Here is a 115,343-nt window from a genome sequence, read left to right as displayed (position 1 = left end):
TCGTTTCCCCCGCTTATAAGCTGCGGAAGCAAGGCTATGTTCAACAAGCAGCAATCAATGGAAAACTTGCGTTAAATAAGAGGAGTAAACCGAGCTTTCGGTTTGCTTTTTTATTTGGTTTGATTCTGTATTTTTTCCATGCAGGTCTTACCATGTCGACTACTATAGCCGATCCAGTTTTATTAACTAAACAGTTTAAATCATCCTGCCGATAAGAGGTATATAGTACTAATTCTATAACGAGAAGGAAGATCTTTATGAATGATAGCAGTATATTATTAGAATCAGGCACGAATGAACTGGAAATTGTCGAATTTGGCATAGGCCAGAATAAATTTGCGATAAATGTCATGAAAGTGAAAGAAATTCTTAACCCAGTTCCGGTGGTGGCGATTCCTAACGCTCATCCGTTTGTTGAAGGAATTATGGAGCTGAGGGGCGAAGTGCTGCCAGTCATCAATGTCTCAGCGGCGCTAGGGCTTAAGGAATCAACAAATCCACAGTTGGATAAGTTCATCGTTGCGGAATTTAACCAGATCAAGACAGTGTTCCATGTCCATGCGGTTTCACAAATCCACCGAATCTCCTGGTCTCAGATTGAGAAGCCATCAGACATGTATCAGGGCCAGGAGAGCCAAATTATCGGAGTAATCAAGCTAGGAGGGGAAATGGTACTATTCCTTGACTTTGAAAAAATCCTTCTTGAAATCAACCCTGAGTCTGGAATCAAGGTTAGCGATGTCAACAAACTTGGTCCCAGGGAACGCTCTACGAAAAGGATCGTGATTGCGGAAGACTCTGCAATGTTAAGGAAAATGCTTCATGACACCTTGAGTGAAGCAGGATTCCAGTATCTTGAATTCTTTGAGAATGGCCATGATGCCATAACCTATCTTGAACACCTGGCAGTGGATACTGACGTCTTTTCAAAGTCAGTTCAACTGGTAATCACAGATATAGAAATGCCGCAAATGGATGGACATCACCTGACAAAAAGAATAAAAGAGCACTCGGTTCTTCAAAAACTTCCTGTTATCATTTTTTCATCCTTGATTACGAATGAACTGCGACATAAGGGGAGTGTAGTGGGGGCGGATGCACAGATCAGCAAGCCAGAGATTAGTGAACTGGTACTGAAGATCGATGAATTAATTTTATAGAAAGGCTCTTTTCTCAAATTCTGTTGCTATTGACTACCAAATAGGATTGAATAACCAATGTTTTTTCACAAAAAATTATGAGAAAAGATCTTGCACACTTAATTCGAACTGCAAAATGGCTTTTTATCACGTACAACAATCTTACGAAAGGCTCTTTTCTCAAACTTTGTTGCTTTTGACTACAAAATAAAATTAAATGACCCATTTTTCTTCGAAAAATTGACTCCTTTGTGAGAAAAGAGCATGCAAACTTAATACCGACCTGCAAAATGGCCTTATAATACGTTAAAATCGGCTTTAGGATTTTAACAACAATCTTTACGAAAACAGCCTTACGAAAACAGCTTATAGAAAAGCATAAAAGAAAGCTGATTTTCCAGCTTTCTTTTATGGATACCGTTCTCCAAGCTTTTTGAATACAGGTTTGGCATATTTCCTCGTCTTGCCTGCTCCGGCGGTTTCGTTGGACTCTTTCAGGCCTGTGTAGGATGACAATAGCTTTTTCGCGCTGGTCAATGAAATGGAGGCCCTTGGATTCCTCACTGACTGATCGAGTTTTCCTAAGTGGGGAAGCTGCTCGAAGTCCTGTTTAGACGGCGGGATGTGGAATGTGTACTCACCGCAAACCACCAAAACGTCTGATTGCTGCTGGCTGTTTCTCGGATTGTTTGAAAAATGGAGTCCTGTTTTTTTAGCTTTGCCTTCAGCAAGCATTTTTTTAATCGCATCATGTTTTAACTGATATAAAAACTTCGGATTAGGAGCAGTCTTGGCATGACGGTTAACAGTGAAGATTGCTTGTGAGAGGTTCTCGATCGTTGGGCGGAGTGAGGGGATCTTGTTCCTTTCATTATTCAATGGGATAGGCTCCTTTCATTATTACGGCATTTGTGTATAAAAACTATCTAATATCATTATACCCTTAATTTGGCTGATTGAGAAATAGAAGCCTTCCGATGGAGAATTATGGTGTGATAGTTACTCTAGTTCCATTTGGTACTTGCCGGGCCAACTCCAGCACATCTTGGTTATGCATACGAATGCATCCCTTCGAAACAGCCTTGCCAATTGATCCTGGATTATTTGTCCCATGAATGCCATAACCCAGTTTTGATAACGACAGCCACATTGAGCCGTATGGGCCGCCGGGATCAGGTTCTCTGTTTACAATCACAAATTCGCCGACAGGAGTTTGCGTCAGCATTTTCCCGATGCCAACGGGATAGGATTTTATCAGCCTCCCGGAGTGAAAAAGTGTAAGCCTTTTGCTGCCCAATGATACCGAAATCGAGTAAGGAATAGTAGCTGGGTCAGGAAGTCCCGGAATTACGATTCGCTGCCCAGGATAGATAAGTGAAGGAATTGTAATACCAGGATTTGCTGCCAGGATTTGTTGAAGCGGCCTGCGATAATTTGCGGCAATCACTGCCAGCGTCTCGCCTCTTTTAACAATATGATACATAAAATCTCCTCCTCTAATGCAGTGTATGCCGGTTTTTTGAGGAGGGCTCCTTATGGTCATTAATTGTCGCTTTTTAGCGAAACTTGTAAAAATTAAAAAAATAGTATCGTTTTTCCTTTTTTGAAAAGGTAAAATAGGAATAACACTAGTTCGGAGTCATGTACCAGGTACAATTGTACTTCTGGAATGAGGATGGTTAGATGAATCAGAGTAAGCAATCAAGAAAATCTAAACTAAGAAGCAATACTGCTTCGACAAAAATAGAACAGATGATTTCAGATATCATCTTTAAACATGTAAAGGACCTTGTTTTTATCATGAAGGTCGAACCGGGTAATCAATTCCGTTATTTATTTGCCAATGAGAACGGACTGCTCCATGCTGGGATGGCTGCACATGATATCGGCAGGACGATGGACGAGGTTTTACCCCAAGATCATCTGAACCCTTTGAAAAAACAGTATGTAAAGGCAGTGAAAGAGGGAGTGGAAGTTGTTTTCCATGATGAGGTAGACTTGGAGAATGACAAGCAGGTTTTTGGCGAGACCCTGTTGACCCCAATCAAGGCAGCTGACGGGAAAGTTCAATATGTTGTAGCAGTCACTAGGGATATGACAGAAAACTTCAAAGAAAAGAATAGATTGATTGATAGCGAGCAACGGTATCGCTCACTCATTGACCATAATCTGGATGCAGTCTTTTCAAATGATTTGAAGGGGAAGATATTGGATGTCAACCCGGCTGCTCAATTATTGACAGGCTATACTGTCAAACAGCTTAAATCGAAAAAAATCAGTGGCTTGATATGTGAAAGTGATTTGCCGACTTTTAACGAGGTCTTATCACATACGAAATTAGGGAATGCTAAAGAATCGCTCGATTGTCGGTTCATGCACCGAAAAGGTAATTTCCTTACGGTTCACTTGAAGACGATCCCCATTGTGATCCATTCTGAAATAAAGGGTATGTATATCATTATCCGAGATCTTTCTGAGCAGGCGAAAAGCACCGAACTTATTAAGTACATGGCATTCCATGACCAGCTGACAGGTTTGCGCAACAGGCGCGCGCTCTTGGATCAACTGGATAGTCTTGTGAAAAATGTAAAAAAGCAAAGAGCAGAATTTGCATTGCTGTTTCTGGACATAGACCGTTTCAAGTACTTAAATGATACGCTTGGGCATCTTGTTGGTGACCAGATTTTAAAGCAAGTAGCAGACCGGTTGATTGACATCCAAAAAGAAAACTGTACTGTTTACAGACAGGGAGGCGATGAATTCATCATTGTCCTGGAAAAGACAGGCAGGAATGGTGCCGGGGAGTTTGCGCAAAAAGTATTATGCAGGTTCAATGAATCTTTTTATTTCAATTCCCAGGAGTATTATATCACACCAAGTATTGGTATCAGCCTTTTTCCGAATGATGGCAAAGATGCAGAAACATTGATTAAATATGCTGATGAAGCCTTATATAGCGTAAAAGAAAAAGGAAAGGCCCATTATCAATTTTATCGCTCGGACATGCAGTCAACCGGTGTTAATGTTATAACGCTCGAAGCACATTTGCGAAAAGCGATTGAACGAAACGAACTTGAACTCTATTATCAGCCCCAAATCAATTTAGTTACCAATGAGATATCCAGCTTTGAAGCATTGCTGCGCTGGAACAACAGTGAGCTGGGCTTTATTTCACCAGCCGAATTCATCCCGCTTGCAGAGGACACTGGATTGATCATCCCGATTGGCAACTGGGTTATTGACAGGGCATGCCGACAAATCAAGGAATGGACGAAGAAAACAGGGAAACCAATCAGAATCGCTATCAATATTTCTCCCAAGCAATTCATGCAGCTAGATTTAGTCCGGGTCATCAAGAATTCGATTGAGAAGCATAAGATTGATCCATCGCTTTTGGAGATTGAAATTACCGAGGGTGCCATGCAGGATACAAAAGAGACGATCCCAACCCTGAAAAGGTTGAAGGAATTGGGTATAAAAATCTCGGTAGATGATTTTGGCACAGGATATTCTTCGCTTAGTTATTTGAAACAGTTCCCGATTGATGTATTGAAAATTGACCAAAGTTTTATAAGGGATATAAAGTACAGCGGCAAGGATGCCGCAATCATTACGACGATCATCCACCTTGGCAACAGTCTTGGCATGGAAGTGATTGCGGAAGGGGTCGAGGAGCAGAGCCAGGTTGATTTCCTGACAAATGCCGATTGCGAAAAAGCACAGGGATTCTTTTTTGCCAGACCATTAAGGGCGGAGGAAGCAGAGGAGAAGTTCATTCTGAAACCAAAAACAAGCAGCTGATCAGCTGCTTGTTTTTTCACTTTTAAAGGTGAAAATCGCAAGTTCAGGCTGTGATAAAAACCTGAAAGGAAGCCTGGTCGTTCCAAGGCCGCGATTCACGTATAGTGTAAGACTGTTGTTGCGGCCTGCAGTATAAAAACCCTCCACATATTTTTCGGCAAAAGGCGGTGTGACCAGTGGGCCGTAAAATGGGATCTGGATTTGTCCTCCGTGGCTGTGACCGCTCAGCTGCAATTGTATGGGATGTTCTGCAGCTTCTTCTGCTTTGTCAGGTGCATGGGATAAGAGGATGGTATATGAGTTGTTTGGTATGTTGGCCATACACGTGTTCAAATCAGGCCTGCCGAGCATAGCATCATCGATTCCGGCTATCCAAATCGAACTGCCATCAAGTAGCTTGATATTAGCTGAGGTGTTCAGTAATAAAGAGAAACCTGATTGTTCCATGATCTGTTTATATAAATCTGAACCGTAGCCGCCATGGTCATGGTTTCCGTATACGGCAAACTTTCCGAGAGGCGCATTCAAGTGGCTCAATATGGAAATAAGCCTGGTTTTTTCACCAAAATGTCTTGGGTCATCTAGTAAATCCCCTGTAAAAACGATCAGGTCAGGGTTCAGCTTATTGATTTGGGTGATCAACTGCTTCAGCTGTTCCATCGTATACTGGAATCCAATATGGGTATCACTGAACTGAATAAGCCTCACTCCATCAAACCCGGATGGCAGCGCCGCATTTTTAATAGTATGACGGGTAATATCAAGCATGCGGGGTTCGACTTCACGGGCATAGAAATAGCCCCCTGTGCCGAGTCCTGCAGCAGTTAATACGGTTCCAACTGCCCTTTTAATAAAAGTCCTCCGAGTGATTTGTTCAGACATGAAAAATACCAACCTATCCCCTGATTTTCTCTACTATACTAGCAAACATACATGGAAAATAGAAGTGCCATTTTAGGGAAAGGTCCCTAATCATGAAGTTTGGGTGTTTTTACGACACGACATAAGGGAAGAGAAAGGAAATATGACAAGCCCTTTTTAGCTAAAGCAGAATTGAGGTGTTGTGGATGGGTGATCATGAACTCCAGATGGAAATGATTTTTATTCCAGCAAAAAATGGATATATAAAAGTTTTTGTGTACGGTTTTAATCATTTAGGAACATGGGGAAATGCAGTAGCCGTCTATAATGGTGAAAGTGTAAGCGCAAAAGGGTTCAATAAGAAAAGGACAGTCGTCCATTCACTTGCAAAGCTTCATAGGTCGCTTCTGAAAAAGAGGAGAGAAAATTAGAAGGAATTGCCTTTAAAAGTTCCTGTGAATAGAGGTGAATAAAAAGACAAGGCCGGAATAAACATCCAGCCTTATCCTATCACTTATCGGTAACTGACTGCTCTTGATTGCATCGCTTTCCATGTTTGTATAAATCGAGTCTTGTTTACTGGCACCTGTCTTCGGCCAGACAGAGGGTCGTTCAAGTAGACCGTTGTTTCATTGAAACCGACCAGGACTACCGCGTGAAGGTCTAGTGGCGTCTTGATGACCTCATTGCCATGCGTCCAGGATTCCCAGCGGTCGGGCAGCAGATAATCGCCGGTAGTCCATACAACTGCTGGATAACCAGCAGATACATGGTCAAGTACTGTTTCGAAGTCCTTGCCCGTAAAATTGACGGCCCTGCCTGGTAAATAACGATTGATCAAATCAATCATTGGTTTATCGAAGACCGCATATCCTGCGTGTTTACCGGTCATATCTCCAACAAAACCTTCAGCTGGGTTTCCCCAACTCAAAATATCTCCATTTGCAGATCTTTTCAGAGGATCATTATCTTTTTGTATCTCCTCGAAAAGCCTCATTTTATTTGTATCAGCTCCGGCAAAGTTCAGCATCATCGCCAGACTGGTCACTTCACAACCGTATTTTAATTCTGGATTTTGCCTTATCAAGGGTACGTTCAGTAATGGCTTACTTTTCCGTTGTGGGTGTTGGCCTTGCTTCTGTTTAGGGTTTGGGACCGCCATTTCCTGAATTGGCTCAGGACTTTCAATAATGATGGGTTCATTGTTGTTTTGTTGAATTTGTGCTTCATTTTCGGCGGGCGAGCCGTGGCTGCATCCAAGCAATGGAAGAAGAATGCCGATGAAATGCCACTTTTTCATGTCATCATCCTTCCATAAGCTTGTATTTATTTTAGGTTATCACGATGATTTTATAACTTGAGGAAAATGGAAACAGTGTAACTGAGGGAATACTCATAATATGATAAAATTATTCATATCAAATTAGTGGTAAGAACTTTTAAAAACGTTGTGGAGCGCAACAAAATTTTGCAGGTTTTAGGGAGGTTTCAGATTGAATTGGATGCTCTGGATATTTTAACCGACCTTGAACATGTCGTCCCTTTTTTTCAGCCGATTTTTAATGCGGAGGAGCATAAAATCATTGGATATGAAGTTTTAGGCCGGTATATAAGCGGAAATGAGGAAATCAGTCTCGGGTCTTTTTTTCAGGATGATACAATTCCTGAAGAGTACCGGATTGAAGTGGAAAATGTCGTTTTTTCTAAAGCGATGGAAATAGCGTCACGCTCAGGTGACCAGGACCTTTTATGGTTTGTCAACAAGGATGCTGGATTATTGATGGTGGATGATGGAGAGGGATTTTTGCAATTGCTCCTTTCATTCCATGATAAAGGGTTGAGGCCTGAGCACATAGTGCTTGAAATATCTGATCGTAATGTACAAAGCCATATTGAGCATCTAATCAATTATTACAAATCCTTTGGAATAAAAATTGCGATGGCCCAAGTCGGCAGTGAAAGCAGATATTTTGAGCGAATAGCTGGCATTGAACCAGAAATTCTAAAAATTGATATGTCCTCGCTAAGATCAAACAATGCAGGGCCTGCCTATCTGGATGTCCTTCATTCTTTATCGATCCTTGCCCGCAAAATTGGCGCGACACTTTTGTTTGAAAACATTGAAACGCCGTATCAGCTGCAGTTTGCCTGGAAGAACGGAGGCAGGTTTTATCAAGGATATTATCTAAGAAAACCTCAGCGAAGTTTAGTAGCAAAAGATATTCTAAAGGAAAAAATAAAGGCAGAAATACATGGGTTTATCTTATCCGAGAAGAAACGGCTTCACTCTTTTTTTGATTTGCGAATCGAGTTGAACATGAAGTTCCAGGAATTGATAAGCCGAAATAAAAAAGGGCAAAATCCTAGTGAATTCCTGATGGCAATTGGAGAAAGCCTTGATGGCATCGCATTCCGTATGTATATATGTGACGAAGACGGCTTCCAGCTGTCACCTAACCTTTATAAAACAGGTGAGCATTGGATTCTGCAGCCAAAGTACCTGGATAAGAACTGGAGCTGGCGACCATATTTTCTTGAAAACATTATTAGAATGAGAACAGGGAAAAAGGGGATCCTGTCAGATCGATACAGTGATATTGAAACGGGGGAGGTAATCCGGACGTTCTCATTGCCTTTGAATGGGGATGAATTCTTATTTGTCGATTTAAGCGCATCTTTTCTTAATGAACGTGAAGGGTTATTTTAACAAACAGAAAAGCGCATAGTAAATTGAAATATGTACAATTTATATATACAGCCTTCTATAAAGGGGGATTTTTATGAGTATATATATGACAATGCTTTTATTGGCGGGGGCAGGGGTGCTGGTTGCCGGCCTTTTCTATACCTGGACTTTTGGAAAGGGGCAGAAAAGAGCTCAAGGCAACCTGGATTCTCAGGTCCCAGGGGCTGTACAGGAGCACGCTTACATTCGAAACCCGATTTTTTTAACCTATATAATCGTCATCTCCATAGCCCTGTTGTTCATCGTTTATTTTACGGTGACCACAGGAACCGGATATTAACCTCCAAAACGGGGGTTATTTTTTTTTTGAAAAGCTCCTGATCATACTACAAATTTTTTAACATTTGCGTTAGTTCGAGTCAGTTAAGGGTAAATTGATATTGTAAAACAGGTATTTGTGTCAGATGCTGTGGTTATTTTACGAATGAATTTCATAATCATACCGGGTAAATGTTGGTAAAATTGTATTTACTAGTCATCATGGAGGTGGGGAAAAAATGGACAAGCGGTCAAAGCTATTATTTTTGTTTATATCATCTTTATTATTTTTGGTACCGGCCAATGCGTTTGCTGACTCAGATTTGGATGGCAGGGAAGACGTTTTTGTATTCCTCGGAAAGGCTTTTGATTCACAGGTTTCCTTAAGTGAAAAGGCCAGGACGATGGAAGAAATTGAAGCTGTATTGTATCCTTATTTTACAGAAGACTATAAGTCTCGTTTTATTGATGAGAATGTAGTTGGACAGGAAAATGAATACCAGACTTATGGAACAGATTTCGCCCCATATTACATTCCGTTTTACGCTTTTTCAGAAAAGACGAAAGTGGTTGAAATGAAGAATGAAATTTATGTCGTCGAGTTTTTTCCTGGGAATACTGAAGGACCAGTAGGCTATGAAGACCATTATGAAGGATTGAAACTGGTTATTGAGGATGGTGACTGGAAGGTAGCTCAATATTTATATGATGAAGTTCCCCAGGAAGTAATCAATAAAGCCTATCCGGAAAAAGCGAAGGAGCAGCAACAAGCTTCAAAGCCTGAAACTGAGAACAAGGAAATGATCAGAGAAACTGTGTTTGGACCGAATTTCTCCACGCTGAAGACGTTCATGGAGTTGGGAGTCATTTTCAGGAATGAAAACAGGACATTGTTTTTCGGGTTATTATAAAGAACGAAGCGTGAAATCTGATCAGATTTCACGCTTTATTTTTATCTTTCTGTTAAACTCAACGCTACTCCTTGATATCCAAAACTCGCTTCAACTTTTCAAGATCAAAGCCTGTGATGATTTCTTCTCCAATCACGATGGTTGGCGTGGAATAGGAATTGTAAATCTCCGTCAGTTCAAGCTTGCTCTGGTCATTCAGGGAGATATTTTTCTCTGTATACGAGAAGCCGAATTCACTCAGGAACATCTTAATGATTTGGCAAGGAGGGCAGTCGTTCTGGGTGTATATAATGATCTCATTCATTTTATTTAGTTCCCCCGGTAGTTTTGTTCAAATAATGGACCAGCCCCATGGCACTGACATTCACATCCAGATACAGCAGTTCATATATTGGATGGTTGTCTGTCAGCCCTCGCTGGGTCAAGTGAGTTTTAATTTTATCATAAAGTTTCTGTGTAATCTGCTCAACTTGCTTTTCTGGATGTTTTTCTTCCAATACAGAATGTTTTGCCTCTTCAATGAAAACTTTAAGCCAACTCTCCACTTGCCTGAAAGCTTCAGCCGGATTTTCAGACATGCCATAATGTCCAAAATAAATTCGCTCTATTTTGAGGTCCTTATAACGGCTGATGGATTGGACCATCTTTTCAGGATCAAACTGGTTAGGTGAAGTTGTAGGCAGGTAGAACTCGATTCCTTCGCGGTCAAGCTGCGGATAAAAAATACCGGCAGTGTCACCAGAGAAAATTCCGTTTGTGAGCGGATGATAGATACTGAAATGGTGGTTGGCATGGCCAGGAGTATCTAAAAACTTCAGTGTAAGCTTATCGCTTATTTTTACTGTATCGCCTTCACCTTTAATCATCAGGCGATCCTCCGGTATTTCAACGATTGGGTCAAAAAGTTGTGAAAATTTGTCGCCATATACGGCTTTTGCACCCATGATCAATCTTGAAGGATCAGCAAGATGCCTGGCACCCTTGGGATGTACAATTACTTTTGCATTCGGGCAGTGCTGTAACATTAGCCCCGCTCCGCCAGCATGATCAAGGTGTATATGTGTCACGATTATGTATGAAATATCTCCAGGGGATACTCCTAGTGTTTGTAAGCCTTCAAGGATATAGGGAATGGACGGGCTAGCGGATGTTTCGATGAGCGTGACCTTATCTTCTGTTAATACGTATGTACCTGTCCGTTCAGGCATACTTAAATCAAAATCATCGATCAGAAAGACATTTTCAGATAGCTGCACTGGTTTTTTCAAAAAATCACTCCTTTTCTCAAAGCTTTTACTTGTACATCTTCTGACATTATTTTATTCTGTTAATATTGACATGTAAAGAATTGTGTATAGAAAATTCTGAAATCATTTTACATGGATATAAATAGGCCAATTGCAAAATCTATTTATAAGTTATTGGTTTTTGTTTTGAAAGGAGAGGGAGCATAATGTCACAGCTTCAGGGAATAATCACTCGTTTAAAGAATCTGCAAGAGCAGTCCAATGGAGGAGAACCTGCTCAACGCTTTTTTGAAGTGAATGGTGAGCGTAAATGCCAGGTTACATACCATCCAAAAACTGAAACATACGAATTGGAAATATACAATGACAAGGAAAAGCCTAAGAAATATCAATTCGACAACATTGATATGATTACAATTGAGATCTTTGATCTTATTCAGTAATCATCAATAACAATGGGACCCTTCTGTGGTCCTTTTTTGTTTGAATTTTGCTTAATATCTCGTTTTCCGGAAGTAAACTAAATAAAAGCACCCTCATTTATAATGTGGTAAAATGTAATGGAAAGAAATCCATTTTAGGGAGTTTTCGCCATGATTAGTCTTTACAGCGGTGAGTTTTTGGAAGTGTCAATTAAAGACCTGATGATTCCTTCTGAACGCGTAGCCCATGTTCAAGTTGGCAATAGTCTGGAGCACGCACTGCTTGTTTTAACGAAGAGCGGGTATACTGCGATTCCTGTTCTTGATCCTCATTATCGTCTAATGGGTTTAATCAGTACACCTATCATAATGGATTCAATTCTCGGCCTCCAAAGAATCGAGTTTGAGCAGCTTGAGAGGAAGCGAGTAGAAGAAGCCATGAATACAAAAATACCAAGAATCAACATCCACTCAACGCTTAAATCCTCACTGGACCTTCTTGTTGATCACCCCTTCCTCTGTATAGAAGATGACTCTGGTATATTTGAGGGTATTCTGACAAGGCGGACTGTCCTGCTGAAATTGAGCAAACAAGTAAAAAGGTATAATAAGAAATAATATCATAAGGCAGCTCCCGGATTCGGGGGCTGAATTTTTTACTGTATAAGAAAGAATAAACTTTATTACTCTGATTAGTGTCTAGCTCCAGCGCCTAGCCAGTTTTCATCCCTGAGAGGGCATCCTGGAGTATCTTGCGATAAGCGTCAGCTTTGAGCAGCTCGAGTCGCTTGTCGGGGCTGAGCAAGGCGCTTGCGCTTTTCTTTTAGAGGTGTGTATATGGGACAGGCTGAACAAAAAAGGAAAGAAACAAAACGCTCTTTTGTGCTGGCAACAGTCATGCTTGCCATGTTCATGGGAGCTGTTGAAGGAACGATTGTGTCTACAGCTATGCCCGCAATCGTCGGTGATCTGGGCGGTTTTGCATTATATAGCTGGGTTTTCTCTGCTTATTTGCTGATGAATGCTGTTACTGTTCTTATCTACGGCAAATTATCGGATTTATTTGGCAGGAAGCCAATTTTAACATTTGGTATTATCATCTTCTTGATTGGTTCGATTTTATCCGGGACGGCTGAAACGATGGAAATGCTGATTCTATACCGGTTCATTCAGGGGTTTGGGGCTGGTGCAGTCATGCCGATTGCCACCACCATTGTTGGGGATATCTATTCCAGGGAAGAAAGGGCGAAGATACAGGGTTATCTCTCCAGTGTATGGGGCATTTCAGCTGTATCGGGACCGGCGCTTGGAGGCTTGCTGGTGGAATATGCAAGCTGGAGATATGTTTTCTGGATCAATGTTCCGCTCGGAATCCTGGCAATAGCGGGACTCTGGCTTTACCTTCATGAAGATATTGAGAAAAAGAAGCATAAGATCGATTATCCTGGTGCGGTTTTTCTTACTGTGGCAATTAGCTCACTAATGATTATCCTGGTCGAAGCGGGTGCGAATTGGGCATGGACGTCTCCAAAAACAATCGGCCTGATCAGCTTGAGCGTACTGACCTTGATTCTCTTTATAATTCAAGAGAGAAGGGCAGAAGAGCCGATGATGCCATTTAATATTTGGCGGGAACGGTCGATATTCATTGCCAATATGACTTCTCTGACAACCGGTGTCATGCTTATTGGCATTTCCAGCTTTTTGCCTGCATTTGTACAGGGAGTCATGGAAAAATCTCCGATTGTTGCAGGTTTTACGCTGACGGCCATGTCAATAGGTTGGCCGATTGCTTCGGCTCTCAGCGGTCGCCTGCTATTGAGTATCGGCTATCGCAAGACTTCTTTATTTGGCGGTGCCGCATTGATACTCGGCAGTATCCTGTTTGTTACCCTGACGCCTGAAGCTGGACCTCTATGGGCAGCAGCTGGGTCGTTTTTCGTCGGAGTGGGTATGGGGCTGACCAGTACCGCATTCATTGTATCCATCCAAAGTACTGTTGCCTGGCAGCAAAGAGGGATCGCGACAGCAGCCAATATGTTCATGAGGAACCTGGGCAATACAGTGGGAGCTGCCTTGCTCGGAGGAGTTCTGAACAGCAGTATCTTGAGCTACATGAAAAGCAATGGAGCAGCAAGTCAGGATCTCTCGATAGATGCAGCGAATGTCCTGCTCAATGAATCAGAGAGGATGAAGCTTCCGGCAGACTTAAAAGCACTCCTGCAGGATGCGCTGACAAACGCCCTTCATTCGGTATACATTGTCGTATTCATTTTTGCTATTGTCAGTTTGCTGTTCATCTTATTCCTGCCTAAAAAAGAGGAAGTTTGATTAACATGTTAGAAGAGGTTCACCTGCAATGCCCGAAAAAGAAGAAATGTGATGAAATCAGTAAAAGGAACACCCCTGCATAGTGGTCAAAAATAATAAAAGGGGAGTTCCAGCAATAGCTTTAAAACGAAAAACTGCAGATTTCTGCAGTTTTTTATTATAATGTAATTAATAATATAAGAAATACTTATTAAGAGGTCGAGTTATGTCATCTATTTCGGAGTTCCATCTGTTGTCTGTACTAGCGCAGGAAATGAATATGAGGAAGGCAGCGGAGAGATTATTTGTATCACAGCCCGCTTTGTCCCAAAGACTGCAATCGATCGAAAAAGATTGGGGTACCAAGCTATTTCTCCGTTCCCAGAAAGGGCTGACATTGACGCCTGCGGGAGAGGTCGTCATCCAATTTGTCAACGACACCATTGCCAGGGAGGAAAAAGCAAGGGAATCCATTCATGCATTAAATTCAGAGGTGTATGGAACCCTTAAAATAGCCGTTGCATCTATCGTTGGCCAAAACTGGCTGCCACAGGTCTTGAAGAAATACGTAAACCGCTACCCTCAGGCAAAAATATCACTTGTGACTGGCTGGAGCAGTGAAATATCTAAGGCACTATACGAAGATCAGGTGCACATCGGGATTATAAGGGGTACACCGGACTGGAAAGGTGTCAAGATCCACTTATTTAAGGACAGTCTGTATTTAGTCGATACGGAAATAACAAGTCCTGAACAAGTATTGGATACAGACCGGCCGTTTATCCAATTTAAAAGTGATTCGAATTACTACCAGGAAATACAGGATTGGTGGTTAAGGCAATTCCAGACAGCACCAAAAAGAACAATCATTGTTGATCAGATTGAAACATGTAAACAGATGACCTTCAACGGAATCGGTTACGCAATTCTTCCGGCAATAACACTGAATGGGGCGGAAAAGGACATCTTTAAAGTCCCGCTTCGCGATGAAAACAATGAACCTTTAGGAAGGGACACCTGGCTTCTGGGATATGAATCGGCCTTCCGATTGAAGCAAGTCCAGGCCTTCATTGATATCGTCAAAGAACATATTGTTGAGACCAAGAAAACAGATAAATAGTTTTTCTTGTTTTAAAAACTTTTGTTTGTTAAAGTAATTTTTAGAATAGGCTGTTTTCCGTGTTGTTGCTTTAGCAGATTAATTCTATAAAAGAGCAGCACGCTAGCGGAATGGGGCAAATACATACATAATTTGGAGGCAAAGTATATGAAAATGATGGATGCTAATGAAATTATTTCGTTTATTCAAAATAGCAAAAAAGCTACTCCGGTAAAGGTATATATTAAAGGTGACCTTGAAGGAATCGACTTTGGCGACAATACCCAGACGTTCATCACAGGCAACACCGGCGTTATTTTCGGTGAGTGGGCTGAAATCAATCCGGCAATCGAAGCAAACCAGGCTAAAATTGAAGATTATGTCATTGAAAATGACCGAAGAAATTCGGCAATTCCTTTGTTGGACATGAAGAATATCAAGGCTCGTATTGAGCCAGGTGCAATCATCAGGGACCAGGTTGAAATCGGCGACAATGCTGTTATTATGATGGGTGCATCCATTAATATTGGTGCTGTTGTAGGTGAAGGTACGATGATCGACATGAACGTAGTACTAGGAGGACGTGCAACAGTCGGCAAGAACTGCCACATTGGTGCAGGGTCTGTACTTGCTGGAGTTATCGAGCCGCCATCAGCAAAGCCTGTTGTTGTTGAAGATGATGTAGTGATCGGAGCGAATGCTGTTGTTCTTGAGGGTGTCACAGTAGGTAAGGGTGCGGTAGTCGCTGCAGGCGCAATCGTAATCGACGATGTTCCTCCATACACAGTTGTAGCCGGAACACCAGCACGTGTCATCAAGGAAATCGACGAGAAAACGAAATCAAAAACTGAAATCAAGCAGGAGCTTCGCCAGCTTTAATAGCAAGCATGAAAGCGTGGATCGTAGTCCGCGCTTTCTTTTATAAGGGGAGAGAACTCTATGGATTTTACTACTTTCGTTAAAATTAGAAGAGATTTGCATCAAATTCCTGAGCTGGGTTTCAAGGAGTTCAAAACTCAGGCTTACCTCCTTGACTATCTAAGCAGTCTTCCTCAGGACGGCTTGGAAATAAAGACATGGAAGACAGGGATTTTTGTCAGGGTCAAAGGAATGAATCCAAAGAAGACGATTGGCTATAGAGCTGATATCGATGGTCTTCCAATCACAGAAGCAACCGGCTTGGAATTCAAATCACTTCATGAAGGGCAGATGCATGCATGCGGTCATGATTTTCATATGTCCATTGCCCTTGGGTTGATTTCGTACTTCGTTGCTCATCCGATTGAAGATCATTTACTGTTCATTTTCCAGCCTGCGGAGGAAGGTCCGGGTGGTGCCGAGCCAATGCTTAAAACGGACATCATGCAGGAATGGAAGCCGGATATGGTCATTGCCCTGCATATTGCTCCTGAGTATCCTGTCGGCACGATTGCAACACGGGAAGGGCTGCTTTTCGCCAACACCTCCGAATTGTTCATTGACCTTGAGGGGAAGGGTGGGCATGCGGCTTATCCTCACCAGACTAATGATATGGTCGTTGCCGCTTGTGCTCTTGTGAACCAGCTTCAGTCTATTGTTTCTAGAAATGTGGATCCACTCGACAGTGCTGTTGTAACAATCGGCAAAATCACCGGAGGCACGGTACAAAATATCATCGCTGAAACAGCAAGGCTGGAAGGGACGATCCGCACACTGTCTGTAGAATCCATGGCGAGAGTGAAGGAAAGGATTGAAGCACTCGTAAAAGGTATCGAAGTAGGCTATCAATGCAAGACTTCAATTGACTATGGTGCCATGTATCATCAAGTTTATAATAATGAAGAATTGGCACGTGACTTTATCGCCTTTGCAGAGGAAAGGGAAAATATCGACGTGATTGTATGCAAAGAGGCAATGACTGGAGAAGACTTTGGTTATATGCTCAAAGAGATTCCTGGCTTTATGTTTTGGCTTGGTGTTCATTCAGACCATGGACTTCATCATGCCAGACTGGACCCGGATGAGGACGCCATCGAGACAGCAATTGACCTGCTGACTGAGTATATTGAGTATAAAAGCAAATAAACCTATGAACTTTTCAATCTGGCTTAGTGATAGAGTGTAATTGCCATTCCAAAAAAGAGGTGTTCAATATGAGATTGCGTCAACCTATGCCTGAAATAAACGGGGCCGCTGAATGGCTCAATGGAGAGGTTACTAGAGAACAGCTGGTTGGTGAAAAGCCGACTCTGATTCACTTTTGGTCAATCAGCTGTCATCTATGCAAGGTAGCAATGCCATCGGTTAATGAACTGCGCGATCAATATAAAGATAATCTGAATGTGGTGGCTGTCCATATGCCAAGGTCAGAAAAAGACATGAATATCAAAGAAATCAAACAGGTGGCAGCTGAACACAGCATGTCCCAGCCCATTTTTATTGATCATGACCACATATTGACGGACGCGTTTGAGAATCAATATGTACCAGCTTACTACCTTTTTGATCATAATGGTTTGTTAAGGCATTTTCAGGCTGGGGGAAGCGGTTTAAAGATGCTTGAAAAGCGTGTGATCAGAGTTCTCGAAGAAATGGAAAAGGAAGAATGAATCCTTTTGAGGGTTTAACGGACACTTTTCTGCATAAAGACCACGAGTTTGTCCGATAGAGCCCTTCTAACGGACACTTTTCTGCATAAAGACCACGAGTTTGTCCGATAGAGTCCTTCTAACGGACACTATTCTGCATAAAGACCACGAGTTTGTCCGATAGAGCCCTTCTAACGGACATTTTTCTGCATAAAGACCACAAGTTTGTCCGATAGAGCCCTTCTAACGGACACTTTTTCTGCATAAAGACCACGTTTTTGTCCGATAGAGCCATTCTAACGGACATTTTTCTGCATAAAGATCACGTGTTTGTCCGATAGAGCCCTTCTAACGGACATTTTTCTGCATAAAGACAACGAGTTTGTCCGATATAGCTCACCTAACGGACACTTTTCTCTGTTATGACCACAAGCTTGTCCTATCGAGGCCTTCTGATTCCTTTGATTCCAAAGTCCAACACCATTTCGCCTGCCTTTTTCAGTTAAAATCTGATAATTTCCATATACAAAAAAATATAAAAATTCTAAAAAATACTGGAAAAATATTTCGAAACTCGATATATTAATGTATACGTGCTTTTCTTTTTTGCTAAGCTTTTCCAATTTTTTTCTGCGCGTTGCTATTTTTACAAGGTTGGGGGTACGATTCCTTCATACACGTACGAAGAAGGAAACAAACCATTATTGCCTTAACAATCTCTAATTTTCCAAAGGGGGGGATATGAATGGAGACATTCAAAAAATTAAAAGAATATTATTGGCCTTTTAAAAATTACTTTATATGGTCAATATTATTTATGTTGATTGTAACAGCGATTACCGTGGTTTATCCGATGATCCTGCAGCTTACAATCGATGAAGCCGTCATTGGAGGACGGTATGATCTGATTCCACTTCTTGCTGCCGGTTTTGTGGGATCCATGGTCGTTAAAGGTATCTGTACCTACATTTATCAATATACAGGAGATCTGTTTGGCATTCATTCTGTCTATAAGCTGAGAAACTCGCTTTATGAAAGGCTTCAGTTCCTTTCTTTCCGTTATTACGACAATGCGAAGACAGGTGATTTAATGTCAAGGCTTACTGCAGATGTGGAAGGCTTTCGCTTTTTCCTAAGCTTTGGCTTCTCGGAGTTGATTCGTTTTGTCCTCTTAATTGGTATTAGTTTTACCGTTATGTTCTATTATTCTATTTCATTGACTTTTGTGACTCTCGCTACACTGCCTTTCCTTGCTGTAGTCGTGTATAAGTTTGACAGGGCAGTCCATCCGGCGTTCAGGGGGATCCGGAAGTCGTTTGGGAAACTTAATACCAAGGTTCAGGAGAATATAAGCGGAATCAACACTGTAAAATCTCTTTCTCGTGAAGATTATGAGATTGGCAGATTCAATTCCTCAAATGGAAATTATAAAGATCAATATTTATTCACTTCGGAAATCTGGGCGAAGTATTTCCCTTTAATGGAGTTTTTGGGGAATTTAAGTGTTGTCCTGCTTTTAGGATACGGTGGCTTCCTGGTCATGAATGAATCTTTGCTGCCGGGAGAGCTGGTGGCTTTCTACAGCCTCGTTTGGTACATCATGTGGCCAATCATGAACCTCGGCTTCGTTGTGAATCTGTTTTCCCAATCCAAAGCATCAGGGGAACGATTATTGGAGATTCTTGAAGCTGATGAGGAGATTGAAGAGAAGCGTGGGGCCCTTCAGGTTGAAAAACTCTCAGGAGACGTAGAGTTCAATAATGTAACACTCCGTTATGGCGATGATGAAAATGAAGCTTTATATAATATTACCTTTAAAGCACGTCCTGGCCAGACAATTGGGTTGATTGGGTCGACAGGTTCTGGAAAAACAAGCATTACTCAGCTGATGACTAGGTTTTATGAGCCGGTCGCTGGCCAAGTCCTGATTGATGGCCTGGATATTAAGGATTATTCAATTCGTTCACTTCGCAGCAACATAGGGATTGTCCTCCAGGAGTCCTTCCTTTTTTCTTCCTCGATTAAAGCCAATATCTCTTATGGCAATCCAGAGGCAACGATGGAGGAAATCATTGCTGCCGCAAAAAGGGCGCAGGCACATAGTTTTATAATGGAACTGCCGGATGGGTATGATACGATCCTTGGGGAAAGAGGAATGGGGCTGTCTGGCGGCCAAAAGCAAAGAATCGCGATTGCCAGGGCGATTTGTGTCAATCCAAGTATCTTGATCCTTGATGATGCCACAAGTGCAGTAGATATGGAAACTGAATTCAAGATCCAGCAAGCACTCCTGGAAGTCATGAAGGGACGGACGACTTTTATCATCGCACACCGCATTTCTTCCCTTAAGCACGCAGATGAAATTCTCGTGCTTGAAAATGGGGCAATTGCTGAGCGTGGAACCCATGAACAACTGATCAAGAATGGCGGAACATATCAAAAAATCTACGATATACAATTTAAGGACCGCCAAAAAGTATCGCAAACTGGCTGAAATTCAAAAAGGGATGATTGATAGATGTTCGTCATTTCGTTCATACCGGATCAGTTATCTATAATGTACAGGGGGGGAAGATTTTGAGCAAGAAAGGTAACTCTCAAGTTTTGAAAAGGTTCCACTATTCTACTGACCAGGTTATTGATAAGCCTTTTAACTGGAAACAGATGTTGAGGCTTTTTGGTTATATGCTCCCATATAAAAAGACGCTTGTGCCGCTGTCGATTGCCATGGTTTTAATCACGACAGCAGTAAGACTGACAATCCCAATTCTGATTGGGATCTACACTCTTGATAGAGCCGTTAAAAATAAAGACGTCACTATGCTTTTCTGGCTGGTCGCGCTCATAGGGGGGCTTTATACAGCTTCCTATATTGCGAACATTTACAGAATCCGCTGGATGAATCAATTAGGCCAGAATGTTATATATGATTTGCGTAAACATTTATTCACGCATGTGCAAAATCTATCGCATCGCTTTTTTGACCAGCGTTCAGCTGGATCCATACTCGTGCGGATCATGAATGACATCAATTCCCTTCAGGAATTGTTCACCAATGGTGTCATCAACTTATTGATGGACATTGTTCTGCTGGTCGGCATCTTCTTTATCCTGTTCTCGTTAAGTCCGCAGCTTACACTGGCAATCATGATTATTTTACCGATCATGTTCCTGATCTCAACAAAGCTGAGAAAAAACATCAGGCGCTCCTGGCAGGATGTTCGCATGAAGCAATCCAAGTTAAATTCCCACCTGAATGAAAGTATCCAGGGTATCAGGGTTACACAATCTTTTACGCAGGAAAAGGAAAACATGGCTTTTTTTGATGGAGTAAACGATGAGACCTTCCAGAGCTGGAAGTCGGCTTCACAGAAAAATGCGATGTTCCGTCCGATGGTTGAACTGACCAATGCACTTGGTACAGCAGTATTAATTTGGTATGGAGCGAGTTTGATCCAAAATGGAACGATCTCAATTGGTGTATTCGTCTCCTTCGCCTTCTATCTTGGTATGTTCTGGGAACCAATCTCTAGGCTGGGCCAGGTATATAACCAGTTATTGATGGGGATGGCTTCATCGGAACGGATCTTCGAGTTTCTTGACGAGAAGCCGATTGTTTCTGAGGCTGATCATCCGGTTGAGCTCGAGGAAATGCGAGGAGAAATTAAATTTGATAAAGTCGTCTTCTCATATGATGAAAAGAGAACGGCGCTTAAGGGGATCAGCCTCGAAATGAAGGCTGGACAGACGGTTGCCCTCGTTGGTCATACAGGATCAGGGAAGACAACGATTGCCAATTTAATCAGCCGGTTCTATGATCCTACTTCGGGCAGGGTATTGGTTGACGGTCATGACCTAAAAGAAGTCTCTATAGGCAGCCTGAGGAAGCATATCAGTATCGTACTGCAGGACACCTTTATTTTTTCTGGAACAATTTACGATAATATTCTGTTCGGCAGGCCGGATGCTGCAGAGGAAGAAGTAATAGCTGCTGCAGAAGCTGTAGGAGCAGCCGAATTCATTAAGAAGCTGCCTAATGGATATAAGACAGAAGTGGAAGAAAGGGGTAATATCCTTTCAGTCGGTGAAAGGCAGCTCCTTTCATTCGCCAGGGCGCTGCTTGCTAACCCACGAATCCTGATTATGGATGAAGCGACAGCGAGCATTGATACCGAAACAGAAATGAAAATCCAAAAGGCTCTAAAAACACTGTTGAACGGCCGCACGGCTATCATCATTGCCCACAGACTATCGACCATCAGGGAAGCGGATAATATCTTCGTGCTAGAGAATGGCTTGATCATCGAGCAGGGCAATCATGACCAGCTTATGGACCTTGAAGGAGAATATCATCACCTTGTCAAAGCACAATTCAATATGCTAGATGCAGTGTAAATGTAGAAAGCCTTCTTCGTGAAGGCTTTTTTTGCAGTATTTTTGATACGGCTAAGAGGGGGGCATCCACTTTAAGATGCATTCTGTAACTTTTTAACAGAGTTACCGTCAAATTCATAAATAGAAGTGTTTCAAGGGGGCCTTTCATTGTTGAAAAAAGTATTTATTATGAGTATTTTGTTTGTACTTTTGCTGGCAGGCTGCAGCGGGGGGATGTCACAGGAAAATAGTAAGATGAGTTCTGAAGGTGATATGAACTCTGCTGCTGACATGGAAAATGTAAATGAGGAAAATAGCTTTTCAGAAGATGAAAAACAAGTTGCTGACGCTGGAGAGAAACCGGAAGCAGAGGGACAGTCCGACAAGGGTGCGGATGAATCGGCTGCTCAGCGGATGGTCGTCTATAATGCTGAAATGGATATCAGGGTTAAAAATTTTGAAAATGCGCGAAGTGCCCTTGAAGAAAAGGTCAAGCGTTACAATGGCTATATAGTACAATCTGATTCGAACCGTTATGATGACGAGCAGCAAAGTGGCACGATGACATTCAGAATCCCACAGGAACATTTCCAGGCATTCTTAACTGACGCCGAAGGTCTTTCTGTTCAAGTTAACAATCGCCGTGTGAGCGGTCAGGACGTTACTGAGGAGTATGTAGACCTGGAATCCAGGTTAAAATCGAAAAGAGCTGTCGAAGCCAGATTACTTGAGTTTATGAAAGGGGCTCAGAAAACAGAGGATCTCTTGAAGATTTCATCGGACCTGGCAGATGTTCAGGAACAGATTGAACAAATAGCGGGAAGGAAGAAATACCTCGAAAACCAGACGGCACTTTCAACAGTTACCATCACTCTGCAAGAAAATGAAGTGCCAGTCCCGAAAATAGATAACGACAGCTTGAACACCTGGCAAAAAATTAAAAAGCAGTTTGCTGATAATATCAACATCCTGCTGGCGGCAGGCTCAGGAATCATTGTTTTCCTTATTGGCAACCTCCCTATCCTCATAATTGTAGGAGTGATTGTGGCTGCCATCATATATTTTGTCAGAAAGAAAGCTGTGCAAGGACAAAATAATAATGTAGATTCCGATAGCTGAGGATAAGAAGTGCAAGTGCCTTGATAGGTTAGGCTGCTGAACAGGGGTAGGAAACACTTGTAATGACTCACAACGAAATTGTGTTTTCCTGAACAAGGCGTCAAAAAAACCGTTGCGACACTCGCAACGGTTTTTCTTTTAAATCTCCATAATGATCGGCAGGATCATTGGACGGCGTTTTGTTTTTTCGTAGAGGAAAGGTGCAAGCGTATCAGTGATTTCGTTTTTGATTTCTGACCACTGAGTTGTTTTTCTTTCCATTACTTTATTTAAGTGCTTATTGATCAGGCTTTGTGCGTCGTTGATCAGGTCGCCAGATTCGCGCATATAGACAAACCCGCGTGAAATCAGGTCAGGACCTGCAGCAATCTTGAATTCCTTCATATTGATGCTAACTACTACAACAACAAGGCCTTCCTCGGACAGGATTCGGCGGTCGCGAAGAACAATGTTCCCGATATCGCCAACTCCACTTCCGTCAATGTAGACATTGCCGGAAGGAATCTTCCCGGCTACGCCAACCTCGTTATCGCCAAGAGCAAGTACTTCACCGTTATCCATGATAAAGCAGTTCTCTTTAGCAACTCCACAATCAGTAGCGAGTTTCGTATGCATCTTTTGCATGCGGTACTCCCCGTGGATTGGCATAAAGTATTTCGGTTTGATCAGACGAAGCATCAATTTCTGCTCTTCCTGACCACCGTGTCCTGAAGTATGGATGTCATTCAATGAACCGTGGATAACATCTGCACCTGCACGTGACAGCATGTTGATTGTCCTGTTAACGCTGATGGTATTACCAGGGATCGGAGAAGACGAGAACACTACTGTATCGCCAGGCTGAATTTGGATTTGGCGGTGTGTACCGTTCGCAATCCTTGATAAAGCAGCCATTGGCTCGCCCTGGCTTCCGGTACAAAGGATTGTTACCTGGTTGGCAGGGAGTCTGTTGATTTGCTGTGCTTCAATGAATGTATCCTTTGGCGCAGTGATATAGCCAAGTTCTTGTCCGATATTGATCGCTGATTCCATGCTCCGTCCGAATACGGCAACTTTTCTGCCGTTTGCGACCGCAGCTTCAACAACCTGCTGTAAGCGGTGGATATTGGAAGCGAAAGTAGCAAAGATGATCCGTCCATCCACTTTTCGGAAAATATCATGAATGCTTTCGCCAACACGGCGTTCAGACATCGTGAAGTGCGGAACCTCGGCATTTGTACTGTCCGAAAGTAAGCAAAGGACACCTTCTTTGCCAATTTCAGCCATTTTTGTCAAATTGGCTGGTTCACCTACCGGTGTAAAATCAAACTTGAAATCGCCTGTGTGGACAATTTGGCCAGGAGGCGTTTTCACTACTACACCATATGAATCGGGAATACTGTGTGTTGTTCTGAAGAAAGTGACCGAAGTTTTACGGAACTTGATAATGTCGTCTTCCTTGATTTCGATCAGCTTCGCTTTTCGCAACAAACCGTGCTCTTCAAGCTTGTTTTTGATCAGGCCGAGTGCCAGCTTGCCGCCATAGATTGGAACATTGATTTCGCGCAGCAAATAAGGGATACCGCCGATGTGGTCCTCGTGGCCATGGGTAATGAACAGGCCCTTAATTTTGTCTTCATTTTTTACCAGGTAGGAATAGTCGGGGATAACATAATCGATACCCAGTAATTCATCTTCTGGGAATTTTATGCCGGCATCGATCAGGATGATTTCATCCTGGAACTGCACCCCATAGGTATTCTTGCCGATCTCGCCTAGTCCACCGAGCGCGAAAACGGCTGTTTGGTCATTTTTAACGAATTTCATAAATTATTCGATCTCCAATACTTCAAAGTTTTCTTTTTGTTTCTCATACTCAAAATAGTTACCCTCAACTGCCTCGACATATTCAATATTATATTGGCGATCAGCTATTTTTGTCCTTACATCTCTTTCAGTGTCGGCTTTCACATAAATGGTTTGTGTTTTTTCGCGAACTGGTACTTGCTTGTTGGATTCCTGGAAGTAAACTTTAAAAATCATTAAAAATCTCTCTCCTTAAATTAACTTTTTCTATTTTATAGGCAATTTCCGATGACACATTTTGCAGAGTTATGCGATTCCCTGCCTGGGATATACCAAAGGTAGACGAACTGATTTTGTAGGTAAAGCATAACTCTGTTAAAACAATAAACGAAATCCGCCATATATAAAAATTAACAATGTCACCATTGTTATTATCCATCGTGCCATGTTTTTCCGCTATTAACCAATTTACAATAAGGAAGGAGCCCTTCGCAAGTTTGAAGGGCTCAAAAAGTTAAGCGATTGTTTTTTTTCGAAGCAAATCTTTCCACTGTTTTAAAAGCTTCTTTCTTAGCTTCTTTAACATAGTGGATCATCTCCTTAGTTCTTATTTTAAACTATCCTTGTCCAAAGTAAAGTAAACAAGGAAAAGTTTAACTAAGATTATTTTTCAAATTCCTATCTTTTTGTTTATATTATATGATGAAATAGCAAATTTTTTCATGGGTATTGATGGAATGACACAAATTGTCATTGTTTTGACACAGATTTAGACTTCTTATTTCTGTACATGCACGCAACGATTTGGTAGACTACCGGGATTACATAATACAGCTCAATAAGTAAGAAAATAATTTAATCATAGCATCGAAGGAGAAGATCATGAGCAAAATCGTATTTTTTGATATAGATGGTACACTGTTGGACCATGATAAAAATCTGCCGGATTCTACAAAAGAGGCAATTGTTACATTAAAAAATAATGGGGTTTTTGTAGCCATTGCTACAGGGAGGGCTCCATTTATGTTCGAATACCTGAGAGAAGAGCTGGAGATCGATTCTTTTGTAAGCTTTAACGGACAATATGTTGTGTTTGAAGGGGAGCCAATCAGCCAGAATCCATTGAATAATGGAAAGATAGAAGAACTTTATTTTGAAGCTGCAGATAAGGGCCATCCAGTCGTTTTTATGAACAATATGACGATGAAATCATCAGTGAAGCACCACGAATACATTGAAAAAAGCCTGGGTGACCTGAAGTTCGCCCATCCTGAACATGATGACCGATTTTATGTAGATCGGGACCTCTACCAAACGCTATTGTTCTGCGAAGAAGGCCAGGAAAAGTATTATAGGGAGACCTATCCTGAGTTTAACTTTATCAGGTGGCATCCATACTCTGTTGATATTCTGCCAGCGGGAGGGTCTAAAGCGGAAGGAATCAAGAAGATGGTGGAGCGATTAGGTTTCAAACGGGAAGATGTATACGCTTTTGGTGATGGGTTGAATGACCTTGAGATGATTCAAGCAGTCGGTACAGGGGTTGCCATGGGCAATTCTGTTCCTGAATTGAAGAAACTCGCTAATATGGTTACCCGGGATGTAGATGACGATGGAATCTGGCACGGTTTGAAAGAGCTGGATTTGATTTAGAATAAAGCTCTTTTCTCAAACTTTGTTGCTATTGACTACAAAATAGGATTGAATGGCCTATTTTTATTCGAAAAGTTGATTCTTTTGTGAGAAAAGAGCATGCAAACTAAATACCGACCTGCAAAATGGCTTACATTACGTTAAAATCGGCTTTAGGATTTTAACAACAATCTTTACGAAAACAGGTTTGAGCGGGATGCAGGAAAAGCTGTCAAGAAACCCCCCGGAATTATGACATGTTGACGGTGTAATAATGAAAAGCTGTCAAGAAACCGTGGTAATTATGACAGGTTTAAGCCCATTTAGAGAAAAAGCTGGCAAAAATGTACCGGAATAAAGACAGGTTCGAATCAAACCAGAGGAAAGCTGTTAAGAAAACATCGCAATTTAGACAGGTTAACAGGGTGAAACCGGAAACCTGTCATAAATGACTTTGATTTAGCTTATGCCTTCAATGTTATTAAAGTGGTTAAAGCCACAAAAAAGCCGAATCTCAGGATTCGGCTTTTATCTTTCAACTGGTTTTGCATCGGGAATTTCTGTATATGGATCTTGTTTATTGATGTGGTCGTAAAACATGATGCCGTTTAAATGATCGATTTCATGCTGGAAGACAATCGCTGGCAGGCCTTTTAGGCGAAGTTTTACTTCATTTCCTTCAAGATCTATTCCTTTTACGGTTATCCTGGCATATCTCGGCACATATCCAGGGATCGACTCATCAACTGACAGGCATCCTTCACCGGCTGCAAGGTAGGAACGTTCCACTGAATGGCTGATGATTCTTGGGTTGAAAAGGGCATGGCTCAATAAATTATCTTTTTCGTCAGTTACATGAACAGCAATCATTCTTTTCGATACATTTATTTGTGGTGCAGCAAGACCGATTCCGGGACGGAGCCCATTTTTTTGGGCAACTTCTGGGTCCTGGCTGTTTTTAACATATTCAATCATGCTTTCAAGCACTTCCTTATCTTCCTGTGAAGGGGGCATAGGAACCTCTTCCGCGACTTTTCGGAGCACGGGATGTCCATCACGGACGATATCATTCATCGTCAACATTAACTTCACCTCTAGTATGTAATAATGTTAAGTCTAACAAATGAACAGTAAAAAGTTAACTAGAAATGTTAAAAGAGAGAGGGACTTGCCCTCCCTCTTTCTTAACTGCATAAGAAAGCATTTAGCCTTAAGATTGGTGTCCAGCTCCAGCGCTAGCCAGTTTTCATCTCTGCTTGTGCTACTTCCGAGTATCTTGCGAGAAGCGTTAGCTTTGCGCAGCTCGAGTCGTTTATCTAGTGTCGCCTCCTAAAAACTCCGAAACTTCAACTCCGCCGGCAGAAGCAAAAAGCGCTTCTTTGGCGGAGTCTCCAGTTTCTGCGTTTCTGGGCAGTCGGCTATACTTTTCGATTTCGGTCCTGCAAATGAAGTCAAAGAGCGACTTCATCGGCAGGCCATCCGTGGCACACGATATGCTAGACCCGCCAGCCACAGGACGTGGCGTTATAGGCGGGCAGCGCTTATCGGGGTTGACCAAGGCGCTTACGCTATTACTAATTAAAACTTCCAGCAGGCGCAGCCAACAATAATCAGAAGGATGAACAATACGACAATCAAAGCGAATCCACTACCATATCCTGCTCCTGCAACAGGATAACCACATCCATATCCGTAACCGTGCATCAGGAAAACCTCCTCAATTGTGTTTTTCGCCCTTAAATCGGTCGATTGCTATAGCCTATGCAAGAGAAAAATATAGGTATAGGCTTAAGCCTAGAGCATAAACAGCCAGAGGTAGGTATATATATAGGGTAAGGACAAGCATACGCCACTTCCAGTCTTAACAATTCATCCCGCGAATTTTCATATCTGTTGTCAAATCTCGCCGCAATCGCTATAGTAAAATTGGTATTAATGAGGAGGTTATTATTTTGTCCATAGTCAAAAAAATAAGTTTAGCTATTATTATGATGGCTGGAGTTTTCAGTCTAGCTGGGTGTCTGGACAAGCAATCACCAGAAGAGAAGATGTTTGAAGCACTTGAAAAGGTTGTTTCAATTGAAAAGGGGTTTGAGGACCAGCAGGACCCACTTGTTGAGCTGGAAAAGAAGGAAAAAGAGATTTATGAGAAAATCATTTCACTTGGAATGAAGGAATATGATCAAATTGTGAAGCTGGCAGATGAGGCGCTTGCTTTAGCTGACAAACGCGCAGAGCATATTGAGAAAGAAAAAGAAAGTATAGATGAATCCGAAAAAGAGTTTGGGAAAGTAGATGAAATCATCGAGGAAATTGATGACGCAAACCTAAAGAAGCAGGCAACTGAACTGCAGGCAACTATGAAAGAAAGATATGAAACCCACGATAAGCTGTACGAAAATTATAAAAAAGGCCTTCAATATGACAAAGAGCTTTATGAAATGCTTAAAGATAAGGAATTAAGCTTTGAAAAACTTGAAGAACAGATCAATAAAGTGAATGAAGTATATGAAACTGTCTTGAATGACAATCAGGAATTCAATGATAAGACAGACCAGTATAATCAAGAGAAGATGGATTTTTACAAAAATGCTGGAATAGAAGTTAGTTCAAATCAGGAAAAATAATGAGTGAGAAGTGAGCCGCTTTGAGATTAAGCGGCTTTTTTTGTTGCTTGGAAGAAAGTCCATTTTAAAGAGGCCGGGTACATATCCATGGAAATTAACGATATATGCCTTTTAAATACCCTTTTACAGCACTAATACAGTCTGAATTAAAAGTAATTTATTATAGTACAGTAATTAATAAAAAGTAATACAGTTGTTTTTCTGAGATAATAACATACAGATAGTGAATAAAATTAAAAAAGATGAAACATAGTATTTGACGGACTTATTTTGGTGATGTAAACTAAAAAACGAATGAGCGGATTGTATTACTCTATTTTTCTTTTCCACTGATACAGAATTTCTGGTGCTAGAATGGAGAAATAAAAGTTTTTTTATGGTGGATCTGTGGAAAACTAAAGAATGGTGTGTTCATATGGTGTTCCAGGTACGAGCTGTTTTATAAAACTCTCTTGAAGCAATCATAAACCCCTAAGAAAAAACAATTCAGCTCTGACAGGTATTTAGAAACCCGGGGAAGTTTATCCTGATATTGGGTAACCTATTTTTGTATATTCAATTTAAAATTCATGAAGTATGAAAGGAAGAGGTGGCTCTGATGGCATCTAAAACAAAAAACAACACTGTTGATGCAATGAAGCAGCTCGAAAAGATTGAAAGCCAATTTGAGATGTTCCAGATTTTGAATGAAGAGGGCGAAGTCGTAAATGAAGCGGCTATGCCTGAGCTTTCTGATGAGCAATTACAAGAATTAATGAAGCGCATGGTTTATACAAGGATTCTGGACCAGCGTTCAATTTCATTGAACCGCCAAGGACGTCTGGGATTCTATGCTCCTACAGCAGGACAGGAAGCTTCCCAGCTTGCATCTCAATTCGCACTTGAGAAAGAAGATTTCATCCTTCCGGGATATCGTGATGTGCCGCAAATGATCTGGCATGGACTTCCGCTTACGCAAGCTTTCTTATTTTCACGCGGACACTTTAAGGGTAATCAAATTCCTGAAGGTGTAAATGTCATTTCACCACAAATCATCATTGGTGCACAATATATCCAGGCAGCAGGTGTAGCACTTGGAATGAAGAAACGCGGAACAAAAGCGGTTGCTGTTACTTACACAGGTGATGGCGGTTCTTCTCAAGGTGACTTCTACGAAGGTATCAACTTTGCAGGTGCATACAAAGCTCCGGCAATCTTCTTCGTACAAAACAACCGTTTCGCCATTTCTACTCCAGTAGAAAAGCAGACTGCTGCAGAGACAATTGCTCAAAAAGCAGTTGCTGCAGGTATCCCTGGTATCCAGGTTGACGGAATGGACCCGCTTGCTGTTTACGCTGTAACTCTTGAAGCACGTAAGCGCGCAGTTAATGGCGAAGGCCCTACATTGATCGAAACAATGACTTACCGTTATGGTCCTCACACAATGGCTGGTGATGACCCAACTCGTTACCGTACATCCGATCTGGACAATGAATGGGAAAAGAAAGATCCACTAGTACGTTTCCGTAAATTCCTGGAGAAGAAGGACCTGTGGACTGAAGAAATGGAAAACGAAACAATCGAACAAGCAAAAGAAGAAATCAAAAACGCTATCAAAGAAGCGGATGATACTCCTAAGCAAAAAGTAACTGACCTTATGGAAATCATGTATGATGAAATGCCAGACTACTTAAAAGAGCAATATGAAATATATAAAGAGAAGGAGTCGAAGTAAGCCATGGCTCAAATGACAATGATTCAAGCAATTACAGACGCTCTTCGCGTAGAGATGAAGAACGATCCAAACGTACTTGTATTCGGGGAAGACGTAGGCGTAAACGGCGGTGTATTCCGTGCTACTGAAGGCCTGCAAAATGAATTTGGTGAAGACCGTGTATTCGATACACCTCTAGCGGAATCAGGTATCGGCGGATTGGCAATTGGTCTTGCGCTGCAAGGCTACCGTCCAGTTCCTGAAATCCAATTCTTCGGCTTTGTCTTCGAAGTTATGGATTCTATTGCAGGGCAAATGGCTCGTATGCGTTACCGTTCAGGCGGCCGCTACAGCTCACCTGTTACGATCCGTTCGCCATTCGGGGGAGGCGTACATACTCCAGAAATGCACGCTGACAGCCTTGAAGGAATGGTCGCACAGCAGCCTGGCCTAAAAGTCGTAATTCCTTCAACTCCTTATGACGCAAAGGGATTGTTGATTTCTTCAATCCGCGATAATGATCCAGTCATTTTCTTAGAGCACATGAAGCTTTACCGCTCTTTCCGTCAGGAAGTACCAGAGGAAGAATACACAATCCCTCTAGGGAAAGCAGATGTTAAGCGTGAAGGGAAAGACCTGTCCATTATCACTTATGGCGCTATGGTCCATGAATCATTAAAGGCAGCAGAAGAACTTGAAAAAGAAGGATACTCTGTAGAAGTAATCGATTTAAGAACTGTAATGCCTTTCGATATTGAAACAATCATCGCTTCTGTTGAAAAAACAGGAAGAGCGATAGTCGTGCAGGAAGCTCAAAAACAAGCTGGTATGGCCGGACAGATTGTTGCAGAAATCAATGATCGTGCAATCCTGAGCCTTGAGGCACCAGTATTGCGTGTGACAGCTCCAGATACAGTTTTCGCATTCTCTCAAGCAGAATCTGTATGGCTGCCTAACTACAAAGATGTAATTGCAACAGCTAAAAAAGTACTTACGTTCTAAATTAAATACTGAAATTAATAAGGTTGAAAAACTTAGGAGGGTGAATTCCATTGGCATTCCAATTTAAGCTGCCAGACATCGGTGAAGGTATTCACGAAGGTGAAATAGTCAAATGGTTCGTAAAACCTGGCGATAAAGTTCAGGAAGACGATGTACTTTGCGAAGTGCAGAATGACAAAGCAGTAGTAGAAATTCCTTCACCTGTAGCTGGTACAGTCGAAGAGGTTTTAGTAGAAGAAGGAACAGTAGCAACAGTAGGACAGGTTCTTGTAACCTTCGACGCTCCTGGCTACGAGCACCTTAAATTCAAAGGTGAAGAAGAAGATGCACCTGCTGAACAGCCTAAACAGGAAAAGACAGAAGCCCAGGTTCAATCTACTTTAGAATCCGGACAAAAAATCGAGAAAGAAGCAGCAGATGCTCCTGCTCCTGCAGGCCAGACTGGTGCTGGCGCAGCAGCTGCACCACAAGCAGAGGTTGACCCAAACCGTAATATCGTGGCAATGCCATCTGTCCGTAAATATGCACGTGAAAAAGGCGTTGACATTCGTCAGGTTGCTGGTTCAGGCAAGAATGGCCGCATCGTGAAGGATGATATCGACAGCTTCCTAAGCGGAGGTGCTCCTGCAGCAGCTGCACCACAAGCAGATCAAGCACAGGCAGCACAAACTGATGAGGCACCTAAAGCTGCAGCGGCTCAGGCGATTCCAGAAGGACAATACCCTGAGACACGCGAAAAGATGAGCGGTATCAGAAAAGCGATTGCTAAGGCAATGGTTAATTCCAAGCATACAGCTCCACATGTTACACTAATGGACGAAGTGGATGTAGCAAAGCTTGTCGCTCATCGCAAGAAGTTCAAGGAAGTAGCTGCAGAGAAAGGAATCAAGCTTACATTCCTTCCTTATGTGGTAAAAGCATTAACAAGTGCATTGCGTGAATATCCAGCATTGAACACATCATTAGATGATGCTACAAGCGAAATCGTTCACAAGCACTATTACAATATCGGAATTGCTGCAGACACGGAAAAAGGCTTGCTTGTTCCAGTCGTAAAAGATGCTGACCGCAAATCCGTATTCTCAATCTCTAATGAAATTAATGAGTTAGCTGGTAAAGCTCGTGACGGAAAGCTGTCACCTGATGAAATGAAGGGTGCTTCTTGCACAATCACGAACATCGGCTCTGCTGGCGGACAGTGGTTCACTCCAGTCATCAACCATCCGGAAGTAGCGATCCTCGGTATCGGACGCATTGCTGAGAAGCCAGTTGTTAAAGATGGTGAGATAGTTGCCGCTCCTGTATTGGCGCTTTCCTTAAGCTTCGATCACCGAATGATTGACGGCGCTACTGCACAGCATGCATTGAACCACATCAAGCGCCTGTTGAACGATCCAGAACTATTGTTAATGGAGGGGTAATAAATGGTAGTAGGAGATTTTCCAATCGAAACTGATACTCTTGTCATTGGTGCCGGCCCTGGCGGATATGTGGCAGCGATTCGCGCTGCCCAGCTAGGCCAAAAAGTAACAATCGTGGAAAAAGCAACTCTTGGCGGAGTGTGCTTGAACGTGGGATGTATTCCTTCAAAAGCTTTGATTTCTGCAGGACACAGATTCGAAAACGCTAAGCATTCTGAAGATATGGGTGTCAAAGCGGAAAACGTTACGCTTGATTTCTCTAAAGTTCAGGAGTTTAAGGCTGGAGTAGTTAAAAAACTTACAGGCGGCGTTGAAGGTTTATTGAAAGGCAACAAAATCGATATCGTAAGAGGCGAAGCGTATTTCGTCGATTCCAATACGATTCGTGTTATGGATGAAAATTCAGCACAGACATATACATTCAAAAATGCAATCATTGCGACGGGATCCCGTCCGATCGAAATCCCAGCTTTCAAGTACTCCAAGCGCGTACTTGATTCAACAGGAGCACTTAACCTCCAGGAGCTTCCAAAGAGCATTGTTGTTATTGGCGGCGGGTACATTGGTACTGAGCTTGGCGGAGCATACGCAAGCTTTGGCACTAAAGTAACGATTCTTGAAGGCGCAGACGAAATTCTTAATGGATTCGAAAAGCAGATGTCAGCATTAGTAAAACGAAACCTTAAGAAGAAGGGTGCAGAGATCATTACTAAGGCACTTGCGAAAGGTGTTGACGAGACTGACTCTGGCGTAACAGTTAAGTATGAAGCAAACGGTGAAGAAAAGAATATCGAAGCAGACTACGTTTTTGTCATGGTAGGAAGAAAGCCTAACACGGACGAACTAGGCCTTGAGCAGGTAGGCATCGAGATGTCTGATCGCGGCGTTATCCAAATCGACAAACAGTGCCGTACAAGCGTAAGCAACATCTATGCGATCGGTGACATTGTCGAAGGGCCGCCACTAGCCCATAAAGCTTCTTACGAAGGTAAAATTGCTGCTGAAGCAATCGCTGGACATCCTTCAGAAATCGACTACCTGGCTATTCCGGCAGTTGTCTTCTCAGATCCAGAATTAGCATCAGTAGGCTACTCTGAAAAAGAAGCGAAAGATGCAGGCATTGATATTAAAGCATCTAAGTTCCCATTCGCGGCAAATGGCCGTGCACTATCACTTAACCAGACAGACGGCTTCTTGAAGCTGATCACACGTAAAGAAGATAACATTGTCATCGGTGCGCAGATTGCTGGACCTAATGCTTCTGACATGATCGCAGAGCTTGGATTAGCAATCGAAGCAGGCATGACTGCTGAAGACCTTGCAATGACAATCCACGCTCACCCAACTCTCGGTGAGATTACGATGGAAGCTGCAGAGGTAGCACTTGGTAATCCGATTCATATAGTAAAATAATATGAATAGCGTAAGCGCCTTGATCAGCCCTGAAGCGTCTCGAGCTGCTCAAAGCTAACGCTTCTCGCAAGACACTCGAGAAGCTCTAGCAGGGATGAAAACTGGCTAGGCGCAGGAGCTGGACAATTCTCAAATTGAAAAGTTCTTCCTGATTTTGAATTAAAAAAAGTCCTTTCCTGATGGAAAGGACTTTTTTTATTCATTATTTAAAACTGCTGATAATGGTTCGATGATCTGGTCCTTTGTAACATTGCCATTCACATTGGCAAGGACCTGGTCCTGATGGACAATCAGGATGGCAGGAAATTGTTTTACCTTAAAAAGGTCATAGTATTTATTGGCATTGGCAGCAGGAATGACAACAATATCATCGAATGCGGAAGGGTATTCTTTCTTTAATTCTATAATAGCATCATAATAGGATGCTTCCTGTCTATAGTTCTCATCATCAGAAAAGAAAACGACTTGTTTAATATCTCCATTGAGCTCCAATTCATCTGAATCGTTGACTGGGTTGCAAGAAGCCGTAAGAAATAGGAACGTTGCGACAAAAACAAAAGACAAGCTTTTCATTTATCTTTGCCTCACTTTTTTTCGGAATGTTGTTTCACCATGTAACTGTTTGTCCATATTCTATCATAGCAATTTCCAAAAGAATGGAATGTTATTGATTTGTTACATAATTGAAAAATATCCTAATCATCAGGACATATACTAGTAAAAAGATCTGAATGTTTAACCTAACGTGACTTGGGAATAAGATAATTTAGACATGGTGGTGGAGGGTTTGAAAGTGTATGCAGTTATGCTGCTTCAATTCATTATCTGGAGTGGGTATACCTTAATAGAATGGCTATCCAAACACGATCATCCGATTTATAATGGTATTATGTTCTTGGTATTTTTCTATTTAGCCATAATAATCGGCAATCATATAATGAAATCCACAAGGAAAACATTTCTTATAACGGTTTTGAGCCTGGCTATTTATGGGTCGATTCATATGACAATGTCCTTTATTTCCTGAAAAACTGAGCATGTAAAAAATTATAATCCATCAGCTTTGTCAGCAAAGATATACCAGCGGGAGGGGAAAGTCTTGAAAAAAACAATAGTATCAGTTATAGCTGCTTCGGCTATTTTAGCCGGGTGCGGGGCTGCAGAAGAAGCACAGAAGCCAATAGGCACCAGTGAAGAACAGCAAGAACAAATCCAGAAAGATGAAAAAGCCGCGGAGGAAAAGCCGGAAACAGAAGCTGCAGAACCAGCGGAGAAACCAGGTGAAGATGAAAAAAAGAGCGAAGAAGTATTACAGGCATCACCACAATATAGGATGAAAGGCGATTTTTCTATCCAAAATATTGACAACCCTGATGAAAAAATTGTTTTATTGACAATTGACGACGCTCCGGACAAAAATGCTCTTGAGATGGCCAAAACTTTAAAAGAATTAAATGTAAAAGCTATCTTTTTTGTAAATGGCCACTTCCTTGACACTCCAGAAGAAGGGGAAGTGCTAAAGCAAATTCATCAAATGGGCTTTCCAATTGGGAACCATACATATAATCACAAATCGTTAAGGGATTTATCCGAGGAACAGCAAAGGAAAGAAATTGTAGATCTTAATGACAGGGTTGAGGAACTGATTGGTGAAAGGCCGGAATTCTTCAGGGCTCCATTCGGAATGAATACTGACTACAGCAAGCAGCTGGCCGCAGAAGAGAAAATGCTGCTAATGAATTGGACCTATGGTTATGATTGGGAAAAGGATTATCAATCAAAGGAAGCTCTTGCGGATATTATGGTGAATACGCCTTTACTCAGGAATGGAGCGAATTTACTGATGCATGACAGACAGTGGACAAGCACAGCGCTGGGGGATATCGTAAAAGGCCTGCAAAATAAAGGATATAAAATTGTCGATCCTGAACTTATCGAAACTCCTGCAAATAAAGAAACGGCTGCCCAGTAGCAGCCGTTTTTGATGTTTTAAACAAAAATTTTTCTCGTGTATTTTATGTAACCTTTATTTACGTGGATAGAAATACATGACTCTTCCATTAAATAAATGAAGTTCGCCCTGCAATTTTTTACCGATGAATTTACTGAATTCATTTGCTTTTCCTTTATCCCCAGCTGTCGCTGTTGGAGGAAGTGTAATTTGTATGTATGATTGTTCGCGTTCTGTCCCGTCTTCGTCGACAACTGTTTCTTTATCAACGCCGATTAGTACTGCATTATAACGATCTTGGGATGATTGCAGATAGAACCATGTGCCTTTCCCATCCTCTTTTTCCTTCAGATCATAAGGAAATGCTGAATTTTCATAATTCCAATCAACCTGGTCACCTGTTTTAGCAGTTATTTCCTTATAATAATTAAATAAATCCTTTAGTTCTTCAGTGGAAATGGCTTGCTGAGATGATGATGGAACAAGTTTAATATAAGCATTACTAGACATCGTCCAATCCCCTTTTCCTATCTATTCTTCACCATTTTATCACTCCTGAAAAACCATTGACAATAGAATAAAAGCTTTTTAGCTTTTTATACACTTGCCTTTTTGTCAAAAATAAATTATAATAATATTCTAAATATTTAATTAAAAAGGAGGAGGCATATGGAACTATTCGAAAAGCTTTATGATGAGCATGAAAAGGTTCACGTCAGGTTTGTGGGGTTTACTACTAATGACACTCGTTATGACTTTGGGATTGTCTCTACCAACATGTTTTTCGGAAAACCTCTGGTAGTCTGCATGCAGACGGGGCGTTCAGCACTCCTCGACCCTAAGGACATTGAAGACGTAGAATATTTGCAGAAAGCATTCCATATTACAGAAGTCCGGCAGGCTGAGGACCTTGCATTATTTTTCAAAGAAGAATTGCCGACAGCCCCGTTCCAGACTCAATACGAATAAGCGGGAGACGAGAGCAGGCCAAAAAGGCCTGTTTTTTAGTTTCTTAGGAATTGCCATGATGACAAGTTAACCCATGAACAACAGCGATTTAACTTTTGTGCAAATAGTGTCATACTAATTGTTTTTATTTCATATATAATGGGTACATAAAATAAAAATCACCTCTTGAAAAGAAAAAGTGTTATACAATTTAGGCTTGAAATCTTAATAGTGTTATATTATTATATAATTAGAAATGATGAAGCGCTTTCAAAAATCAAAACGAAAAGGAGATTGAAAAGATGGGCACAATCGTTTGTCAAACTTGCAATGCTACAATTGACCATTTCGAAGATGAGAAAGTAACGGTATTATATTCAAAAAAATGCAACTGCTGCGACCATGAAGGTGCAGAGGAAAGATAAGAATAGATGAAAGGGCATGCAAAGCTGCATGCCCTCTTTTTTTACAAGATAAGAAACAGTAAATTTTCACTTCGAGAATTGTCCATCTCCAGCGCCTAGCCCCTCGAGTCGCACCAGTCCGCCCAGTGAAGTCAAAGAACGACTTCACTGGGCGGACCTCCAGCGCTTGTCGGGCTGAACAAGACGCTTGCGCTTTTCTTATCTGATTGCTTTGTGTTCCTTGATCACCCTGAAGGATTTTAGTTCATCATCTTCTGGGCCTTGCACAGGGAGGCCGGCCTCCATATTGGTCTTTATATATACAAGGTTTTCTTCTGTAATGATTTCTCCTGGAATGAAAATTGGAATCCCTGGTGGATACACCATTACGAATTCTGCTATGATTCGTCCCTCTGACTCCTCTACAGGCACAACTTCGGTATCGGCGTAGAACGCATCCCGAGGTGTCAACGCCAGTAACGGGATATCCGGAAGCATAACTTCAGCATGCACCTTTTCGGCAAGGTGGTGAAATTCTTTAGAAAGTTCACGTAATGCCTGAACTAGAATTTCAGCTTCTTTTTGTGTGTCACCAGGGGTGATGATGCAAAGGATATTATACAAATCTGAAAGTTCTACTTCGATATTGTATTTCTCGCGAAGCCATTTTTCGACCTCGTATCCAGTAATATTCAGGTCTTTGATGCTGATGAGTACTTTTGTTGGGTCAAAATCAAAGGTTGCATTCGTGCCAAGAAGGTCTTCGCCAGGGCAGTAAAGATGTTCAATTTCGTTTACCTGACCGCGAATCCATTGCGCCAGCTTGATCGTCCTGTCGATGATGTCCCTTCCTTCAATAGCAAGTCTTCTTCTCGCTGTATCCAGTGATGCGAGCAAGAGGTAAGAAGTGGAGGTAGTTGTCAGCATACTGATGATTGATTGAACACGCTTAGACGATACCAAACCTTCCTTTACATTCAGGATCGAGCTTTGCGTCATTGATCCGCCAAGCTTATGGACGCTTGTTGCAGCCATGTCAGCTCCTGCCTGCATGGCTGAAAGCGGAAGATCCTCATGGAAGTGGATATGGACCCCATGGGCTTCATCCACCAGAACTGGAACATCGTAAGAATGAGCAAGTTCAACGATTTTTTTTAAGTCAGCTGCAAAGCCGAAATACGTTGGGTTGATTACAAGAAGACCTTTTGCATCTGGATGCTGTTCCAGTGCCCTTTCGACTGAGTCAGTTGAGATTCCATGAGAAATTCCGAGCTTCTTATCAATCTCAGGATGGATGAAGATCGGAATGGCTCCGGAAAAAACAATAGCCGACATAATTGATTTATGAACGTTCCGGGGAACGATAATCTTATCTCCAGGTCCGCAGACAGTCATGATCATGGTCATGATCGCGCCGCTTGTTCCTTGTACTGAAAAGAAAGTATGATCAGCGCCAAATGCTTCAGCTGCAAGTTCCTGTGCCTGCTTGATGATGCCTTTAGGGGAATGCAAGTCATCAAGGGGGCCGATGTTGATCAAATCAATGGACAGGGCATTATCACCAATAAACTCTCTGAACTCGGGGTCAATCCCGCTCCCTTTTTTATGGCCGGGAATATGAAACTGAATCGGATTCTTTTCTGCGTGCGCTAATAGGCTTGTAAACAACGGTGTTTCTTTTTGTGACAATTGACGATCACACCTCTTTAATGTATTGGATTTCCTTGTTTATAGGTTATGATTAACTTTTGAAAAAATAAAACACATGCATTATAGCACTAATCAAGGTGTTTGCAAAGAAATTCAAAATATGAAGAAAAACTCCAATCCAGCATAAAGAAAACAGGAAATATGGCTCCTATAATAGAAGTATTAAAGAAACAGCATTTGGAGGAGAGGGAATATGAACTGGAATACAGATGTAACGAACCTTTTAGGCATACAATACCCGATTGTCCAGGGAGGTCTTGCGTATCTGGCTTATTCAGAATTGGCCGCAGCTGTATCAAATGCAGGGGGACTGGGTCAAATAACAGCAATGTCACTCCCAGATCCTGAGGCATTAAGAAAAGAAATACATAGAGTGAGAATGCTGACTGACAAGCCATTCGGAGTTAATTTTGCCATCGGGCAGCATGGAAGGCCGTTTTCTCATTTTCTGGCTATTGCTATAGAAGAAAATGTTCCTGTTATTTCGATGACAGGGGGAAACCCTGCACCGATTTTTGACCAGTTAAAAGGGACCGACATTAAAAAACTTGTCCTTGTAGCAGCGAAAAGGCAGGCACAGAAAGCGGAGGAGCTGGGTGCAGATGCAGTGATGGTTGTCGGTCAGGAAGGCGGCGGACATTTAGGGAAGAGTGATATAGGAACGATGGTGCTTATTCCATCAGTTGTAGATGCAGTGAGCATACCTGTTATCGCTTCAGGTGGTATTGGTGATGGAAGAGGTCTGATGGCAGCGTTGAGCCTTGGAGCACAAGGGATAGAAATGGGTACACGCTTCATCGCTACCAAAGAATGCGTCCATGCAAACGAGCTGTACAAGCAGAAGCTTGTGGAAGGCACCGAAAATGATACCACAGTTATAAAAAGGACGCTCGGGATGCCAGCAAGGGCGATTGCCAGCCCATTGACGGAAAAGATCCTCGAAATAGAGAAACAAGGCGGAGGTTATGAAGAATTAAAAGAGTTGATCAGCGGAAGCGCGAACCGTAAGTATATATATGAAGGGGATGATGAAAATGGCTTTGGCTGGGCTGGCCAGGTGATGGGATTGATTAAAGACTCCCCTTCAGTGGCGGAGCTTTTCGGCAGAATCATCAAAGAAGCCGAAGAAATAAGAACAATCTGGAGTAAGTAAGGCCCGATTTTCTTGCGATCCATTACAAATACCTGTAAAATCGATAAACATACAAAGGGTGCCCAGGAGCAGCCGGGGCATAGCACAAAAAGCAGGTGAAATAATGGAATACCAGTATCCAATAGACTACACATGGTCAACAGATGAAATTGTCGATGTTATTCATTTTTATGAATGCATTGAAAAGGCTTATGAAAAAGGAATTGAACGAGATTCATTACTTGAAGCATACCGACGCTTTCAAGAAATCGTGCCTGGAAAGGCCAAGGAAAAAACACTATTCAATGAATTTGAAGAAGTGAGTGGCTATGTACCATACCAGGCAGTAAAAGCAATTAAAGAAACCGGCTCAGGTGAAAAGGTTAAAGTAGTTCAGAAAAGAAAAAAATAAGAATCAGATAAATTTGGAGAAAGAGCCCATGCAAAATGGGCTCTTTCTTTTGTCCAGCTCCGGCTCCTATTTCCTCGAGACGCTTGTCTAATGTCGCCTCCTGGACAGTCGGCTATACTTTTCGATTTCGGCCCTGCCACTGAAGTCAAAGAACGACTTCACTGTCAGGGCCTCCGTGGCACACGATGTGCTAGACCCGCCACCCACACGATGTGGCGTTTCAGGCGGGCAGCGCTTGTCGAAAATGGGCAGTCGCCTACGCATTTCAAGGTTTATGCCAATTTATATAGGGGTAATATTTCTTTAAATACCAACTCAATTTTGGAAAGCATTTCATCACCGCTTAGTTTGACGGCTTCTTCGCGGGGAATGTTCAGACCGCATAGGATTTCAGCTTTTTTAACGGTTTGCAGGCGCTTGAACATGGAAAGAAGTTCTTCCTTTGAAAGCTTACTGTGAACAGTGGCTTCAGGCTTCATATGGTCGATTAACCAATAGAAATCCTTTGGAGTGCTGGTGTAGATGGAATCGATATTCTCTTCGAGTTTTTTACCGATCGCTTCCTTCTCAGGTGCTTCGTAAATTACAGCAAACCAGATAAAGACGTGGGTTTCCCACAATCCTATCTGAAAATGGGGGAGCATCTTATATCCTCTGGAGTTGCTGGCGAACGCTACCCACGTATCTTTAGGCGGATTCTTCGTTCTCCTTGCATGTTTTGCGACATGGTAATGCATCTCATCGCCTGCAATGCTTGAGAGCGTTGGAGCGAAGTATTGGCCGAGGTCTTCCAGTTTCGGGCGGATCTGGGATTTTAAAGCCTCCATTCGTTCATCAAGGCCGTCTATTTTAAAAACATTGAAATCTGCTTGTTCAAATCCTGAAAATGACAATATAAAAACCTCCTAGTACTTTGTCAAATATTGTAGCAAAATCTTTATGAAAAAAGAAGCGACAGGCATTTTTCAGAGTTATGGGTATACGCACAAATTTGTACCACTGCAGCTGAAAATTCATACAATAAATAAAAAACCAGAAATTAATAGAGGAGTGTAAATTAATGAAACAACTGATAAACTCAACAAGAAAAAGAAATGGCGAACTCCAACGAACTGCTGTACTGCGTTTGGAAATGGATTATGAATTAGCTACCCTTTTTGACGCAATGTCAGACTCTGATAAACCGAAAATGAAAGAATGCAAACAGAAACTCGAAAGAATTCGACAAGAATTATTACGATTAAAAGCTCTGTAAGAGATAAAATGTTCTGCGGAAGAAGAAGGTAAGTATGATGACAATAATGGAAATCTGCAGCAATCAAGACCCTTGACGAACTCCTGTAAAATTGATGGAGTTCGTTTCTTATGTAATAACGACCACTAAAATGCCGCAAATGAAGGAACAACTGCAAAAATAAACATGAAAAAGTGTGTTTTAAATGTCTCAGCTGGCCGTTGCGGAATGAATGAATAAGTTATTTAATATCCTAATCGGCGGTATTATTGTAGCAATGAATTATAAGGTAATCATAATGCTCTGTCAGTAACCCATTGCGAAAAATCATTTTCATCCTGGAATTTTGCATGTTATATAGTTGCCGCGGGTAATCCTAATACTTGATGATATTGAACATTATCCGATAAGCTTAAATAGATTCCTAAAGCTTGATTGATCGTAAAAATATATGAACGGGGGAAAGCTGAATGGAATATAACCTGAAAGAAATTGATACATATGCGAAAAGCTGGATCAAGGAAGCCGGTGAAAATATCAGGGCTTCTTTTCCGAAGACTTTAAATGTTACCTCAAAATCAAATCCGAATGACCTGGTTACAGATATTGATAAAGGGACAGAGCAATACTTTATCGAAAAGATTAAAGGTACCTATCCTGAACATCGCATCATGGGCGAGGAAGGGTACGGAGATGAAGTGACTTCTTTATCAGGAGTCGTCTGGATCATAGACCCAATCGATGGGACAATGAATTTTGTTCACCAGCAGCGCAATTTTGCGATTTCTATCGGCATATATATTGATGGGGAAGGAGTAATCGGACTCATCTATGATGTGGTCCACGATGAACTCTATCATTGCGTCAAAGGGAATGGTGTTTATTTAAACGAAAAAACAATTCCGGAACTTACAGATGCAAAGGTGAGTGAAGCAATTATTGCTCTTAATGCTACCTGGGTGGCCCCTAATAAACGAATAGATCACGAGATGCTCATTCCCCTGGTAAAAGACGTAAGAGGGACACGTTCCTATGGATCGGCGGCCATGGAAATGGTGTATGTCGCTACTGGGAGAATAGATGCCTATATGACTCCTAGGCTTGCACCTTGGGACATTGCTGCCGGCATCATCATGATTAAGGAACTTGGTGGAGCAGCTACGGACCTTAGGGGAGGAGAGCTGGATTTGCTTCAGCAGAGCTCTTTGTTTGTATCAAAGCCAGGCCTGCACAGGGAAATCCTTAGAAATTATCTAAAGGATGGAAAATGGTGATTTTAACCTGTCGGCCATTTAAAAATGTGGATTTCGTGTTTTTTCAGGAATTAATATCCACTAGCTCAAAATGGAGAAAAAATGAGTTGGGGAACTTGTCTTTAGAAGAGTATATGGAACATTACGAAGGTTTTTCAGGTGAATGGAGGGTTTGGGAAAAGGCAGGAATTCCTGTGGCAATTTCCTATCATGTGAAATCGGCTCCCTCCAACCAAAAACCGTGGCTTGGCACCATATTGGTGAAAGCGGAGGAAAGAAGGCGGGGAATTGCATCAGCCATTATGAACCAGCTCTCTGATGAATTTAAAGTGAATGGTCAAAAAGCTGTTTTTGCCGCTGTTCCCATCGATGAATATGAATGGTCCAACTTCCTAACAGACTGCGGCTTTGAACAATTCAAAACAGAAGAAAACAAGGGCGAAACCTTTTTGATCATGGTCCGCCCTTTAGAATGACCGGCTGGAAACCCAGCCGGTCCTACTATTAAGAAAAGAAAAATTTCTAAAGTTCTCCTGCTTCTCTCATCTGCTTTTTCTTCTTAAAGCCGAATCCCATCACGAAAACAAGGGCAATAATACATGCCAGAGTACCGGCAATACTCCTTTCACCGATGGCGATTCCAATACCGATCATGCATGAAGCGGCTGCAAATGCGAAAAATAATAATGGCCATTTTATCTGCTTCAAGGTGATTCCCCCATTCGACATTTGGTGCAAATAATAATATATTTAATTGTACAATAAAATGCTTTTAGGTTTCTACTCTAATTGTGTTATAATATGTAAGTTGTGTAAAAAGCCAATAGATAAATTATGATATTAAAGGCAGGGTGACTTTTTTGAAATTAAGAGAAGATATTAGAAATATAGCGATCATTGCCCACGTTGACCATGGTAAAACGACTTTGGTTGACCAGCTTCTAAAGCAATCAGGCACATTCCGTATAAATGAGCATGTTGAAGAACGCGCAATGGATTCAAACGACTTAGAAAGAGAACGAGGAATTACGATCCTCGCGAAAAATACAGCCATTTCTTATAACGATACACGTATCAATATTCTTGATACTCCTGGACACGCTGACTTTGGCGGCGAAGTAGAGCGTATCATGAAAATGGTTGACGGCGTATTGCTTGTTGTCGATGCATATGAAGGCTGCATGCCGCAAACACGTTTTGTTTTGAAAAAAGCACTTGAACAGCATTTAACACCAATTGTTGTCGTTAATAAGATTGACCGAGACTTTGCTCGTCCTTCGGAAGTAGTTGATGAAGTCCTAGACTTATTCATCGAACTTGGTGCAGATGAGGACCAGCTTGAGTTCCCAGTTGTATATGCATCTGCAATCAACGGAACAGCAAGCATGGACCCTGAAAAACAGGATGAGAACATGCAGGCGTTGTACGAGTCCATTATTGATAATATTCCGTCACCAGTTGATAACAGAGAAGAGCCTCTTCAATTCCAGGTTGCTCTTCTTGATTACAATGACTATGTAGGCAGAATTGGAATCGGCCGTGTTTTCCGTGGTACGATGAAGGTTGGCCAGCAGGTAGCGTTGATGAAGCTTGACGGTTCTGTAAAACAATTCCGTGTAACTAAGATCTTTGGTTTCTTCGGCCTGAAGCGCCAGGAAATCCAGGAAGCCAATGCTGGTGACCTAATTGCAGTTTCCGGAATGGAAGACATTAATGTTGGTGAAACAGTATGTCCATTCGACAACCAGGATCCACTGCCGGTTTTACGTATTGATGAGCCAACCCTACAGATGACGTTCCTGGTCAATAACAGCCCGTTCGCAGGCCGTGAGGGGAAATACCTGACTGCAAGGAAAATCGAAGAAAGACTTCGCGCACAGCTTCAAACTGACGTTAGTCTTAGAGTAGACAATACTGACTCACCTGATGAATGGATCGTTTCAGGACGTGGAGAACTGCACTTGTCTATCTTAATTGAAAACATGCGCCGAGAAGGCTATGAGCTTCAAGTGTCAAAGCCTGAAGTAATTGTTAGGGAAATAGATGGAGTAAGATGTGAACCGGTTGAACGCGTTCAAATCGATGTTCCCGAAGAACACACAGGATCCATTATGGAATCTATCGGCGCACGTAAAGGTGAAATGCTTGATATGATTAACAATGGAAGCGGCCAGGTTCGATTGATTTTCAACGTACCTGCACGCGGACTTATCGGATACACAACAGAGTTTTTAACATTGACTCGCGGATATGGTATCATTAACCATACATTCGACAGCTACCAGCCGATGCTTCAGGGCCAGGTAGGCGGACGCCGTCAGGGTGTTCTCGTATCAATGGAATCAGGAAAGGCATCTACTTATGGAATCATGCAAGTAGAGGACCGCGGAACGATCTTTGTTGAGCCAGGAACTGAAATTTATGAAGGCATGATTGTCGGAGAGCACACTCGTGAAAATGACATCACGGTAAATATCACGAAGGTAAAGGCAGCAACTAATATTCGTTCTGCCAATAAGGACCAGACTTCCGTTATCAAAAAGCCAAGAATCATGACTCTTGAGGAATCTTTGGAATACTTGAACGATGACGAGTATTGCGAAGTAACACCAGAATCAATCAGGCTCCGTAAGAAAATTCTTGATAAGAATGAGCGTGAAAGACAAGCTAAAAAGAAAAAATTCGCTGAAGCTTAATTAAGTAGGGGGAAGAAGGATGGATGTAAGCCAGAGATTATCATTTTTTGCAGCATTATTCAGGGTAGATGAGAATCCGACGGTTGGAATGTGGATGCTTTACCTGACAATTGCCGCTCTCAGTATCCTTGTATATAAACTTGGATTTGCGCAGAAGCTGCCGTTGTTTAAGAGTATCATTATCTACACGTTCCTATTGCTTGGCTCTACAGTCCTGACCTTCCTTGCTATTTTCCTTCCCATCACGGAAGGACTTGTGGTCGCTGCGCTTATTCTGATTATTTACAAGCTCAGGCTGCGTCAGCATAAAAAAGCAGAAGCGAATGTCAAATAGGAGTTGGGGAAATGAAATCACTCCAGGATGCAATTTATAATTGGCTGACCATCAAAATTGTCAGCGACGCTCGGCCAGAAGATACAGCTGCTCAAGACACAACACAATTATTCGAACAAATTCTTGCCGATGAACATAATGTTGAATCAAAAGAATTAAAACGAGATGCATTAATGTATTACGTCACCGTCGTTCAGGAAGGCAACTCTAAAGAGTACCGTTTCCCCCGCGACCTGATCGAAGTCATGCTCGACCAGATCAGGCAGGAACCAGACAAATACGTCAACTACCCAGAAGAAGACTAATGAAAATCCGCCCCTGTATGGGCGGATTTTTTTGCTGTTGTTTATTTCAAGACGTGAATTAAGGCAGGTTTGAGGGAGAGCTGGAAAGCTGTCAAAAGAAGTTCTGGATTCAGAGAGGGCATGATTCATCAGGAACTTTATCCTTATAAAGAGGGAAAAGCTTGCATAAGGGTATGATTAGCCAGAATTGTACCCTTATAAAGAAGGAAAAGCCTGCATAAGGGCATGATTAGTCAAGAATCGTACCCTTATAGAGAGAAAAAAGCTTGCATAAGGGCATGATTAGTCAAGAATCGTACCCTTATAGAGAGAAAAAAGCTTGCATAAGGGCATGATTAGTCAAGAATCGTATCCTTATAGAGAGGGAAAAGCTTGCATAAGGGCATGATTAGCCAAGAATCGTACCCTTATAGAGAGGGAAAAGCTTGCATAAGGGCATGATTAGTCAAGAATCGTACCCTTATAGAGAGGGAAAAGCTTGCATAAGGGCAGATTAGTCAAGAATAGTACCCTTATAGAGAGGGAAAAGCTTGCATAAGGGTATGATTAGTCAAGAATCGTACCCTTATAGAGAGGGAAAGCTTGCATAAGGGCATGATTAGTCAAGAATCGCACCCTTATAGAGAGGGAAAAGCTTGCATAAGGTTTGGGTGGATTCAGACTGGTTTTAGGGGGAATCCCAAAAGCTGTCTGAATCAGTCCCGCACCACTCCTTATAACTTTATAGAGGACTATACACAATCACCAATCATCCTTCTTTATACGGGAGCGGTATAACTTAAAATTCCCGGTGGCGATTCGATTGTTCGTTTTTTCGGCAATTCGTTCATTGCATGGTTCACACATATATGTATGGATCGGCCGGTTCCTGAGCCGCTTAGCCTGAAGGGTATCGCTGTTAATATTCTCAATTTTGTCGCAAAGTACACATTTGACTCTCATTATTACACCTCTTATCAATAATTATAATACATAGCCTGGTTGAGATTGGATTATATTATAGTATATCATTGTTTCCAAACTGAACAGGGAAAATCATTTGATTTGCCCTGCCTAAAGAATTCGTAGTACTATTATGATAGTGTAAGGAGGGTGAATATGGCAAATCAAGTAGAACCTAAACTAATCAAACCGTTGTTTGATGAATTGCAAAAAGAGCGTTTTGTCACCTTGGCAACAGTGGACCATGAAACCACCGGCCCGAATGTCAGTGCGATTTCCTGGGTACTGGCAAAGGATGAGGAAACCGTTTACTTTGCGGTGGATAACCGTTCAAGAATCATCGAGAATATCAAGAGCAATGACAAAGCAGTAATCAACCTGATCGCAAATGAATCTACATATTCAATCAGCGGGTCAGCGAACGTCAAGCAGGAAAAGCTCGAAGGTGTACCTTTGAAGCTGGCGTTAGTTGAAATCAAAATCAGCGAAGTAAGGGACGTTATGTTCTATGGATCAAAAATCGTCGCTGAACCTCAATACGACAAGACATATGATAAAGACGCTGCGGCACGCCTGGATAATCAGGTAATGGATGCAATGAGAAAAGCTTAGTCAATCGACTAAGCTTTTTGTCATTTATGATAATTCGATTGTTGTTCCTGTTCCTTTTCCAATTGTTTTTGTTCACCATCGTCCAGTTTCTTCTTAGGATCCTCGGTCGGGCTTTTGGTCTGCGGCTCAATCATATCGGCTGGAACCTCTGGCATGACTCTGCCGGTTATGTCAGAAAGCTCGTTCATAATACCCTGGATAGGCTGGCCGTTTTGTATATCCTCTGATATCTCCCTTAATCTCGCTGTGATATCTGGGTCCGCAACAACTACTGCCCTGGCACCGTGCGGATCTTTCTTTAATGCTTCCGCCACTGTATATTTAACGGTATCTACCTCAGACCTCTCCATTTTATCCTTAACGTCGATCCCCACTATAGCAAAGCGTCCGACTACTACAGCAGCGGCATCGTCCACATTCGGGATGTGAGTTGTCAGGCTCACAAGATGGCGGGATATCTCCTGGCCAGATTGGCGGTCAACATCTTCTATTGCACTATTCTGGACCTTAACCTTATGATCTTCGTCAGCTTTGTTGGCGTTGTTCTGTCCATTGCACGCAGTCAAAAGCAGCACAAACGAAATGGCAGCAACCAATTTTATCATTAATGAACCCCTCCGATTCTTTATTCGTAAAAAGTCCTTATCCACAACTAAGTATTAAAAAGAAGAAAGCAGTTTCCTAGCCAGTATTCCCTTTATATTTCTCTTGTGATTTTTCTCGTGAACCCCCCTATTGGATATAACCTGAAGTGGGAATAAAGCAGGCAACAAAGTTTCCAACAGGAGCTGTAAAAAATAAATGCTCAAAGGTTATTGTGCAAAATATCTTCTATCTTTATTCAAAAAGTCATATATTTTACCAAAGTCCCGGCCAAGGCTGCCAAGTTGGCCAAAGTCGAGATTAATAAGGCGGGAGGCATCAATTTGAGTAAAATATACGTACTGGATACAAACGTCTTACTACAGGATCCGCACGCAATTTTTTCTTTTCAAGACAATGAAGTTGTCATACCTGCTGTAGTTCTGGAGGAAGTGGATTCAAAGAAAAGATATATGGATGAGATTGGGCGCAATGCACGCCAGGTTTCAAGGCTCATAGACGGCATGAGGGAAACAGGTAAGCTGCATGAGAAAATCAACCTTGAGGGCGGTGGGACGCTTCGGATAGAGCTGAACCATCGATCCTTCCACCAACTGCAGGAAATCTTCGTTGAAAAAACAAATGACAATCGAATACTGGCGGTAGCTAAAAACCTGAGCCTTGAAGAGGAAACGAAGGAAGATGGGCGTCCAGTAATCCTTGTGAGTAAGGACGCGCTTGTCCGTGTCAAAGCAGATGCCATCGGCCTGATCGCTGAAGACTTTTTAAGTGACAGGGTTGTGGAAATTAACCATCTGTATTCGGGCTATGCAGAAGTGTACTTGGAAATAGAAGAGCTTAATCGCTTTTATGAAAGAGGAGAACTGAATATCTCTGATTTAAAAGGGCAAAACTTTTTTTACCCAAATCAGTTTGTGATCATGAAGGATATTCTCGGCAGTTCAGCGTCCGCAATAGGTATGATCGATACCAAAAGTAAAAAAGTGAAAAAACTTGTTTTTGAACATGAGGGTAAACACATCTGGGGAATCAAGCCGAGGAATGTACAGCAGATCATGGCGATGGAACTGCTTTTACGGCAAGACATGCCTCTGATCACCTTGATAGGGAGGGCAGGCACAGGGAAAACCTTGCTCGCATTGGCATCAGGCCTTCTGCAGACCGAGGACTTGGGCATTTTTAAAAAGCTGCTTGTAGCAAGGCCAATCGTGCCAGTAGGGAAGGATTTAGGCTTCTTGCCTGGTGAAAAACAGGAAAAGCTCAGACCATGGATGCAGCCTATTTATGATAACCTCGAATTCCTTTTCAATACAAAAAAACCTGGAGAGCTTGATGCCATACTGGCAGGAATGGGTTCAATCGAGGTAGAAGCATTAACGTATATAAGGGGTAGGAGCATTCCGGATCAATTCATTATTATTGACGAAGCACAGAACCTGACAAAGCATGAAGTGAAGACCATCCTGACAAGGGTTGGGGAACGTAGTAAAATCGTCTTGATGGGTGACCCCGACCAGATTGACCATCCATACCTGGACGCTTACAATAATGGCCTGACGTATGTGGTGGAAAAATTCAAAGATCAGCAGATTGCCGGTCACGTCCGGCTCGTAAAAGGAGAAAGATCACCTCTTGCCCAGCTCGCAGCCGATCTGTTGAATTGATATTCTGTACTTAATATTCGGGAAGAGGCAATAATAAAACGGGCATCCATATGATGCCCGTTGGCAGTGCCTTATAGCTTATTCCACTAGGAATCCGGTAACATTTTTGATTGGACTGTCTTTATTGGAGCCATCCTTGAAATATACATGCAGTGGTCCGTCTTCTTTTAATGGTTTGCCGTCCTTGGAAAACCCGAGGATAATACCAGAAGCTTCTTTGAGGGAAAGAGCTATCTGATCATTATCGCCGTATTCAATTACAACAGTCCCAGCAGTCTGATCTGGCTCGGCATTATCAAGAAATGGTTTAAAGGGAATGCCGAAAGTGCCTGTCAGGACTTTTTCCTTTTCAAACTTAACTTCTGTTTTAAGTGTAGGCGGATAAACGGCACCTTCCATAATTTCACGGTCCCAATGCTTTGAGACAGATTTAGTATACTCCTCTAGGGCATCATCGGTTTTTTGGTCTTCGTTGAAATATGTATTCAAATCTACTTTGCGGTCGTCGAAAATCCAGACACCAGGATCCAAAGTAATCTTGTATTTAACTCTTCCTCCGATAGGGATGATTGTCTCCATAATTTCCTCCTGCATTTTTACATATATTATTTATTCAGTATAACGATATTTTGGCAAGCTGTCATTTCAACTCCCCTAAAGCACGCTAACCATTAAATTCTGCATCCCTAATATTCTTGCTTTTTTGTCCACTTAAGGGTAAAATTTAAAGATAGGATTAGGTAATCGCTCGGAAACGGGGGGATCAAGTTGGCGTCTGATATGATAATCAATCATCAGGAAAAAGCACATGCCTTATTAAAGGCTGACGCTGATAAAATTTTAAAGCTGATCAAAGTGCAAATGGATAACCTGACAATGCCTCAATGCCCTCTTTATGAAGAGGTTTTAGATACGCAAATGTTTGGATTATCGAGAGAGATAGATTTTGCAGTAAGACTCGGCTTAATCGAAGAATCAGATGGGAAAGTCATTCTCGACCAATTGGAACAAGAGCTTTCCATATTGCATGAAGCTTCGTTAAAAAAATAAAATTCCTAAAAACTCAAACAGTCCTTAACGATTGTTTGAGTTTTTTTGTGAGGTACTTTGGGATGTTGCTCTTTACATAAGTTTTTAAGTTTTTTCTCGTAAACTGCATTACACTTTGATGACAATATATTAAGAATTCCATAACTTTTCCTTTGACAAAGGCAGGATATTTCAACTTATAGTAGAATAGATTAAACAACTTAGAAGATGGGGAAGAGACGATGTTTAAAAAAATACTGAAATCCTATGACTATTCATTGATCATTGTTGTTGCTCTGTTGAGCTTGTTCGGACTTGTCATGGTTTATAGTGCCAGCATGGTCACCTGGCATGGAGTAGACAGTGATTTCTTTTATGACAAACAAAAATTCAATTTAATAACAGCTCTGTTTGTATTTATTTTAGCGGCCTTATTTCCCTACAAAGCAATGCGAAGCACCAGGATCTTACTTCCTATGGTGATCGTTACTCTATTAGGCTTACTCATCCTGTTCGTCGTAGGTAAAGTAGCGGGTAATGCCCTTAGCTGGATAGAAGTTGGAGCCAGGAGCATCCAGCCATCGGAGCTTGCTAAATTAAGTGTCATTATCTATCTATCAGCTGTGTATGCAAATAAACAATCATACATAAATGAATTCAATAAAGGTGTGCTCCCGCCTCTGCTATTTCTGGTCATGGTGTTTTTCCTTATCGCTGTTCAGCCTGACTTCGGGACAGCAGGTATTATCATGCTGATTGCAGCATCAATCATTATGTCTTCAGGCATGAATTTTAAAAATATCTTGAAGCTGGTAATGATTGTAGTGATATTATTGGTACCTGTTTCGCTAATATTGAAAGATGAAGTATTTTCGGAGCGGCGCTTGGAACGTCTTACCTCATATAGCAACCCTTTCGATGATGAACAAAAATCCGGATATCAACTGGCTAATGCCTATTATGCAATTGGTTCAGGCGGGCTGACAGGACTGGGATTAGGACAAAGTAATCAAAAGCTTGGGTATTTGCCTGAAGCACACACGGATTTCATCATTGCAGTCATCTCTGAGGAGTTGGGGATTTTTGGTGTAGGCTTTGTGTTGCTGAGTCTAGCCTTCATCGTTCTGAAAGGGATTCATATCGGGCTTAAGTGCAAGGATCCCTTTGGCAGTTTGCTGGCAATTGGGATTTCCAGTATGATTGGGATTCAGTCATTCGTTAATCTTGGGGGGGCTTCCGGGGTCATTCCACTGACAGGAGTACCGCTGCCGTTTGTAAGCTATGGAGGTTCCTCCTTGCTGCAGCTCGCACTATCGATGGGGATATTGGTAAATGTTTCGATGTTTGTTAAATATGAAGAGAAGTATAAGAAGGACAGGACTGCTCAGTCTATACCTGCAAAAGCTGCAGTAAATCAAAATTCTTATAAGTCAGGTCGTAGTCATTGAGATAGTAATAAAAAGCTGCAGCATACGCTGCAGCTTTTTATTTTACCGTTGCCGGGGAAAGTTCAACGGGTTTAGGGTTTTCGACTCTGGCAGCATTCTTCTTGCTCCTCGAAACTAAAAGGATAAAGTAGCTGAATACTCCGAACAGAACAGAAATGAAGAAAGCGTGTCCCAGGGCAATGTACAGATTGAGTCTTGTGAAGATGATCAATGCGCCGGCAATGACTTGCAGTGACACAAGGATCATTGAAATGATCCATCCCCAGTATAATACTCTTTCATGTTTGTAATGTTTGACGGCAATGTAGGTGACATATGCAATCCAAATGAAAATGAAACCTGCAGCAGCCCTGTGCCCCATCTGTACCCATTCGTAAATGTTGGTAGGAAGGAAGGCACCGCCATTTGTACATAAAGGCCAGTCTTTGCAAACCAGGCTGGCATTCATATGCCGGACCAGAGCGCCAGTATATACGACAATATAGCTGTAAACGGAAAGCCCGATAATATGGAACCTCATCCTTTTATCGATCACCAGTTTTTCAGCCTGAAACTTTTGATCGACTTCAAAAATAAGCATGGTCAATAAAAGTACAGCCGCAAAAGAGATCAGCGAAATTCCGAAGTGAAGTGCAAGGACAAAATCAGATTGTCCCCAAACCACAGCGGCTGCGCCGATCAATGCCTGAAGAACAAGGAAGAAAAAAGATAAAACTGCTAAAAACTTCGTTTCGCGAATGTGCCCAATAGCCTTCCATGTCCAAATGGACAAAATAAGCACCATAATGCCTACGCTGCCCGACACTAATCGGTGGGCAAGTTCAATTACCAATTCCGGGGTTATATCAGTAGGAACGAATTCCCCGTTACAAAGGGGCCAGGATTTGCCGCACCCCATACCTGATTCAGTTTTGGTAACCAAAGCTCCTCCGAGCAAAACAAAAAGCATCCCAATTGTGGTTAAAACAGCCAGCCACTTAAGGGAACGATTCATGATCATCACCTGCTTATTCATAGTTCGATAAGTTGTCAAATAATAAACTTGACATGTATAATAGAAGAAGCTTGTAGAAAAGAAAAAATTCTACCCCTATAATAACGAATTTTGACGAAAAAGGATAGAAAACAATACTTAAGATACTACACAATAATAGTCAATATTTCAATACTTACTATTATACATGGACAACAAACAGGTTTATCGGTAAAATGCACTTGGCAATAACGAGTTGCTATAAATTATGGGATTACATACCAGCAATTTTACAAACATGAAAATATTATCCAAGAATATGTATATTCGAATAAAAGAAGCTCTTCAAACAATCTATTAATATCAAGTTAAAATTCCTTGCAATAAAAATGAACTTTATGGATAATGGCGGTAAGACACAAATTAGTCAAATTTTGTTCAAAAAAAATTCACAAAAAAGTTGTGAAGTGTGATTTAATATACAACGTAGGCTTTATTTTTCTACACAAACATTTAACAGCCTTAATACGTTAAGAATAGTGAAAACTTTCCGGAATATAAAGTACAAATACTCTTCTTTTTTTTGTAAAAATTTCGTCTCTGGAATTTTGATGGAAAAGGGATGAAGGAGGATATGGATGTCTAATTCAAAAGCTTTAACAGAAGCTGTATTAGAGAACGGACAGCCTGCAGTCGTGGAGAAGACGATGATGAAAGACTTTCTTGCACTCATTAAAGTAGGAATTGTGAATTCCAATGCCATGACCACTTTTACTGGATTATGGCTCGCGCTTCATTTTAGCGGAGCACGGTTCCTGGACAATATTGATTTAATTCTTGCGACCTTGATCGGTTCTTCGCTGATCGTCGCTGGTTCATGCAGCCTGAATAACTACATCGACCGGGATATAGACCATTTAATGGAGCGGACGAAAGACAGGCCGACCGTCACAGGAAGAGTCCAGCCTGGAAAAGTTGCATTGATGAGCTTCCTTTTGATTGGGATTGGCACCGCGTTTTTGCTTACGACTACTGTCACGGCTGCTATAATCGGTCTTTTCGGAGTTTTTAGTTATGTTGTTCTGTATACATTATGGTCAAAACGACAACATGTTTCCAATACAATTGTCGGCAGCATATCCGGAGCAGTTCCTCCGCTTATCGGCTGGGCTGCAGTGGATGCTAATCTGGATATAATGGCATGGATGCTTTTTGCCATTGTTTTTGTTTGGCAGCCGCCTCATTTTTACGCTCTTGCAATGAGAAGAGTAGAGGAATACCGTGCAGCTGGTATCCCGATGCTGCCTGTCGTAAAGGGTTTCAAAGCGACGAAAAAGTCGATCTATATGTGGATTGCAGCTTTGTTGCCGCTGCCTTTCTTCCTTCAGGAGCTTGGCCTATCATTCATGATTCTGGCAACAATCCTGAATATTGGATGGCTTGTTTTGGGAATCTACCTCGAAAAGCTTAAAGATGATATGAAATGGGCAAAACTGATGTTTGTATATTCTTTACAATACTTAACTGTCATGTTTGTCGCTATGGTAATTGTCACACTTATATAACCTTTGTTAGGAGATTCACTCTTTGTTTAGAGAGGATTTTTCCATATATTTTTTTACAACCAAATTTATAAGATTTTTTACGAAAGAGGGGTTTAATTAAGCTATGAAGATGCTTGCTAAATGGCGTCTGCTGTCACTGTTCACATTGATGGCATTAGTCTTGTCCGGCTGTGGTGAGCCATACCTGTCAACATTAAGACCTGCAGGTGAAGTTGCTCAATCCCAGTATGAACTTATGTTGTTGAGCACGGCGATTATGGTGGGAGTAATTGCTGTCGTCACAATCATTTTTATCTATGTCATTATGAAATTCCGCAGGAAGAATGACAAAGAAATTCCAAAGCAGGTCGAGGGAAGCCACAAGCTTGAGATCCTTTGGACTGTTATTCCGATCTTATTGCTTCTAATTCTTGCTGTTCCTACAGTTGCTGCAACATTTAAGTTGGCGGATGTTTCCCCAATGGAAAAGAAGAACGCTGAAGGAAAGACTGATGCGCTTGTAGTCAACGTGCGCGCGAATCTTTACTGGTGGGAATTTGAGTATCCAAATGAAGAGATCATCACCAGCCAGGATTTAGTAGTCCCTACTGATGAAAAGGTTTACTTTAATCTTAAGGCTTCTGATGTAAAGCACTCTTTCTGGATTCCATCTGTTGGTGGAAAGATGGATACGAATACAGACAACATCAACAAATTCTGGCTTGAGTTTGACAGTAAAGGAGCTGATGAAGCTGGCGGACTTTTCTTCGGAAAATGTGCTGAGCTTTGCGGACCTTCACACGCATTGATGGACTTCAAAGTAAAAGCTTTGCCACGCGCTGAATTCGATCAATGGGTAGCAGATATGCAAGGTGTTAAAGAACCTGTTAAGGCTGAAACTGCAACTGCACAGCAGGGACAGGAAATCTTCAACAACAGCTGTATTGGATGTCACGCCGTTACTCCGGCAAACACGGCTCCAGAAAAAGCTCGTGTTGGCCCTAACCTGACAAACTTCGGAGATCGTTCTCGTGTTGCTGGTGTCTTGGATATGTCAGAAGAAAATATCAAGAAATGGCTGGAAGACCCAGAAGCATACAAGCCAGCAAACAAAATGACTGGCAAGTATCCTGAGCTTTCTACAGAAGAACTTGATGCATTAACAGAATATCTGATGGGCTTGAAAGTCCAGAAATAAAAGGGGATTTGTTTGAAAGGGAGGTAAAACTGTGAGTACCTATGCTCAGAAAAAAGGATTCGGCGCAACTTTGTGGGACTACCTGACAACGGTTGACCATAAGAAAATCGCGATCCTTTATCTTATCGCTGGCGGATTTTTCTTCATCCTTGGCGGACTTGAAGCTCTATTCATCCGTATCCAGCTCGCTGTACCTAACAATGATTTTGTAAGCGCAGGTTTCTATAATGAAATCCTGACGATGCACGGAACAACCATGATTTTCCTTGCAGCGATGCCGCTAGTGTTCGCATTTATGAATGCTGTCATGCCACTCCAAATTGGTGCGCGTGACGTTGCGTTCCCATTCTTGAACTCTTTAGGATTTTGGTTATTCTTCTTTGGTGGAGTATTCCTTAACCTTTCATGGTTCCTTGGTGGAGCTCCTGATGCTGGTTGGACTTCTTACGCTTCACTTGCAATTGCGTCTGAAACACATGGTATCGACTTTTATGCTCTAGGATTGCAGATTTCAGGTGCGGGTACACTAATCGGGGGGATTAACTTCCTCGTAACAATCATTAACATGCGCGCCCCGGGAATGACTTATATGAGAATGCCGATGTTCACTTGGGCAACATTTGTAACATCAGCTCTTATCCTGTTTGCGTTCCCTCCACTGACTGTTGGTCTTTTCTTAATGATTTTTGACCGTATGTTTGGTTCTAATTTCTTTGATGTAACAAATGGTGGTAACACAATTATCTGGGAACACCTATTCTGGATCTTTGGTCACCCAGAAGTTTATATCTTAATTTTGCCGGCTTTCGGTATTTTCTCTGAGATTTTTGCTATTTTCTCTAGAAAGCGTCTATTCGGTTACTCATCCATGGTATTCGCAACTGTATTGATCGGTTTCCTTGGATTCATGGTATGGGCTCACCATATGTTCACAACTGGTCTTGGACCGATCGCAAACGCGATTTTCGCAGTAGCGACAATGGCAATCGCCGTTCCTACAGGTATCAAGATTTTTAACTGGATGTTCACGATGTGGGGTGGAAGCATCAAGTTCACAACTCCGATGCTTTGGGCAGTAGCCTTCATTCCTTCATTCGTTGCGGGTGGTGTAACTGGAGTCATGCTGGCATCAGCTGCAGCTGACTATCAGTACCATGACAGCTATTTCGTAGTAGCTCACTTCCATTACGTTATCGTTGGTGGTGTAGTATTCGCACTATTTGCAGGTGCACACCTTTACTGGCCAAAAATGTTCGGTACAATGCTGAATGAAACTCTAGGTAAGATCACGTTCTGGCTGTTCCTGTTTGGATTCCACCTGACGTTCTTCATCCAGCACTTCCTTGGATTGATGGGTATGCCACGCCGTATCTTCACTTTCCTGCCTGGACAGGGACTGGAAACTGGAAACTTGATCAGTTCAATTGGAGCCATCTTCATGGCTATTGCGACAATCGTTCTATTAATTAACGTAATCATGACACAAGTTAAAAATGAAAAAGTTGGGAATGACCCATGGGGTGACGGTCGCACACTAGAGTGGGCGATTGCATCTCCACCGCCATTCTACAACTTCAAGCAGCTTCCGCTTGTTCGCGGACTTGATGCTTACTGGCTTGAGAAAATGGAAGGCAAGAATGGCATGACGCCTGCAGAACCGCTCGGCGATATCCATATGCCAAACAACTCTTTCATTCCTTTCGTTATCTCACTTGGTCTTTTCATCGCAGCATTCGGTGCAATGTACCGTGCTGATACAAGCTGGGGACTAATAGTGCTGATCCTCGGCATGGCTGTAACACTAGGAGCCATGTTCGTGCGTTCAATTAAAGATGATCATGGATTCCATATTCATAAAGAAGACTTAATGGACGATGATAATGATAAGGGGGCAAAGGCATAATGCAAGCTGAAGAAAAATTCACTTATGAAACATGGCCTGCGGAGCCTGAAAAAGCAACCCTCGAAGCAAAGAACAAGTTTTTAGGCTTCTGGTTCTTCCTTGGTGGAGAGACAGTATTGTTTGCGACGCTGTTCGCAACTTATCTTGCCTTGAAGGATAAGGTTCCAAATGCTGACCATGCACTAGCCAAAGATATCTTTGAAATACCGCTGGCTTTTGCAGCGACAATGCTTCTATTAACAAGTTCTTTGACAAGTGTATATGCAATGTACCATATGAAGAACTTCAACTTTAAAAAGATGCAGCTGTGGCTTGGATTGACAGTAGCTCTGGGTGCGGCTTTCCTTGCACTTGAGATTTATGAGTTCAATCACTATGTACATGAATTCGGGCACACTTTCACTAGCAGTGCGTTTGGATCAGCTTTCTATACCTTAGTAGGATTCCATGGTGGTCACGTTGCATTCGGTCTTGCTTGGATCATTACCTTGATGGTCCGTAACTCCAAACGTGGTTTGAACCTTTACAACGCTCCTAAGTTTTATGTTGCCAGCCTTTACTGGCACTTCATCGACGTTGTATGGGTATTCATCTTCACGGTTGTATATCTAATGGGAATGGTGGGATAAACTGATGGCTAATCAACAACCAAGTTCAGGGAACCCAAGAGTAGACGTCGAATATCGTCGCAAAAAAAGCGCCGAAGAGATGAGATACCAAATCGTTTCCTTTGCATTGATGATTTTCTTGACACTTGTTGCCTTTGTTGCAGTTGGATATGAAGGATTCTCAGGCTGGTTTACAGTTCCATTCATCCTTCTGCTCGCTGTCATCCAGGTAATCTTCCAGCTCTACTATTTCATGCACATGAGCCATAAGGGACACGAAGCACCTGCTTTGTTCCTATATTCTGGTGTTGTTGTAGGAGCAGTAACAGTACTGGCTTTCACAACTATTATCTGGTGGTAATATGACTTAAAGAAAAAATCGGCTAAAAGCCGATTTTTTCTATGTATGGAAGTGTACTAACAATTAATGGAAGGGCCGTTTTATTGAAGTGACATACCTTTGGAAGTATAATGAAAGTAAAGTTCTTAAACAGGACGGGGTGAAAATACGATGCTTACACTAGATATATTTGGGTTCAGAGCACTATGGAGTCCGGTATATTTTCTGTTAATGGCAGCTATATTAGTTGCTTATTATCTGGTTGTCTTCAAGTACTATGACCGTTTCAAGGAAGGTGTACCTGCGACACGAAAACAGGCTGTTTACTTTACATCTGCTATCATCGTGCTATATATCATCAAAGGGTCGCCTGTCGATTTGATGGCACATATCACTTTTTACATGCACATGATCCAGATGGCAGTCCTATACCTTGTTGTTCCGCCTCTTTTGATTTTTGGCCTGCCTGACTGGCTTTGGAGATCGTTCTTGTCGCTGCCGGTAGTTGACCCGTTGTTCCGCTTTTTCACAAAGCCTCTTATTGCTTTGATTATGTTCAATGGAATTTTCTCTATTTACCATATCCCGCTGATTTTTGATATCGTAAAAACTGACATGTGGCTGCATGCAGGGTACACATCGGTGCTATTTATACTAGCGATGTTCATGTGGTGGCCGCTGATCAATAAATTGGAAGAATATCAGACATTATCGGGCGTTAAGAAAATGGGGTATATCTTTGCTGATGGTGTGCTAATCACACCAGCATGCGCTTTGATCATCTTTGCTGATACACCAATGTATGCAACTTTCTCAGACCCGAATGCATGGGGTGAGGCTTTGAAATTATGTGTACCGCCTACGATGCTCTCGACACTGGATCTTAGCGGTCCGGAAACCTTCAGTTCTATTTCGCTCCTGCATGACCAGCAGCTTGGCGGAGTAATCATGAAGGTTATTCAGGAAATTGTATATGGTATTTTCCTGGGTTATGCGTTCTTCCAATGGTTCCGTAATGAAGAAGATCACCAGGCTGAGCAGGATGCAATCAATCTTGCGAGCGCTCCACAGCCAGTAAAATAAATTGAGTTGTAAAAGCTTCCTTAAAGGGAGCTTTATTTTTTCTCATTTGTCTTTATTATCCCAGAGAAAATTTATCAGTTATATGCATTCAAATATTGAAAAAAAGTGACAGGTCACCTACAATTAACCTTATGGAGAAATAATGATTGAGAGGTAAACGTACATGTCTAACTTACCGATCCTGCCCACGATCAGCACAACATTTATTGTTTTAAGTGCGATTACTGTAGCAATTGGCTGGGCCCAAATAAAACAAAGAAAGATTGATCAGCATCGCAAGACCATGACGCTGGCTGGGATATTCGCGATCATATTCTTTGTCATTTATGCATCAAGGACAATCTTCATCGGAAATACTTCCTTTGGAGGACCTGATGATATCAAGATTTATTACACCGTGTTCCTAATTTTCCATATTACACTTGCTACAATTGGAGCGGTCCTTGGAATCATCTCACTTTACACAGGATATAAAAACAGATTAGAGCGTCATCGCAAACTTGGACCTGTTACAAGTGTTACCTGGTTCTTTACAGGTATCACGGGGGTTGCAGTATACCTGCTTCTTTATGTGTTCTATAAAGGCGGAGAAACAACATCAGTCATCAAGGCCATACTCGGAACATAGCAGACTCTAAAAACATTGCTTTTAGCAATGTTTTTTTATTTTAAGAAGGTATTCCCGCTTTAACAGGCGAATCTATTAGATTGTATAAGGGGGTTGTATTTGCTTGGATATTAAGGTTCTATCTGAATAACATTATCTGGAGTCAATGAATTTATCAATGTATGCTTTTCAATATCAAGTACCGGAAAGTGATATTCCTAAACGTTTGGAAACCCTAAAGAAACATCACTTGCTTGGGATATTTGAAGGAGAAGAGCTTGCGTCCAAATTACATATTCTTTCTTTGAAAGTGAAGCTTGGTCATCTTGAATGGAAAATGGGGGGTATTGCGGGAGTTGCTACCTATCCAGAGCACAGGCGTAAAGGACATGTAAACGCACTTATGAAAAGGGCACTGATGGATATGAATCAAGACGGGAATATAGTTTCCTTTCTGCATCCTTTCCAGATTGATTTCTATAGAAGGTTTGGCTGGGAGATCATTTCTGACAAAAGAAAAATCACGATTGAAAAAATCGATCTAAAACCTGTAGAAAGACAGGAGGGAATAATTAAGCGGCATACAGAGAAAAGACACTCCAATGATATCGAGAGGGTGTATGATCGATATGCAGAAATGCACAGTGCGATGCTCGCAAGGGATTCGGAATGGTGGCGCACGAGCATATACGGCGAACAAACAGCTGCTGTTTATTATGACTCGAAAAAAGAAGCGGCAGGATATCTGATATACGAGATTAAAAATAATGTTATGAAGGTTGAGGAATACGTCTCTTTAACACATGAAGCAAGAAAAGGCTTATGGAATTTCATTTGCCAGCATGATTCAATGGTAGAGCGAGCAGAGGTGCTGACATCAGTCCATGACCCATTCCCATTCTTTTTAAAGGAGCCTAAGCTCAAGACAGAAGTTTATCCATATTTCATGGGCAGGATTGTGAATGCTGAAAAAGCATTTTCTTCCTATCCTTTCATCACCAGCACGGATGGGAAGAATGTGTTCCTTCATCTCGATGATACTGATGCTCCATGGAATACAGGGACATATATAATAGGGCGGGAAGGGGTTAGGTTTCATCCTGTCAAAGAGGGAGGCACATGCGTAACAGCTCCTAAGCGCGGGATGCACATGAACATCAATACACTGACAGCCATGTTATTCGGTTATAAACGTCCTCTTGAATTATTTAAATTAGATCTGCTCAAGGGAGACATCAATGAAGTCGAGGAGCTGGAGCAGGCAATCCCAGCATTCAAGCCATTTTTCTATGATTTCTTTTAATTAGTAAGGCTCTTTTCTTGTTGCTATTGACTACAAAAAATAGGATTGAATGACCTATCTTTCTTCACAAAATTAAAGCCATATTATGAGAAAAGACTTTGCACACTTCATACCGACCTACAAAATAGCTTTTTATCACGTACAAATTCTTTACGAAAACAGCCATTAGCAAACACAAAACCCGGGTGATTATTTCACCCGGGTTTCTTTTGGTTTAAATTTTGAATTTCAATTTAATGATTCCAGCTTCTTTGGCTGAATTGAACCCAATAAGGAGCAATGGTCCAATTACAAAGCCCATGAAGCCGAATAGCTTCAAGCCAAGATACATGGCAATCAGGGTGGATAATGGAGAAAGGCCAATATGGCTGCCCATCACTTTAGGTTCTACCGTTCGCCTGATGATCAACAAAATGACAGCCAGCACAGCCAGCTGGGTTCCAAGGGCGATATTGCCCGTGGCCAGGTGGAAGATTGACCATGGCGCCAATATAACGATTGAGCCAATTAGCGGGATGAAATCAATCAGCCAGATAATCGCCGACATGACAATTGCATATTCTGGCGTAATGAAAAGCAACCCGATGAGTGCAACGATAAAAATAATCACGCTCACTAGAAATTGTGCTTTCAAGAAACCAAATACAACGTAAGAAAGTCGTGAAGTCATGAAATGGACCTTATCTGCAGTTCTCTCTGTCAAATGGCTGTACACACTTTGCCTTAAAGACGGCAGCTCCAGCAAGAAAAGAAACAGCGCAATCAAATAGACCAGGAAGCTGATCAAGAAATTCGGAATGTAGGTCAGCAATGCCTTCAAATTATCTATATTGATAAATGCAATCATGTCGTTTTTGAGTTTATTGAGAAAGTCCTCAGCCCGGTTGCTGATTTCGGTTACCACTTCCCTTGGAAGGTCATTGGCAGCCTCAACAAAGCTATTTTCGGCCTTATACCAGGCATTTGTAATTTCATTTATATAAACTGGAGTATTATCTATCAGGTCAATTGCCTCGGTGACTGCCGTCGTAGTCAGGAAATAGCCTGAAACCATAATGAGCAATACGAACAGGAGGAAAATCGCCAAGACTGCAAGGCGCCGCCCTCTTTTGAATCTTTTTTGGAAGTAAACAACTGCAGGCTCGAGAAAAAGAGCGGTGATCAATGCAGCAATCAACGGGATGGATACCGGCAGGATAATGTAAAGAATGGCTGCAACTACGATGGTGATTAATGCAATAATGATCGTTCGTTTAGTGAAAATACCGGACAAGTGAAGCTCCTTTCTATACTCCTAAAGAGTATATACCTCTAAAAAGCAATGTATTAAGGGCACTTAAGCAAAAACCGCAAAAAATTCCTTAACAATTAAATTATAGTACGCATTTAATATAAGAAACAACAAAAATCAGCTTTTATCCATGTGTTTTTGTAAACTTTGTTGATTTTTAGCAAGTGAGCTCGCTTAGTTGAACGATAGAAAGGTATTCCATCTCTATCTCTCCCGATGTAAATCAAGTTCCGCAACCTTAACAGCGAGGGGTGAGGAAATGAAGGAGTCAATAAAAATCATGCCTCCGCAATATAGAGAGGTATGTCGTGCAGTCTGTGCGATTGTGCATGCCAATATAAATGAAAACCACTTTTTCCACCAGTCGAAGTTAAAAAACAGGATTTCCCGGATACGAAGAAATTCCTTTGCTGATAATGGAGTAATTGTTGAACTAGACGAGGGTAACGTGAAAATCAAAGTATACGTTGACACAGTGGTAGGGAATTACTCAATCCTTAATACTGCAAGGGAGCTTCAGAAGAATTTAGAAGAGGAGATTGTGCTGCTGATTTCTATCTTGCCGAAGAAAATTGATGTAATCATAACGGGACTTAAATAAATAAGTCTGTTAAAATCCTTAAGCCGATTTTAACGTGATAAAAGTCATTTTGTATGTAGGTACTTAGTTTGCAAGCTCTTTTCACATAATAAGCGGTAATCTTGTAAAGAAACTTAGGTATCCTATTTTGTAGTCAATAACAACAAAGTTTGAGAAAAGAGCCAATAAAAAAGACGCAATGATTGCGTCTTTTTTATGTTAAATTGCAAATTTTTCTACTTCTGTTTTCACATCGTTTAAAAGCTTTTCACACTGGCTGACAAGTGCTTTCGGGAATTGCTCACCTTCACCATATTCAACGCCATGCGGGTAGTAGTGTTTTCCCAGCAAAGGAGTCATCAACTGAATGATCGCTTTGTGTGCGCCGATATCACCTTCATGAGCATAGCCCTGTACACGCAAATAAAATGTTCCTTCTTTGACCACGATTTTTTTGTCATAGGTTACTCTTTCATAGTCCCATTGTCCTTCACGTACCAGACCGTGCTCTAACATAACCTCATCAAGACGGTTCAAATCCGCCTTCAGGTTCTCAATACCTGTATTTTCGAATTTCATCCTTTTCCCTCCTAAAAACACACTGCAGTAATATCGCCTAAAATAGATTATATCTCAAATTTAATAATAGTAAAAATATGCTTAAGTTGCAATGAATATAAAAGCGAAATTCTTTGCTCTCACCTTCTGCTTATCAAAGGAAGGATGGAGAAATAAGAATTATCTAACTGAGGGCATAATTAGCACCATACGGGCTACCCTAACAGTGAGCAGGCCAAGCTTTGATTCATAAGGAGGAAAAGAAAATGCGAAAAATCCGTGATATTATGACTAGCGATGTTGAAACCTGTACTTTGTTGGACAATGTATTCGAAGTGGCAGTCAAAATGAAGGAATGGAATGTTGGCTCCATTCCAATCGTAGACGAGGATAAACTTGTAGGCATGATTACCGACCGGGACATTGTCATTAGAGGGATAGCGGAAAAACATCCGCCGTCATCAAAGGTTGAAAGTGTCATGAGTGATCACCTCGTTACAGCAACGGCGGATATGTCCACTAAAGAAGCAACCCAACTGATGGCTGATCATCAAATAAGAAGGCTGCCTGTAGTTGAAGGCGAAAAACTAGTAGGAATCGTAGCGTTAGGAGACTTTGCTGTGAACGAACTGACAGATGAACAAGCCCAGCACGCCTTATCTGAAATCTCAGAGCCTGGAAACCATATGCAATAGACTAAGGCACTCATAATGGGTGCCTTTTACCATCATTTCTTCGGAAAGTGTCCACTCCTTTTCAGTATGGGGTTGTTTGATTTTACATCGGGCAAGCGATATGTTAAAAGTAGGTTAACCAGCGATATTGCAAGTAGTAGTGTCAATCGTGTTAAAGTTCAATAATTTTTTGAGTCCTATCGAACACTTCTATTAAAACGAACACTATAAATGATATAATAATTTCAAAAATCACTCATATAGTGATAGAGAGAGATCATAGTGTCTTTTGACTCACATTAGTGTAGCTGGCAACAGTCAAAAAGGGGGGATCTACCTGAGAACTATTGCAAGGATATTAGTTTTTGCCGCAATTTTTTTACTTATTGGTTTATACATGGGATATAACAAGGAAGATAATGAGGAAATGGTTATCGAACAGAAGTCCACTCCTAAAGTAGATGAATCCCTCGAAAAGGACATCAGTGAACAAAGTATCAGCGAGGGTATTGATCAGCCCTCACAAGGTGTTGGTTCCTTGTTAGGGAAGGATATTGACTCTCTTAAGGCGACCTTAGGTGAACCATCAAGGGTTGACCTTTCAGCCTATGGCTTCCACTGGTGGATCTTTAACAATGACCCTGAAGAATATATCCAGGCTGGTGTCTTGAATGGCAAGGTCGTGACGGCTTACGGCATTGGTCCTTCTGTAAATGTGCAGCCATTTAAAATTGGCCAGCCGATTGAAGAAGTTTTCTCTATGAATGTCATTGAACCTGATGTAACATTTGAATATAATGGAAGCTCCTATAAGTTTGAGCTGTCCGAGCAGGATATGAACACACGTCCCATTATAAAAATGGGGGAGTATTTTGTTCAGCTCTATATTGATAAATTCACTAGTTCTGTTTCGAGCATCCGTTATATGGATAAGGAGACGCTCGTCAAACAGCGACCATATGAAATGGTCTACAGAGGAACGCTGATTGAACCGCCTGTATTATCGGAAGGGGATTGGATCAGGATTGAAGCCGGTCTCGAAAAACAAATCCTCGACATTACAAATGCGATCAGATTAAGGCATGAGCTTCAAACGCTTGAATGGGATGAAAAAACAGCAGAAGTTGCATATGCCCATAGCAAGGATATGGCCATTGAGGACTATTTTTCACATGAATCTGAAAAACACGGGGATTTATCGGAAAGGCTAAAAGCAGCAGAGATCTTGTATCAATTGGCTGGGGAAAACATTGCAGCTAACTATACAGATGGACCAGCGGTAGTTGAAGGCTGGCTGAATAGTGAAACCCACCGTGAGGCATTATTGAACGAAGAATTCACGCATCTTGGTGTAGGCGTGTATCAAAGGCATTATACCCAGAACTTCTTGAAAACGTGGGAAGAACCACAGTAATTGCTATTTTACATTCATTCTTTAACTGTAGCGAAGGAGCATGACCCATGAGGTCATGCTCCTTCGTTTTGCTTGATGGCCCTGTTGATTGAAAAGAAACCTTGTTTCCAGCTGCCGTAAAGATGTACCATATCCCCCTCATGGAATATAGGTGTAACAGCCCCTTTCCTCAATGGCGTCACTTTTTTTACGGTCAACTCCTTTATTCCTGTGTTGATTTTTAAAACTGTTATATGATTATACCGATGATAATAGAAACGTTCTTTATATGCAGTAACCTCGATGATTTTTCCGCTTACGATCGCTTCTTCAGGAATATTTTCAAGTTCGATCCATTCCTGGAAATTCGCCTGCATTTCTTTCTTCGTCAGCCAGAAAAAATAGGCCAGGACAATCGGAATTGCAATTGCTGTAACCATTATTGATCACCTTATTTATGCTGTTTTTCTACAACAAAAAAACTGCCTGATGAATGAGCGATTTTTTTGCCATCGGATCTGAAAACATCGGCTTCAAGGACGACGGTGCTTCTTCCTTTATGAATCAGCGTAGCTTTACAATGGAGATTGTCACCGATACCTGGCGCAAGGTAATGGATGTTAATTTGAGATGTGACAGCGGCGTAACCTTCTGGCAGCAGTTTGTTGGCAAGTGTGCCCATCGCTGTGTCGAGTATCGTGGCAGTAAAACCGCCATGGACTATGCCAAGGGTATTATCGAGCACATTTGTAATCGGAATATCAATTTCGCAAGTTTCATGATCGAGTCGCCTGTCCATATGCAGAAGGCCGTCGATATACGTACTGTTTTTTCCGCTAAGTTTATTTTTAACCCCGGCCAGTACCGTTCTGAGGGCTTCAAGTTCCTGCTCGCCCGATAACGAGATGCATTCGTCTAAAAGCTTTTGCAATTCTTTTTCCACTATATTATTACCTCTTTCTTTATGGCTCTGTTCCTTTAATTTCGAATAAAAATCATTATTTTAAAAAAGCCATTTTCTAATCTGTTTTTTATTTTAACACTTAAAAAAAGTTTGATGAAGTTTTAAAGTTGTGGGCGACCATAAAATTGCCAGGAAAACACCGAATAACCAAAGCTTTCTCTTAAAACAACAATTTCTCATAAAGGTCCTTCACCAATACCGATGATTTTCATATGCTATTATAGGCATTTGTTACACTGTGAGGTGAAAGCTATGGCCAAAAAAAAACTGCATCCCTCTGTAGAAAAGTTCAAGGAATTTGTAAAAAAACACCCAGAGCTCGTGCAGGAGGTCAGGAAGGGAAATACAACCTGGCAGGAAATGTATGAAGATTGGTACCTGCTAGGTGATGATGATCCTAAATGGAACAAAAGCATGAATGAAAAGGATGAAAAAAGCGAAGAAAAGGAAAAGAAAACGGATTGGTTAGGGACGATAATGGGTGCTGTAAAAAATATGGATCCTGAGCAGGTGCAAGGGCAAATCCATAATATAAGCCAGGCGCTCGGTGCGATTCAGGGGGTGCTATCCCAGTTTCAGGGCAATAAAGGTGGACAACAGCCATCTAAAGGTTCGGGGCCTGCACATCCTTTTTCATTCAGACAGGATTAGAATGGAGGCTAAAAATGCGTAAAGATGTCATGGAGCAATTACGATCGAATAAAGAATTGATCGAGTTTGTCCGATCCCAGCCACACTGGTACAGGAAGCTGAGCAGGGATCCAAGGGATATTTATTCTGCAGAGATCGCCGCACTTCATCATTTTGAAAAAACGATCCCGCATAAGGTTCAAAAATTCTCCAACAATGTCCAGATGGCCTCAATGATGATGCATATGTTCTCGAGCATGAATTCCCCATCCTGACAAAGCTTTCTTCTGAATGAGGAAAGCTTTGATTATTTTATGTAAGTGAATTAAGCTGGCATATGACGGCTTTCAGTCGCCGGTCCGGAAAGTTTCGCTTTTCTGGCAGTTTCATGGTAAAATGAGGTTCGGAGGTGAGCCAGCATTGCTTGCTGTTACATCAGAAAGAGTATTATTGATGGAAGAAGCTGAACAGTTAGTCAGCATGATTTTACAATCTGATATTGCCGAGAATTATCGGGAATGTTTATATAATGTTAAAAACAATCCGGAGACACAGAAGAAGGTTCGTGAATTTGTGGACATGAAGGAACGTTATGAAGAGGTTCAGCGTTTCGGAAAGTACCATCCTGACTATAAGGAAGTCATGGGCCAGATCAGGATTGTGAAAAGAGAGCTGGACATGGATGAGGTAATCGCCGAATTCAAGAGAGCGGAAAATGACCTGCAAAGCCTGCTTGATGAGGTTAGCGTGATCATCGGCAGATCCGTTTCGGAGAGCGTGAAAGTTCCTACCGGGAATCCATTTTTCGAAAGCTCTTGCGGAGGCGGCTGCGGCAGCGGAGGAAGCTGCGGGTGCTCTGCATAAATCGTTGCCAAAAGCATGGATTATCCATGCTTTTTTCTTTTAATTAACTTTGTTTGACTGCAATAGATGGTTAAATAGGATTGATTATTGAAAAAACTGGTTTTTGTATGCTAGACTAGTACAAAGCAAACGTTTACCAAAGGGGAAAAGAATATGATAGGACAGAGGCAGGGAATCATCGTCTGGCTGTATTCATTAAAACAGGCCAAGATGCTCAGAAGATTTGGCAATGTTCATTTTGTCTCGAAAAAATTGAAATATGCAGTAATATATTGCAATCTGGATGAGGCAGAGTCGCTGATGGAAAAAATCAATTCATATTCGTTTGTTAAAAAGGTGGAACCTTCCTATAAACCATTCTTAAAGATGGAATTCGAAAACTCTTCCCCTGATAAAGCAAAAGAATATGATTATAAGATGGGAATATAGAACCGTACTTATATAGCGAATGATTAGTAGTAAAAGGTGAGGGGGAGCCCCTCACCTTTTTATTTTTGTATCAGAAAGTATAGACTTTTACACTTTGATTAGTGTCTAGCGCCAGCGCCTAGCCCCTCGAGTCGCTTCAGTCCGCCCAATGAAGTCAAAGAACGACTTCACCGGTCGGCCTTCCGTGGCACACGATGTGCTAGACCCGCCAGCCACAGGACGTGGCGCATTAAGGCGGGCAGCGCTTGTCGGGGCTGACCAAGGCGCTTGCGCTTTTTGTTCTTCTATTGCAGCGGCGGAATATAGTGGTTCAGCCTTAAAATGCCGATGAGGTGTTGATAGTACAATTCTTTTTCGGCGAACATCGTCGATGGCTTGGCATCAAATTCAATGATGGTTTTGCCAAGTTCAGCAGCCATTTCTGCAAACATGTCAAAGCGTTTGTTCTTAAGGACATGTGGGTTTGGAATGCCTTCCCTGCAGACATATAGCGCCTGGAATTTCCCAGGGTCGGTTGGCCTTAGCACAACGACAAGGGAGCTTACTTCTTTTTCGTTTATTTTTGTATGGATCGCCATCAAATGCATCAATCGATGCTGGTTTGCCCTGGCAGTTTCTATTAGTTCGTAAAGATCAGAATATCCTTCACCAAGCTCAATAAAACGCTGAATCAATCTGAATTACCCCTTCCAACTTATCATTCCATCATACTTTACCATTTGTGATCAGAAAATTGAAGCGTTTGTCAGACTTGATCCTTTTTAAAAAAATGAAAACTTTATCTTACGCTCATCCGTTGTTTTTGCTATTTTAATAGTAGTAGAGGAGTGGGGAGTAAACAATGAAAAAGATGTCTATCCTGATGACCTCAGGATTATTCATAGTTATTTGCGCAGCTGTTTTTTTGCAATGGAATGCTTTTTCAGAACACAGCGGCAAACCAGCTGAACGAAAGGAAGAACCCTCTATCGTTGCTTCGGTGAAGGTGGAGTCGAACCAGCTTCTAGTAAAGCAGATTTTTTATGGTCTGGAGGCGAACCGGCAATACCAGGCAGTCATCCCGTCACAGGCTGTCGAGGTCAAATGTACCGATTCAGAAGAGAATCCTTGCGAGGATGGATCGTTGCCAAAAGGAGAGAAAATTCAGTTTGAGTACATTTTAAAAACTGGCCCCGGGCTTTCGCTTCTTTTAAATGAGTGGATGATTGTACTGAAGGAAGCGGCGGTCAATAAGACGAGAATAGAGATAATAGACCAATATAACAGCAAAGGGACATGGGCTGCCGGGCTCCCATTGAAGGGTTTTAAGAAAACGGAATTACTGAACTATTATGTGTTTGAAGGAGTAAATTCAACTCCTTCACTATATTGGCAGGAAAAGCCCCTTTTTAAACTAAATGGACAAAAGGGTATCGATTATTATATTAGTAAGAAGGACCAGATCATTTACGAATTCGACAGTCTTGGAACCTTTTCCGACAATCATTTATCTGTAGTCATCACAGAGGGTCAAAGGACTACCCATGGAACCGGTCTCCTGCTGGTTGGAAACAAGCTGACTAACAAGGAACTTGAGCGGCAATTGGCTATGGCCTTACTTGCATCCAAGTTTGGAACAGACAGGGGCACAGAAGGCTGGACTCTAGAGGCACTCACGTCACTGGTTACAAAACAGGAACCGGAAACTGCCAAAAGCAAAGCGATGGTCAGAGAGCTGGCGAATACTTTGACAGCGGAAGAAACCGCTGCTTTCATCACCTATTTTTCCAAAGAGAGACAACTTGATGTCAGATCGCTCGATGAGTACTTGTCATCAATCAAAGGGATGAACACCAAGTTCTTCTTGAAGAACAGCCAAAAAGGTCAAGCAGGATTTCCAATGTTTTTCACAGACACAAGGAGCATCATCGTGAATGGAAATGAAAAGGATGAACTGGAGGTTGTGATCAAAGGCGAGGAACACCTATTTCCATTAGTGCCGACTATGGCTGCTCTAGGGTATAAAGCAAAAACAGGAACTGATTTTACGGTAATGGAACTCTCATCAGACAGCAGCCAGTACTCCTTCAACCTAAAGAATAAAACATTCATTCTGGATGGCCAAAGCTTCGGGCTTCTTGAAAATCCATTCCAGTATCTGAATGGAGAATGGTACGTGGAAAAGCGCTGGCTTCATGCGATTTTTAAGGTGGAATTTTCGGAAACTGATGACCGGTTATTTCTTGAAACATAATTTGTTTTTGTAGCCTTTTTTATGGCGAAAAAAAAGCCCTGCAGTTTCTGCAGGGTCCTTCTATATCCTGTCAACAGGATAGAAGGCAAAGGGAGAGGAGAAACCGGAGGAAGAACTTATGGGGAAACGTAAGTCTTCTCCGCGGTTGGCAACAACATCCTCAAATTGATGTTGTTAATCATCATTATTTCCACAATAGGAAGGGATATACACTTATTTGGTTAATTTTTTATATGTGTGGTAGGATAAGGGAGTAATTTACATAAGTTCTTTTCGTAAACTTTGTTGCTTTTTAACCCATCTTCGCATATTCGTTTCGGAAGCATCTTCGGAAAGAGCACGAAAACCGAAGAATGCGGATCTCTGTATGTGTTCAAAAGTAACGATCAAAGCGAAAATAGCGATAAGATAAAATGAAAATGCTTAAATGATTGAGGAGTAATAAAATATGAGAGTTGTATCAGGTGATTTGAAAGGCCGCGTTTTGAAAGCGGTACCCGGAACGTCCACAAGGCCTACTACTGATAAAGTGAAGGAATCGCTGTTCAATATGATTGGGCCTTATTTTACAGGAGGACTGGGCCTGGATTTATTCGCAGGAAGCGGCGGGCTTGGAATTGAAGCTCTAAGCAGAGGCCTGGATAAAGTTATTTTTGTCGACCGTGAAGGCAAGTCAATACATATCATCAATGAAAACCTTAGATCCTGCGGTTTGGAAGAAAAGGCAGAAGTATACCGAAATGATGCTGTCAGGGCTTTGAAGGCCATTCAAAAAAGAGACCTTATTTTCAATTATATATTCTTGGATCCGCCATATAAAAAACAACAGCTGGTCAAGCTGTTGGAATTGATTGAGAAAGAAAGGCTTATTCATCATGATGGGTTGATCGTCTGTGAGCATGCTTCTGATATCACCTTGCCAGATAAGGTAGGGGCTCTTGTACAGTCAAGAAGCGAAAAATATGGAATAATCGGAATTACTCTTTATAAAGTTGATGCAGATGCTGAGGGGGAAATTTAAGTGGCAAGAGTGGCAGTATGTCCAGGTAGTTTCGATCCCATTACATTGGGGCATTTGGATATCATTACTAGAGCAGCAAAGGTATTCGATGAGCTGTATGTAGTTGTTTTGAATAATTCTTCAAAGAAACCTTTGTTTACTGTAGAGGAAAGAATCGAACTTATTGAACAGGTGACGAAGGGAATTGCAAATGTAAAAGTAGATTCATTCCAGGGCTTGCTAGTTGATTATGCAGAGAGCGTTAACGCCGATGCCATTATCAGGGGCTTGCGAGCTGTTTCGGATTTTGAGTATGAAATGCAAATCACATCTATGAATAGAGTGCTGAGTGATAAAATCGAGACTTTTTTCATTATGACAAACAATCAGTATTCGTTCTTGAGTTCTAGTATCGTTAAAGAGGTTGCGAAGTATGATGGAAAAATCTCCGAATTGGTTCCGCCTGAGGTCGAAGAGGCTTTGTTAAAAAAATTCAAGAATGAAGAGACGAAATAACGGGCAGAGATGCCCGTTATTTCTCTTTTAATATGCGGTTTCCAAGTAACCAAACATAAACGAGCAAACTGGCGATCGTAATCAGAGGGCCTGCCGTGGTGAGCATATTATGTGCATGTGCCAGGCGGCTGCCCTCCGAAGTAAGGTATTCCATAACCGGCAAAGCATTCGATGGCTGGCCATCTTCAAAGTAGCGCTCATAAACCGGCTTCCATAAAATGAAAGCATAGAATGCCGCAAAGAACCCATGAAGGATTCTTGCAAAAAAGAAAGGCTGAAATCGTATGTCTGTCTGGGCAAGAATACTGGCAACCTGAGCCTGGACACTAAACCCGCTGAATGCAAGAATGAAGCTAGTTATTACTGCCTGATGCATCAAAGTAGCTTCCTGGATCTGGCTGGTCATCTGGCTGCCGAGAGTGATTTCGAATAGGCCTGAAATGAAAGGCAGGCTCAAGCTTTCTGTCATCCCAAGCATCACCAGCAATATTTCAAGAAATTCAGCCAGGAATGCGGTGATGTGAAGATGGAATAATAGTTTATTAATAACCGAGAATAAGATAATGAATCCGCCAATCATCAACAACGTCTGAATCGAGGACATCACGGCGTCACCCAGCAATTTTCCTATCGGGCGATTATCTTTTATCCTTGTCCTGTGCAAGGCGGCAAATGCATCCCTGATCGTAAGGTTTCGTTCCTTTTCCTTTGTGGCATTTTCTTCGCTCCTGCCGTAGAACCTCATTACCAACCCTACACTGATGTTTCCCAGGTAGTGGGCCAGTGCAAGAATAACACCAAGCTGGACATTATAAAAGAACCCAACTGATACTGCGCCAAAAATGAATAGCGGGTTAGATGAATTAGTAAAAGATACAAGTCTTTCTGCCTCGATTTTTGACAGCTGCCCTTCCTGGCGCATTCTGGCCGTCAGCTTTGCACCGGCAGGAAAGCCGGAAGCCATGCCCATCGCCCAAACAAATCCGCCAACACCTGGTACCTTGAACAGAGGCCTCATCAGTGGTTCCAGCAAGACACCAATAAAACGAACGACACCAAATCCAATCAGCATTTCGGAAACAATGAAAAAAGGAAGGAGTGAGGGGAAGACAATTTCCCACCACATATTCAAGCCTCTAATCGATGCATCAAAGGATTGCTGGGGAAAAGAAATGAGTGAAGCAGCCAGTAAAGTGACGGAGGCTGCTAGGAAAAGTGTTTTCATTCTTGATTTTAGCACCTAAAATCCTCCTTCCTGCGGTCTTGCTGTGAAACTGTATTAATCAATGGTAAAATAGAGGAAACTCACCAGAGGGATCGTTTTCCTTTAAAGATCCAAGTATATGTACTTACCGGACCGTATGCAAAAGGAGTTGAAACTTGTTGCTTCTTTTGATAGCTGGCAGTGTTCGCGTTGACTTTTGCTTTTAGCATTCATATATGTATCGGGCTGTGTTTAAATGAGGCCACTTCCTGGAGATCATTTAAAACTCATAATATATTTTGTTGTCTGAGCAAAATAGTTTGCGTAAAGAGCCAGAGAATACATAAATAATGATTAGTTGTCACTCTTGTCCTCATATAAATCAATATACTCGCTGAACTCCAAATTAGACCAAGTTTAGTCTGTATCGAAAAATTCATGGTTTTAAGGGAGGAAAAAGCTTTGGCAAGTCCAAAGATTGGTTTAGCTCTTGGATCCGGTGGGGCACGGGGATTTGCCCATCTGGGTGTCATAAAAGTATTAAGAGATGAAGGCATCCCAATCGATTTGATTGCCGGAAGCAGTATGGGGGCACTAGTGGCTTCATTTTACGGTGCTGGCCTTGACGTCGACCGGCTTTATAAACTATCGCGTGTGTTCAAACGGAAGTATTATCTCGATTTTACGGTCCCTAAGATGGGCTTTATCGCCGGCAAAAGGGTGAAGGAGCTCATCAGGATTTTTACCCATGGCAAAATGATCGAGGAGCTGGATATCCCGATTGGGATTGTTGCAACAGACCTGATGTCAGGGGAGAAGGTCGTCTTTAAAAAAGGACCTGTGGCGGAAGCTGTAAGGGCAAGCATCGCGATCCCGGGCATTTTTGTTCCGGAAAAGCTGGACGGAAGATTGTTCGTTGATGGCGGAGTTGTTGACCGGATCCCCGTTTCTGTCGCTAAGGAGATGGGAGCAGATATTGTGATCGCAGTGGATGTATCCAGCGTGAAGATGAACGAGGATGTTACCTCGATTTTCGATGTGATCATGCAGAGTATTGATATCATGCAAATGGAGCTGGTCGCAAATCGAGAGGTCGCTTCGGATGTAATGCTGAGGCCGCCAGTTGAAATGTTTAATTCAAAAGCATTTACTAATATTGAAGAAATCATCGCAATCGGTGAAGAAGAAGCTAAAAAGCATATCGATAAGATCAGAAAGTGCATTGAACAATGGAAGGAGCCACAAACAGAATGAGCAGAAAAAAGTCTTTAGGTCTGTCTATATTGGCAGCTATATTAATAATGGCTAGCGCTCTTTTTTACCTGCCTTACTATGTCACAAAACCGGGAATGGCAAAGGAGCTGGAGCCGATTATCGAGGTTGAAGACGGTTACGATGAGCAAGGAAGTTTCATGCTGACGACAGTCAGGATGGGAAGAGCGAATATATATGCCTATGTCATTGCCAAGCTGAGCAAATACCAGGAAATTTTTCCAGTAGAAGATATAAGGGCGGAGAATGAATCGGATGAAGAATATAATATTCGCCAGCTGCACATGATGGATAACTCGAAGACATCGGCAATAGAGGTCGCCTATAAAAAAGCGGGAAAACCAGTTGGCTACAACTATAAGGGAGTTTATGTTTTAAGGATAATGGATGGAATGCCTGCTGAAGGCAAGCTTATGCCTGGCGATCTGGTTTTCAAGGTTGATGGGAATGAGTTTGAATCATCTGATGAATTCATTGATTATGTAAGTTCCAAAAAGCCAGGAGATACGGTGGAGCTTTCATATAAACGGAATGGGAAAACAAATTCAGTGAAAATTCCACTAAAGGCACTGGATGATGGCAGCAATCGGCCGGTAGTAGGCATCCAGCTTGTGGATGACAAAGAAATTGACGTTGAGCCTGACGTAACAGTACAATCCGAGGAAATCGGCGGACCATCGGCTGGACTTATGTTTTCTTTGGAAATCTACAACCAATTGACCGAGGAAGATTTGACAAAAGGTTATGAAATAGCTGGTACAGGCACAATGAGTCCCGGCGGAACGGTAGGAAGAATCGGCGGAATTCAGCAGAAAGTCGTAGCTGCGGATAAGGCAGGTGCAGAAATCTTCTTTGCTCCGTTTGAAAAAGGTGCAAAGGGATCGAACTACGAAGAAGCACTTATAGCGGCTGAAGATATTGATACAAAAATGAAAATAGTTCCTGTGGATACTTTTGATGAAGCTGTATCGTATCTGGAAAATTTAAAAGAAAAATCAAGCTGAATCCAGCTTGATTTTTTTTATCTTAAAGATTTCCTGTAGATTCATTGACGGCTATTTTTCAACATGATTGGCGGCCGGCTGAATTCTTCCGCAAGCAGCTGTTCCTGGCCATGATCCTTCTGGCCAAGAGCATAAATCTTTGACGCTTTGATATCCAGTTCGATGTCAGGGTCAGAAAAAGCAGACAGCTTCGAAACGAGCGGCAGACTGAAATCCTTTTTTTTGGAATTCAGGTAGGAACGGCCTTTTTCCGTTGCACCTAATAACCTCAAATAATTCACTGTTTTTTGGCTCGTTTTCATGGTGTCTTTTCGTGTATTAGTTAAAATATGCAGGCATACTCTCTGCAGCCTTGTCCATGTATAACGCTTGGTTTTGATTGATTCCATGAATTGCTGAAAAGAGCCTGAGGAAGATGCAGCGGCAAGTAATCTATTCTCCAGTCCTTCTTCGACTTCATAGAACTCCCTTAATTCTGATGGATTGCTTTGGGTCAGTTTATATTTCAATAAAGGCCAGTAATTTTCCCATGAATGGAATTCGCCATATTGATCTCTGTAGTTTATTAGCTGAGCATATGTTGTTTCTGGTACGTATTGCTTGATCGTTTCAATCTCTCCTGCCGATCCAAATAATGCCTTACGTATACTTGTCGCGCTGGCTATCGTCGCTGATGCAAAATGCTCGTCATGGTAGCCGGCATTCTTCCTGGTGATCGTTTCAGCTTTCATTGAGCTTTCTTGCCTGATGATCGCCTGTATGTAATGAAGTCCGAGAATGTTATTCGGCTTTGAAATATCGATGAAGCTTTCAGATGGAGCAAGCGAATGGAAGCTAAGAGCGATTGATTTAGGGTAACTATAGCCTTCCCCTGTATAAAATTTTATTTTTTCCTGGAATTCATCATTGTTTTCCTCAAGAAAGGAAATCGTATTAGTGAATGATTCCAAATCACCGGATTCGCTGCCAAAACAAAGAGTGTCGCAGCCAGCACCAGAGAGAATCGAAACTGCCCCTTCTGCAAAAGTCTCCGCATGCTGTGTCGCAAAACGGTAAGGAAGCTCAAAGACGATGTCAACGCCTGCCTCGAGAGCCATCTTTGTCCTTGCCCATTTCGAGACAAGTGCAGGCTCCCCGCGCTGCAGGAAGTTCCCGCTCATTGCCGCAATCGAAAGATCTGCATCAGTTTGTTCCTTCGCCTGTTGCAAGTGGAATAAGTGGCCATTATGGAAAGGATTATACTCTACAACAACTCCAACTGCTTTCATTCTTGCACTCCTTCATGTTAAGATGGATATTGCATTGTCTTGAAGTTTAATTTAAAGTATTTATGTAAATTATAGTGTAAAGAAAAAATATTGACAAATGATTACGCGAAGGTCTATAATTACCTTTGTTGCCTTGGGGTGATTCTATGAAATGGACAATAAGTCAGATACAAAAACATCGAAACAAGGACTTTCTGATTGACGAGTTTGTCCCAATGGACTCGATTAAGGAAACAGATCCGACAATCCGTAAGGTATCTCCCATCCATCTAACGGGAAGGGCAGATATCAGTGCCACAAGAGTGACATTCCATATCCGGGTTGATGGACATCTGATCCTGCCTTGTTCACGGACACTGGTTGATGTAAAATATCCAATTGATGTGGAAACAACTGAAACTTTCATGCTAAACAGCCACGAATATGAGGCTGAAGAGGAAGTTCATCAAGTAACAGGCGATGTCATTGATCTTGAACCCATCATCAGGGAAATCTTGCTAGTGGAAGTTCCCATGCAGGTATTCTGTGATGATAGCGCTGGTCAAGAAGGCGCACCCCAGTCAGGTAAGGATTGGGAAGTAATCGAGGAACAGGAGAAATCCGAAAAACTTGATCCCCGACTTGCCGGACTTGCAAAATTCTTTGAGGACTCTAAGGGTTCCTCTGACTAATCGATTAAAAAAGAGCGTGGAGGTCCAGAAAAGGACTGGCCTTCATAAACTTTCTTATTCCTTTTAAGGAGGTGGGAAGAATGGCTGTACCATTTAGAAGAACGTCTAAAACTGCGAAAAGAAAACGCCGTACTCATTTTAAATTACAAGTTCCGGGTATGGTAGCATGCCCTAACTGCGGTGAAATGAAACTTGCTCACCGTGTGTGCAAAGCTTGCGGAACATACAAAGGGAAAGAAGTTGTAAACGACTAATTTTCTCGTGAAAAAGCACAGGATGCAACTGCGTCCCTGTGCTTTTTTTCATTTAAGCAGACTTGAAAAAGTCATCTATTTTAAAGAAGTGGGACATTGGAGCATCACTTCTGCTTTAATCCATATAAATGCTGCTGACGGTTTCCCCCGATTACCGACATTTTAAGCAGCTTTAGATTCCTATTATTGAGCCACTTTTTCTGACGTGGCATATGAATTCGTGCTCCAATCCCTCTTATTGAGACACTTTTTTTGATGTGGCATATGAATTCGTGCTCCAATCCCTCTTATTGAGACATTTTTTCTGATGTGGCATATGAATTCATGTTCCAATCCCTCTTATTGAGCCACTTTTTTTGATGATGTGGCATTGGATTTCGTGCTCCAATCCCTCTTATTGAGACACTTTTTTTGATGTGGCATATGAATTCGTGCTCCAATCCCTCTTATTGAGACACTTTTTTTGATGTAGCATTGGAATTCGTGCTCCAATCCCCTCTATTGAGACATTTTTTCTGATGTGGCATATGAATTCATGTTCCAATCCCCCTTTTTGAGCCACTTTTTCTGACGTGGCATTGGAATTCGTGCTCCAATCCCCTTATTGAGACACTTTTTTTGATGTAGCATTGGAATTCGTGCTCCAATCCCTCTTATTGAGACACTTTTTTTGATGTAGCATTGGAATTCGTGCTCCAATCTCCTTTATTGAGACATTTTTTCTGATGTGGCATTGGAATTCGTGTTCCAATCTCCCTTATTGAGACACTTTTTTTGATGTGGCATATGAATTCATGTTCCAATCCCCCTTATTGAGACACTTTTTCTGATGCGGCATTGGAATTCGTGCTCCAATCCCCCTTATTGAGCCACTTTTTCTGACGTGGCATATGAATTCATGTTCTAATAAATTTTTTTAATGCTTCAGACTACTTTTATTTTACTCAATTAACTGATGTTGAAATGAATCAACTAATCCTCATCGGAAAAATTTCTTCTCTATCCTTATTAGATTTAAATTTAATCACCTCCGAGACTCAAGCACTTTTTAATTGTACTGAATATTGATAAAATTTAGGGGACGAGAATCATAGGAGGAACACAATGAATCCATACATAATATCTAAAGAAAAAGATGGAGTACTGCTATTTACAATCAACAGGCCTGACAGGAGAAATGCCATTGATTATGATGTGATGGCCGGACTGGAAAAAGCAATCGAAATGGCTGCTGGAAACGATGTTAAAGTATTTGCTATTACGGGGGCAGGCGGCCAGGCATTTTGTTCCGGAGGCGATTTATCGGCCTTTCATCGTTTAAAAACAGAGTCGCAGGCGTATGGGATGCTTTCAAGGATGGCTAGTATTTTATACAAGCTCCTTGTCCTTCCAAAACCGACTATTGCCATTCTAAATGGTTCTGCTGTAGGAGGCGGTTGCGAAATTGCTTCAGCCTGCGACTTCCGGATTGGAAGAGAAGGGATGAAAGCGGGCTTTGTCCAGGGGAACCTCGCCATTACGACTGGCTGGGGAGGAGGCTCGATCCTCTTGGAGAAACTTCCGCAGAATATCGCGATGAAAATGCTGCTTGATGCGAAAATATATACTGCAGAAGAACTCAGGGACATTGGATTCATCCACCATATTTATAAAGAACATCCGATAGATGCCTGTCTCTCATTTATGGAAGGCAGCTTGAAAAAAGAGACAACTGTTTTAGAAGCCTATAAAACTTTATTGAATAAAAAATGGGAGCACTTATCAATGAGAGAAAGGATGGAAGAGGAAGCTGCGAGATGTGCTGTACTGTGGGAGCATGAAGCCCATCATAATAAAGTGGACGAATTCATGAATAAAAAAAATAAAAATAATTAGCAGGGTATTAGGTGATATCAGTCTATCTTTCCTATTAGATGCATATGAATGAATAAAAAACAATAGGAGGGATTTATTGATGCCATTAACCCGTCAGGATGCCTGGTCACAGGATGAAGACTTATTGCTGGCTGAAGTAGTATTGCGCAATATCCGAGAAGGCGGCACCCAATTAAAAGCATTTGATGAAGTAGGAAAACAGCTTTCGAGGACTGCTGCAGCTTGCGGTTTCCGCTGGAATTCGTATGTGAGAAAGCAATATAAATCTGGTATTGAGCTGGCGAAAAAACAGCGAAAAGAAGCGAAAAAACAGGCGAAAACACAGGAGAGAGCAGAGGAGCCTGCGGCGCCAGTGAGCGAAGTGCCTACCAGTCCTACAGAACAAGAGGAAAAGCAATCCAGCCTTAGCATCGAAGCCGTAAAACAATACCTCGATGACCTCTATGAAAAAGCGGCAGCTGCACACAGCCAGGATGTGCAAAAAGATCAAATCCGCGGGCTTGAAAAGCAAATCTATTACTTGTCTGCCGAAAACGAAAAATTGGAAACCCAACTGCGTTCTATGGAAGAAGACTATCGTGCCTTGATTGACATCATGGACCGAGCAAAAAAAAGAGTAGGCCCTAAAAGTGAGGACCAACAACAAAGAATAAACTTCCAGGTTGAGGGTAAAGGAAATCTGGAAAAAATAGAAAAATAGGCAATAAAAAGCGCCTGCCGGTCATGGCAGGCGCTATTATTGTACGGTTATGGAAAAAAAATATTTGCTCCTGCGCATATCGCAGTTGAACTGAAATTATTGAAGCTGTTCAGTTACACCAGCTGGGTACCAGACAAGCGGATTCTCCCCACGGTCTCTCTCTACATCATAATGGACTGGCGTAAAGCCCATCTTTTCCCAGAAGTCCTGGGATTTTACCCGAGGGTTCGTTTTGATCGGCAGACCGAAACCCTTCGCGAATTCAACGAGTGCTTTGCCATAGCCCTTGCCCTGGTAATTTGGAAGTACCTCTAACTTCCAAAGCTCCAGGTAGTCCTGTGGTGGCTCAAAATAGCGGTCAAACTGCTTCTTGACCTGGTAAAGGCTCATACGGGCCACGAGCTTGTCGCCGAAGTAGATTCCGTAGAACGGAGAATCGCTATCATTTTCCACAATGTTTGCTTCCAAATCCTCAAGCATTGAAAGCTCCTGGTGGCCATACTCCTTGAACTTTTTGAATTCTTCTAAAGTCTTATAATTGATTTTCAGTTTTTCCACTTTATTCACCATAAAACAATCCCCCAATCAAGCCGCCAAAAAATTCATTGTATACTGCTCTCATTGAAAGCTTGCTCCTCCATGGCCGGATGATAAAATCTTTCAAGGCTGAGAAGAGATTTAAAGACATCATGCTTTCGAAATCGGCAATATATATATACCTGAAATTTGGTATATTTAAAGGCAGCTGAATATATTTGTTTTTTATAGCCTATTTTTATTATATTATAAAAACATGAAAAATTCTGCATTTGAATTTTAGAAAGCGGTTCCAATTTTTGCAGGAAATAAACAGAATATTGTAGAATTTTATAGAGTAAGCGAATTTTTTACGGGAAAGGGGAAAGAACGTGCAAAAAATATTGATTGCAAACAGAGGAGAAATTGCGCTTCGCATTATCCGTACTTGCCGCGAACTGGGGGTCCAAACTGTGGCTGTCTATTCAGATGCGGATAAAGAGATGCCTTTTGTAAAAGAAGCTGACAGCGCTTACCGGGTTGGTGAGCCGCCTGTTCAAAAATCATATCTCAATGCAGATGAAATCTTAAGAATCGCAAAGGAAGAAAATGTCGACGGAATCCACCCTGGTTATGGCTTTTTATCAGAAAACGCAGGATTTGCCCGTAAGGTAAAGGAAGCCGGCTTGACTTTTATCGGTCCGGCTCCGGATACGATTGAAAAAATGGGCGATAAAATCATTGCTAGATCGACGATGGAATCAGCCGGTGTACCAGTCGTGCCTGGAAGTGACCAAGGTTTGAAAACACTAGAGGATGCCATTAGGCTCGCAGATGAAATCGGCTACCCTGTCATGCTGAAGGCGAGCGGCGGCGGGGGCGGCATTGGCATGGTCCTCTGTGAAAATGAGCAAGCGCTCGCTAAGAATTATGATTCAACAAAGGGCAGGGCAAAGGCTTACTTTGGCTCCGATGAAGTATTCATTGAGAAATACATCAAAAATGCCCGGCATGTCGAGGTGCAAATCTTTGGCGATACCCATGGCAACCATGTACATATGTTTGAACGTGATTGCTCTGTACAGCGCCGCCACCAAAAGGTGATTGAGGAGGCACCGTCGCCATTCCTGAAGGATGAAGCAAGGCAAAAGATGTATGAAACGGCTGTTAAAGCTGCCAAGGCAGTGGATTATGTGAACGCAGGAACGGTGGAATTCATTGTCGACGAGGATGAGAACTTCTACTTCCTCGAAATGAACACCAGACTGCAGGTTGAACATCCAGTCACAGAAACCATTACAGGCCTGGATCTTGTTAAGTGGCAAATCCTTGTGGCACGCGGTGAAAAACTGCCGCTGCTCCAGGATGAAATCGTGAAGAAGGGATGGGCCATCGAATTCCGTTTGTATGCGGAAGATCCGGTAAGGTTCCTGCCTTCACCTGGTAAAATCAGCGATTTTTCATGGCTGGAGGCGGAAGGCGTCCGAGTTGATTCTGGATATGAGTCCGGTTCGACTGTAACTCCTTTTTATGACCCTATGGTTGCTAAGTGCATAGTAGGGGGCGATAGCCGCGAAGAAGCGATCCAGCTAGCTCAGGAATTTTTTGCGACCCTGAAACTAGAAGGAATTAAATCAAATGCTCCGTTGTTTGCGGAAATTTTGAGCGAAGAAGGCTTCAAATCAGGCAATTATACGACAGCCTATTTAACGGAAAGAAAAATGGCATCCAAATAAAGGAGGAAAAGAACATGAAGGAAATTACAGCAAATATGGCAGGGACAGTACTTAATGTAATGGTTGCAGCAGGAGATACGGTATCAGAAGGGCAGGAAGTCCTGATGCTTGAATCGATGAAGATGGAAATCCCAGTTGAAAGCCAGGGCGCTGGAAACGTTGCAGAAGTAAAAGTGAACATCGGGGACTTTGTGAACGAAGGCGATGTCCTGCTTGTACTAGAATAATAGATTTTAAGGAGGAGAAGGATGACTACCGCGAAAACTTTAACTGATTCATTACAGGAAAAAGTTCAACAAATCGAGGCTGGCGGACAACCTAAGTATCATGAAAAGCTGGCTGAACAAAATAAATTATTTGTGCGTGAGCGTTTGAATCTATTATTTGACGACGGTGTCTATGAGGAAGATGGCAAATTCGCTAATTTCCAGGCTGGTGACCTTCCGGCAGATGGTGTCGTAACGGCTATCGGCAAAATCGGCGGGCAAACAGTTTGTGTTATGGCGAACGATTCAACAATAAAAGCCGGCTCTTGGGGCGCCAGGACTGTTGAGAAGATCATCAGAATCCAGGAAACAGCTGAAAAATTAAAGGTGCCTTTATTGTATCTGGTCGATTCGGCTGGCGCCCGAATTACCGATCAGCTTGATATGTTTCCGAACAGACGGGGAGCAGGAAAGATTTTTTATAATCAGGTGAAATTGTCTGGAGTAATCCCGCAAATCTGCCTTCTTTTCGGGCCTTCTGCAGCTGGCGGAGCATATATTCCTGCTTTCTGCGATATCGTGATCATGGTTGACCAGAATGCTTCGATGTATCTTGGATCACCAAGGATGGCGGAAAAGGTAATCGGCGAAAAGGTAACGCTTGAGGAAATGGGCGGCGCCCGGATGCATTGCTCTGTCAGTGGTGTAGGCGATATGCTCGTTTATAGCGAGGAAGAAGCCATTGAATCAGCGAAGCGCTATTTAAGTTATTTCCCTGCTAATTTCCAGTCGAAGACAGATTTGGTCGAAGGAGTGGCTCCCAAGGATGGAAGAAGTCTTGAAGAGATTGTTCCAGTGAATCAGAACGCTCCATTTGATATGTATGAAGGCATTGATGCGCTGATCGACGATGGAAGTTTCTTTGAAATCAAAAAGCTGTTCGCGCCTGAAATCATCACGGGGCTTGCCCGTATAGATGGAAGGGCAGTTGGAATCATTGCCAACCAGCCAAAGGTGAAGGGCGGAGTATTGTTCGTGGACTCTGCCGATAAGGCTGCTAAATTCATCACGCTCTGTGATGCCTTCCATATCCCATTGCTGTTCCTTGCTGACGTACCAGGATTCATGATTGGTACGAAAGTGGAGAGAGCCGGCATTATCCGCCATGGTGCGAAGCTGATTGCTGCGATGAGTTCAGCTACTGTACCAAAAATATCTGTAGTTGTCCGTAAGGCATATGGAGCAGGCCTGTATGCGATGGCAGGACCAGCTTTTGAGCCAGATTGCTGCATCGCCCTGCCGACTGCCCAAATCGCGGTAATGGGTCCGGAAGCTGCTGTCAATGCAGTCTACTCCAATAAAATCAATCAAATTGAAGACCCTAAAGAAAAAATTGCATTTGTCCAGGAAAAACACCAGGAATATAAAGAAAGTATCGATATCTATAAGCTTGCTTCCGAATTGATCGTTGATGATATAGTCGCTGCCAACGACCTGAGGAATGCACTCATTGATCGATTTAAACTATACGAATCAAAAGATATGGAATTCAGTGTCAGGAAGCATCCTGTATACCCCGTATAAAAGCAAAACGGAGATCCCTTCTGGATCTCCGTTTCATTTTTTAGGAACAAAAGCGAATACTCTATTAAATTTAATTGAAATAACATAATCCCTTCTTCCTAAGAAGCAATTGTTTCTGCTAAAATATGACTAAAGTCATTAAAGTACTTAAATAACGGCTGTTTTTGCTCTCCAGCATCTACTTGAAAAAAGCAATCATTTAAGGAAAGATCATAAAAATTATTATTTTTCAGGGATAGAAGCAAGAAATGCCCTAATCTAGTGTAAGGGCAAAATGAGGGATACTTATGAAAATAGGAATAATCGGCGGCGGGTCAATAGGTTTGTTATTCTCTTATTACCTAGGCTTGCACAATCAGGTCACCGTCTACACAAGGACAGAGGAACAAGCAGACTTAATTAACGAACACGGTCTGCGTCTTGTTCAAGGTGGAATAGAGCAGGATTCATGCCAGATAACTGCTGCCCCAATCCATGCTTGGAGGGGAAACGAAGATTTAACAGTTGTTGCCGTAAAACAGTACCAGCTCTCTGGTTTACTATCTGATTTAAAAGATCAGGCCAAGGGAAGCATCCTTTTCCTTCAAAATGGCTATGCTCATATCAAATTACTTTCTGAGTTGGCAGCAGATGAAATTTATGTTGGTTCTGTTGAACACGGAGCTGTTAGAGTGAACGGATTTACAGTTCAACATAATGGGATGGGCGTGACCAGAACTGCGATATTTAGAGGAAATGCGGGGGTACTTAAAGAATTATCTACTATAGCTCCATCAGGTTTTCCGTTTATCCTGGAGCCAGACTACAAGGAGATGCTTATAAAAAAGCTGGTAGTCAATGCGGTGATCAATCCATTGACGGCGATCCTTAAAGTGAAAAATGGTGAACTGGTCCAGAATACATATTATTTTGAGATCTTTAAGCAAATGTTTGAAGAATGTGCTTATATACTTGAACTGCCTAATTGGGAACAGTACTTCAATAACCTTAAGGCAGTTTGTGAAAAAACAGCAAATAACCATTCATCCATGTATAAGGATATTGAAAATGGCAGACAAACAGAAATTGATGCCATCCTTGGATATTTGCTCGAATTAGCCAGAAGCAAAAATAAAAAAGCTCCAATAATACATAATTATTATCACTGCATCAAGGGGAAGGAGCACGAAAGGGAGGGAGCGTGATGCCGGGATTCTTCTCCGCACTTGTGGCCACATTGATCACAGTTCCAATGATTGGCTACCTCACTGTGTTCATTATCAGTAAGCAAATTACAGGCAACCATCGAAGGTCTGTAAATATGGCTCTAGACTTCAGCACCTTTTTGCTGGTGCTGTCTGTCCATTTTTTGATTGTCACCATCTGGGAAAAGTCGTTCCTATGGCTGATCTTAATCATCTTGTTTGCACTTGCGGCTATATTTGTATTGATTCACTGGAAGTACAAAGAGGAAATATTGTTGCCGAAGGTATTTAAGGGCTTTTGGCGGTTCAATTTCCTGCTTTTCTTTTCTGCGTACATCGTCCTTGTGCTGTATGGTTTGTTTAAACGCCTGACATTTCTGTTTGCTTAATCTAGTGTTGGACCGTCTTAATAGAGGGTCCAGCATTTTTTTTAGCTTATCCTAAGCTTGATTAAAAAGAATCTTGATTTTATAAATTTCGGAAGGCAAAGTTTTTTTCTTTTCAATTCAAACAATGCTATACTCATAACAGTGAAAATTGCTTACGAGAAAGGAAGTACAAGTTAATGGAGATGTTAAATCTCTCTCTTCCGGCTGCGAACCGGTTTGCGACAGATTATCTAACTGGAAGCCCTGGGCTGCAGAGCTTCTTTCATTATAATTTTAACGATAAAAACGCTTATATTCACCGCCTGGATGAATTGAAAAATAGAAGCTTTATGAGGAATGAGCTTGCAGACCATATCCAGTCCTTTATGTCCCGTTATGCGAACTCTGAAAAAATCACTGATAATATCAATAAGCTGAGAAAAGAAAATAGCGTTGCTGTCATCGGAGGGCAGCAAGCCGGTATTCTGACTGGTCCGCTATATACAATTCATAAAGTGATTTCAATTATCAAGCTTGCTGAACAAAAAGAGGCTGAGCTTGGCGTTCCTGTCGTACCCGTATTTTGGATTGCCGGGGAAGACCATGACTACCAGGAAGTTAACCATGTGTACGTCATGAAGGACAATAAGCAGGAAAAGTGGGTTTATCCTGAGAAGAATCTAGAGAAGAAAATGATTTCAGAAGTGTGTATAAACAGGGACCTTTGCTATTCCTGGGTTGAAGAGATTATGGAAACTTACGGAGAGACAAAGCACACGAAAGAGGTATTGGCATTTGCCCTTGAATCGTTGAAGACTGCGGAATCCTTTGTTGATTTTTTCGCAAGGATCATCATGGAGCTATTCAAGGATTCAGGCTTGCTGATTGTTGATTCCGGAAATAAAGAGTTGCGCAGGCTGGAAAAGGAATGTTTTATCAAGCAAATCCAAAATCATCGTGAAATTACGTCCGCGGTTCTAGGGCAGCAAGAAAGGACAGATGGTGCTGGGTTTGCGAATATGATCGATATTAGCGAGTATGCTGCCAATCTTTTCTTTTACGATGAAAAAGTAAATGAGCGGATTTTGCTCCAGTTTGACCCACAAAGTGGAGGGTTTTCAGGTAAAAATGGGGAAGTTAGCTTCACATATGAAGAGCTGGTGGAGATTGCGAACGAATATCCTGAAAAGCTGAGCAATAATGTCGTTACTCGTCCGTTAATGCAGGAGTGGCTGTTCCCGACGCTAGCGTTCATAGGCGGACCTGGAGAAATTGCCTATTGGGCTGAGCTGAAACTTGCTTTTGAACATTTTAGTCTAAAAATGCCGCCGCTTGTTCCAAGACTTAACATAACATTGCTCGAAGGGTCGATTGAGTCTGACCTTGACGAATTGAACCTTGATTTGAAAGAGGTTTTAATTTCTGGTACAAATGGGCATGAGCTGAAATTTATCGATTCTCTAAAGGATCGTGAAGTAGAAGAACTTTTCGAGAATGTAAAAACGATGCTGGCAGATCAATATAAAGTCATCCGTGAAAAATCCAACGGAATCGACCCCGTATTGATGCCTATGCTCCAGAAGAACGAATCCATCCTGCTTAAGCAGGTTGAATTCATGGAGGATAAAATAGTAGAGGCAATTTGCCGAAAGCATGATCATATCCTGCGCAAATTCACAAGAGTAGAAAACGCGTTAAGGCCAGGCGGTTCACCGCAGGAAAGAGTCTGGAACCCATTCTACTATTTAAATAAGTTCGGATTGGATTTAATACCGGATTTACTAAAGCTGGATTATGAATTCGATGGAACACACAAAGTTATTAAGCTGTAACTTCAGGCTTCACCCTATGTGGGTGGAGCTTTTTTATTTCAAAAATAAATGACGCACTATGAATTGCCCGAAATGCAGGGGGAAAAACAAATTGCGGTAAAAGCAACGGCTGCTTTGCCCGAAGTACAAGGGAGAAGATATTTTTCGGTAAAAGCAAACCCTCTGCATTGCCCGAAGTAAAGGGAGAAGATTTTTTGGTAAAAGCAAGCCCTCTGCATTGCCCCGAATGAAGGGGAAAAAGGATTTACGATAAAAGCGGCGCCTCTGCATTACCTGAAAAGAAGAGGAAAGGCAAAAAACAGTAAAAGCAACTTTTTTGTAATGAAAGAAATTCATGGAAATGAATATTTACAGAAGGATTTTAAAGGCGTGGGGAGAATAATTAAAATAAGGTGGTGAAAAGTGGGGGAATGTGGTACATTGTATTTAGAAAGTGGGGGTAGTGGCATGTTCATGGGTGAATACCATCATAATGTTGATAGCAAAGGCCGATTGATCATCCCTGCCAAGGTCCGTGAAAACCTGGGAGAAATGTTCATTCTTACCCGTGGACTTGACCAATGTTTATTTGGTTACCCTGTTTCTGAATGGTCGGTGATCGAAGAGAAACTTAAAGGACTTCCGCTGACAAAAAAAGATGCACGTGCATTTACCCGTTTTTTCTTTTCGGGTGCTACCGAGAGTGAAATTGACAAACAGGGGAGAGTCAATATCCCTTCCCCGCTGTTGCAATACGCCAAGCTTGAGAAAGAATGTGTGATTTTAGGTGTTTCCAATCGAATTGAAATTTGGAGCAAAGCCATCTGGGAAGAATATTTCGCAGAATCTGAGGAATCTTTTGCTGAAATTGCGGAAAATATGATTGGATTTGATATTTAAGGGTAACATTATTCTGATATAATATTACCTGCTCCTCGATTGGAAAGGTGGATCATGATGTTCAAACATACAACAGTTTTACTGGAAGAAACAGTAGACGGGCTAGATATCAAGCCTGACGGTACATATGTGGATTGCACTCTCGGTGGCGCAGGCCACAGTGAATTGATTTTGTCCAAGCTTTCGGAAAAAGGAAAGCTATACGCTTTTGACCAGGACGATATTGCAATTGCGAATGCAAAAGAGAAGCTTGCTGCTTATGGCGACAGGCTGACGATCATCAGGAGCAATTTCCTTTATTTACAGGAAGAGCTTGAAAAGTTGGGTGTAACAGAAGTGGATGGGATTCTGTATGATTTGGGAGTTTCCTCACCGCAGCTGGATACACCGGAACGCGGGTTCAGTTATCACCATGATGCTCCGCTCGATATGCGGATGGACCAGGACGCGCCATTGTCCGCTTATGATGTGATTAATGAATGGCCATATGAAAAATTGGTCAAAATCTTTTTCCGGTACGGGGAAGAGAAGTTTTCAAAACAAATTGCCCGCAAGATTGAGGCTGCAAGGGAAAGTAAACCGATTGGAACGACTGGTGAACTTGTCGAGTTGATCAAGGATGCAATTCCTGCACCTGCAAGGAGAAAAGGCGGCCACCCGGCTAAACGGGTTTTTCAGGCAGTCAGGATCGCGGTTAATGATGAGCTTGGTGTATTTGAAAAATCACTGGAGCAAGCAATTGATCTCCTGTCCGTAGGAGGAAGGATCAGTGTCATCACCTTCCATTCGCTGGAAGACAGGATTTGCAAGGTTACCTTGAAAAAAGCGAGTGAAACACCGCCGCTACCGCCAGGTTTGCCGATCATACCTGAGGAATACCAGCCAAAATTGAAGCTGATTACGAGGAAACCGATCCTTCCGTCAGAGGAAGAGCTGGAATTCAATAACCGGGCAAGATCCGCAAAGCTGCGTATCGCTGAAAAAGTAAAAAAATAAAATATAAAATATAATTTCAGGAGGGAAAATGATGAGCAATCTGGCTAGAAAATTGCAGCAAGAACAGCAGCAGCGCACTGTTCAGGCACCGGCAAAAGCGCCGGCAAGACGCAATTCGATAATGACGCCCGGCGAAAAAATCCTGATGTTTGTTTTTGGGGCAATGGTTTGCTTCGGCGCGACATTCATGGTTTCAAAACAGGCAGCCATTTACGAAGTAAACAAAGAAATCCAAATCATTGAAGGCAGCATTCAGGAGCAGCAAAAGATTAACAGTGACCTTGAAGTCCAGATTAGCGAATTAAGTACCTATGAAAGAATCAAAAAGGTAACAGAGAAGCTCGGTTTAACATTGAACGAAGACAATGTTAAAGGTGTTGAAAACTGATGATTAAGAAACAGCCAAATATGAATGCAGGAGCAGCGGTATTATTCGTAATATTCAGCCTGCTCTTTTTTATCTTGATTTTCAGGTTCGTAACCATCCAGGTTACGGGAGAAGTACACGGGCAAGCACTGGCTGCAAGGGCACAGCAAAAGTACACGAATGAAAAAGTAATCGAGGCTACAAGAGGAACGATCTTTGACCGCAAAGGTGAAGTGGTCGCGGAGGATACGACTGCCTACACACTTGTCGCAATCCTTAACGATTCAGTAACAACGAATAAGAAGAAGCCGAAGCATGTAAGCGACCCTGCGAAGACAGCGGCCGTGCTGGCTAAATATATCGATATGAGCGAATCGGAAATTTATAAACGACTTACCAAAGAAAAAGCATGGCAGGTTGAGTTTGGAAAAGCCGGCCGCGATATTTCTCATCAGACCAAGCGGAAAATCGAAGAGGAGAAGCTGCCAGGAATTACTTTTTTACGAGATTCAAAGAGGTTCTATCCGAACGGTGTATTTTCTTCCCATTTAATCGGATTTGTTGAGAAGGAAGAAACAAAAGATAAGAAAACAGTTACTTCCGGTCAGCTGGGGATTGAAAAAACGCTTAATGACGAATTGACTGGTAAAAATGGTTCTCTCTCATTTGAAAGTGATTTATGGGGCTTTCTCTTACCTGACGGAGAGAAAAAAGTTACGCCTGCCAAGGATGGCAGCAATGTATTTTTAACGATTGATAAAAAAATCCAAACATTCGTAGAGGATGCCGTCGATCGTGTTGTGGAGGAATATAAGCCAAAGAAGATCATTGCAGTCGTCGCTGATCCGAAGACTGGTGATATCCTTGCGATGGCCCAGCGTCCGAGCTTCCACCCGACGACAAGGGAGGGGCTGGATAATAGCTGGCACAATGAGGTGGTCGAGACACCGATCGAGCCAGGATCTACGATGAAGATTTTCACGCTTGCAGCAGCAATTGAGGAAAATAAATGGAATCCGAATGAACTTTATAAATCAGGTTCCTATAAAGTTACCGAAAACTCCAGGGCAATTCGCGACCACAACGGCAGTGGTTGGGGAACAATATCTTTTTTGGAAGGTATCCAGCGTTCCTCTAACGTAGCAGTTGCAAAGCTGGTAAATGAAAAAATCGGTACGGAAAAATTCCGTGAGTACTTGACTGATTTTGGCTTTGACCAGCCTACGGGCATTGACCTCCCTAACGAAACATCTGGAACAATTGTCTATAAATGGCCGATTGAGAAGATTACGACATCATATGGACAGGGAACCACTATAACGCCGATCCAGCTGATCCAGGCAGCGACAGCAGTGGCGAATGACGGAAATATGATGAAACCGCGAGTTATTGATAAGATAGTCGATCCAAACACTGGTGATGTGATCAAGCAAGAGGAACCAAAGTCTGTTGGCCAGCCTATTTCTGCTGAAACTGCCAAGGCAGTTAGGGATGTTTTAGGGACTGTTGTCACTGGTGAGCATGGTACAGGGAAATCGTACGCCATCGATGGGTACGAGGTTGCTGGGAAAACAGGTACTGCAAACATAACAGCGAACGGCAGTTATTTAGATGGTGCAAGCGATTATCTGTTCTCTTTCCTTGGGATGGCACCAAAAGATGATCCTAAATTAATCGTCTATGTCGCTGTCCAGCAGCCGGAAATTGACCATTATTATAAAGGTTCTATCCCAACCTCCATGATTTTTAAATCAGTGATGAAAAGCAGCCTGCAGTATTTAAATATTAAACCTGCCTCTATGGAAAAGGCTGATTCCAGCCTCGTTCCGGATGTAACCGGTATGAGTGCCGCAGAAGCGAAGAGCTTGCTTGAATCCAAAGGGTTTGAAACAGTTGTTATAGGGGACGGAAACCAGGTCGAGGAGCAGTTGCCTAAGGCTGATATAATGGCACTCGAAGGAGAAAAGGTCTTTATCAGATCATCCGGAGTCATGACTTACCCAGACATGACAGACTGGTCACTCCGGGATGTCATGAAACTGGCGCAGATTGCAGAGATTAAGCTAAATAAAGCCGGCAGCGGTTACGTCACAAAACAAAGCCTTAAGCCTGGAGTACCAATCAATGAAGGGGAGAACCTGATTGTCGAGCTGGAAACCCCGCTTCAGCAATTTGAGAAATCCTTGAAGACTGAGGAAGATAATGAAGAAACAGAGGAAGTGGGCGGTTGAGCCCTTCCTCTGTTTTTTTTTTGTGTGGTGCCCGGTAGAAGCGTATGCAATAGCAGTTCCAGCTTCGGACAAAACGCAGTCGGAGGAGCTCGCTTTGTCTGAAGTAGCCTCAGGTCGGACAAAAACGCAGTCGGAGCCGCTCATTTTGTCTGAAGTAGCCTCAGGTTCGGACAAAACCAGCGTGGGAGCCGCTCACTTTGTCTGAAGTAGCCTAAAGTTCGGACAAAACCAGCGTGGGAGCCCCTCATTTTGTCCGAAGTAGCCTCAGGTTCGGACAAAACCAGCGTAGGAGCCGCTCACTTTGTCCGAAGTAGCCTCAGGTTCGGACAAAACCAGCGTAGGAGCCCCTCATTTTGTCTGAAGTAGCCCCAGGTTGGGACAAAAACGCAGTCGGAGGAGCTCATTTTGTCCGAAGTAGCCTAAAGTTCGGACAAAACCAGCGTGGGAGCCCCTCACTTTGTCTGAAGTAGCCTAAAGTTCGGACAAAATCAGCGTAGGAGCAGCTCACTTTGTCTGAAGTAGCCCCAGGTTCGGACAAAATCGCAGTCGGAGCCCCTCGTTTTGTCTGAAGTAGCCTCAGGTTCGGACAAAAACGCAGTCGGAGCCCCTCATTTTGTCTGAAGTAGCCTCAGGTTCGGACAAAAACGCAGTCGGAGCCCCTCATTTTGTCTGAAGTAGCCTCAGGTTCGGACAAAAACGCAGTCGGAGCCGCTCGTTTTGTCTGAAGTAGTTCCAGGTCTAACCAGTGCACGAGATTTTCATCAAAAGTTGACCTAATCAGGCGCGGCCGCAGGTTCTAATAAACCTCAGCCTGTCTCTACTTCTTGTTATATTTGAATTCGTACAAGCATATATTTGAACGAGTGTCTGAGAGTATCTTAATCTACTATTGGAACGACTATGGGGGAGGTTTGTTTAATATATGCGTGTATCAAATGTGACGGTCAGAAAGAGGCTGGCGCTCGTTTTGGTAATCGGGATTTTGGTGTTTTTTATCATAGATGTCCGTCTTGGCTATGTGCAATTTATGCTAGGAGATTTCTTGACGGGAAAAGCAAAGGATTCATGGAGCAGGAATGTACCGTTTGAACCGCAGCGTGGAGAGATTACGGACAGGAACGGGATAGCGCTGGCAACGAATATTAGTGCGCCGACTGTTTACGTAGTGCCGCGCCAGGTAAAAGATCCTGAAGCGGCTGCTGAAATATTGGCGAAAGCACTAAATATGTCTAAGGAGAAGGCCTATCAACATATTACGAAAAAAGCAATGATTGAGAGAATTCCAGAGGGAAGGAAAATTTCCCATGAGAAAGCAAAGGAAATAAGGGCGCTGGATATCAAAGGCGTTTACATCGGCGAGGATTCAAAGCGCCATTATCCATACGGCAGCTATCTATCGCATGTCCTCGGTTTTGCGGGAGTCGATAATCAAGGATTGATGGGGCTTGAGCTCTATTATGATAAGGAATTGCAAGGGCAAAAGGGCTCGGTTCAATTTTATGCGGATGCGAAACAGCAGCGGATGAACAATATGGCGGATGATTATGAGCCGCCGGTGGACGGGCTGGATCTGAAGCTGACAATTGACAGCAGGGTACAGACCATCGTAGAGAGGGAGCTGGATATTGCCCAGGCCAAATACAATCCTGATGGCATCATTGCCATTGCTATGAATCCGAATAACGGTGAGATCCTGGCAATGTCGAGCAGGCCAGACTTCGACCCGGCTAACTTCCGTAATGTTGCTCCGGAAGTCTATAACCGCAACTTGCCGATTTGGAGCACATATGAGCCAGGTTCCACTTTTAAAATCGTAACCTTGGCAGCAGCCCTTCAGGAAGGTAAGGTTGATTTGGAAAAAGACCATTTTCACGATTCTGGTTCAGTAGAAGTAGCCGGGGCAAGGGTACGCTGCTGGAAAAAGGGCGGACACGGAAGCCAATCCTTCCTTGAAGTAGTCGAGAATTCCTGCAACCCAGGGTTTGTCGAGCTCGGGGACAGACTTGGAAAAGAAAAACTGTTCAAATATGTGAAGGATTTCGGGTTTGGTGAGAAAACAGGCATTGACCTTCAAGGGGAAGGGAAAGGAATCCTTTTCAACCTGGACAGGGTCGGTCCAATCGAACAGGCAACAACGGCTTTTGGGCAGGGTGTTTCAGTCACACCGATTCAGCAGGTCGCTGCCGTTTCAGCAGCAGTAAATGGTGGAATCCTTTATACACCTTATATTGCTAAAGAGTTGATTGACCCTGTTACAGGGGAGGTTGTCATGAAGAAATCCCCGCAGGCCAAAAGAAGAGTAATCTCTGAAGAGACTTCAAAAGAGATAAGGCATGCGCTTGAAAGTGTCGTAGCTAAGGGTTCAGGTAAAAATGCTTATGTAGACTCTTACAGGGTTGGCGGCAAAACTGGTACAGCCCAAAAGGCGAAGGATGGGCGATATCTCGAAAATAACCATATCGTATCGTTCATAGGCTTTGCCCCTGCGGATGACCCGCAAATTGTTATCTATGTAGCCGTAGATAACCCAAAAGGTACAGTACAATTCGGTGGGGTGGTGGCAGCTCCTATCGTTGGCGATATGATGGAAGATAGCCTGCGCGCGATGGAGGTTCCTCCGCGGAAGGAACAGATTGAAAAAGAATTGACGTGGATGGATACACCAATGGTGGAGGTCCCTGACCTGATCGGCTTAACCAAACAAGAACTCAGACAGCAATTGATCAATTTCAAATTAGATATTGCAGGCGATGGCGAGAAGGTTGTTAAACAGCTTCCTTCACCAGGAGTGAAAATCAAGGAAGGGTCAACCATCAGGGTTTATATGAACGATTAACGAAGATATGCTAGAAACAAAAGCTTAACGTGAGCAGGCGGCGGCAGGATAATCATCCGCCGCCTGTTTTAGGCTGCCGGCTATTTCTGCACTTACTCACGTAAAAAGGGCTTGTTCTTTTCATCTCCACAATGGCTAATTTCAGCCTAATCATGTAAAATAAGAGTCGCCATGTTGTTTGAGAGGATTTGATATTTATGAAATTACACGAATTGATTGGTTACTTGCGCCCGTTCGTGGATTACAAGGGAGAAAATCCCGAAATTACTTCAATTGAGAATGATAACCGCAGAGTGACTCCTGGAAGTTTATTCATATGCATAAAAGGTTATACAGTTGATGGTCATGATTTTGCTGGTTCAGCAGTGAAAAATGGAGCTGCAGCCGTTCTCGCTGAACGAGAATTACCTGTGAATGTCCCGGTAATTGTTGTCAAGGACACTGTCCGGGCAATGGCAGTGCTTGCTGATGCTTTTTACGGCCAGCCCAGCCAGAAGCTTCATATGGTAGGGATAACGGGTACCAATGGAAAGACAACGACCAGCCATATTATTGAACAGATTTTCAAGGATGCTGGCCAGAAGACCGGTCTGATTGGAACGATGTACACAAAAATCGGCGAGCAAATCTTTGAAGTCAAGAATACAACTCCTGAAAGCCTGACTTTGCAAAAGACATTCAAGAGGATGGTTGACGAACAGGTGAAGTCAGCAGTAATGGAGGTATCATCGCATGCGCTCGTTTATGGACGTGTCCATGGTACGGATTACAATGTTGCTGTTTTCACAAACCTGACGCAGGACCATTTGGACTACCACAAGACAATGGAAGAATACAGAAAAGCGAAGGGGCTTCTGTTTTCACAGCTCGGAAATGCCTTCAACCATGAGAAACCTAAATTTGCTGTCCTGAATGCAGATGATCCGGCAAGTGACGAATTCGCCATGCTGACAACTGCCCATATATTAACTTACGGCATTGATAACCATGCTGACCTGCAGGCGGTCAACATCGCAATGACAGCAAGCGGTACATCATTTGATTTGGTCAGTCCTATTGGCGTGAAAAAGGTAAACATCCAGTTGATCGGCAAGTTCAGCATCTATAATGTACTCGCCAGTATCGGAGCTGCCGTAGTTTCCGGCTTATCTTTAGATGATATTATCGCCTCTGTGGAAGGTGTCAAGGGAGTTTCGGGAAGATTTGAAGTAGTCGATGCGGGACAGGATTTCTCTGTGATTGTTGACTATGCCCATACACCGGATAGCCTTGAGAATGTACTGAAGACCATACAGCAATTTGCCCAGAAAAGGGTATTTTGTATAGTAGGCTGTGGTGGTGACCGTGATCGCACAAAGCGTCCGCTTATGGCGAAAATCGCCTGTGAATATTCTACAGATGCTATCTTCACATCGGATAATCCCCGAAGCGAGGATCCGGCAGAAATCATCAAGGATATGGAAGAAGGAGTAAAGAGTGAAGTTTATACTTCAATCATTGATCGGAAAGAAGCTATCCAGCATGCCGTGAAAAATGCGAAGTCAGGAGATGTCATCCTGATTGCTGGCAAGGGCCACGAAACGTATCAGCAAATTGGTGACAGAACATTTGATTTTGATGACCGGATTGTGGCACGCGAGGCGATAGAGGAGAGGTAAAATGCTGACATACCAGGATGTTTCAAGTCTATTTTCAAGAACAACTGGAATAAAGGGTGAGAATATCCGCTTTCATACTGTAAGCAGTCTCGCTGAAGCCAAACAGCCTAAAGGGCTGTTTGTCCCTGTATCGAATGATTCAGGTACCCTGCAGGAAGCGATATCGAATGGCGCTGTGGCAGCTGTCTGGCCTGAAGGCGAGCAGGTGCCGGCATATGCGCCTAATCACTTCCCGGTTTTTTACACAAAAGATAATTTGAAAGGCTTAGAGAAAATTATGAACTCATACTACGATTACTTATCACAACACGAAGAGATCAAGGAAAGAACTAAATTCATTTTCCTGAACAAAGCACTTCTTAATGAAGCTGATGAATCATATGATATAGCTGTGATGGCTGAAAACATCAATGGTCTTGGCAGCAATAAGAATAAGGCAGGTGAGGAATAGAATGCTGGAGCAAGTTATCTTTTTCACAATATTGATGGGATTCCTGATCACTGTTCTGCTTTCTCCAGTGTTTATTCCTTTTTTGAGAAGGCTTAAATTTGGCCAGAGCATCAGAGAAGAAGGGCCGAAATCGCATCAGAAAAAAACAGGTACACCAACAATGGGCGGCGTGATGATCTTAATCTCCATCACAATTACGACACTTGTGATGACAGGGAAGTTCTCTCAACCTTCAGTGGAAACGTATCTGTTGTTATTTGTTACTTTAGGATTTGGTCTGCTTGGCTTTATGGATGACTTCATCAAGGTGGTTATGAAGCGAAATCTTGGCTTGACTTCAAAACAAAAGCTGCTTGGTCAGATTATTATTTCCGTCATTTTTTATTTCATATTCATGCAGAGTGATTTTTCAACAGAAGTCAGCATCCCATTAACTGACATCTCTTTTGATCTTGGATGGGGATATGCCCTGTTCATTATTTTCTGGATGGTCGGGTTTTCCAATGCTGTTAACCTGACGGACGGGCTTGACGGGCTGGTTTCCGGTACTGCAGCCATTGCGTTTGGTGCATTCGCTGTACTTGCATGGAGCCAGTCTCAATACGAGCTGTCGATTTTTTCGGTAGCGGTCGTGGGCGCTGTTTTGGGATTCCTGGTATTTAATGCGCATCCGGCGAAAGTGTTCATGGGAGATACGGGTTCGCTTGCTCTGGGTGGGGCGATCGCAACTGTCGCCATCCTTGCAAAGCTTGAGATAATCCTAATCATCATTGGCGGTATTTTCGTGATTGAAACATTATCTGTTATCCTTCAGGTTATCTCATTCAAAACCACAGGGAAGAGAATTTTCAGGATGAGTCCTCTTCACCATCACTATGAGTTGATTGGCTGGTCAGAATGGCGTGTCGTTGTCACATTCTGGACTGTCGGCCTGCTTTTCGCAATCCTAGGAATTTATATTGAGGTGTGGATCTAAATGAAATATATCAAAACATACCAACATAAAAAAATACTTGTACTTGGCCTTGCCAAGAGTGGAGTCAGCGCAGCGGCTCTTCTACATAAATTAGGGGCTTTTGTAACGGTCAACGACAGCAAGCCTCTTGCTGAAAATCCAGAAGCGCAAGGGTTGCTTGAGCAGGGAATCAAGGTTGTTTGTGGAAGCCACCCAATCGAATTGATGGACGAAGGTTTTGAACTGGTCGTCAAGAACCCTGGAATCCCATACTATAACCCTATGATTCAAAAAGCGATTGAAAAAGGAATTCCGGTTATTACAGAGGTTGAACTGGCTTACCAGATTTCTGATGCACCCCTGATTGGCATAACAGGCACGAACGGAAAGACGACTACTACCACGCTGATTTTCGAAATGCTTGAATCGGGGGATAAGCATCCGGTGATTGCAGGCAATATCGGAACTGTTGCATCAGGTGTTGCCCAGGAAGCAACTTCTGAAAATACAATCGTGATCGAATTGTCATCATTTCAATTGATGGGGATCGATCAGTTTAAACCACGTATCGCCATTATTACAAATCTGTATGATGCTCACCTTGACTATCACGGCACGAGGAAAGAGTATATGGGAGCCAAGGCTCGGATAACACAGAACCAGAGTGAAGAAGACTTCCTGATTATCAATGCCGACCAGCAGGAATGCATGGAAATTGCCCGAAATTCAAGAGCGCACATCGTTCCTTTTTCAACAAGGAAGGTGCTTGAAAGTGGGGCTTATGTGAAGGATGGCTGGGTTTGCTTTAACGGGGAGCAGATTATTGAAACCAAGGATATCGTCCTGCCGGGCAAGCATAATCTGGAGAATATACTATCGGCCGTAGCGGCGACGCTGCTTTCAGGTGGAGATAAAGAAGCCATCAATAAGGTGCTTACTACCTTTGCAGGCGTTCGCCACAGGCTCCAGTATGTGGCTACTATCGATGAACGTAAATTTTATAATGACTCTAAAGCAACCAATATTTTAGCAACTGAAAATGCCCTGGCGGCGTTCGAAGCTCCGATTGTATTGCTGGCCGGCGGTCTTGACAGAGGCAATTCTTTTGGTGAGCTTGTTCCTTCACTGAAAAATGTAAAGACCTTGATCACCTTTGGAGAAACAGCTGAAAAAGTTGGACAGGCTGGACATGATGCAGGAATAAAAACGATTCTGCGGGCCGATAATGTGGAAAAGGCCGTTCCCGTGGCATTTGAACATTCAGAACCCGGTGATGTTATCCTGCTGTCTCCTGCTTGCGCAAGCTGGGATCAGTACAAAACTTTTGAGGTCAGGGGAGACATGTTTATCGAGGCCGTGCATAAGCTTAAGTAAGGGCTTGTCTTGAACAACAGACTCACCGATACTTGGCCTCATTGCAGGCTGGATGGGAAGCGGCATATGAGCCCTAAATCATACAGCCGAGGTGTATTGCTTTGCCAACAAAAAAAACGACTCCAGACATATTCCTAATGATTGTAACATTTACGCTTTTGGCAGTAGGTTTAATCATGGTTTACAGTGCAAGTGCTGTCTGGGCGGACTATAAGTTCAATGATTCCTTCTTCTTTGCGAAACGGCAAATGCTGTTTGCAGGCGTCGGGATCGTCGCGATGTTCTTTATCATGAATATTGACTACTGGACATGGAGGACATGGGCAAAAGTCATATTGATCATCTGTTTCATTCTGCTGATCCTTGTGCTGATCCCTGGAATCGGCAATGTGCGGAATGGATCCAGGAGCTGGATAGGAGTAGGAGCCTTCTCAGTACAGCCATCCGAGTTCATGAAAATCGCGATGATTGCCTTCCTCGCGAAGTTTCTGTCAGAGAACCAGAAGGCGATCACTTCATTTAAGCAGGGACTGTTTCCTTCATTAGGGCTTGTATTTTTGGCATTTGGGCTAATTATGCTGCAGCCGGATTTAGGTACAGGAACCGTCATGGTTGGCACTTCTGTGGTCATCATCTTTATTGCAGGTGCCAGGATCAGTCATTTTGTCGGACTTGGACTGTTAGGGGTGGCCGGCTTTGTCGGATTGATCATTTCCGCTCCATACAGGATGAAACGGATTACATCCTTCCTCGACCCCTGGCAGGATCCGCTAGGAAGCGGCTTCCAAATGATTCAATCGCTGTACGCAATCGGACCAGGAGGATTATTCGGCCTTGGCCTTGGTCAGAGCAGGCAAAAATTCTTTTACCTGCCTGAACCGCAAACGGATTTTATCTTTGCGATTCTTGCTGAGGAGCTCGGGTTCATCGGCGGTTCCCTGATTCTTCTATTATTTTCATTACTGCTTTGGAGGGGGATAAGAATCGCGCTGGGAGCTCCCGATTTATTCGGAACCTTCCTCGCGACTGGGATCATCGCGATGATTGCGATTCAGGTAATGATCAATATCGGTGTTGTAACCGGGCTTATGCCTGTTACCGGTATTACGCTCCCATTCCTGAGTTACGGTGGTTCATCCCTGACATTGATGCTGATGGCTGTAGGGGTGCTGCTGAATATCAGCCGCCACTCGAGATATTAAACTTTTACAAAAACAAAAGACCCTGCCATCAGGGTCTTTTGTTTTTGAATACTTTTCCTCCTGTAAATTATGATTTAAAAAGGAGCCGGAAATTCGGACATCTTCTATGAATATGTTAGGAATATGGCTATGTTCATGCTATATTACATTTAAATAACAATATCTTTAAAAACTGTTCTGAAGTTTAGAATATAGTAGAATAGGGTAAAACCGGGGAGTGCCTTTTTTAGAGGCTCCTTTTTCACAGTCATAATTGACATCACGCAATCCGGAAAAAAACTGGTGTGTAAATGCAAGCGTGATGGACGTGATTAAAAAAGGCTGTTCTCGCATTGATTGTTGCTTTTAGACGAGTACTCGTATTCGGAATAGTAAAGGTATCGGGCGCTTTTCGAGGAGGCTTAAGAACAAGCAATGCTTTATACTCGTAAAAGTACAGGTGCCGGTTTTTACTATTTGTTGAGAGAGTAACAAAGTTAGCGATAGAGTCTTAAAAAAGAGATAAGTTACTGAGGTGTGGAAAATGAAGATTGCAGTTAGCGGCGGCGGTACAGGAGGGCATATTTACCCTGCGCTCGCACTCATAAGGGAAATTCAAAAACAGGATGAAAATGTTGAGTTTCTTTACATAGGGACAGAGAAAGGTCTTGAAAGCAAGCTTGTGCCCAGGGAAAACATCCCGTTCAAATCCATACATATCACAGGGTTCAAACGAAAAATTTCATTTGAAAACGTAAAGACGGTCCTAAGGTTTCTTAAAGGAGTTCGGGACAGTAAAAAAATGCTCAAGGAATTCAAACCAGATGTGGTCATTGGTACCGGCGGCTATGTTTGCGGGCCTGTGGTCTATGCAGCTGCGAAAATGGGCATACCTACAATTGTCCATGAACAAAATAGCGTTCCTGGTTTGACAAATAAATTCCTGAGCCGTTATGTTGATAAAATCGCCATTTGCTTCGAGGAAGCAAGGGAATTCTTCCCTGAGCAAAAGGTTGTGCTGACTGGTAACCCGAGGGCGTCAGAGGTGTTGGGGCAGGATGGAATCAAAGGCAGGTTGTCTGCCGGCCTGAAGCTAAAAATCCCGACAGTTCTCATTTTTGGCGGGAGCAGGGGTGCAAGGCCCATTAATGAGGCAGTCGTAAAAAGCCTGACTGAATTAAGCGGCAAACCCTATCAGGTTTTATATGTAACGGGTGATGTTCATTTTGAAGATGTCCGGAAGGAAGTTGAGCTTGTAGGAAATCCGGAAAACGTCATTATCAAACCTTTCATACACAATATGCCAGAGGTGTTATCCGGGGTAGATTTAACAGTAGCAAGAGCAGGGGCGACTACGTTGGCTGAACTCACTTCATTGGGGATTCCCAGCATATTGATTCCAAGCCCTTATGTAACCGACAATCATCAAGAAAAAAACGCCCGGGCATTAAGTGAAAATGGAGCTGCCAGATTGCTGCTTGAAAAAGATCTCACAGGTCCTAAACTGGTAGAAAGCATTGACCATATTTTGGGCCGTGAAGAGAAACTGGCAGAAATGAAGAAGGCCGCGAAAAAACTAGGCATCCCTGACGCTGCCCAGAGACTGTACCGTCTCATGGAGGAATTGGCGAAAAAGTAGCCTATAGGCATGCAGCTGCATAAACTGTTCAAAAGCTGTATCGTGAAAGGAAGGGTATTATGAAGGATCTAGCTAGCAAACTTAGAGATTTGAGCATCGGTTCGATAAAGGAAAATGAACCGCTCGCAAACCACACATCGATGAAAATAGGCGGACCTGCGGACATACTTATTGAACCTTCATCAATAGAAAATCTAAGAAAAGCGGTTGAAGTCATTAAGGATTCTGGTGTTAAATGGACCGTAATCGGCAGAGGATCGAATCTCCTCGTTTCAGATAAAGGAATTGAAGGTGTTGTCATTAAGCTGGGTTCCGGGCTTGATGATTTGGAGATTGATGGCACAAGAGTGACAGCTGGCGGAGGCCTTTCGCTGGTCAATTTTGCAATCACCATTAGCCGGAAAGGGCTTTCAGGACTGGAATTCGCTGGCGGTATTCCAGGGTCGATCGGCGGTGCGGTTTATATGAACGCCGGAGCCCACGGATCGGATATCTCACAAATCCTCGAGAAAGCCTATGTACTCTTTGAAGATGGCTCTCTTGAATGGCTCTCTAACAAAGAGATGAAATTCTCATATCGGACATCAGTCCTTCAGAAAGAAAGACCAGGGATTGTTGTAGGAGCCATTTTCCAGCTTAAGGAAGGAAATAAGGATGAAATTGTCGCTGAGCTGCAAAAAAACAAGGATTATCGAAAAGAAACACAGCCATATAATTTTCCAAGCTGCGGCAGTGTCTTCAGGAATCCCCTGCCAAACTATGCTGGTAATTTAATCGAAAAATCAGGCTTAAAAGGCCATCAAATCGGCGGAGCGCAAATCTCCGAGCTTCATGCGAATTTCATTGTAAACAAAGGAAATGCCAGGGCGGAGGATGTTCTCGGTCTGATACAGCATGTAAAGGACACAGTCCTCGATTTACATGGTGTGAAAATGGAGACAGAGGTAGAAATTATCGGCCGGAAATAGCAGGAAAGAGGTTCAGGCTGTCAATTTCTGTGATATAATAATTCATTAGATTAGGATGCTTACCTGATAGAAACGGCATGGCCAAATTTTCATGCCGTTGGTTCTTCTTTTCTTAGTGTGCTGCTGTACATACCTTAATTAATTTGAATTTATGGGGTGGCTCCTGATCTATAATTATTATATAAAGATGGCTATAACCTGCATGGGCAAGAAAAAGGAGTTTTCTTCAGAGAAGGGGTTCAGCCGATAAAGAGGGGATTGAAATGGACAAGAGGAAAATCGTCTCGATTGAAGACCGGATTCCAAAGTTAAAACATCAAAGGCGCAAGAAAGCCAATCGCAGGCTTATCATGCTGCTGGCTATGTTTTTTATATTAATAGCCGGTGTTATCTATTTTCAATCGCCGCTTAGCAAGGTGAAGGATATTACTGTTTCAGGAAATGAATCCTATTCTTATGAACATATCGTTGGAAAAAGCGGAATCTCCCTCGACACGAATGTGTGGAAAATCAGCAAGGGTGAAATCGAAGGGGAACTGGAAAAAATCCAGGAAATCAAGCAAGCTAATGTGAACATAAAGCTTCCAAATACAGTCGACATCGTGCTTGAAGAATATAGCAGGCTAGCCTATATTTCAAAGGGGAAGAATTTTTACCCGGTCCTTGAAAATGGGAATATCCTTGGTGAAAAACAGATGGATGAAATACCTGTTAATGCACCCATTTTAATTGGATTTAAGGAAGGGAAAGTCCTGGATGAAATGATCGCTGCATTGGAGGAACTTCCAGAAGTAGTAATGAATTCAATTTCTGAAATCCACTCACAGCCAATCAAAACGGACCAATATCTCATTAAGCTGTATATGAATGACGGTTTTGAGGTGAATGCTTCGCTCAGGACTTTTTCTGATAAAATGGCCCATTACCCATCAATCGTCAGCCAGCTTGACCCTTCCAAGAAGGGTGTGATCGACCTTGAGGTTGGATCTTATTTTAAAGCATATGAAGCAGAGGAAGCTGAGGAAGTTGAAATTGAAAAAGAAAGTGAACAGTAACCGTGTAATTCTTTCGATCGTTTTCCTGGTCTTGGGCTTCATGGTCGCTTTTTCATTCCGTGTCACGCAGGATGAGGGAGAAAAAAGCCAGGGCCTTACGGACAGACAGTGGGAGAAGCACTTAAGTTTGAGGAATGATTTAATAGAGCAGGAGGAAAAAAACCGAGAGCTCCAGAAAGAGTTGAATGCCAAGCAGGAAAAGGTGAGGGAAATAGAAGCCAGTCTTTCCAAAGAGGCTCAAGTTTTCTTTAACATGGCTGAGGACGCTGAAAAATACCGTATGTATCTTGGAAAGGTAAAGGTCAGCGGAAAAGGTGTAAAAGTAACACTGGCTGATGGAGAGTACGACCCTGATGAGAAGAATATCAATAATTATCTTGTCCATGAGCATCATGTATTCAAGGTGATCAATGAACTGTACATTTCAGGTGCAGCAGCTATTGCTGTAAATGGTCAGCGGATCTCACACAATTCCTATATATTGTGTACAGGCCCTGTTATTACTGTTGATGGCTACCAGCATCCTGCCCCATTTGAAATCACTGCGATTGGCGACCCCGATGTTCTTTCCTCCGCTCTTAATATTACCGGTGGGGTAAAAGATCAGCTTGTGAATGATCAGATTGTTTTTTCCTTAGAAGAAAAGGAAGACATTCATATCGATCCAATTTTGGGCAAATGATCAATTTTTGACTTCCCAATTAGGAAAGCCATAAATATTTTGGCAAGGCATTTTTATTATGGATTAGACCATGTAAGAAAAGGCTTTATAGAAAGCAAGGTGAAAGCATTGGGCGGACCAAGGAATCTTAGCTTCAGCGTTATAGCTGCTATCATTGGATTAATGGTCGCCATTCAGTTTCAAACCGTGAAGGAACCGGAAGTCAGGGATACACGTGACACTTGGCAGCTTCGGGAAGATTTAATGAAGGAGAAGGAATTACAGTCCAAGCTGCTTCTCGAAATCAGGTCAAATGAAGAGAAAATTGCTAAGTATGAAACTGAGAGGCAGCAAAGCAAGGAAGAAGTGCTTCGGGAAACACTCTCTGAATTAAAGGAAGAGGCAGGATTGACAGAGGTCACCGGACCTGGCATCACGCTTTCGATAGAACCTGCTTTCAGTCTTATTGTCGAAGGTGGCAATCCACCTTCAGTTTCTCCGGACATGCTCAAAAGGCTGTTGAATGAATTGAACTTATATGGCGCAAAGCATGTCTCCGTAGATGGTGAAAGAGTAATTAATACAACGGTCATCCGGGATATAAACAGGGTGACAAAAATTAATGGCCATTCCTTGAATCGTTTCCCAATAGAAGTAAAAGTGATAACAGAAAATGGTGACGCAGCCGAAAAGCTATACAATCGTATGAAGGTTTCCGCGGTTGCCGAGGACTTCTTCATTGATAATTTGGAAGTCAAGGTGAACAGGCCTGTTGGCGATCTGGTTGTACCTGCGTATCTGGACACAATCAGGATCAGATACATGGAATCTGCTAAAACAGAAAAAGAGGGAGGCAACGGGTAATGTGGCTTCCAATCATGGGATTGGTCATCGGTGTCATCATTGGGTTATTGACCGATATCCGAATTCCGGAAGAGTATTCCAATTATTTATCAATCGCGATCCTTGCTGCCCTCGATACTTTGTTTGGCGGGATTCGCGCCCAGCTGCAAAATATTTATGATGAAAAAGTTTTCGTATCAGGTTTCTTTTTTAATATAGTATTAGCAGCAAGTTTAGCTTTTCTAGGTGTCCATCTTGGTGTAGACTTGTATTTAGCAGCAGTTTTTGCCTTTGGGGTAAGGCTGTTCCAGAATATTGCCGTCATCAGGAGAATAATATTGACGAAATGGTCAACGACAAGTGAAAAGTAGAAAAAAAAATGATATTTTAAAAGGGAAATATTTAATTGTGACGAATAAAGTATTGTAATTAAAAAATAAAACGCAATTAGATAGTAGTTAGAAATTGTTGTTCGAACACTAGGAATTGATGAAGGAGGTGCCACAGAATGAACAGCAATGATATATACGTCAGTCTTGACATCGGTACATCCAGTGTGAAGGTAATCATTGGAGAAATGGTCAATGACACATTAAATATAATTGGTGTTGGCAATGTTAAGTCCGAAGGGTTAAGGAAGGGCTCCATTGTTGATATAGATGAAACCGTTCATTCTATTAAAAGGGCAATCGAACAAGCTGAAAGAATGATAGGTTTAAAGATTAACCAGGTGATTGTTGGTGTCACCGGCAATCATGTTTCCCTGTTGCCATGCCATGGCGTGGTTGCAGTTTCCAGCGACAATCGCGAGATCACGATCGAGGACGTTGCGAGAGTCATTGATGCTGCACAGGTGGTATCGATTCCGCCAGAGCGAGAGATAATAGACGTTATTCCTAAGCAATTTATCGTGGATGGTCTAGATGAGATCAATGATCCAAGGGGAATGATCGGTGTCAGGCTTGAAATGGAAGGAACGATTATTACTGGATCAAAGACTATCTTACATAATACTCTTCGTTGTGTTGAGCGGGCTGGACTTGAGATCGTGGATATTGGCCTGCAGCCGCTTGCGGCTGGAGCATTCGCGCTTTCAAAGGATGAAAAGAATATGGGTGTCGCAATGATTGATATCGGCGGCGGTTCATCAACGGTCGCTGTTTTTGAAAACGGGCACCTAAGAGGTACATCAGTCATTCCGGTTGGAGGAGACCATATCACTAAGGACTTATCAATCGGTTTGCGTACTACAACTGAAGAAGCGGATAATTTAAAATTGAAGCATGGACATGCCTTTTATGACCATGCATCGGAAGAGGAAGTATTCGAGGTTTCAATTATCGGCAGCGACCAGCAGCAGCAGTTCAACCAGCTGGAAGTGGCCGATATCATCGAGGCCAGAATGGAAGAAATTTTCTCCCTTGTCCAGGATGAATTGAAACATATGAACATAAGGGACCTGCCAGGCGGATTTGTCCTGACAGGTGGAACAGCCAATATGCAGGGTGTTCTGGAGCTTGCCCAGGATATTTTCCAAAGCAGGGTAAGAATCGCTATTCCGGATTATATTGGTGTAAGGGAACCCCAGTACACTACAGCAGTAGGCTTAATCCAATTTGCATATAAAAACGCAAAATTAAAAGGAAAGAAAATGGAAGCAGCTTTTAGTGAAATGGAACCAAAAGAAAAGAGAGTTCAAAAACAGCCGCATCCAAAATCGAAGCCTGAGAAACAGCCTGAAGAAAAAGTCACCACAAGAATGAAGAAATTTCTTGGCTACTTTTTTGAATAATCAGAGCTAACAGGAATTCGGCGAATTAGGAGGATTTGTCATGTTGGAATTTGATACGAATTTAGATTCACTTGCTACTATAAAAGTTATCGGTGTTGGCGGCGGCGGAAATAATGCGGTTAACCGAATGATCGAACACGGTGTCCAGGGTGTGGAATTCATCGCGGTCAATACAGACGCACAAGCACTTAACCTTTCCAAAGCTGAAATCAGAATGCAAATCGGCGCGAAATTGACGCGCGGACTTGGTGCAGGAGCAAATCCTGAGGTAGGCAAAAAAGCTGCCGAGGAAAGCAAAGAACAAATTGAAGAAGTGCTAAAAGGCGCAGATATGGTATTTGTTACTGCTGGTATGGGCGGAGGCACCGGTACTGGTGCAGCCCCGGTTATCGCTCAGATCGCCAAAGATCTTGGAGCGTTAACAGTGGGTGTTGTGACTCGTCCATTTACTTTTGAGGGACGCAAGCGTGCTGGACAGGCCGGCGGCGGTATCTCCTCGATGAAGGAAGCAGTAGATACATTGATTGTCATTCCTAACGATCGTTTGCTTGAGATTGTTGACAAGAGCACTCCGATGCTGGAAGCATTCCGCGAAGCGGATAATGTCCTGCGCCAGGGTGTCCAGGGTATTTCAGACCTGATCGCTACACCTGGTTTGATCAACCTTGACTTCGCTGACGTAAAAACAATCATGTCAAATAAAGGTTCAGCCTTGATGGGCATTGGGGTAGCATCAGGTGAAAACCGTGCTACAGAAGCAGCCAAAAAAGCTATTTCCTCTCCATTGCTTGAAACATCACTTGATGGAGCACAGGGTGTCCTTATGAACATTACTGGCGGAACGAATTTGAGCCTTTATGAAGTTCAGGAAGCTGCAGATATTGTTGCTTCTGCTTCAGATCAGGATGTGAACATGATCTTTGGTTCGGTTATCAATGATAACCTAAAAGATGAAATTATTGTTACGGTGATTGCAACTGGCTTCAATGAGGAAGTCGTCCAGCCTAAGCCGACAAGACCAGGTTTTGGCGGACAGCAAAAGCCAGGTATGGGCGCGATCAAGCGCGAACAGCCAAAACGTGAAGAAATCCAGCAGGAAGCACCAAGAAGCAACCAGTCACCACAGGGTGAGGATGCTCTTGATATCCCAACATTCCTGCGTAACCGCAACAGAAGACGCTAATATTATTGCAGAAGGGCATAGCCAAAATGGCTATGTCCTTTTTGGTGTTCCCAAAAATCTATCACATAACATTCCTTAGGCAGTCCAAGAAAAGTATAGTGGTTTCCTATTAAATCCAGGATTCTTTTGCTCTCAGGGATAATAATCTGAAAATTGACAAAATCCGAAGGTAAAAGTGAAAATCTCTGTTGTTTTGTTGCCAGAATATGACACACTTCATAGGCCAATGACGATATACTTTTCCGTAACGGAATGATAGAGCAAAAGCAAACCGTTTAATAAGTGCTTGCCATGTGGCTGCTTACATTACCCGACGCCAGCTTGGTTACAAACGAAATCGGAATTTAATAGGGTTAGCCAGTTTGAAAATGGTATGCTTGCACATTTTAGCAAGTGGAAGCTGGAGTTGGGCTCTGCACATAAGGGCAGAAAAGGCGCTTGCGGATTCTGTACCTGTATAAGCGTATAGAGTTTATACACTTAGATTAGTGTCTAGCTCCAGCGCATAGCCAGTTTTCATCCAGAGAGTGCTTCTTCGAGTACCTTGCGAGAAGCGTTAGCTTTGAGCAGCTCGAGACGTTTGTCTAGCTGCGGCTCCTAACTCCTCGAAACGCTTCGATCCTGCCAATGAAGTCAAAGAGCGACTTCACTGTCAGGCCCTCCAGCGCTTGTCGGAGTTGGACAGTCGCCTACGCTTTTCGAATTGTCTAGTTTCGCCTCCTAGAAACTCCTAAACTTCAACTCCGCCGGCAGGGTCGGAGTCTCCAGTTTCTGTGTTTCTGGGCAGTCGGCTACACATTTAATTTTCGGGTCTGCCCAGTGCAGTCAAAGAACGACTTCACTGGTCGGCTCTCTGATGCACAGGACGTGCAGACCCGCCAGCCACCTGATGTGGCGTTATAGGCGGGCAACGCTTGTCGGGGCTGGCTGACCAAGGCGCTTGCGCTTTTCTTAGGGGGATGAGAGGTGAAGGTATATCTGGATGTCATCTGGGCTCTGAATCTATTATTTGATACATTCCTTCTGTACCTGACTGCCATCATCCTGAAGAGACAGGTTAAGCTTTGGAGATTAGGTTTGGGAGGGGCTATCGGTTCATTGCTCATTATATTAGCAATTACTCCTTTTCATGCTGCAGCGGGGCACCCAGCAGGGAAATTGTTCTTTTCGATCATGATGGTCCTGGCAGCCTTTGGATATAAAAGATTCCGATTTTTCTTAAAGGCGCTCATGACTTTTTATGTAACGACCTTTCTGCTTGGAGGTACCCTGACAGGAGTACATTACTTTATCCAATTTGATATGAACCTGGCATCGAGTGTTGCTATGAATCATATCAAAGGGTTTGGTGATCCAATCAGCTGGCTGTTTGTATTGCTCGGGTTCCCGCTCGCATGGCATTTTTCGAGGCGGAATATTGAACAATTTGAAATGACAAAGATTCAATATGATTCACTGGCAGAAGTAAATGCGAAGTTCATGGAGATGGAGTTCAGCGTAAAAGGATTAATTGACAGCGGCAACCAGCTTTATGACCCTATTTCTAAATTGCCAGTCATGATTTTATCCATTGCAAATTATTTGGATAATATGCCAAGTGAACTTAAAAGGATTGCGGAGGATCCTGATTGTGTTTTGTCAGGAGATGGGAATTTTTCGATTCAGTTGGAAAATCGGATGAGAATCATTCCATGCAAGGTTGTCGGACAAGAGCATCAGTTAATTATTGCTTTTCATCCTGACAGCATTAAGATCACCACAAACGAAGGTACTTTTATTGCTGAAAAGGGTTTAATATCCTTTACTGTACAAGAATTATCGGCAGATGGCAGTTTTCAATGCATTATCCACCCTAAAATGCTGGCAGGGATGGCAAAGTCAGACCGGGCGGAGAAGGTAAGTTAATATTACTATACTCAGAAATACATAATTTAGAAGGAGGACAATCAATGAAAAATTTGCGGCTTCGGTTATCCTATTACTGGTATAAATTATTAATTAAACTAGGCTTGAAAACAGATGAAATATATTATATCGGCGGTAGCGAAGCGTTGCCACCTCCTTTAACGAAAGAAGAGGAAGAAGTGCTGTTGCATAAACTGCCAAAAGGGGATAAAGCAGCTCGGTCGATCCTGATTGAAAGGAATTTGAGACTCGTTGTCTACATCGCACGGAAATTCGAAAACACAGGCATCAATATAGAAGACTTAATCAGTATTGGAACAATCGGTTTAATCAAAGCGGTCAATACCTTTAATCCAGAGAAGAAAATCAAGCTGGCGACCTATGCATCCAGATGTATTGAAAATGAAATCCTCATGTATTTGCGCAGGAATAATAAACTTCGGTCAGAAGTTTCCTTTGATGAGCCGCTGAATATTGATTGGGATGGAAATGAACTGCTGCTGTCCGATGTTCTTGGTACAGATGATGATATTATCACGAAGGATCTCGAGTCCAATGTTGATAAAAAGTTGCTGGTTAAAGCGCTGCAGCAGCTTTCTGACCGCGAAAAGCAAATCATGGAATTGCGTTTCGGACTTGGAAGCGGTGAGGAAAAGACCCAAAAGGATGTCGCGGATATGCTGGGAATTTCACAGTCCTACATTTCACGTCTTGAAAAAAGAATCATCAAACGTTTGCGTAAAGAATTCAATAAAATGGTATAGCAGAAAAATTTTCAGCAAAATATTTTTAATGGTGATAACCGTGATAAAACAACGGTTTTACTGGACAATTCTTCCTGAAACCAGTCCAGGCTTCAGGTAAATAGTGCATATTTTTCCTTCTTGCGGAGATACTGATTTTTGACAGCAGCTCCTGTGAGGAGGGAAAAGATTGACACGAAACAAAGTTGAAATTTGCGGTGTTGATACATCAAAGCTTCCCGTTCTTAAAAACGAGGAAATGAGAAAACTTTTCAGAGAAATGCAAAGCGGTGACATCACAGCAAGAGAGAAACTTGTGAATGGGAACCTGAGGCTTGTTTTGAGTGTGATCCAGCGTTTTAACAACCGGGGCGAGTTTGTTGATGACCTGTTTCAGGTCGGATGTATAGGCCTTATGAAGTCCATTGATAATTTTGATCTCGGACAGAATGTTAAGTTTTCGACCTATGCTGTCCCCATGATCATCGGCGAAATCAGAAGGTATTTAAGAGATAATAATCCAATTAGAGTCTCCCGGTCGCTAAGGGATATAGCCTATAAGGCCCTGCAAGTGCGAGAAAAGCTGATGAGTGAGGCATCCAGGGAGCCGACTGCAGAGGAAATTGCCAAGGTGCTTGAAGTACCGCATGAAGAGATTGTTTTCGCCCTTGATGCCATCCAGGATCCAGTCTCCTTATTTGAGCCGATTTATAATGATGGCGGAGATCCAATCTATGTAATGGATCAGCTAAGTGATGAACGGAACAAGGATACAAACTGGATAGAGGAAATCGCCCTGAAAGAAGGCATGAGACGGCTGAATGAGAGGGAAAAATTAATTTTAAGGAAAAGATTCTTCCAGGGTAAGACACAAATGGAGGTAGCCGATGAAATCGGCATCTCACAAGCCCAGGTCTCCCGCCTTGAGAAAGCAGCCATTAAACAAATGAATAAAAATATACAAAGCTAAGCTGCCTTTTGGGCAGCTTTTTCATTTTCATAGGGTAAGGCTGAAATAAAAGAATGACTGGACATCCAATCTAATCAGTATTGACTGAACTAATTCATACATCTGTATTACCTTCATATAATTTAAAAAAGGGCTGACAAACGCCAAAGTGAAATCCGGAGGGATCTGTATGGTTAAGGTGACAGAATTTCAAGTTAAGGATGTCGTGAATGTTTCGGATGGCAAAAGGCTTGGTAATATAGAGGATTTTGAAATCAATTTAAATTCAGGTAAAATCGAAGCGGTTGTAATAGGGAGTTCTGGAAAGGTGCTTGGATTCTTCGGAAAGGAAGAAGAAGTTGTGATTCCCTGGAGAAACATCCTGAAAATAGGTGAGGATGTCATTTTAGTCCGGTATAAAGACAGCGGTGAATATCTGCAGCAAAATGACAGTGGTGAGTAAGGTCGTAATACTGTTGTATTGCGGCTTGTATGTGATAAACTAGACAAAAACGTGTGAGGTAAAGAAAATGGAGCCATTCATCTTAAAAAGTGAAGAATATTTTGTCATAAAAGAGTGGATGGAACGTTATCCAGGACTTGAAGCAGGGTTCACGACAAAGAATGGTGGTGTGAGCAAGCAGGATGCTTTTACAGGTCTGAACTTCGGTTTTCATGTTGGAGACGAGCAGAATGCGGTTTGCCAAAATCGTCTTCTGATGGCCGATAAGATTGCATTTCCTCTCTCCAGCTGGGTCGGAGCGGAACAAACCCATGATATCCAGATTGCAATGGTCGGACAATCTGCTCAAGGAAGAGGCTCTGTAACTTATGATTCTTCTTTTTCAGGGACGGATGGCTTTATGACAGATGAGCAGGGAATCCTTCTGACACTTTGTTTTGCAGATTGTGTGCCGGTATATTTTATAGAACCAGAGACGAGGTTGATTGGAGTCGCTCATGCTGGCTGGAAAGGAACTGTTCATGGCATTGCAGCCGAGATGATCAGCAAATTTCAGCAAAATGGCGCAAAAACGGAAAAAATTTCTGCCATAATTGGCCCATCAATATGCAAAAAATGTTATATTGTTGATGAGAGAGTCGTCAATTTAGTGAAAAATATACTAGATGGTGTCGATATATTACCATATAATCAAGTCAGTGAAGGCCAATATTCTCTCGATTTAAAGGAAGTGAACCGTCAGATT

General features: G+C 42.4%; 117 protein-coding genes (1 of these 117 only partly in view). 90 read left to right on the top strand and 27 right to left on the bottom strand.

The window, feature by feature from the left end:
* The first annotated feature begins 257 nt into the window (after positions 1–257).
* Entirely contained in the window at positions 258–1,160 is a 903-nt protein-coding gene (locus tag J7E37_RS05230) for a chemotaxis protein (RefSeq protein ID WP_214777510.1), read from the top strand.
* Between the two features lie 387 nt (positions 1,161–1,547).
* Here J7E37_RS05230 and J7E37_RS05225 read toward each other — a convergent pair whose 3' ends face one another.
* Both J7E37_RS05225 and J7E37_RS05220 read right to left on the bottom strand, forming a co-directional pair.
* Entirely contained in the window at positions 1,548–2,018 is a 471-nt protein-coding gene (locus J7E37_RS05225; protein ID WP_214777508.1) for a YkyB family protein, read from the bottom strand.
* A gap of 106 nt (positions 2,019–2,124) precedes the next feature.
* A complete protein-coding gene (locus J7E37_RS05220) occupies positions 2,125–2,622 on the bottom strand; it encodes a L,D-transpeptidase family protein (protein ID WP_214777506.1) in 498 nt (165 codons plus the stop codon).
* A 200-nt stretch (positions 2,623–2,822) separates the two neighbouring features.
* Between J7E37_RS05220 and J7E37_RS05215 the strand changes: the two genes are divergently transcribed.
* Positions 2,823–4,940 (top strand): sensor domain-containing protein, encoded by a 2,118-nt coding sequence (locus J7E37_RS05215; RefSeq protein ID WP_215022809.1) that lies wholly within the window; start codon positions 2,823–2,825, stop codon positions 4,938–4,940.
* Here the strand turns inward: J7E37_RS05215 and J7E37_RS05210 are convergent, their stop codons facing one another.
* Positions 4,941–5,822 carry a metallophosphoesterase gene (locus J7E37_RS05210; RefSeq protein WP_215022807.1) on the bottom strand — a complete coding sequence of 294 codons (882 nt, stop codon included), beginning with the start codon at positions 5,820–5,822 and terminating at the stop codon, positions 4,941–4,943.
* A 185-nt stretch (positions 5,823–6,007) separates the two neighbouring features.
* Between J7E37_RS05210 and J7E37_RS05205 the strand changes: the two genes are divergently transcribed.
* The gene (locus J7E37_RS05205; RefSeq protein ID WP_214777500.1) at positions 6,008–6,232 is read left to right on the top strand and encodes a hypothetical protein; all 225 of its coding nucleotides are present in this window, start codon (positions 6,008–6,010) and stop codon (positions 6,230–6,232) included.
* Positions 6,233–6,315: 83 nt separating this feature from the next.
* Here J7E37_RS05205 and J7E37_RS05200 read toward each other — a convergent pair whose 3' ends face one another.
* The gene (locus tag J7E37_RS05200; RefSeq protein ID WP_214777498.1) at positions 6,316–7,101 is read right to left on the bottom strand and encodes a C39 family peptidase; all 786 of its coding nucleotides are present in this window, start codon (positions 7,099–7,101) and stop codon (positions 6,316–6,318) included.
* Between the two features lie 198 nt (positions 7,102–7,299).
* Here J7E37_RS05200 and J7E37_RS05195 point away from each other — a divergent pair, with 198 nt between their 5' ends.
* The 3 genes from J7E37_RS05195 to J7E37_RS05185 all read left to right on the top strand — a co-directional run bounded on the left by J7E37_RS05195 (position 7,300) and on the right by J7E37_RS05185 (position 9,716).
* Positions 7,300–8,508 (top strand): EAL domain-containing protein, encoded by a 1,209-nt coding sequence (locus tag J7E37_RS05195; RefSeq protein ID WP_215022805.1) that lies wholly within the window; start codon positions 7,300–7,302, stop codon positions 8,506–8,508.
* 73 nt (positions 8,509–8,581) lie between these two features.
* Positions 8,582–8,827, top strand: coding sequence for a hypothetical protein (locus tag J7E37_RS05190; protein ID WP_215022803.1), 246 nt, complete (start codon positions 8,582–8,584; stop codon positions 8,825–8,827).
* Between the two features lie 217 nt (positions 8,828–9,044).
* Positions 9,045–9,716: a DUF3993 domain-containing protein gene (locus tag J7E37_RS05185; protein WP_215022801.1), complete on the top strand. Its 672-nt coding sequence runs from the start codon at positions 9,045–9,047 to the stop codon at positions 9,714–9,716.
* A gap of 64 nt (positions 9,717–9,780) precedes the next feature.
* On the opposite strand, the gene J7E37_RS05180 is transcribed toward J7E37_RS05185, so the two are convergent.
* On the bottom strand, positions 9,781–10,020 hold the full coding sequence (locus tag J7E37_RS05180; protein WP_215022799.1) for a glutaredoxin family protein: 240 nt from the start codon (positions 10,018–10,020) through the stop codon (positions 9,781–9,783).
* A gap of 1 nt (position 10,021) precedes the next feature.
* On the bottom strand, positions 10,022–10,984 hold the full coding sequence (locus J7E37_RS05175) for an MBL fold metallo-hydrolase (protein WP_214777488.1): 963 nt from the start codon (positions 10,982–10,984) through the stop codon (positions 10,022–10,024).
* Positions 10,985–11,169: 185 nt separating this feature from the next.
* Between J7E37_RS05175 and J7E37_RS05170 the strand changes: the two genes are divergently transcribed.
* The 10 genes from J7E37_RS05170 (at position 11,170) to J7E37_RS05125 (ending at position 22,854) form a co-directional block, all read left to right on the top strand.
* Positions 11,170–11,406, top strand: coding sequence for a YkuJ family protein (locus tag J7E37_RS05170; protein ID WP_023627836.1), 237 nt, complete (start codon positions 11,170–11,172; stop codon positions 11,404–11,406).
* A 150-nt stretch (positions 11,407–11,556) separates the two neighbouring features.
* Positions 11,557–12,003, top strand: a complete 447-nt coding sequence (cbpB, locus tag J7E37_RS05165; protein WP_214741329.1) for a cyclic-di-AMP-binding protein CbpB — start codon at positions 11,557–11,559, stop codon at positions 12,001–12,003.
* A gap of 219 nt (positions 12,004–12,222) precedes the next feature.
* Entirely contained in the window at positions 12,223–13,716 is a 1,494-nt protein-coding gene (locus tag J7E37_RS05160) for an MDR family MFS transporter (RefSeq protein ID WP_215022797.1), read from the top strand.
* 205 nt (positions 13,717–13,921) lie between these two features.
* Positions 13,922–14,815, top strand: coding sequence for a transcriptional regulator CcpC (locus J7E37_RS05155; RefSeq protein WP_215022795.1), 894 nt, complete (start codon positions 13,922–13,924; stop codon positions 14,813–14,815).
* A gap of 147 nt (positions 14,816–14,962) precedes the next feature.
* Positions 14,963–15,673 (top strand): 2,3,4,5-tetrahydropyridine-2,6-dicarboxylate N-acetyltransferase, encoded by a 711-nt coding sequence (dapD, locus tag J7E37_RS05150; RefSeq protein ID WP_214777482.1) that lies wholly within the window; start codon positions 14,963–14,965, stop codon positions 15,671–15,673.
* A 60-nt stretch (positions 15,674–15,733) separates the two neighbouring features.
* Entirely contained in the window at positions 15,734–16,858 is a 1,125-nt protein-coding gene (locus J7E37_RS05145; RefSeq protein WP_215022793.1) for an N-acetyldiaminopimelate deacetylase, read from the top strand.
* Positions 16,859–16,926: 68 nt separating this feature from the next.
* Positions 16,927–17,382: a TlpA family protein disulfide reductase gene (locus J7E37_RS05140; RefSeq protein ID WP_215022791.1), complete on the top strand. Its 456-nt coding sequence runs from the start codon at positions 16,927–16,929 to the stop codon at positions 17,380–17,382.
* A gap of 724 nt (positions 17,383–18,106) precedes the next feature.
* The gene (locus J7E37_RS05135; protein WP_214777476.1) at positions 18,107–19,855 is read left to right on the top strand and encodes an ABC transporter ATP-binding protein; all 1,749 of its coding nucleotides are present in this window, start codon (positions 18,107–18,109) and stop codon (positions 19,853–19,855) included.
* A gap of 83 nt (positions 19,856–19,938) precedes the next feature.
* Entirely contained in the window at positions 19,939–21,756 is a 1,818-nt protein-coding gene (locus tag J7E37_RS05130) for an ABC transporter ATP-binding protein (protein WP_251009442.1), read from the top strand.
* Between the two features lie 147 nt (positions 21,757–21,903).
* Positions 21,904–22,854 (top strand): DUF4349 domain-containing protein, encoded by a 951-nt coding sequence (locus tag J7E37_RS05125; RefSeq protein ID WP_251009441.1) that lies wholly within the window; start codon positions 21,904–21,906, stop codon positions 22,852–22,854.
* 138 nt (positions 22,855–22,992) lie between these two features.
* Here J7E37_RS05125 and rnjA read toward each other — a convergent pair whose 3' ends face one another.
* The gene (gene rnjA, locus J7E37_RS05120) at positions 22,993–24,660 is read right to left on the bottom strand and encodes a ribonuclease J1 (RefSeq protein ID WP_214777474.1); all 1,668 of its coding nucleotides are present in this window, start codon (positions 24,658–24,660) and stop codon (positions 22,993–22,995) included.
* Between the two features lie 3 nt (positions 24,661–24,663).
* Positions 24,664–24,876 carry a DNA-dependent RNA polymerase subunit epsilon gene (locus J7E37_RS05115; RefSeq protein ID WP_214777472.1) on the bottom strand — a complete coding sequence of 71 codons (213 nt, stop codon included), beginning with the start codon at positions 24,874–24,876 and terminating at the stop codon, positions 24,664–24,666.
* A 645-nt stretch (positions 24,877–25,521) separates the two neighbouring features.
* Between J7E37_RS05115 and J7E37_RS05110 the strand changes: the two genes are divergently transcribed.
* Complete coding sequence (locus tag J7E37_RS05110) at positions 25,522–26,292, top strand: Cof-type HAD-IIB family hydrolase (protein WP_214777470.1); 771 nt, start codon at positions 25,522–25,524, stop codon at positions 26,290–26,292.
* Positions 26,293–26,799: 507 nt separating this feature from the next.
* Here the strand turns inward: J7E37_RS05110 and def are convergent.
* On the bottom strand, positions 26,800–27,354 hold the full coding sequence (def, locus tag J7E37_RS05105) for a peptide deformylase (RefSeq protein WP_214777468.1): 555 nt from the start codon (positions 27,352–27,354) through the stop codon (positions 26,800–26,802).
* A gap of 495 nt (positions 27,355–27,849) precedes the next feature.
* Positions 27,850–27,975 carry a YjcZ family sporulation protein gene (locus J7E37_RS05100; protein WP_214777464.1) on the bottom strand — a complete coding sequence of 42 codons (126 nt, stop codon included), beginning with the start codon at positions 27,973–27,975 and terminating at the stop codon, positions 27,850–27,852.
* Positions 27,976–28,223: 248 nt separating this feature from the next.
* On the opposite strand from J7E37_RS05100, the gene J7E37_RS05095 reads away from it, so the two are divergent.
* The 5 genes from J7E37_RS05095 to lpdA all read left to right on the top strand — a co-directional run bounded on the left by J7E37_RS05095 (position 28,224) and on the right by lpdA (position 34,427).
* On the top strand, positions 28,224–28,898 hold the full coding sequence (locus tag J7E37_RS05095) for a YkyA family protein (protein WP_214777462.1): 675 nt from the start codon (positions 28,224–28,226) through the stop codon (positions 28,896–28,898).
* Between the two features lie 598 nt (positions 28,899–29,496).
* Positions 29,497–30,612, top strand: coding sequence for a pyruvate dehydrogenase (acetyl-transferring) E1 component subunit alpha (gene pdhA / locus J7E37_RS05090; RefSeq protein ID WP_214777460.1), 1,116 nt, complete (start codon positions 29,497–29,499; stop codon positions 30,610–30,612).
* Between the two features lie 3 nt (positions 30,613–30,615).
* Complete coding sequence (locus tag J7E37_RS05085; protein WP_041965621.1) at positions 30,616–31,593, top strand: alpha-ketoacid dehydrogenase subunit beta; 978 nt, start codon at positions 30,616–30,618, stop codon at positions 31,591–31,593.
* Between the two features lie 50 nt (positions 31,594–31,643).
* Entirely contained in the window at positions 31,644–33,014 is a 1,371-nt protein-coding gene (locus J7E37_RS05080; RefSeq protein WP_215022789.1) for a dihydrolipoamide acetyltransferase family protein, read from the top strand.
* 3 nt (positions 33,015–33,017) lie between these two features.
* Entirely contained in the window at positions 33,018–34,427 is a 1,410-nt protein-coding gene (gene lpdA / locus J7E37_RS05075) for a dihydrolipoyl dehydrogenase (protein ID WP_215022787.1), read from the top strand.
* Positions 34,428–34,622: 195 nt separating this feature from the next.
* Here lpdA and J7E37_RS05070 read toward each other — a convergent pair whose 3' ends face one another.
* Positions 34,623–35,000 (bottom strand): small peptidoglycan-associated lipoprotein, encoded by a 378-nt coding sequence (locus tag J7E37_RS05070; protein WP_214777455.1) that lies wholly within the window; start codon positions 34,998–35,000, stop codon positions 34,623–34,625.
* A 526-nt stretch (positions 35,001–35,526) separates the two neighbouring features.
* On the opposite strand from J7E37_RS05070, the gene J7E37_RS05065 reads away from it, so the two are divergent.
* Complete coding sequence (locus J7E37_RS05065) at positions 35,527–36,399, top strand: polysaccharide deacetylase family protein (RefSeq protein WP_251009439.1); 873 nt, start codon at positions 35,527–35,529, stop codon at positions 36,397–36,399.
* A 54-nt stretch (positions 36,400–36,453) separates the two neighbouring features.
* Here the strand turns inward: J7E37_RS05065 and J7E37_RS05060 are convergent, their stop codons facing one another.
* A complete protein-coding gene (locus tag J7E37_RS05060; RefSeq protein WP_214777454.1) occupies positions 36,454–36,888 on the bottom strand; it encodes a DUF1885 family protein in 435 nt (144 codons plus the stop codon).
* Between the two features lie 159 nt (positions 36,889–37,047).
* Here J7E37_RS05060 and J7E37_RS05055 point away from each other — a divergent pair, with 159 nt between their 5' ends.
* Both J7E37_RS05055 and J7E37_RS05050 read left to right on the top strand, forming a co-directional pair.
* A complete protein-coding gene (locus J7E37_RS05055) occupies positions 37,048–37,347 on the top strand; it encodes a DUF3055 domain-containing protein (protein ID WP_214777453.1) in 300 nt (99 codons plus the stop codon).
* 281 nt (positions 37,348–37,628) lie between these two features.
* Complete coding sequence (locus J7E37_RS05050; RefSeq protein ID WP_023615067.1) at positions 37,629–37,751, top strand: GapA-binding peptide SR1P; 123 nt, start codon at positions 37,629–37,631, stop codon at positions 37,749–37,751.
* Between the two features lie 198 nt (positions 37,752–37,949).
* Here J7E37_RS05050 and J7E37_RS05045 read toward each other — a convergent pair whose 3' ends face one another.
* Complete coding sequence (locus J7E37_RS05045; RefSeq protein ID WP_214777452.1) at positions 37,950–39,419, bottom strand: aminotransferase class I/II-fold pyridoxal phosphate-dependent enzyme; 1,470 nt, start codon at positions 39,417–39,419, stop codon at positions 37,950–37,952.
* Positions 39,420–39,633: 214 nt separating this feature from the next.
* On the opposite strand from J7E37_RS05045, the gene J7E37_RS05040 reads away from it, so the two are divergent.
* Positions 39,634–40,593 (top strand): NAD(P)H-dependent flavin oxidoreductase, encoded by a 960-nt coding sequence (locus tag J7E37_RS05040; protein ID WP_215022785.1) that lies wholly within the window; start codon positions 39,634–39,636, stop codon positions 40,591–40,593.
* Between the two features lie 103 nt (positions 40,594–40,696).
* The gene (locus tag J7E37_RS05035; RefSeq protein ID WP_215022784.1) at positions 40,697–40,984 is read left to right on the top strand and encodes a UPF0223 family protein; all 288 of its coding nucleotides are present in this window, start codon (positions 40,697–40,699) and stop codon (positions 40,982–40,984) included.
* 272 nt (positions 40,985–41,256) lie between these two features.
* Here J7E37_RS05035 and J7E37_RS05030 read toward each other — a convergent pair whose 3' ends face one another.
* Positions 41,257–41,877, bottom strand: coding sequence for a YktB family protein (locus tag J7E37_RS05030; RefSeq protein ID WP_215022783.1), 621 nt, complete (start codon positions 41,875–41,877; stop codon positions 41,257–41,259).
* 167 nt (positions 41,878–42,044) lie between these two features.
* On the opposite strand from J7E37_RS05030, the gene J7E37_RS05025 reads away from it, so the two are divergent.
* The 3 genes from J7E37_RS05025 to J7E37_RS05015 all read left to right on the top strand — a co-directional run bounded on the left by J7E37_RS05025 (position 42,045) and on the right by J7E37_RS05015 (position 43,947).
* Positions 42,045–42,239 carry a hypothetical protein gene (locus J7E37_RS05025; protein ID WP_214777445.1) on the top strand — a complete coding sequence of 65 codons (195 nt, stop codon included), beginning with the start codon at positions 42,045–42,047 and terminating at the stop codon, positions 42,237–42,239.
* Between the two features lie 449 nt (positions 42,240–42,688).
* Positions 42,689–43,492 carry an inositol monophosphatase family protein gene (locus J7E37_RS05020; protein WP_214777443.1) on the top strand — a complete coding sequence of 268 codons (804 nt, stop codon included), beginning with the start codon at positions 42,689–42,691 and terminating at the stop codon, positions 43,490–43,492.
* Positions 43,493–43,578: 86 nt separating this feature from the next.
* Positions 43,579–43,947, top strand: a complete 369-nt coding sequence (locus J7E37_RS05015) for a GNAT family N-acetyltransferase (protein ID WP_215022782.1) — start codon at positions 43,579–43,581, stop codon at positions 43,945–43,947.
* Positions 43,948–43,993: 46 nt separating this feature from the next.
* Here the strand turns inward: J7E37_RS05015 and J7E37_RS05010 are convergent, their stop codons facing one another.
* Complete coding sequence (locus J7E37_RS05010; protein WP_214777439.1) at positions 43,994–44,179, bottom strand: YlaF family protein; 186 nt, start codon at positions 44,177–44,179, stop codon at positions 43,994–43,996.
* Positions 44,180–44,331: 152 nt separating this feature from the next.
* Here J7E37_RS05010 and typA point away from each other — a divergent pair, with 152 nt between their 5' ends.
* The 3 genes from typA to J7E37_RS04995 are packed head-to-tail and all read left to right on the top strand — an operon-like array spanning position 44,332 to position 46,806.
* Positions 44,332–46,167 carry a translational GTPase TypA gene (gene typA / locus J7E37_RS05005; RefSeq protein WP_214777437.1) on the top strand — a complete coding sequence of 612 codons (1,836 nt, stop codon included), beginning with the start codon at positions 44,332–44,334 and terminating at the stop codon, positions 46,165–46,167.
* A 19-nt stretch (positions 46,168–46,186) separates the two neighbouring features.
* Positions 46,187–46,501: a YlaH-like family protein gene (locus tag J7E37_RS05000; protein ID WP_214777429.1), complete on the top strand. Its 315-nt coding sequence runs from the start codon at positions 46,187–46,189 to the stop codon at positions 46,499–46,501.
* Between the two features lie 11 nt (positions 46,502–46,512).
* The gene (locus J7E37_RS04995; protein ID WP_213366665.1) at positions 46,513–46,806 is read left to right on the top strand and encodes a hypothetical protein; all 294 of its coding nucleotides are present in this window, start codon (positions 46,513–46,515) and stop codon (positions 46,804–46,806) included.
* Positions 46,807–47,547: 741 nt separating this feature from the next.
* On the opposite strand, the gene J7E37_RS04990 is transcribed toward J7E37_RS04995, so the two are convergent.
* Positions 47,548–47,748 carry a YlaI family protein gene (locus J7E37_RS04990; RefSeq protein WP_214777427.1) on the bottom strand — a complete coding sequence of 67 codons (201 nt, stop codon included), beginning with the start codon at positions 47,746–47,748 and terminating at the stop codon, positions 47,548–47,550.
* Positions 47,749–47,904: 156 nt separating this feature from the next.
* On the opposite strand from J7E37_RS04990, the gene J7E37_RS04985 reads away from it, so the two are divergent.
* The gene (locus J7E37_RS04985) at positions 47,905–48,360 is read left to right on the top strand and encodes a pyridoxamine 5'-phosphate oxidase family protein (protein ID WP_214777425.1); all 456 of its coding nucleotides are present in this window, start codon (positions 47,905–47,907) and stop codon (positions 48,358–48,360) included.
* A 20-nt stretch (positions 48,361–48,380) separates the two neighbouring features.
* Here the strand turns inward: J7E37_RS04985 and J7E37_RS04980 are convergent, their stop codons facing one another.
* Complete coding sequence (locus J7E37_RS04980; protein ID WP_214777423.1) at positions 48,381–48,965, bottom strand: YhcN/YlaJ family sporulation lipoprotein; 585 nt, start codon at positions 48,963–48,965, stop codon at positions 48,381–48,383.
* Between the two features lie 321 nt (positions 48,966–49,286).
* On the opposite strand from J7E37_RS04980, the gene J7E37_RS04975 reads away from it, so the two are divergent.
* Entirely contained in the window at positions 49,287–50,627 is a 1,341-nt protein-coding gene (locus J7E37_RS04975) for a PhoH family protein (RefSeq protein ID WP_214777421.1), read from the top strand.
* 78 nt (positions 50,628–50,705) lie between these two features.
* Here the strand turns inward: J7E37_RS04975 and J7E37_RS04970 are convergent, their stop codons facing one another.
* A complete protein-coding gene (locus J7E37_RS04970) occupies positions 50,706–51,206 on the bottom strand; it encodes a molybdopterin-binding protein (protein ID WP_214777419.1) in 501 nt (166 codons plus the stop codon).
* Between the two features lie 189 nt (positions 51,207–51,395).
* Between J7E37_RS04970 and J7E37_RS04965 the strand changes: the two genes are divergently transcribed.
* Positions 51,396–51,677: an Fpa/YlaN family protein gene (locus tag J7E37_RS04965; RefSeq protein ID WP_041965554.1), complete on the top strand. Its 282-nt coding sequence runs from the start codon at positions 51,396–51,398 to the stop codon at positions 51,675–51,677.
* 221 nt (positions 51,678–51,898) lie between these two features.
* On the top strand, positions 51,899–53,104 hold the full coding sequence (locus J7E37_RS04960) for an FtsW/RodA/SpoVE family cell cycle protein (RefSeq protein ID WP_214777417.1): 1,206 nt from the start codon (positions 51,899–51,901) through the stop codon (positions 53,102–53,104).
* Between the two features lie 37 nt (positions 53,105–53,141).
* Here J7E37_RS04960 and J7E37_RS04955 read toward each other — a convergent pair whose 3' ends face one another.
* Entirely contained in the window at positions 53,142–54,098 is a 957-nt protein-coding gene (locus J7E37_RS04955; RefSeq protein WP_214777732.1) for a COX15/CtaA family protein, read from the bottom strand.
* Positions 54,099–54,715: 617 nt separating this feature from the next.
* Here J7E37_RS04955 and cyoE point away from each other — a divergent pair.
* The 8 genes from cyoE (at position 54,716) to J7E37_RS04915 (ending at position 62,663) form a co-directional block, all read left to right on the top strand.
* Positions 54,716–55,642, top strand: a complete 927-nt coding sequence (gene cyoE / locus J7E37_RS04950; protein ID WP_215022781.1) for a heme o synthase — start codon at positions 54,716–54,718, stop codon at positions 55,640–55,642.
* 103 nt (positions 55,643–55,745) lie between these two features.
* Positions 55,746–56,819, top strand: a complete 1,074-nt coding sequence (coxB, locus tag J7E37_RS04945; RefSeq protein WP_214777413.1) for a cytochrome c oxidase subunit II — start codon at positions 55,746–55,748, stop codon at positions 56,817–56,819.
* 31 nt (positions 56,820–56,850) lie between these two features.
* The gene (gene ctaD, locus J7E37_RS04940) at positions 56,851–58,722 is read left to right on the top strand and encodes a cytochrome c oxidase subunit I (protein WP_214777411.1); all 1,872 of its coding nucleotides are present in this window, start codon (positions 56,851–56,853) and stop codon (positions 58,720–58,722) included.
* On the top strand, positions 58,722–59,351 hold the full coding sequence (locus tag J7E37_RS04935; protein WP_214777409.1) for a cytochrome (ubi)quinol oxidase subunit III: 630 nt from the start codon (positions 58,722–58,724) through the stop codon (positions 59,349–59,351). The genes ctaD and J7E37_RS04935 overlap by 1 nt, the downstream gene beginning before the upstream one ends.
* A 4-nt stretch (positions 59,352–59,355) precedes the next feature.
* Positions 59,356–59,691, top strand: coding sequence for a cytochrome c oxidase subunit IVB (gene ctaF, locus J7E37_RS04930; protein WP_102262072.1), 336 nt, complete (start codon positions 59,356–59,358; stop codon positions 59,689–59,691).
* Positions 59,692–59,841: 150 nt separating this feature from the next.
* Positions 59,842–60,753: a cytochrome c oxidase assembly factor CtaG gene (ctaG, locus tag J7E37_RS04925; RefSeq protein ID WP_214777407.1), complete on the top strand. Its 912-nt coding sequence runs from the start codon at positions 59,842–59,844 to the stop codon at positions 60,751–60,753.
* Positions 60,754–60,916: 163 nt separating this feature from the next.
* Entirely contained in the window at positions 60,917–61,381 is a 465-nt protein-coding gene (locus tag J7E37_RS04920; protein WP_214777405.1) for a DUF420 domain-containing protein, read from the top strand.
* A 145-nt stretch (positions 61,382–61,526) separates the two neighbouring features.
* Positions 61,527–62,663: a GNAT family N-acetyltransferase gene (locus J7E37_RS04915; RefSeq protein WP_251009438.1), complete on the top strand. Its 1,137-nt coding sequence runs from the start codon at positions 61,527–61,529 to the stop codon at positions 62,661–62,663.
* Between the two features lie 214 nt (positions 62,664–62,877).
* Here the strand turns inward: J7E37_RS04915 and ytvI are convergent, their stop codons facing one another.
* On the bottom strand, positions 62,878–63,936 hold the full coding sequence (gene ytvI / locus J7E37_RS04910; protein WP_214777401.1) for a sporulation integral membrane protein YtvI: 1,059 nt from the start codon (positions 63,934–63,936) through the stop codon (positions 62,878–62,880).
* 277 nt (positions 63,937–64,213) lie between these two features.
* Here ytvI and J7E37_RS04905 point away from each other — a divergent pair, with 277 nt between their 5' ends.
* Positions 64,214–64,555 carry an Asp23/Gls24 family envelope stress response protein gene (locus tag J7E37_RS04905; protein ID WP_214777399.1) on the top strand — a complete coding sequence of 114 codons (342 nt, stop codon included), beginning with the start codon at positions 64,214–64,216 and terminating at the stop codon, positions 64,553–64,555.
* 198 nt (positions 64,556–64,753) lie between these two features.
* Here the strand turns inward: J7E37_RS04905 and J7E37_RS04900 are convergent, their stop codons facing one another.
* Positions 64,754–65,113, bottom strand: a complete 360-nt coding sequence (locus J7E37_RS04900; RefSeq protein WP_214777397.1) for a YugN family protein — start codon at positions 65,111–65,113, stop codon at positions 64,754–64,756.
* Between the two features lie 245 nt (positions 65,114–65,358).
* Here J7E37_RS04900 and J7E37_RS04895 point away from each other — a divergent pair, with 245 nt between their 5' ends.
* Positions 65,359–65,787 (top strand): CBS domain-containing protein, encoded by a 429-nt coding sequence (locus J7E37_RS04895; RefSeq protein ID WP_214777395.1) that lies wholly within the window; start codon positions 65,359–65,361, stop codon positions 65,785–65,787.
* A 316-nt stretch (positions 65,788–66,103) separates the two neighbouring features.
* Positions 66,104–67,180 carry a CAP domain-containing protein gene (locus J7E37_RS04890; RefSeq protein ID WP_483297199.1) on the top strand — a complete coding sequence of 359 codons (1,077 nt, stop codon included), beginning with the start codon at positions 66,104–66,106 and terminating at the stop codon, positions 67,178–67,180.
* A 53-nt stretch (positions 67,181–67,233) separates the two neighbouring features.
* Here the strand turns inward: J7E37_RS04890 and J7E37_RS04885 are convergent, their stop codons facing one another.
* Together J7E37_RS04885 and J7E37_RS04880 are read right to left on the bottom strand one after the other, a co-directional pair.
* The gene (locus J7E37_RS04885; protein WP_214777393.1) at positions 67,234–67,599 is read right to left on the bottom strand and encodes a hypothetical protein; all 366 of its coding nucleotides are present in this window, start codon (positions 67,597–67,599) and stop codon (positions 67,234–67,236) included.
* 11 nt (positions 67,600–67,610) lie between these two features.
* Complete coding sequence (locus tag J7E37_RS04880; protein WP_214777390.1) at positions 67,611–68,102, bottom strand: PaaI family thioesterase; 492 nt, start codon at positions 68,100–68,102, stop codon at positions 67,611–67,613.
* A 273-nt stretch (positions 68,103–68,375) separates the two neighbouring features.
* On the opposite strand from J7E37_RS04880, the gene ylbD reads away from it, so the two are divergent.
* The 4 genes from ylbD to J7E37_RS04860 all read left to right on the top strand — a co-directional run bounded on the left by ylbD (position 68,376) and on the right by J7E37_RS04860 (position 70,046).
* Positions 68,376–68,774 carry a YlbD family protein gene (gene ylbD / locus J7E37_RS04875; RefSeq protein ID WP_215022780.1) on the top strand — a complete coding sequence of 133 codons (399 nt, stop codon included), beginning with the start codon at positions 68,376–68,378 and terminating at the stop codon, positions 68,772–68,774.
* Between the two features lie 14 nt (positions 68,775–68,788).
* Positions 68,789–69,028, top strand: coding sequence for a YlbE-like family protein (locus J7E37_RS04870; RefSeq protein ID WP_214777386.1), 240 nt, complete (start codon positions 68,789–68,791; stop codon positions 69,026–69,028).
* A gap of 121 nt (positions 69,029–69,149) precedes the next feature.
* Positions 69,150–69,617 carry a YlbF/YmcA family competence regulator gene (locus tag J7E37_RS04865; protein ID WP_285290288.1) on the top strand — a complete coding sequence of 156 codons (468 nt, stop codon included), beginning with the start codon at positions 69,150–69,152 and terminating at the stop codon, positions 69,615–69,617.
* Positions 69,618–69,770: 153 nt separating this feature from the next.
* The gene (locus J7E37_RS04860) at positions 69,771–70,046 is read left to right on the top strand and encodes a YlbG family protein (RefSeq protein WP_167831850.1); all 276 of its coding nucleotides are present in this window, start codon (positions 69,771–69,773) and stop codon (positions 70,044–70,046) included.
* Between the two features lie 284 nt (positions 70,047–70,330).
* On the opposite strand, the gene J7E37_RS04855 is transcribed toward J7E37_RS04860, so the two are convergent.
* Positions 70,331–70,720, bottom strand: coding sequence for a DUF7147 family protein (locus tag J7E37_RS04855; protein ID WP_215022779.1), 390 nt, complete (start codon positions 70,718–70,720; stop codon positions 70,331–70,333).
* 167 nt (positions 70,721–70,887) lie between these two features.
* On the opposite strand from J7E37_RS04855, the gene J7E37_RS04850 reads away from it, so the two are divergent.
* The 3 genes from J7E37_RS04850 to coaD all read left to right on the top strand — a co-directional run bounded on the left by J7E37_RS04850 (position 70,888) and on the right by coaD (position 73,795).
* On the top strand, positions 70,888–72,279 hold the full coding sequence (locus tag J7E37_RS04850) for a hypothetical protein (protein WP_215022776.1): 1,392 nt from the start codon (positions 70,888–70,890) through the stop codon (positions 72,277–72,279).
* Between the two features lie 448 nt (positions 72,280–72,727).
* Positions 72,728–73,300: a 16S rRNA (guanine(966)-N(2))-methyltransferase RsmD gene (gene rsmD, locus J7E37_RS04845; RefSeq protein WP_215022774.1), complete on the top strand. Its 573-nt coding sequence runs from the start codon at positions 72,728–72,730 to the stop codon at positions 73,298–73,300.
* The gene (gene coaD, locus J7E37_RS04840; protein ID WP_214777378.1) at positions 73,301–73,795 is read left to right on the top strand and encodes a pantetheine-phosphate adenylyltransferase; all 495 of its coding nucleotides are present in this window, start codon (positions 73,301–73,303) and stop codon (positions 73,793–73,795) included.
* 16 nt (positions 73,796–73,811) lie between these two features.
* Here the strand turns inward: coaD and ylbJ are convergent, their stop codons facing one another.
* Positions 73,812–75,035: a sporulation integral membrane protein YlbJ gene (ylbJ, locus tag J7E37_RS04835; RefSeq protein WP_215022772.1), complete on the bottom strand. Its 1,224-nt coding sequence runs from the start codon at positions 75,033–75,035 to the stop codon at positions 73,812–73,814.
* 402 nt (positions 75,036–75,437) lie between these two features.
* Between ylbJ and J7E37_RS04830 the strand changes: the two genes are divergently transcribed.
* Positions 75,438–76,253 carry a patatin-like phospholipase family protein gene (locus tag J7E37_RS04830; protein WP_214777374.1) on the top strand — a complete coding sequence of 272 codons (816 nt, stop codon included), beginning with the start codon at positions 75,438–75,440 and terminating at the stop codon, positions 76,251–76,253.
* Positions 76,250–77,275, top strand: a complete 1,026-nt coding sequence (locus J7E37_RS04825) for a SepM family pheromone-processing serine protease (RefSeq protein ID WP_214777372.1) — start codon at positions 76,250–76,252, stop codon at positions 77,273–77,275. Before J7E37_RS04830 ends, J7E37_RS04825 begins: the two co-directional genes overlap by 4 nt.
* A 41-nt stretch (positions 77,276–77,316) precedes the next feature.
* Here the strand turns inward: J7E37_RS04825 and J7E37_RS04820 are convergent, their stop codons facing one another.
* Positions 77,317–78,543: a nucleotidyltransferase gene (locus tag J7E37_RS04820; protein WP_215022770.1), complete on the bottom strand. Its 1,227-nt coding sequence runs from the start codon at positions 78,541–78,543 to the stop codon at positions 77,317–77,319.
* A 146-nt stretch (positions 78,544–78,689) separates the two neighbouring features.
* On the opposite strand from J7E37_RS04820, the gene J7E37_RS04815 reads away from it, so the two are divergent.
* The 4 genes from J7E37_RS04815 to J7E37_RS04800 all read left to right on the top strand — a co-directional run bounded on the left by J7E37_RS04815 (position 78,690) and on the right by J7E37_RS04800 (position 82,043).
* Complete coding sequence (locus tag J7E37_RS04815) at positions 78,690–79,214, top strand: YceD family protein (protein ID WP_215022768.1); 525 nt, start codon at positions 78,690–78,692, stop codon at positions 79,212–79,214.
* 80 nt (positions 79,215–79,294) lie between these two features.
* Entirely contained in the window at positions 79,295–79,468 is a 174-nt protein-coding gene (gene rpmF / locus J7E37_RS04810; RefSeq protein WP_023615018.1) for a 50S ribosomal protein L32, read from the top strand.
* A 1,104-nt stretch (positions 79,469–80,572) separates the two neighbouring features.
* Positions 80,573–81,343: an enoyl-CoA hydratase/isomerase family protein gene (locus tag J7E37_RS04805; protein WP_215022766.1), complete on the top strand. Its 771-nt coding sequence runs from the start codon at positions 80,573–80,575 to the stop codon at positions 81,341–81,343.
* A 79-nt stretch (positions 81,344–81,422) separates the two neighbouring features.
* Positions 81,423–82,043: an RsfA family transcriptional regulator gene (locus tag J7E37_RS04800; RefSeq protein WP_215022764.1), complete on the top strand. Its 621-nt coding sequence runs from the start codon at positions 81,423–81,425 to the stop codon at positions 82,041–82,043.
* Between the two features lie 96 nt (positions 82,044–82,139).
* Here J7E37_RS04800 and J7E37_RS04795 read toward each other — a convergent pair whose 3' ends face one another.
* Complete coding sequence (locus J7E37_RS04795; protein ID WP_214777362.1) at positions 82,140–82,613, bottom strand: N-acetyltransferase; 474 nt, start codon at positions 82,611–82,613, stop codon at positions 82,140–82,142.
* A gap of 338 nt (positions 82,614–82,951) precedes the next feature.
* Between J7E37_RS04795 and J7E37_RS04790 the strand changes: the two genes are divergently transcribed.
* The 29 genes from J7E37_RS04790 to pgeF all read left to right on the top strand — a co-directional run.
* On the top strand, positions 82,952–84,295 hold the full coding sequence (locus J7E37_RS04790; RefSeq protein WP_215022761.1) for an acetyl-CoA carboxylase biotin carboxylase subunit: 1,344 nt from the start codon (positions 82,952–82,954) through the stop codon (positions 84,293–84,295).
* A gap of 14 nt (positions 84,296–84,309) precedes the next feature.
* Positions 84,310–84,522 (top strand): acetyl-CoA carboxylase biotin carboxyl carrier protein subunit, encoded by a 213-nt coding sequence (locus J7E37_RS04785; RefSeq protein ID WP_041965515.1) that lies wholly within the window; start codon positions 84,310–84,312, stop codon positions 84,520–84,522.
* A 21-nt stretch (positions 84,523–84,543) separates the two neighbouring features.
* Positions 84,544–86,085, top strand: coding sequence for an acyl-CoA carboxylase subunit beta (locus J7E37_RS04780; protein WP_215022759.1), 1,542 nt, complete (start codon positions 84,544–84,546; stop codon positions 86,083–86,085).
* A 287-nt stretch (positions 86,086–86,372) separates the two neighbouring features.
* Entirely contained in the window at positions 86,373–87,269 is an 897-nt protein-coding gene (locus J7E37_RS04775) for a 2-dehydropantoate 2-reductase (RefSeq protein ID WP_215022756.1), read from the top strand.
* Positions 87,269–87,658, top strand: a complete 390-nt coding sequence (locus J7E37_RS04770) for a DUF3397 domain-containing protein (protein WP_214777352.1) — start codon at positions 87,269–87,271, stop codon at positions 87,656–87,658. Before J7E37_RS04775 ends, J7E37_RS04770 begins: the two co-directional genes overlap by 1 nt.
* Positions 87,659–87,834: 176 nt before the next feature.
* A complete protein-coding gene (bshC, locus tag J7E37_RS04765; RefSeq protein ID WP_214777350.1) occupies positions 87,835–89,469 on the top strand; it encodes a bacillithiol biosynthesis cysteine-adding enzyme BshC in 1,635 nt (544 codons plus the stop codon).
* A 447-nt stretch (positions 89,470–89,916) separates the two neighbouring features.
* A complete protein-coding gene (gene mraZ, locus J7E37_RS04760; RefSeq protein WP_215022754.1) occupies positions 89,917–90,348 on the top strand; it encodes a division/cell wall cluster transcriptional repressor MraZ in 432 nt (143 codons plus the stop codon).
* A 57-nt stretch (positions 90,349–90,405) separates the two neighbouring features.
* On the top strand, positions 90,406–91,344 hold the full coding sequence (gene rsmH / locus J7E37_RS04755; RefSeq protein WP_215022752.1) for a 16S rRNA (cytosine(1402)-N(4))-methyltransferase RsmH: 939 nt from the start codon (positions 90,406–90,408) through the stop codon (positions 91,342–91,344).
* A gap of 31 nt (positions 91,345–91,375) precedes the next feature.
* On the top strand, positions 91,376–91,732 hold the full coding sequence (ftsL, locus tag J7E37_RS04750; protein ID WP_214777344.1) for a cell division protein FtsL: 357 nt from the start codon (positions 91,376–91,378) through the stop codon (positions 91,730–91,732).
* Entirely contained in the window at positions 91,732–93,942 is a 2,211-nt protein-coding gene (locus J7E37_RS04745; protein ID WP_215022750.1) for a penicillin-binding protein, read from the top strand. Before ftsL ends, J7E37_RS04745 begins: the two co-directional genes overlap by 1 nt.
* Before the next feature lie 922 nt (positions 93,943–94,864).
* Complete coding sequence (locus J7E37_RS04740) at positions 94,865–96,778, top strand: stage V sporulation protein D (RefSeq protein WP_215022748.1); 1,914 nt, start codon at positions 94,865–94,867, stop codon at positions 96,776–96,778.
* 197 nt (positions 96,779–96,975) lie between these two features.
* On the top strand, positions 96,976–98,436 hold the full coding sequence (locus J7E37_RS04735) for a UDP-N-acetylmuramoyl-L-alanyl-D-glutamate--2,6-diaminopimelate ligase (RefSeq protein WP_215022746.1): 1,461 nt from the start codon (positions 96,976–96,978) through the stop codon (positions 98,434–98,436).
* Between the two features lies 1 nt (position 98,437).
* Positions 98,438–98,887, top strand: coding sequence for a hypothetical protein (locus tag J7E37_RS04730; protein ID WP_214777336.1), 450 nt, complete (start codon positions 98,438–98,440; stop codon positions 98,885–98,887).
* A gap of 1 nt (position 98,888) precedes the next feature.
* Positions 98,889–99,863, top strand: coding sequence for a phospho-N-acetylmuramoyl-pentapeptide-transferase (gene mraY, locus J7E37_RS04725; protein ID WP_214777334.1), 975 nt, complete (start codon positions 98,889–98,891; stop codon positions 99,861–99,863).
* Entirely contained in the window at positions 99,864–101,216 is a 1,353-nt protein-coding gene (gene murD / locus J7E37_RS04720; RefSeq protein ID WP_215022744.1) for a UDP-N-acetylmuramoyl-L-alanine--D-glutamate ligase, read from the top strand.
* Positions 101,217–101,317: 101 nt separating this feature from the next.
* Entirely contained in the window at positions 101,318–102,418 is a 1,101-nt protein-coding gene (gene spoVE / locus J7E37_RS04715) for a stage V sporulation protein E (protein ID WP_215022742.1), read from the top strand.
* Between the two features lie 523 nt (positions 102,419–102,941).
* Positions 102,942–104,036 carry an undecaprenyldiphospho-muramoylpentapeptide beta-N-acetylglucosaminyltransferase gene (gene murG / locus J7E37_RS04710; RefSeq protein ID WP_214777328.1) on the top strand — a complete coding sequence of 365 codons (1,095 nt, stop codon included), beginning with the start codon at positions 102,942–102,944 and terminating at the stop codon, positions 104,034–104,036.
* Positions 104,037–104,095: 59 nt separating this feature from the next.
* Positions 104,096–105,004: a UDP-N-acetylmuramate dehydrogenase gene (murB, locus tag J7E37_RS04705; RefSeq protein WP_215022740.1), complete on the top strand. Its 909-nt coding sequence runs from the start codon at positions 104,096–104,098 to the stop codon at positions 105,002–105,004.
* A 263-nt stretch (positions 105,005–105,267) separates the two neighbouring features.
* Complete coding sequence (locus J7E37_RS04700) at positions 105,268–106,059, top strand: cell division protein FtsQ/DivIB (RefSeq protein ID WP_215022738.1); 792 nt, start codon at positions 105,268–105,270, stop codon at positions 106,057–106,059.
* Positions 106,007–106,741: a DUF881 domain-containing protein gene (locus tag J7E37_RS04695; protein WP_214777322.1), complete on the top strand. Its 735-nt coding sequence runs from the start codon at positions 106,007–106,009 to the stop codon at positions 106,739–106,741. Before J7E37_RS04700 ends, J7E37_RS04695 begins: the two co-directional genes overlap by 53 nt.
* A gap of 162 nt (positions 106,742–106,903) precedes the next feature.
* Positions 106,904–107,584, top strand: coding sequence for a DUF881 domain-containing protein (locus tag J7E37_RS04690; protein ID WP_215022921.1), 681 nt, complete (start codon positions 106,904–106,906; stop codon positions 107,582–107,584).
* Positions 107,584–107,934: a small basic family protein gene (locus J7E37_RS04685; RefSeq protein WP_023614986.1), complete on the top strand. Its 351-nt coding sequence runs from the start codon at positions 107,584–107,586 to the stop codon at positions 107,932–107,934. The genes J7E37_RS04690 and J7E37_RS04685 overlap by 1 nt, the downstream gene beginning before the upstream one ends.
* 137 nt (positions 107,935–108,071) lie before the next feature.
* A complete protein-coding gene (ftsA, locus tag J7E37_RS04680; RefSeq protein WP_214777320.1) occupies positions 108,072–109,355 on the top strand; it encodes a cell division protein FtsA in 1,284 nt (427 codons plus the stop codon).
* A 40-nt stretch (positions 109,356–109,395) separates the two neighbouring features.
* Positions 109,396–110,538, top strand: a complete 1,143-nt coding sequence (gene ftsZ, locus J7E37_RS04675) for a cell division protein FtsZ (RefSeq protein ID WP_214777318.1) — start codon at positions 109,396–109,398, stop codon at positions 110,536–110,538.
* A gap of 966 nt (positions 110,539–111,504) precedes the next feature.
* Entirely contained in the window at positions 111,505–112,443 is a 939-nt protein-coding gene (gene spoIIGA, locus J7E37_RS04670) for a sigma-E processing peptidase SpoIIGA (protein ID WP_215022736.1), read from the top strand.
* 44 nt (positions 112,444–112,487) lie between these two features.
* On the top strand, positions 112,488–113,207 hold the full coding sequence (gene sigE, locus J7E37_RS04665) for an RNA polymerase sporulation sigma factor SigE (protein ID WP_214777313.1): 720 nt from the start codon (positions 112,488–112,490) through the stop codon (positions 113,205–113,207).
* 169 nt (positions 113,208–113,376) lie between these two features.
* A complete protein-coding gene (sigG, locus tag J7E37_RS04660) occupies positions 113,377–114,156 on the top strand; it encodes an RNA polymerase sporulation sigma factor SigG (RefSeq protein WP_144474803.1) in 780 nt (259 codons plus the stop codon).
* Positions 114,157–114,325: 169 nt separating this feature from the next.
* Entirely contained in the window at positions 114,326–114,598 is a 273-nt protein-coding gene (locus tag J7E37_RS04655; protein WP_214777308.1) for a YlmC/YmxH family sporulation protein, read from the top strand.
* Between the two features lie 67 nt (positions 114,599–114,665).
* Positions 114,666–115,343: the 5' portion of a peptidoglycan editing factor PgeF gene (pgeF, locus tag J7E37_RS04650; protein ID WP_214777305.1), read on the top strand. The gene runs 153 nt beyond the window's last position; 678 of the gene's 831 nt are visible here — the first part of the coding sequence; it begins with the start codon at positions 114,666–114,668; its stop codon lies beyond the right edge, outside the window.

It is taken from the genome of Bacillus sp. ISL-39, assembly GCF_018613295.1.
GTDB lineage: Bacteria > Bacillota > Bacilli > Bacillales > Cytobacillaceae > Mesobacillus.
This window is presented reverse-complemented; position numbering and strand designations above follow the sequence as displayed.

Coding starts and splice junctions, on each gene's coding strand:
- J7E37_RS05230 (WP_214777510.1), top strand. CDS start 258: ATGAATGATAGCAGTATATTATTAGAATCAGGCACGAATGAACTGGAA.
- J7E37_RS05220 (WP_214777506.1), bottom strand. CDS start 2,622: ATGTATCATATTGTTAAAAGAGGCGAGACGCTGGCAGTGATTGCCGCA.
- J7E37_RS05215 (WP_215022809.1), top strand. CDS start 2,823: ATGAATCAGAGTAAGCAATCAAGAAAATCTAAACTAAGAAGCAATACT.
- J7E37_RS05210 (WP_215022807.1), bottom strand. CDS start 5,822: ATGTCTGAACAAATCACTCGGAGGACTTTTATTAAAAGGGCAGTTGGA.
- J7E37_RS05205 (WP_214777500.1), top strand. CDS start 6,008: ATGGGTGATCATGAACTCCAGATGGAAATGATTTTTATTCCAGCAAAA.
- J7E37_RS05200 (WP_214777498.1), bottom strand. CDS start 7,101: ATGAAAAAGTGGCATTTCATCGGCATTCTTCTTCCATTGCTTGGATGC.
- J7E37_RS05190 (WP_215022803.1), top strand. CDS start 8,582: ATGAGTATATATATGACAATGCTTTTATTGGCGGGGGCAGGGGTGCTG.
- J7E37_RS05185 (WP_215022801.1), top strand. CDS start 9,045: ATGGACAAGCGGTCAAAGCTATTATTTTTGTTTATATCATCTTTATTA.
- J7E37_RS05180 (WP_215022799.1), bottom strand. CDS start 10,020: ATGAATGAGATCATTATATACACCCAGAACGACTGCCCTCCTTGCCAA.
- J7E37_RS05170 (WP_023627836.1), top strand. CDS start 11,170: ATGTCACAGCTTCAGGGAATAATCACTCGTTTAAAGAATCTGCAAGAG.
- cbpB (WP_214741329.1), top strand. CDS start 11,557: ATGATTAGTCTTTACAGCGGTGAGTTTTTGGAAGTGTCAATTAAAGAC.
- J7E37_RS05160 (WP_215022797.1), top strand. CDS start 12,223: ATGGGACAGGCTGAACAAAAAAGGAAAGAAACAAAACGCTCTTTTGTG.
- J7E37_RS05155 (WP_215022795.1), top strand. CDS start 13,922: ATGTCATCTATTTCGGAGTTCCATCTGTTGTCTGTACTAGCGCAGGAA.
- dapD (WP_214777482.1), top strand. CDS start 14,963: ATGAAAATGATGGATGCTAATGAAATTATTTCGTTTATTCAAAATAGC.
- J7E37_RS05145 (WP_215022793.1), top strand. CDS start 15,734: ATGGATTTTACTACTTTCGTTAAAATTAGAAGAGATTTGCATCAAATT.
- J7E37_RS05140 (WP_215022791.1), top strand. CDS start 16,927: ATGAGATTGCGTCAACCTATGCCTGAAATAAACGGGGCCGCTGAATGG.
- J7E37_RS05135 (WP_214777476.1), top strand. CDS start 18,107: ATGGAGACATTCAAAAAATTAAAAGAATATTATTGGCCTTTTAAAAAT.
- rnjA (WP_214777474.1), bottom strand. CDS start 24,660: ATGAAATTCGTTAAAAATGACCAAACAGCCGTTTTCGCGCTCGGTGGA.
- J7E37_RS05115 (WP_214777472.1), bottom strand. CDS start 24,876: ATGATTTTTAAAGTTTACTTCCAGGAATCCAACAAGCAAGTACCAGTT.
- J7E37_RS05110 (WP_214777470.1), top strand. CDS start 25,522: ATGAGCAAAATCGTATTTTTTGATATAGATGGTACACTGTTGGACCAT.
- def (WP_214777468.1), bottom strand. CDS start 27,354: ATGTTGACGATGAATGATATCGTCCGTGATGGACATCCCGTGCTCCGA.
- J7E37_RS05100 (WP_214777464.1), bottom strand. CDS start 27,975: ATGCACGGTTACGGATATGGATGTGGTTATCCTGTTGCAGGAGCAGGA.
- pdhA (WP_214777460.1), top strand. CDS start 29,497: ATGGCATCTAAAACAAAAAACAACACTGTTGATGCAATGAAGCAGCTC.
- J7E37_RS05085 (WP_041965621.1), top strand. CDS start 30,616: ATGGCTCAAATGACAATGATTCAAGCAATTACAGACGCTCTTCGCGTA.
- lpdA (WP_215022787.1), top strand. CDS start 33,018: ATGGTAGTAGGAGATTTTCCAATCGAAACTGATACTCTTGTCATTGGT.
- J7E37_RS05070 (WP_214777455.1), bottom strand. CDS start 35,000: ATGAAAAGCTTGTCTTTTGTTTTTGTCGCAACGTTCCTATTTCTTACG.
- J7E37_RS05060 (WP_214777454.1), bottom strand. CDS start 36,888: ATGTCTAGTAATGCTTATATTAAACTTGTTCCATCATCATCTCAGCAA.
- J7E37_RS05055 (WP_214777453.1), top strand. CDS start 37,048: ATGGAACTATTCGAAAAGCTTTATGATGAGCATGAAAAGGTTCACGTC.
- J7E37_RS05050 (WP_023615067.1), top strand. CDS start 37,629: ATGGGCACAATCGTTTGTCAAACTTGCAATGCTACAATTGACCATTTC.
- J7E37_RS05040 (WP_215022785.1), top strand. CDS start 39,634: ATGAACTGGAATACAGATGTAACGAACCTTTTAGGCATACAATACCCG.
- J7E37_RS05035 (WP_215022784.1), top strand. CDS start 40,697: ATGGAATACCAGTATCCAATAGACTACACATGGTCAACAGATGAAATT.
- J7E37_RS05025 (WP_214777445.1), top strand. CDS start 42,045: ATGAAACAACTGATAAACTCAACAAGAAAAAGAAATGGCGAACTCCAA.
- J7E37_RS05020 (WP_214777443.1), top strand. CDS start 42,689: ATGGAATATAACCTGAAAGAAATTGATACATATGCGAAAAGCTGGATC.
- J7E37_RS05000 (WP_214777429.1), top strand. CDS start 46,187: ATGGATGTAAGCCAGAGATTATCATTTTTTGCAGCATTATTCAGGGTA.
- J7E37_RS04995 (WP_213366665.1), top strand. CDS start 46,513: ATGAAATCACTCCAGGATGCAATTTATAATTGGCTGACCATCAAAATT.
- J7E37_RS04990 (WP_214777427.1), bottom strand. CDS start 47,748: ATGAGAGTCAAATGTGTACTTTGCGACAAAATTGAGAATATTAACAGC.
- J7E37_RS04985 (WP_214777425.1), top strand. CDS start 47,905: ATGGCAAATCAAGTAGAACCTAAACTAATCAAACCGTTGTTTGATGAA.
- J7E37_RS04980 (WP_214777423.1), bottom strand. CDS start 48,965: ATGATAAAATTGGTTGCTGCCATTTCGTTTGTGCTGCTTTTGACTGCG.
- J7E37_RS04970 (WP_214777419.1), bottom strand. CDS start 51,206: ATGGAGACAATCATCCCTATCGGAGGAAGAGTTAAATACAAGATTACT.
- J7E37_RS04960 (WP_214777417.1), top strand. CDS start 51,899: ATGTTTAAAAAAATACTGAAATCCTATGACTATTCATTGATCATTGTT.
- J7E37_RS04955 (WP_214777732.1), bottom strand. CDS start 54,098: ATGAATCGTTCCCTTAAGTGGCTGGCTGTTTTAACCACAATTGGGATG.
- cyoE (WP_215022781.1), top strand. CDS start 54,716: ATGTCTAATTCAAAAGCTTTAACAGAAGCTGTATTAGAGAACGGACAG.
- coxB (WP_214777413.1), top strand. CDS start 55,746: ATGAAGATGCTTGCTAAATGGCGTCTGCTGTCACTGTTCACATTGATG.
- J7E37_RS04935 (WP_214777409.1), top strand. CDS start 58,722: ATGCAAGCTGAAGAAAAATTCACTTATGAAACATGGCCTGCGGAGCCT.
- ctaF (WP_102262072.1), top strand. CDS start 59,356: ATGGCTAATCAACAACCAAGTTCAGGGAACCCAAGAGTAGACGTCGAA.
- ctaG (WP_214777407.1), top strand. CDS start 59,842: ATGCTTACACTAGATATATTTGGGTTCAGAGCACTATGGAGTCCGGTA.
- J7E37_RS04920 (WP_214777405.1), top strand. CDS start 60,917: ATGTCTAACTTACCGATCCTGCCCACGATCAGCACAACATTTATTGTT.
- J7E37_RS04915 (WP_251009438.1), top strand. CDS start 61,527: ATGAATTTATCAATGTATGCTTTTCAATATCAAGTACCGGAAAGTGAT.
- J7E37_RS04905 (WP_214777399.1), top strand. CDS start 64,214: ATGAAGGAGTCAATAAAAATCATGCCTCCGCAATATAGAGAGGTATGT.
- J7E37_RS04900 (WP_214777397.1), bottom strand. CDS start 65,113: ATGAAATTCGAAAATACAGGTATTGAGAACCTGAAGGCGGATTTGAAC.
- J7E37_RS04895 (WP_214777395.1), top strand. CDS start 65,359: ATGCGAAAAATCCGTGATATTATGACTAGCGATGTTGAAACCTGTACT.
- J7E37_RS04885 (WP_214777393.1), bottom strand. CDS start 67,599: ATGGTTACAGCAATTGCAATTCCGATTGTCCTGGCCTATTTTTTCTGG.
- ylbD (WP_215022780.1), top strand. CDS start 68,376: ATGGCCAAAAAAAAACTGCATCCCTCTGTAGAAAAGTTCAAGGAATTT.
- J7E37_RS04870 (WP_214777386.1), top strand. CDS start 68,789: ATGCGTAAAGATGTCATGGAGCAATTACGATCGAATAAAGAATTGATC.
- J7E37_RS04865 (WP_285290288.1), top strand. CDS start 69,150: ATGAGGTTCGGAGGTGAGCCAGCATTGCTTGCTGTTACATCAGAAAGA.
- J7E37_RS04860 (WP_167831850.1), top strand. CDS start 69,771: ATGATAGGACAGAGGCAGGGAATCATCGTCTGGCTGTATTCATTAAAA.
- J7E37_RS04850 (WP_215022776.1), top strand. CDS start 70,888: ATGAAAAAGATGTCTATCCTGATGACCTCAGGATTATTCATAGTTATT.
- rsmD (WP_215022774.1), top strand. CDS start 72,728: ATGAGAGTTGTATCAGGTGATTTGAAAGGCCGCGTTTTGAAAGCGGTA.
- J7E37_RS04830 (WP_214777374.1), top strand. CDS start 75,438: ATGGTTTTAAGGGAGGAAAAAGCTTTGGCAAGTCCAAAGATTGGTTTA.
- J7E37_RS04825 (WP_214777372.1), top strand. CDS start 76,250: ATGAGCAGAAAAAAGTCTTTAGGTCTGTCTATATTGGCAGCTATATTA.
- J7E37_RS04820 (WP_215022770.1), bottom strand. CDS start 78,543: ATGAAAGCAGTTGGAGTTGTTGTAGAGTATAATCCTTTCCATAATGGC.
- J7E37_RS04815 (WP_215022768.1), top strand. CDS start 78,690: ATGAAATGGACAATAAGTCAGATACAAAAACATCGAAACAAGGACTTT.
- rpmF (WP_023615018.1), top strand. CDS start 79,295: ATGGCTGTACCATTTAGAAGAACGTCTAAAACTGCGAAAAGAAAACGC.
- J7E37_RS04805 (WP_215022766.1), top strand. CDS start 80,573: ATGAATCCATACATAATATCTAAAGAAAAAGATGGAGTACTGCTATTT.
- J7E37_RS04800 (WP_215022764.1), top strand. CDS start 81,423: ATGCCATTAACCCGTCAGGATGCCTGGTCACAGGATGAAGACTTATTG.
- J7E37_RS04795 (WP_214777362.1), bottom strand. CDS start 82,613: ATGGTGAATAAAGTGGAAAAACTGAAAATCAATTATAAGACTTTAGAA.
- J7E37_RS04785 (WP_041965515.1), top strand. CDS start 84,310: ATGAAGGAAATTACAGCAAATATGGCAGGGACAGTACTTAATGTAATG.
- J7E37_RS04780 (WP_215022759.1), top strand. CDS start 84,544: ATGACTACCGCGAAAACTTTAACTGATTCATTACAGGAAAAAGTTCAA.
- J7E37_RS04775 (WP_215022756.1), top strand. CDS start 86,373: ATGAAAATAGGAATAATCGGCGGCGGGTCAATAGGTTTGTTATTCTCT.
- J7E37_RS04770 (WP_214777352.1), top strand. CDS start 87,269: ATGCCGGGATTCTTCTCCGCACTTGTGGCCACATTGATCACAGTTCCA.
- bshC (WP_214777350.1), top strand. CDS start 87,835: ATGGAGATGTTAAATCTCTCTCTTCCGGCTGCGAACCGGTTTGCGACA.
- mraZ (WP_215022754.1), top strand. CDS start 89,917: ATGTTCATGGGTGAATACCATCATAATGTTGATAGCAAAGGCCGATTG.
- rsmH (WP_215022752.1), top strand. CDS start 90,406: ATGTTCAAACATACAACAGTTTTACTGGAAGAAACAGTAGACGGGCTA.
- ftsL (WP_214777344.1), top strand. CDS start 91,376: ATGAGCAATCTGGCTAGAAAATTGCAGCAAGAACAGCAGCAGCGCACT.
- J7E37_RS04745 (WP_215022750.1), top strand. CDS start 91,732: ATGATTAAGAAACAGCCAAATATGAATGCAGGAGCAGCGGTATTATTC.
- J7E37_RS04740 (WP_215022748.1), top strand. CDS start 94,865: ATGCGTGTATCAAATGTGACGGTCAGAAAGAGGCTGGCGCTCGTTTTG.
- J7E37_RS04735 (WP_215022746.1), top strand. CDS start 96,976: ATGAAATTACACGAATTGATTGGTTACTTGCGCCCGTTCGTGGATTAC.
- J7E37_RS04730 (WP_214777336.1), top strand. CDS start 98,438: ATGCTGACATACCAGGATGTTTCAAGTCTATTTTCAAGAACAACTGGA.
- mraY (WP_214777334.1), top strand. CDS start 98,889: ATGCTGGAGCAAGTTATCTTTTTCACAATATTGATGGGATTCCTGATC.
- murD (WP_215022744.1), top strand. CDS start 99,864: ATGAAATATATCAAAACATACCAACATAAAAAAATACTTGTACTTGGC.
- murG (WP_214777328.1), top strand. CDS start 102,942: ATGAAGATTGCAGTTAGCGGCGGCGGTACAGGAGGGCATATTTACCCT.
- murB (WP_215022740.1), top strand. CDS start 104,096: ATGAAGGATCTAGCTAGCAAACTTAGAGATTTGAGCATCGGTTCGATA.
- J7E37_RS04700 (WP_215022738.1), top strand. CDS start 105,268: ATGGACAAGAGGAAAATCGTCTCGATTGAAGACCGGATTCCAAAGTTA.
- J7E37_RS04695 (WP_214777322.1), top strand. CDS start 106,007: ATGAAGCAGAGGAAGCTGAGGAAGTTGAAATTGAAAAAGAAAGTGAAC.
- J7E37_RS04690 (WP_215022921.1), top strand. CDS start 106,904: ATGGTCGCCATTCAGTTTCAAACCGTGAAGGAACCGGAAGTCAGGGAT.
- J7E37_RS04685 (WP_023614986.1), top strand. CDS start 107,584: ATGTGGCTTCCAATCATGGGATTGGTCATCGGTGTCATCATTGGGTTA.
- ftsA (WP_214777320.1), top strand. CDS start 108,072: ATGAACAGCAATGATATATACGTCAGTCTTGACATCGGTACATCCAGT.
- ftsZ (WP_214777318.1), top strand. CDS start 109,396: ATGTTGGAATTTGATACGAATTTAGATTCACTTGCTACTATAAAAGTT.
- sigE (WP_214777313.1), top strand. CDS start 112,488: ATGAAAAATTTGCGGCTTCGGTTATCCTATTACTGGTATAAATTATTA.
- J7E37_RS04655 (WP_214777308.1), top strand. CDS start 114,326: ATGGTTAAGGTGACAGAATTTCAAGTTAAGGATGTCGTGAATGTTTCG.